The 114,400-nt window shown below is 62.7% G+C and carries 124 protein-coding genes and 1 pseudogene (2 of these 125 only partly in view); 103 read left to right on the plus strand and 22 right to left on the minus strand.

What is annotated here, in order from left to right; all coding sequences use genetic code 11:
* Both AB1402_01735 and AB1402_01740 read right to left on the minus strand, forming a co-directional pair.
* On the minus strand, positions 1–286 hold the start of the coding sequence (locus AB1402_01735) for a DVU0298 family protein (GenBank protein MEW6540320.1). It extends 947 nt beyond the left edge of the window; 286 of the gene's 1,233 nt are visible here — the first part of the coding sequence; it begins with the start codon at positions 284–286; its stop codon lies beyond the left edge, outside the window.
* Positions 252–494, minus strand: a complete 243-nt coding sequence (locus tag AB1402_01740; protein MEW6540321.1) for a zinc ribbon domain-containing protein — start codon at positions 492–494, stop codon at positions 252–254. The genes AB1402_01735 and AB1402_01740 overlap by 35 nt, the downstream gene beginning before the upstream one ends.
* A 176-nt stretch (positions 495–670) precedes the next feature.
* Between AB1402_01740 and AB1402_01745 the strand changes: the two genes are divergently transcribed.
* The 64 genes from AB1402_01745 to AB1402_02060 all read left to right on the plus strand — a co-directional run bounded on the left by AB1402_01745 (position 671) and on the right by AB1402_02060 (position 56,563).
* Entirely contained in the window at positions 671–907 is a 237-nt protein-coding gene (locus tag AB1402_01745; protein MEW6540322.1) for a hypothetical protein, read from the plus strand.
* Positions 888–1,070 (plus strand): 4Fe-4S binding protein, encoded by a 183-nt coding sequence (locus AB1402_01750; GenBank protein ID MEW6540323.1) that lies wholly within the window; start codon positions 888–890, stop codon positions 1,068–1,070. Before AB1402_01745 ends, AB1402_01750 begins: the two co-directional genes overlap by 20 nt.
* Before the next feature lie 128 nt (positions 1,071–1,198).
* A complete protein-coding gene (locus tag AB1402_01755) occupies positions 1,199–1,966 on the plus strand; it encodes a respiratory nitrate reductase subunit gamma (GenBank protein MEW6540324.1) in 768 nt (255 codons plus the stop codon).
* Between the two features lie 27 nt (positions 1,967–1,993).
* Positions 1,994–3,379 carry a (Fe-S)-binding protein gene (locus AB1402_01760; protein MEW6540325.1) on the plus strand — a complete coding sequence of 462 codons (1,386 nt, stop codon included), beginning with the start codon at positions 1,994–1,996 and terminating at the stop codon, positions 3,377–3,379.
* A gap of 99 nt (positions 3,380–3,478) precedes the next feature.
* Complete coding sequence (locus AB1402_01765) at positions 3,479–3,796, plus strand: TusE/DsrC/DsvC family sulfur relay protein (GenBank protein MEW6540326.1); 318 nt, start codon at positions 3,479–3,481, stop codon at positions 3,794–3,796.
* A gap of 151 nt (positions 3,797–3,947) precedes the next feature.
* A complete protein-coding gene (locus AB1402_01770; protein ID MEW6540327.1) occupies positions 3,948–5,342 on the plus strand; it encodes a cobyrinate a,c-diamide synthase in 1,395 nt (464 codons plus the stop codon).
* Positions 5,343–5,346: 4 nt separating this feature from the next.
* Positions 5,347–5,667 carry a divalent-cation tolerance protein CutA gene (gene cutA, locus AB1402_01775; protein MEW6540328.1) on the plus strand — a complete coding sequence of 107 codons (321 nt, stop codon included), beginning with the start codon at positions 5,347–5,349 and terminating at the stop codon, positions 5,665–5,667.
* Entirely contained in the window at positions 5,664–6,356 is a 693-nt protein-coding gene (nfi, locus tag AB1402_01780) for a deoxyribonuclease V (protein MEW6540329.1), read from the plus strand. The genes cutA and nfi overlap by 4 nt, the downstream gene beginning before the upstream one ends.
* A gap of 296 nt (positions 6,357–6,652) precedes the next feature.
* Positions 6,653–7,225: a cell wall hydrolase gene (locus tag AB1402_01785; protein ID MEW6540330.1), complete on the plus strand. Its 573-nt coding sequence runs from the start codon at positions 6,653–6,655 to the stop codon at positions 7,223–7,225.
* Between the two features lie 40 nt (positions 7,226–7,265).
* Complete coding sequence (gene ypeB / locus AB1402_01790; GenBank protein ID MEW6540331.1) at positions 7,266–8,633, plus strand: germination protein YpeB; 1,368 nt, start codon at positions 7,266–7,268, stop codon at positions 8,631–8,633.
* A 147-nt stretch (positions 8,634–8,780) separates the two neighbouring features.
* A complete protein-coding gene (locus AB1402_01795) occupies positions 8,781–9,221 on the plus strand; it encodes a MerR family transcriptional regulator (GenBank protein ID MEW6540332.1) in 441 nt (146 codons plus the stop codon).
* A gap of 44 nt (positions 9,222–9,265) precedes the next feature.
* Entirely contained in the window at positions 9,266–10,354 is a 1,089-nt protein-coding gene (locus tag AB1402_01800; GenBank protein MEW6540333.1) for a DNA methyltransferase, read from the plus strand.
* A 344-nt stretch (positions 10,355–10,698) separates the two neighbouring features.
* Positions 10,699–11,499 carry a hypothetical protein gene (locus tag AB1402_01805; GenBank protein ID MEW6540334.1) on the plus strand — a complete coding sequence of 267 codons (801 nt, stop codon included), beginning with the start codon at positions 10,699–10,701 and terminating at the stop codon, positions 11,497–11,499.
* Between the two features lie 370 nt (positions 11,500–11,869).
* The gene (locus tag AB1402_01810; GenBank protein ID MEW6540335.1) at positions 11,870–12,358 is read left to right on the plus strand and encodes an Lrp/AsnC family transcriptional regulator; all 489 of its coding nucleotides are present in this window, start codon (positions 11,870–11,872) and stop codon (positions 12,356–12,358) included.
* Positions 12,355–13,560: an aminotransferase class I/II-fold pyridoxal phosphate-dependent enzyme gene (locus AB1402_01815; protein MEW6540336.1), complete on the plus strand. Its 1,206-nt coding sequence runs from the start codon at positions 12,355–12,357 to the stop codon at positions 13,558–13,560. Before AB1402_01810 ends, AB1402_01815 begins: the two co-directional genes overlap by 4 nt.
* Before the next feature lie 229 nt (positions 13,561–13,789).
* Positions 13,790–15,481 carry an arginine--tRNA ligase gene (gene argS, locus AB1402_01820; GenBank protein ID MEW6540337.1) on the plus strand — a complete coding sequence of 564 codons (1,692 nt, stop codon included), beginning with the start codon at positions 13,790–13,792 and terminating at the stop codon, positions 15,479–15,481.
* 46 nt (positions 15,482–15,527) lie between these two features.
* Entirely contained in the window at positions 15,528–17,135 is a 1,608-nt protein-coding gene (locus tag AB1402_01825) for a CTP synthase (protein MEW6540338.1), read from the plus strand.
* Between the two features lie 147 nt (positions 17,136–17,282).
* Positions 17,283–18,185, plus strand: coding sequence for a signal peptide peptidase SppA (sppA, locus tag AB1402_01830; protein ID MEW6540339.1), 903 nt, complete (start codon positions 17,283–17,285; stop codon positions 18,183–18,185).
* Positions 18,186–18,394: 209 nt separating this feature from the next.
* A complete protein-coding gene (locus AB1402_01835) occupies positions 18,395–19,042 on the plus strand; it encodes a Yip1 family protein (GenBank protein ID MEW6540340.1) in 648 nt (215 codons plus the stop codon).
* Positions 19,043–19,185: 143 nt separating this feature from the next.
* Positions 19,186–19,548, plus strand: a complete 363-nt coding sequence (locus AB1402_01840; protein MEW6540341.1) for a response regulator — start codon at positions 19,186–19,188, stop codon at positions 19,546–19,548.
* Positions 19,549–19,631: 83 nt separating this feature from the next.
* Positions 19,632–20,294, plus strand: coding sequence for a hypothetical protein (locus AB1402_01845; protein MEW6540342.1), 663 nt, complete (start codon positions 19,632–19,634; stop codon positions 20,292–20,294).
* A gap of 22 nt (positions 20,295–20,316) precedes the next feature.
* Positions 20,317–21,183 (plus strand): class II fructose-1,6-bisphosphate aldolase, encoded by an 867-nt coding sequence (locus AB1402_01850; GenBank protein ID MEW6540343.1) that lies wholly within the window; start codon positions 20,317–20,319, stop codon positions 21,181–21,183.
* A 56-nt stretch (positions 21,184–21,239) separates the two neighbouring features.
* On the plus strand, positions 21,240–21,887 hold the full coding sequence (fsa, locus tag AB1402_01855; GenBank protein MEW6540344.1) for a fructose-6-phosphate aldolase: 648 nt from the start codon (positions 21,240–21,242) through the stop codon (positions 21,885–21,887).
* Between the two features lie 238 nt (positions 21,888–22,125).
* Complete coding sequence (gene rho, locus AB1402_01860) at positions 22,126–23,625, plus strand: transcription termination factor Rho (protein ID MEW6540345.1); 1,500 nt, start codon at positions 22,126–22,128, stop codon at positions 23,623–23,625.
* Positions 23,626–23,715: 90 nt separating this feature from the next.
* Entirely contained in the window at positions 23,716–24,570 is an 855-nt protein-coding gene (locus AB1402_01865) for a M23 family metallopeptidase (protein ID MEW6540346.1), read from the plus strand.
* Between the two features lie 247 nt (positions 24,571–24,817).
* On the plus strand, positions 24,818–26,113 hold the full coding sequence (locus tag AB1402_01870; protein MEW6540347.1) for a radical SAM protein: 1,296 nt from the start codon (positions 24,818–24,820) through the stop codon (positions 26,111–26,113).
* A 245-nt stretch (positions 26,114–26,358) separates the two neighbouring features.
* Entirely contained in the window at positions 26,359–26,970 is a 612-nt protein-coding gene (locus AB1402_01875; protein ID MEW6540348.1) for a Na+/H+ antiporter subunit E, read from the plus strand.
* Between the two features lie 81 nt (positions 26,971–27,051).
* On the plus strand, positions 27,052–27,333 hold the full coding sequence (locus AB1402_01880) for a monovalent cation/H+ antiporter complex subunit F (GenBank protein ID MEW6540349.1): 282 nt from the start codon (positions 27,052–27,054) through the stop codon (positions 27,331–27,333).
* Positions 27,330–27,638: a monovalent cation/H(+) antiporter subunit G gene (gene mnhG, locus AB1402_01885; GenBank protein MEW6540350.1), complete on the plus strand. Its 309-nt coding sequence runs from the start codon at positions 27,330–27,332 to the stop codon at positions 27,636–27,638. The genes AB1402_01880 and mnhG overlap by 4 nt, the downstream gene beginning before the upstream one ends.
* Positions 27,638–27,877 (plus strand): hydrogenase subunit MbhD domain-containing protein, encoded by a 240-nt coding sequence (locus tag AB1402_01890; GenBank protein ID MEW6540351.1) that lies wholly within the window; start codon positions 27,638–27,640, stop codon positions 27,875–27,877. Before mnhG ends, AB1402_01890 begins: the two co-directional genes overlap by 1 nt.
* The gene (gene mbhE, locus AB1402_01895) at positions 27,874–28,167 is read left to right on the plus strand and encodes a hydrogen gas-evolving membrane-bound hydrogenase subunit E (GenBank protein ID MEW6540352.1); all 294 of its coding nucleotides are present in this window, start codon (positions 27,874–27,876) and stop codon (positions 28,165–28,167) included. The genes AB1402_01890 and mbhE overlap by 4 nt, the downstream gene beginning before the upstream one ends.
* A 162-nt stretch (positions 28,168–28,329) precedes the next feature.
* Positions 28,330–28,761, plus strand: a complete 432-nt coding sequence (locus AB1402_01900) for an MnhB domain-containing protein (GenBank protein ID MEW6540353.1) — start codon at positions 28,330–28,332, stop codon at positions 28,759–28,761.
* Between the two features lie 2 nt (positions 28,762–28,763).
* A complete protein-coding gene (locus AB1402_01905) occupies positions 28,764–29,156 on the plus strand; it encodes a cation:proton antiporter subunit C (protein ID MEW6540354.1) in 393 nt (130 codons plus the stop codon).
* Positions 29,153–30,661 carry a monovalent cation/H+ antiporter subunit D family protein gene (locus AB1402_01910; GenBank protein MEW6540355.1) on the plus strand — a complete coding sequence of 503 codons (1,509 nt, stop codon included), beginning with the start codon at positions 29,153–29,155 and terminating at the stop codon, positions 30,659–30,661. The genes AB1402_01905 and AB1402_01910 overlap by 4 nt, the downstream gene beginning before the upstream one ends.
* Before the next feature lie 72 nt (positions 30,662–30,733).
* The gene (locus AB1402_01915) at positions 30,734–32,257 is read left to right on the plus strand and encodes a proton-conducting transporter membrane subunit (GenBank protein MEW6540356.1); all 1,524 of its coding nucleotides are present in this window, start codon (positions 30,734–30,736) and stop codon (positions 32,255–32,257) included.
* Positions 32,258–32,331: 74 nt separating this feature from the next.
* Positions 32,332–32,553, plus strand: a complete 222-nt coding sequence (locus AB1402_01920) for a hypothetical protein (protein ID MEW6540357.1) — start codon at positions 32,332–32,334, stop codon at positions 32,551–32,553.
* 11 nt (positions 32,554–32,564) lie between these two features.
* Positions 32,565–34,334 (plus strand): Na(+)/H(+) antiporter subunit D, encoded by a 1,770-nt coding sequence (locus AB1402_01925; protein ID MEW6540358.1) that lies wholly within the window; start codon positions 32,565–32,567, stop codon positions 34,332–34,334.
* A 308-nt stretch (positions 34,335–34,642) separates the two neighbouring features.
* Complete coding sequence (locus tag AB1402_01930; GenBank protein ID MEW6540359.1) at positions 34,643–34,876, plus strand: type II toxin-antitoxin system prevent-host-death family antitoxin; 234 nt, start codon at positions 34,643–34,645, stop codon at positions 34,874–34,876.
* Entirely contained in the window at positions 34,860–35,303 is a 444-nt protein-coding gene (locus AB1402_01935; protein ID MEW6540360.1) for a PIN domain-containing protein, read from the plus strand. Before AB1402_01930 ends, AB1402_01935 begins: the two co-directional genes overlap by 17 nt.
* A 138-nt stretch (positions 35,304–35,441) precedes the next feature.
* Positions 35,442–35,645 (plus strand): 50S ribosomal protein L31, encoded by a 204-nt coding sequence (rpmE, locus tag AB1402_01940; GenBank protein MEW6540361.1) that lies wholly within the window; start codon positions 35,442–35,444, stop codon positions 35,643–35,645.
* Positions 35,646–35,717: 72 nt separating this feature from the next.
* On the plus strand, positions 35,718–36,644 hold the full coding sequence (locus tag AB1402_01945; GenBank protein ID MEW6540362.1) for a DUF1385 domain-containing protein: 927 nt from the start codon (positions 35,718–35,720) through the stop codon (positions 36,642–36,644).
* A 39-nt stretch (positions 36,645–36,683) separates the two neighbouring features.
* A complete protein-coding gene (gene prfA / locus AB1402_01950; protein MEW6540363.1) occupies positions 36,684–37,751 on the plus strand; it encodes a peptide chain release factor 1 in 1,068 nt (355 codons plus the stop codon).
* Between the two features lie 174 nt (positions 37,752–37,925).
* Complete coding sequence (locus AB1402_01955) at positions 37,926–38,267, plus strand: AbrB/MazE/SpoVT family DNA-binding domain-containing protein (protein MEW6540364.1); 342 nt, start codon at positions 37,926–37,928, stop codon at positions 38,265–38,267.
* A gap of 42 nt (positions 38,268–38,309) precedes the next feature.
* The gene (prmC, locus tag AB1402_01960) at positions 38,310–39,170 is read left to right on the plus strand and encodes a peptide chain release factor N(5)-glutamine methyltransferase (protein MEW6540365.1); all 861 of its coding nucleotides are present in this window, start codon (positions 38,310–38,312) and stop codon (positions 39,168–39,170) included.
* Positions 39,171–39,320: 150 nt separating this feature from the next.
* A complete protein-coding gene (locus AB1402_01965) occupies positions 39,321–40,409 on the plus strand; it encodes an L-threonylcarbamoyladenylate synthase (GenBank protein MEW6540366.1) in 1,089 nt (362 codons plus the stop codon).
* Positions 40,406–40,945 carry a manganese efflux pump MntP family protein gene (locus tag AB1402_01970; GenBank protein ID MEW6540367.1) on the plus strand — a complete coding sequence of 180 codons (540 nt, stop codon included), beginning with the start codon at positions 40,406–40,408 and terminating at the stop codon, positions 40,943–40,945. Before AB1402_01965 ends, AB1402_01970 begins: the two co-directional genes overlap by 4 nt.
* 89 nt (positions 40,946–41,034) lie before the next feature.
* Positions 41,035–41,511 carry a low molecular weight protein arginine phosphatase gene (locus AB1402_01975; protein MEW6540368.1) on the plus strand — a complete coding sequence of 159 codons (477 nt, stop codon included), beginning with the start codon at positions 41,035–41,037 and terminating at the stop codon, positions 41,509–41,511.
* Between the two features lie 324 nt (positions 41,512–41,835).
* Entirely contained in the window at positions 41,836–42,336 is a 501-nt protein-coding gene (gene rpiB, locus AB1402_01980; protein MEW6540369.1) for a ribose 5-phosphate isomerase B, read from the plus strand.
* 136 nt (positions 42,337–42,472) lie between these two features.
* A complete protein-coding gene (gene glyA / locus AB1402_01985) occupies positions 42,473–43,720 on the plus strand; it encodes a serine hydroxymethyltransferase (protein ID MEW6540370.1) in 1,248 nt (415 codons plus the stop codon).
* Positions 43,721–43,781: 61 nt separating this feature from the next.
* Positions 43,782–45,029: a UDP-N-acetylglucosamine 2-epimerase (non-hydrolyzing) gene (gene wecB, locus AB1402_01990; GenBank protein MEW6540371.1), complete on the plus strand. Its 1,248-nt coding sequence runs from the start codon at positions 43,782–43,784 to the stop codon at positions 45,027–45,029.
* A gap of 202 nt (positions 45,030–45,231) precedes the next feature.
* Positions 45,232–45,495 (plus strand): AtpZ/AtpI family protein, encoded by a 264-nt coding sequence (locus AB1402_01995; protein MEW6540372.1) that lies wholly within the window; start codon positions 45,232–45,234, stop codon positions 45,493–45,495.
* 12 nt (positions 45,496–45,507) lie between these two features.
* The gene (locus tag AB1402_02000) at positions 45,508–45,909 is read left to right on the plus strand and encodes an ATP synthase subunit I (GenBank protein ID MEW6540373.1); all 402 of its coding nucleotides are present in this window, start codon (positions 45,508–45,510) and stop codon (positions 45,907–45,909) included.
* Between the two features lie 43 nt (positions 45,910–45,952).
* Positions 45,953–46,717 carry a F0F1 ATP synthase subunit A gene (gene atpB / locus AB1402_02005; GenBank protein ID MEW6540374.1) on the plus strand — a complete coding sequence of 255 codons (765 nt, stop codon included), beginning with the start codon at positions 45,953–45,955 and terminating at the stop codon, positions 46,715–46,717.
* Between the two features lie 134 nt (positions 46,718–46,851).
* Entirely contained in the window at positions 46,852–47,082 is a 231-nt protein-coding gene (gene atpE / locus AB1402_02010; GenBank protein ID MEW6540375.1) for a F0F1 ATP synthase subunit C, read from the plus strand.
* A gap of 123 nt (positions 47,083–47,205) precedes the next feature.
* Complete coding sequence (atpF, locus tag AB1402_02015; GenBank protein ID MEW6540376.1) at positions 47,206–47,697, plus strand: F0F1 ATP synthase subunit B; 492 nt, start codon at positions 47,206–47,208, stop codon at positions 47,695–47,697.
* Positions 47,694–48,242 carry a F0F1 ATP synthase subunit delta gene (locus AB1402_02020; GenBank protein MEW6540377.1) on the plus strand — a complete coding sequence of 183 codons (549 nt, stop codon included), beginning with the start codon at positions 47,694–47,696 and terminating at the stop codon, positions 48,240–48,242. Before atpF ends, AB1402_02020 begins: the two co-directional genes overlap by 4 nt.
* 15 nt (positions 48,243–48,257) lie before the next feature.
* On the plus strand, positions 48,258–49,781 hold the full coding sequence (gene atpA, locus AB1402_02025) for a F0F1 ATP synthase subunit alpha (protein ID MEW6540378.1): 1,524 nt from the start codon (positions 48,258–48,260) through the stop codon (positions 49,779–49,781).
* A gap of 22 nt (positions 49,782–49,803) precedes the next feature.
* Entirely contained in the window at positions 49,804–50,697 is an 894-nt protein-coding gene (gene atpG / locus AB1402_02030) for an ATP synthase F1 subunit gamma (protein MEW6540379.1), read from the plus strand.
* A 27-nt stretch (positions 50,698–50,724) separates the two neighbouring features.
* Entirely contained in the window at positions 50,725–52,140 is a 1,416-nt protein-coding gene (gene atpD / locus AB1402_02035; protein ID MEW6540380.1) for a F0F1 ATP synthase subunit beta, read from the plus strand.
* A 56-nt stretch (positions 52,141–52,196) separates the two neighbouring features.
* A complete protein-coding gene (locus tag AB1402_02040) occupies positions 52,197–52,610 on the plus strand; it encodes a F0F1 ATP synthase subunit epsilon (protein MEW6540381.1) in 414 nt (137 codons plus the stop codon).
* Positions 52,611–52,988: 378 nt separating this feature from the next.
* Entirely contained in the window at positions 52,989–54,017 is a 1,029-nt protein-coding gene (spoIID, locus tag AB1402_02045) for a stage II sporulation protein D (GenBank protein MEW6540382.1), read from the plus strand.
* Between the two features lie 387 nt (positions 54,018–54,404).
* A complete protein-coding gene (spoIIID, locus tag AB1402_02050) occupies positions 54,405–54,656 on the plus strand; it encodes a sporulation transcriptional regulator SpoIIID (GenBank protein MEW6540383.1) in 252 nt (83 codons plus the stop codon).
* A 268-nt stretch (positions 54,657–54,924) separates the two neighbouring features.
* Positions 54,925–55,956 carry a rod shape-determining protein gene (locus tag AB1402_02055; GenBank protein MEW6540384.1) on the plus strand — a complete coding sequence of 344 codons (1,032 nt, stop codon included), beginning with the start codon at positions 54,925–54,927 and terminating at the stop codon, positions 55,954–55,956.
* A gap of 46 nt (positions 55,957–56,002) precedes the next feature.
* Positions 56,003–56,563: a pyruvate kinase alpha/beta domain-containing protein gene (locus tag AB1402_02060; protein MEW6540385.1), complete on the plus strand. Its 561-nt coding sequence runs from the start codon at positions 56,003–56,005 to the stop codon at positions 56,561–56,563.
* A gap of 206 nt (positions 56,564–56,769) precedes the next feature.
* Here the strand turns inward: AB1402_02060 and AB1402_02065 are convergent, their stop codons facing one another.
* Positions 56,770–57,198, minus strand: a complete 429-nt coding sequence (locus AB1402_02065; GenBank protein MEW6540386.1) for a PIN domain-containing protein — start codon at positions 57,196–57,198, stop codon at positions 56,770–56,772.
* Entirely contained in the window at positions 57,195–57,419 is a 225-nt protein-coding gene (locus tag AB1402_02070; GenBank protein MEW6540387.1) for a hypothetical protein, read from the minus strand. Before AB1402_02070 ends, AB1402_02065 begins: the two co-directional genes overlap by 4 nt.
* A 405-nt stretch (positions 57,420–57,824) precedes the next feature.
* Here AB1402_02070 and AB1402_02075 point away from each other — a divergent pair, with 405 nt between their 5' ends.
* Complete coding sequence (locus tag AB1402_02075; protein ID MEW6540388.1) at positions 57,825–58,064, plus strand: hypothetical protein; 240 nt, start codon at positions 57,825–57,827, stop codon at positions 58,062–58,064.
* On the plus strand, positions 58,039–58,485 hold the full coding sequence (locus AB1402_02080; protein MEW6540389.1) for a hypothetical protein: 447 nt from the start codon (positions 58,039–58,041) through the stop codon (positions 58,483–58,485). The genes AB1402_02075 and AB1402_02080 overlap by 26 nt, the downstream gene beginning before the upstream one ends.
* Before the next feature lie 249 nt (positions 58,486–58,734).
* Here the strand turns inward: AB1402_02080 and AB1402_02085 are convergent, their stop codons facing one another.
* Positions 58,735–58,971 carry a hypothetical protein gene (locus tag AB1402_02085; protein MEW6540390.1) on the minus strand — a complete coding sequence of 79 codons (237 nt, stop codon included), beginning with the start codon at positions 58,969–58,971 and terminating at the stop codon, positions 58,735–58,737.
* Here AB1402_02085 and AB1402_02090 point away from each other — a divergent pair.
* Both AB1402_02090 and AB1402_02095 read left to right on the plus strand, forming a co-directional pair.
* The gene (locus tag AB1402_02090) at positions 58,952–61,300 is read left to right on the plus strand and encodes a S8 family serine peptidase (GenBank protein ID MEW6540391.1); all 2,349 of its coding nucleotides are present in this window, start codon (positions 58,952–58,954) and stop codon (positions 61,298–61,300) included. The two genes, AB1402_02085 and AB1402_02090, sit on opposite strands and share 20 nt — an antisense overlap.
* Positions 61,301–61,351: 51 nt before the next feature.
* Positions 61,352–61,513, plus strand: a pseudogene (locus AB1402_02095) (S-layer homology domain-containing protein).
* A 51-nt stretch (positions 61,514–61,564) separates the two neighbouring features.
* On the opposite strand, the gene AB1402_02100 reads toward AB1402_02095, so the two are convergent.
* From AB1402_02100 to AB1402_02110, 3 genes are all read right to left on the minus strand, one after another.
* Positions 61,565–61,813, minus strand: coding sequence for an AbrB/MazE/SpoVT family DNA-binding domain-containing protein (locus AB1402_02100; protein MEW6540392.1), 249 nt, complete (start codon positions 61,811–61,813; stop codon positions 61,565–61,567).
* 132 nt (positions 61,814–61,945) lie between these two features.
* Complete coding sequence (locus AB1402_02105) at positions 61,946–62,155, minus strand: hypothetical protein (GenBank protein ID MEW6540393.1); 210 nt, start codon at positions 62,153–62,155, stop codon at positions 61,946–61,948.
* Positions 62,156–62,275: 120 nt separating this feature from the next.
* The gene (locus AB1402_02110) at positions 62,276–62,578 is read right to left on the minus strand and encodes a CopG family antitoxin (GenBank protein ID MEW6540394.1); all 303 of its coding nucleotides are present in this window, start codon (positions 62,576–62,578) and stop codon (positions 62,276–62,278) included.
* A gap of 99 nt (positions 62,579–62,677) precedes the next feature.
* Between AB1402_02110 and vapB the strand changes: the two genes are divergently transcribed.
* On the plus strand, positions 62,678–62,905 hold the full coding sequence (vapB, locus tag AB1402_02115; GenBank protein ID MEW6540395.1) for a type II toxin-antitoxin system VapB family antitoxin: 228 nt from the start codon (positions 62,678–62,680) through the stop codon (positions 62,903–62,905).
* Between the two features lie 2 nt (positions 62,906–62,907).
* The gene (locus AB1402_02120; protein ID MEW6540396.1) at positions 62,908–63,315 is read left to right on the plus strand and encodes a type II toxin-antitoxin system VapC family toxin; all 408 of its coding nucleotides are present in this window, start codon (positions 62,908–62,910) and stop codon (positions 63,313–63,315) included.
* Between the two features lie 27 nt (positions 63,316–63,342).
* Here the strand turns inward: AB1402_02120 and AB1402_02125 are convergent, their stop codons facing one another.
* The 4 genes from AB1402_02125 to AB1402_02140 form a co-directional block, all read right to left on the minus strand.
* A complete protein-coding gene (locus AB1402_02125) occupies positions 63,343–63,549 on the minus strand; it encodes an AbrB/MazE/SpoVT family DNA-binding domain-containing protein (protein MEW6540397.1) in 207 nt (68 codons plus the stop codon).
* A gap of 1 nt (position 63,550) precedes the next feature.
* A complete protein-coding gene (locus AB1402_02130) occupies positions 63,551–64,948 on the minus strand; it encodes a stalk domain-containing protein (protein MEW6540398.1) in 1,398 nt (465 codons plus the stop codon).
* 246 nt (positions 64,949–65,194) lie between these two features.
* Positions 65,195–66,292, minus strand: coding sequence for a zf-HC2 domain-containing protein (locus AB1402_02135; protein ID MEW6540399.1), 1,098 nt, complete (start codon positions 66,290–66,292; stop codon positions 65,195–65,197).
* A complete protein-coding gene (locus tag AB1402_02140; GenBank protein ID MEW6540400.1) occupies positions 66,289–66,906 on the minus strand; it encodes a sigma-70 family RNA polymerase sigma factor in 618 nt (205 codons plus the stop codon). The genes AB1402_02135 and AB1402_02140 overlap by 4 nt, the downstream gene beginning before the upstream one ends.
* A 377-nt stretch (positions 66,907–67,283) precedes the next feature.
* Here AB1402_02140 and AB1402_02145 point away from each other — a divergent pair, with 377 nt between their 5' ends.
* The 4 genes from AB1402_02145 (at position 67,284) to AB1402_02160 (ending at position 75,923) form a co-directional block, all read left to right on the plus strand.
* Positions 67,284–71,396 (plus strand): S-layer homology domain-containing protein, encoded by a 4,113-nt coding sequence (locus tag AB1402_02145; protein MEW6540401.1) that lies wholly within the window; start codon positions 67,284–67,286, stop codon positions 71,394–71,396.
* A 390-nt stretch (positions 71,397–71,786) separates the two neighbouring features.
* Positions 71,787–73,874 carry a copper amine oxidase N-terminal domain-containing protein gene (locus tag AB1402_02150; protein MEW6540402.1) on the plus strand — a complete coding sequence of 696 codons (2,088 nt, stop codon included), beginning with the start codon at positions 71,787–71,789 and terminating at the stop codon, positions 73,872–73,874.
* Between the two features lie 172 nt (positions 73,875–74,046).
* Entirely contained in the window at positions 74,047–74,655 is a 609-nt protein-coding gene (locus AB1402_02155; GenBank protein MEW6540403.1) for a copper amine oxidase N-terminal domain-containing protein, read from the plus strand.
* Between the two features lie 224 nt (positions 74,656–74,879).
* Positions 74,880–75,923, plus strand: coding sequence for a TolC family protein (locus AB1402_02160; protein MEW6540404.1), 1,044 nt, complete (start codon positions 74,880–74,882; stop codon positions 75,921–75,923).
* Between the two features lie 334 nt (positions 75,924–76,257).
* Here the strand turns inward: AB1402_02160 and AB1402_02165 are convergent, their stop codons facing one another.
* On the minus strand, positions 76,258–77,508 hold the full coding sequence (locus AB1402_02165) for a DUF1670 domain-containing protein (protein ID MEW6540405.1): 1,251 nt from the start codon (positions 77,506–77,508) through the stop codon (positions 76,258–76,260).
* Here AB1402_02165 and AB1402_02170 point away from each other — a divergent pair.
* On the plus strand, positions 77,485–77,721 hold the full coding sequence (locus tag AB1402_02170) for a hypothetical protein (GenBank protein ID MEW6540406.1): 237 nt from the start codon (positions 77,485–77,487) through the stop codon (positions 77,719–77,721). The genes AB1402_02165 and AB1402_02170 overlap by 24 nt on opposite strands.
* A gap of 293 nt (positions 77,722–78,014) precedes the next feature.
* The gene (locus AB1402_02175; GenBank protein MEW6540407.1) at positions 78,015–78,362 is read left to right on the plus strand and encodes a stalk domain-containing protein; all 348 of its coding nucleotides are present in this window, start codon (positions 78,015–78,017) and stop codon (positions 78,360–78,362) included.
* On the opposite strand, the gene AB1402_02180 is transcribed toward AB1402_02175, so the two are convergent.
* Both AB1402_02180 and AB1402_02185 read right to left on the minus strand, forming a co-directional pair.
* The gene (locus AB1402_02180; protein MEW6540408.1) at positions 78,249–78,698 is read right to left on the minus strand and encodes a PIN domain-containing protein; all 450 of its coding nucleotides are present in this window, start codon (positions 78,696–78,698) and stop codon (positions 78,249–78,251) included. The two genes, AB1402_02175 and AB1402_02180, sit on opposite strands and share 114 nt — an antisense overlap.
* Entirely contained in the window at positions 78,688–78,930 is a 243-nt protein-coding gene (locus AB1402_02185; protein MEW6540409.1) for a CopG family transcriptional regulator, read from the minus strand. Before AB1402_02185 ends, AB1402_02180 begins: the two co-directional genes overlap by 11 nt.
* A gap of 211 nt (positions 78,931–79,141) precedes the next feature.
* Here AB1402_02185 and AB1402_02190 point away from each other — a divergent pair, with 211 nt between their 5' ends.
* From AB1402_02190 to AB1402_02200, 3 genes are all read left to right on the plus strand, one after another.
* Positions 79,142–79,384: an AbrB/MazE/SpoVT family DNA-binding domain-containing protein gene (locus tag AB1402_02190; protein MEW6540410.1), complete on the plus strand. Its 243-nt coding sequence runs from the start codon at positions 79,142–79,144 to the stop codon at positions 79,382–79,384.
* A gap of 503 nt (positions 79,385–79,887) precedes the next feature.
* Positions 79,888–80,130 (plus strand): AbrB/MazE/SpoVT family DNA-binding domain-containing protein, encoded by a 243-nt coding sequence (locus AB1402_02195; GenBank protein MEW6540411.1) that lies wholly within the window; start codon positions 79,888–79,890, stop codon positions 80,128–80,130.
* Positions 80,121–80,579: a PIN domain-containing protein gene (locus AB1402_02200; GenBank protein MEW6540412.1), complete on the plus strand. Its 459-nt coding sequence runs from the start codon at positions 80,121–80,123 to the stop codon at positions 80,577–80,579. Before AB1402_02195 ends, AB1402_02200 begins: the two co-directional genes overlap by 10 nt.
* A gap of 9 nt (positions 80,580–80,588) precedes the next feature.
* Here the strand turns inward: AB1402_02200 and AB1402_02205 are convergent, their stop codons facing one another.
* On the minus strand, positions 80,589–80,735 hold the full coding sequence (locus AB1402_02205) for a hypothetical protein (protein ID MEW6540413.1): 147 nt from the start codon (positions 80,733–80,735) through the stop codon (positions 80,589–80,591).
* A gap of 1 nt (position 80,736) precedes the next feature.
* Between AB1402_02205 and AB1402_02210 the strand changes: the two genes are divergently transcribed.
* Positions 80,737–81,003: a hypothetical protein gene (locus tag AB1402_02210; GenBank protein ID MEW6540414.1), complete on the plus strand. Its 267-nt coding sequence runs from the start codon at positions 80,737–80,739 to the stop codon at positions 81,001–81,003.
* 43 nt (positions 81,004–81,046) lie between these two features.
* Here the strand turns inward: AB1402_02210 and AB1402_02215 are convergent, their stop codons facing one another.
* On the minus strand, positions 81,047–81,331 hold the full coding sequence (locus AB1402_02215; GenBank protein ID MEW6540415.1) for a helix-turn-helix transcriptional regulator: 285 nt from the start codon (positions 81,329–81,331) through the stop codon (positions 81,047–81,049).
* A gap of 161 nt (positions 81,332–81,492) precedes the next feature.
* Here AB1402_02215 and AB1402_02220 point away from each other — a divergent pair, with 161 nt between their 5' ends.
* Positions 81,493–81,744 carry a hypothetical protein gene (locus tag AB1402_02220; protein MEW6540416.1) on the plus strand — a complete coding sequence of 84 codons (252 nt, stop codon included), beginning with the start codon at positions 81,493–81,495 and terminating at the stop codon, positions 81,742–81,744.
* Between the two features lie 3 nt (positions 81,745–81,747).
* Here the strand turns inward: AB1402_02220 and AB1402_02225 are convergent, their stop codons facing one another.
* Positions 81,748–83,484: an FAD-dependent oxidoreductase gene (locus tag AB1402_02225; GenBank protein ID MEW6540417.1), complete on the minus strand. Its 1,737-nt coding sequence runs from the start codon at positions 83,482–83,484 to the stop codon at positions 81,748–81,750.
* 73 nt (positions 83,485–83,557) lie between these two features.
* Positions 83,558–83,911, minus strand: a complete 354-nt coding sequence (locus AB1402_02230; GenBank protein MEW6540418.1) for a nucleotidyltransferase domain-containing protein — start codon at positions 83,909–83,911, stop codon at positions 83,558–83,560.
* Between the two features lie 208 nt (positions 83,912–84,119).
* On the opposite strand from AB1402_02230, the gene AB1402_02235 reads away from it, so the two are divergent.
* Positions 84,120–85,076 (plus strand): heme o synthase, encoded by a 957-nt coding sequence (locus AB1402_02235; protein MEW6540419.1) that lies wholly within the window; start codon positions 84,120–84,122, stop codon positions 85,074–85,076.
* Between the two features lie 174 nt (positions 85,077–85,250).
* Here the strand turns inward: AB1402_02235 and AB1402_02240 are convergent, their stop codons facing one another.
* Positions 85,251–85,418: a hypothetical protein gene (locus AB1402_02240; protein ID MEW6540420.1), complete on the minus strand. Its 168-nt coding sequence runs from the start codon at positions 85,416–85,418 to the stop codon at positions 85,251–85,253.
* Positions 85,419–85,548: 130 nt separating this feature from the next.
* Between AB1402_02240 and AB1402_02245 the strand changes: the two genes are divergently transcribed.
* From AB1402_02245 to AB1402_02260, 4 genes are read left to right on the plus strand one after another with little or no spacing between them, the layout of a single operon-like run.
* Positions 85,549–86,148 carry a MarR family transcriptional regulator gene (locus tag AB1402_02245; protein ID MEW6540421.1) on the plus strand — a complete coding sequence of 200 codons (600 nt, stop codon included), beginning with the start codon at positions 85,549–85,551 and terminating at the stop codon, positions 86,146–86,148.
* A gap of 5 nt (positions 86,149–86,153) precedes the next feature.
* Entirely contained in the window at positions 86,154–87,296 is a 1,143-nt protein-coding gene (locus AB1402_02250; GenBank protein ID MEW6540422.1) for an efflux RND transporter periplasmic adaptor subunit, read from the plus strand.
* Positions 87,293–90,391 carry an efflux RND transporter permease subunit gene (locus AB1402_02255; protein ID MEW6540423.1) on the plus strand — a complete coding sequence of 1,033 codons (3,099 nt, stop codon included), beginning with the start codon at positions 87,293–87,295 and terminating at the stop codon, positions 90,389–90,391. The genes AB1402_02250 and AB1402_02255 overlap by 4 nt, the downstream gene beginning before the upstream one ends.
* Positions 90,392–90,412: 21 nt before the next feature.
* Positions 90,413–91,192, plus strand: coding sequence for a WecB/TagA/CpsF family glycosyltransferase (locus AB1402_02260; GenBank protein ID MEW6540424.1), 780 nt, complete (start codon positions 90,413–90,415; stop codon positions 91,190–91,192).
* Here the strand turns inward: AB1402_02260 and AB1402_02265 are convergent.
* Positions 91,140–93,020, minus strand: a complete 1,881-nt coding sequence (locus AB1402_02265; protein ID MEW6540425.1) for an FAD-dependent oxidoreductase — start codon at positions 93,018–93,020, stop codon at positions 91,140–91,142. The two genes, AB1402_02260 and AB1402_02265, sit on opposite strands and share 53 nt — an antisense overlap.
* Positions 93,021–93,277: 257 nt before the next feature.
* Here AB1402_02265 and csaB point away from each other — a divergent pair, with 257 nt between their 5' ends.
* From csaB to galU, 6 genes are all read left to right on the plus strand, one after another.
* Positions 93,278–94,441 carry a polysaccharide pyruvyl transferase CsaB gene (csaB, locus tag AB1402_02270; GenBank protein MEW6540426.1) on the plus strand — a complete coding sequence of 388 codons (1,164 nt, stop codon included), beginning with the start codon at positions 93,278–93,280 and terminating at the stop codon, positions 94,439–94,441.
* Positions 94,442–94,567: 126 nt separating this feature from the next.
* Positions 94,568–95,827: an LCP family protein gene (locus AB1402_02275; GenBank protein ID MEW6540427.1), complete on the plus strand. Its 1,260-nt coding sequence runs from the start codon at positions 94,568–94,570 to the stop codon at positions 95,825–95,827.
* Positions 95,828–96,140: 313 nt separating this feature from the next.
* On the plus strand, positions 96,141–98,123 hold the full coding sequence (locus AB1402_02280) for a DUF5693 family protein (GenBank protein ID MEW6540428.1): 1,983 nt from the start codon (positions 96,141–96,143) through the stop codon (positions 98,121–98,123).
* 85 nt (positions 98,124–98,208) lie between these two features.
* A complete protein-coding gene (gene fabZ / locus AB1402_02285; GenBank protein MEW6540429.1) occupies positions 98,209–98,643 on the plus strand; it encodes a 3-hydroxyacyl-ACP dehydratase FabZ in 435 nt (144 codons plus the stop codon).
* 246 nt (positions 98,644–98,889) lie between these two features.
* Positions 98,890–99,951 carry an MraY family glycosyltransferase gene (locus AB1402_02290; protein MEW6540430.1) on the plus strand — a complete coding sequence of 354 codons (1,062 nt, stop codon included), beginning with the start codon at positions 98,890–98,892 and terminating at the stop codon, positions 99,949–99,951.
* 153 nt (positions 99,952–100,104) lie between these two features.
* Positions 100,105–100,965: a UTP--glucose-1-phosphate uridylyltransferase GalU gene (gene galU / locus AB1402_02295; GenBank protein MEW6540431.1), complete on the plus strand. Its 861-nt coding sequence runs from the start codon at positions 100,105–100,107 to the stop codon at positions 100,963–100,965.
* 74 nt (positions 100,966–101,039) lie between these two features.
* Here the strand turns inward: galU and AB1402_02300 are convergent, their stop codons facing one another.
* The gene (locus tag AB1402_02300; GenBank protein ID MEW6540432.1) at positions 101,040–101,177 is read right to left on the minus strand and encodes a hypothetical protein; all 138 of its coding nucleotides are present in this window, start codon (positions 101,175–101,177) and stop codon (positions 101,040–101,042) included.
* Between the two features lie 136 nt (positions 101,178–101,313).
* Between AB1402_02300 and AB1402_02305 the strand changes: the two genes are divergently transcribed.
* The 11 genes from AB1402_02305 to secA form a co-directional block, all read left to right on the plus strand.
* Positions 101,314–102,051, plus strand: a complete 738-nt coding sequence (locus tag AB1402_02305; protein ID MEW6540433.1) for a DUF421 domain-containing protein — start codon at positions 101,314–101,316, stop codon at positions 102,049–102,051.
* A 92-nt stretch (positions 102,052–102,143) separates the two neighbouring features.
* Positions 102,144–103,547, plus strand: coding sequence for a phosphoglucomutase/phosphomannomutase family protein (locus tag AB1402_02310; protein ID MEW6540434.1), 1,404 nt, complete (start codon positions 102,144–102,146; stop codon positions 103,545–103,547).
* Positions 103,548–103,827: 280 nt separating this feature from the next.
* A complete protein-coding gene (murJ, locus tag AB1402_02315; GenBank protein ID MEW6540435.1) occupies positions 103,828–105,408 on the plus strand; it encodes a murein biosynthesis integral membrane protein MurJ in 1,581 nt (526 codons plus the stop codon).
* A gap of 46 nt (positions 105,409–105,454) precedes the next feature.
* Complete coding sequence (locus AB1402_02320; GenBank protein MEW6540436.1) at positions 105,455–105,700, plus strand: YlmC/YmxH family sporulation protein; 246 nt, start codon at positions 105,455–105,457, stop codon at positions 105,698–105,700.
* 128 nt (positions 105,701–105,828) lie between these two features.
* Positions 105,829–106,422: a biotin transporter BioY gene (locus AB1402_02325; protein ID MEW6540437.1), complete on the plus strand. Its 594-nt coding sequence runs from the start codon at positions 105,829–105,831 to the stop codon at positions 106,420–106,422.
* A 79-nt stretch (positions 106,423–106,501) separates the two neighbouring features.
* Positions 106,502–106,930: a DUF1284 domain-containing protein gene (locus AB1402_02330; protein MEW6540438.1), complete on the plus strand. Its 429-nt coding sequence runs from the start codon at positions 106,502–106,504 to the stop codon at positions 106,928–106,930.
* Positions 106,931–107,158: 228 nt separating this feature from the next.
* On the plus strand, positions 107,159–108,346 hold the full coding sequence (gene metK / locus AB1402_02335; GenBank protein ID MEW6540439.1) for a methionine adenosyltransferase: 1,188 nt from the start codon (positions 107,159–107,161) through the stop codon (positions 108,344–108,346).
* 412 nt (positions 108,347–108,758) lie between these two features.
* Complete coding sequence (locus AB1402_02340) at positions 108,759–110,465, plus strand: sensor domain-containing diguanylate cyclase (protein ID MEW6540440.1); 1,707 nt, start codon at positions 108,759–108,761, stop codon at positions 110,463–110,465.
* Entirely contained in the window at positions 110,458–111,270 is an 813-nt protein-coding gene (locus tag AB1402_02345; protein ID MEW6540441.1) for a ComF family protein, read from the plus strand. Before AB1402_02340 ends, AB1402_02345 begins: the two co-directional genes overlap by 8 nt.
* A gap of 220 nt (positions 111,271–111,490) precedes the next feature.
* Positions 111,491–112,015: a ribosome-associated translation inhibitor RaiA gene (raiA, locus tag AB1402_02350; GenBank protein MEW6540442.1), complete on the plus strand. Its 525-nt coding sequence runs from the start codon at positions 111,491–111,493 to the stop codon at positions 112,013–112,015.
* A 187-nt stretch (positions 112,016–112,202) separates the two neighbouring features.
* Positions 112,203–114,400, plus strand: the 5' portion of a protein-coding gene (secA, locus tag AB1402_02355) for a preprotein translocase subunit SecA (protein ID MEW6540443.1). The gene runs 514 nt beyond the window's last position; only the first 2,198 of its 2,712 coding nucleotides appear in the window; its start codon is at positions 112,203–112,205; the stop codon falls past the right edge of the window.

A 114,400-nucleotide genomic window follows, 5' to 3' on the forward strand; every position in this document is an offset into this window, starting at 1 on the left:
CTCCGGACGCCAGGTCCGAGGCCAGCTCCCAATCCATGTCACAGGCCAGGACCAGCGCTTCCAGAAAGGCCGTCCCCAGGTTGTGTCCCGTAATGTCAAATATGTACACCGCGCCGCAGGCGCAAGCGCCCGCGGGCATCTCTCCGGGCCGGCGGGTCTTCAACTCGCGCGGCCGGTCAACGGCCAGCCCGCAAAAGGGGCAGGACACTTTTTTGACCGGTTCTTTGCCCAAGCTCACGTTGACCACGGCCTTACCTGGTCGGTCCCGGTAATTCCAGGGTGGCACAAGTGTTCCCCGAACTGCACGACTTGGTCGTGATCTTTGGTTTTTGCGGCTTACCGGAACCCATTACGTAATTGGTGCTGCTGATCACGCGCTCGAACGATTCCGAACGGCATTGGGGACAGGCGATTTCCACCTTTTCGTCCGAATTGCGGAAGAGCTGCTCAAAAAGGTGGCCGCACTCCAGGCAGCGAAACTCGAATACAGGCACCAATATCCCCTCCCTTAAAAAAGGACCGGCTAAAACGCGTTAATGCGCCACCGCACTCAGAATATCAGCAGTCCGGGGCGCTTGTCAATTGACGACGATCCGCAACCGGCCACGGCGCCTTGTTGCGAACGACGTCGGACTATGCGCTTGGAGGCCATCGGGAGGTCTGGGGACGGGTGGAGCCGGAATCCCCTCAAGCGCCGGTGGAAAAGGGGGAGGCATTGTTGTTTGAAAAGTCAGACTGTGCAAAAAAGTTGTTCTTCATGAGCAGGAATATGGTTGGCGGTCACGAATACATGCGTGTGGAAATGGCTGTCCCTGGCCGGATGTCCGGCGAAAAACCGGCCGGTCGGCTAAATGAAAAAATTAATATCAAAGGGGGGGTAAGGGAGCATGTTCGTGGTGACCGTTGACCGGGATGTCTGCGACGGTTGCGGAGAATGCACGGAGTCCTGTCCGTCGGAAACCCTCAAACTTATCGATGGAAAGGCGCAGGTGGTAAACGACGAGTGTATGGGCTGCGAGACCTGTGTCACCATCTGCCCGACCGGCGCGGTGACGCTGCAAGAGGTGTAGCGGCGGTCCAGACAGGTACCGGGGGGTGAATTTAAGGAAGGAGTTCGTAACCGTACATGGTCTGAGGGGGGTAAAAGACCCCTTTGTTTCACCATTTGACCATTTCCCAAAGAAGGAGGTGTTGCTAGGTGAACGTTTTTATCGGTCAGATTCTGCCTTACGTGGCGGTCACCGTGTTTCTGGGCGGCGTGGCCTGGCGGATCTGGCGCTGGATGATCCCGCGGATCGTGCATAACATCACCTTGTCCCCGTGGCCGAAGAGCTGGTCGGCGGCCATCGTTTGGATGCTTTGGCAACTGGCCACTTTCTGGAACCTCTTAAAGTTTGACCGGCCGCTGTGGTTCGGTGCCTGGTTTATGCACATCGCCCTGTTTCTCATGCTGGCGGGGCATGTTCAGGCTTTTTACACCCTGGGGTTGCAGTTCCACATCCTGGTGCCCGGCTTGATCACTCCGGAGCTGAGCCTGTGGATGTCGTTCTGGTTCGGTACCGTCCTGGGTTTGGTCTTCCTGCTGGCGCTGCTGTACCTGCTGGGGCGGCGCCTGGTCAACGAGCCGGTCCGGGTCATCTCCTCGGCGAGTGATTATGTGCACCTGCTGCTGCTGATCGGCATCGCCACGCTCGGCAATATCATGCGCATCTTCCCCGAGTACCACGTGGGTTACGTCCCGGTTCGGGAGTACCTCGCGGGACTTTTCCTTTTCCAGCCGCACCCGATGCCCGACAGCCTTTTGTTTCTAGCCAAGTTCACGCTGGTAATGATCCTGATGATTATCTTCCCGTTCAGCAAACTGATGCACTCTTTCGGCTTCTTCTGGGAGCGGTGGATCGTCAACCGGCCGTTCCATGAACCGGCCCGCGGTCTGCCGGGCGCCGGGGTGCAGCTTCCCAAATAGGCGTTTGAGAAAGGAGGTGTTCCTTAAATGAGTGAAGCGAATGGGTTGAGGCAGCCCAAGCGGGCTACCGAAGACCTGTTTTTGAAACTGGGGGTCGTGCCCGTACCAGACGGCGAGAAAGCGGCGGCGGCAATCGGGCATCTTGACGAGTTCCGGACCAAGGTACGTTCCTTTGTGATGGCCATGGAGTCGTGCGTCAAGTGCGGCGCCTGTGCCGAGAACTGCCACACCTACCTGGGGACGCGGGATCCGAACAACATCCCGGCCGGCCGGGCGGACCTGATCCGTAAAGTCTACAAGCGCCACTTCACCGTGCAGGGGAAACTCTTCCCCGGTCTGGTGGGCGCCCAGGACCTGGACCTGGAAACTATTGAGAAGTGGTACAGCTACTACTACCAGTGTTCCGAGTGCCGGCGCTGCGCGCACGTCTGCCCGTTCGGCATCGACACCGCCGAGGTGACGATGATCGGGCGGCAGATCCTGTTTTGGCTGGGCATCGGGCCGCAACTCCACACCGCCACCTCGGGCGCGATTTTAAAGACCGGCAACCATATGGGCCTGACCCAGGCCGGGATGATCGACACGCTCGACTTTCTGTCCGAGGAGATCGAAGAGGAGTACGAAGGACTCAAGGTCACGTTCCCGGTCGACAAGCCCAATTCGGACGTCCTGTACGTCCCGTCCTCGGCGGACTTCATGTTGAACGCCAACACGCTGAAGGGCGCGGCCATGTTCCTCCAGTACGTCGGCGCCAACTGGACCATCTCCAGCCGGATCACCGAGGCCGGTAACTTCGGCTACCTGATGGACCAGAACCGCATCATGCGGGAGATGGTGACCAGGCTGATGGAGGAAACCACCCGCCTGGGCTGCAAGAAGATCGTCTGGGGCGAGTGCGGCCACGGCTGGCGGGCGACCAAGATGTACGTGCCGACAATGTCCGACATGCCGGCTTCCAGAAGGGTCCCGATGACCCATATCCATGACGAGATTGAGGCTTACGTCAAAGCCGGGCTGCTGGAGCTGGATCCAAAGCGCAACGCGCGGAAGATTACGCTGCACGATCCGTGCAACTACGCACGGGCCTGCGGGCACAGCGACAACATGCGCGTGATCATGAACGCGGTGGTGCCGAAGGGCGCCTTCACGGAAATGAGGCCCAACCGGGAGGCCAACTTCTGTTGCGGCGGCGGTTCCGGAATCCTGTTTGACGATAAGAAGATGTACGAATACCGGATCTTGGCCTCCAACAAGAAGGCCGAACAGGTGCGGGCGACCGATGCGGAGGCCCTGTGCGCGCCGTGTTCCATCTGTAAAGCCCAGCTCTACCCCATGGTTAAGGAACACAAGCTACCCGTGGAAGTGGTGGGGCTGGTGGACCTGGTGGGCAACGCGCTGGTATTTCGCGACTAGCGGCGGCCGTGTTATAATTCGACTGACAAGCCGTTTGGTCCCGGGTACCGGCACTTTAAAAAGGAGTTCAATTTATTTTTTAAGGAGGTGTTTGGACAAATGCCGTTTATCGAGGTTGACGGAAAACAGGTGGAAGTCGACGAGGACGGTTTCATGGTCGACCCCGCGGCCTGGTGGCCGGGGTGGGCGCACTATGTGGCCAAATCGGAGGGGATCGGTGAGCTGACCGAGCGGCACTGGCACGTGATCGAGTTCCTGAAAGATTACTACGCCAAGACCGGTATCGCCCCGATGATCCGCAAGCTCTGCAAGGAAAGCGGCATCCCCCTGAAGGAGATGTACGAGCTGTTCCCCACGGGCCCCGCGAAAGGCGCCTGCAAATGTGCGGGTCTGCCCAAGCCCACCGGCTGCGTGTAATCAGCGGCTATTTTGCCAAAGCTTAACCCGGGGACCCCACCCCGGGTTAAGCGTGTCTATGAGGGCGGAGTCGAGCGTATCAAATCACCGGGGCAGTCGCCGGGCCTCCCGTCCCGATTTAGCTGTCTTTGAGGCGGGTGTTGACGTGCAGGTGGAAGGAAGGCCGCGGGTGGTCATTGCCGCGCCGCAGGGCCGGTCGGGAAAAACAACGGTTACCGCTGCGTTGATCGCCGCCCTGCGTGGGCGGGGGTTGGCGGTTCAGCCGTTCAAAAAGGGTCCCGACTTCATCGACCCGAGCTGGCTGACGCGGGTGGCCGGCCGAAGTTGCCGCAACCTGGACCGTTTTCTGATGGACGAACCGACCCTGGTTGGTTCGTTCATGCGGGCGACGGCGGAGGCGGATATCGCCGTGATTGAAGGGGCGATGGGCCTGTTTGACGGAGTGGACGTGGAGGGAAGCGGCAGCACCGCGGAGATCGCGCACCTTCTGGAAGCGCCGGTCATCCTGGTGGTGAACGCGGTGCGGATGACCAGAAGCGCCGCCGCAGTCGTGCTCGGCTGCCAAATGCTCGACCCGCGGGTACACTTGGCCGGCGTGGTGTTCAACAACGTGGCCCGGCAGCGGCACCGGGACCTGCTGACGGCGTCCGTCGAGCGCTATTGCCGCGTGCCGGTGCTGGGGGCCGTGCCCAAGAACCGGTCCTATGAAGTGCCTGACCGGCACCTGGGTCTCATTCCCGCCGGCGAGGACGAAAAGCTCTTAAGTGCGGTCCACGCCTGGTCCGCCGACGCCCAGACTTTTCTGGACGTCGACCGTATCCTGGAAATCGCCCGCGCGGCACCGCCGCTCCCCGTGCCGCCACCGCTCCCGGCCGCCGCGGCGCCAAACGGGGATGAGCCGCTGATCGCCGTAGTCCGGGACCGGGCTTTCAGCTTTTACTACCCCGAAAACCTGGAGGCCCTGGAACGGGCCGGGGCCCGTCTGGTTTACATTGATGCCCTGCACGGCACCCTCCCGGAGGTGGATGGGCTTTATGTAGGCGGCGGCTTCCCGGAAGTGTTTGCCGCCGAACTGGAGTCCAATGAGCGCATGCGGGAAGCCGTCCGCAGGCGGGTCGAGGCCGGGTTGCCCGTTTACGCCGAATGCGGCGGGTTGATGTACTTGGGTAAGAGGCTGGCCTGGAAAGGGAAAAGCTACGCCATGACCGGGGCGCTGCCCTTTGAGGTCGACCTGGATGAGCGGCCCCGGGGGCACGGGTACATGATTGTGGATGTCGTGCGGGACAATCCCTACTTCCCGGTCGGAACCACCATCAGGGGCCATGAGTTCCACCACTCGCGGGTGCACGCCTTGGACACCGGGACCGTCGCCATGGCGTTCAAGGTGCGCAAAGGATACGGCATTGACGGCGAGCGGGACGGAATCGTTTACCGGAACGTACTGGCGGCCTACAACCACATCCACGCCTTGTCCGTACCCGGATGGGCGCCGGGGTTCGTGTTGCGGGCCGCTGCTTACAGGGTGCAGAAGAACAAGGAGGTTTGAAGCCGTGAGCGCGACTCTGGTTTACATTACGGCTCCCAATTTCGAGGAGGCGGAGCGGCTCGCCAGGGGACTGGTGGAAAACAGGCTGGCCGCGTGCGCCAACATCATCCCCCGGATTATGTCCACCTACTGGTGGGACGACCGGGTGCACGAAACGGAAGAAACCCTGATCATCGCCAAGACCGTCGGCGATCTGGTGGACCGGGTGATTCTCTGGACCAAGGAAAACCATACCTACGAGGTGCCAGCCATCCTGGCCATCAACACCGTTGACGGGGACGCCGATTTCGTGAACTGGCTGCACGCCGAAGTGCGCAAGAAATGAAGATTCATCCCCTGCACCCCTGGACGTTAGAGCCGGCCGGGGCGCGGGAACTCCAGCGGGAACTGGCCGGGTTGCTCCGGTTCCAGCTTCCGTTGGGGCTTTTGGTCAGGCACGTCTGTGGCGTTGATGTGTCTTCCGCCCGTAGGGATGACCGGGTTTACGCGGCCGCCGTGGTGCTCTCCTTTCCGGAACTCGACCTGGTGGAGGCGGCGACCGCCGCTTCCACCACTGCTTTTCCGTATGTGCCGGGCTTGCTGTCTTTCCGGGAAGGCCCAGTCCTGCTGGAGGCCCTGCAACACTTGCGCCGTGTTCCTGACGTGGTGCTGTGCGACGGGCAGGGTGCCGCTCATCCCCGGGGCCTGGGGATTGCGAGTCACCTTGGGCTTTTCCTGGACCGGCCCACCATAGGTGTGGCCAAGACGGTTCTGGTGGGGGAGTACCACCCCCCGGGGCCCGAACCCGGGGCCAACTCGCCCCTGGTCTACCGGGGACGCGTCGTCGGCGCCGTCCTCAGGACCAGGCGCGCGATGAAGCCGGTGTTCATCTCCCCCGGGCATCTTATCGATCTAAATACCGCCTGTGAGCTGGCGTTCGCTTGCTGCCGCGGTTACCGCCTGCCGGAACCGGTCCGCCGGGCGCATCTTTTGTCCAACCGGCTGCGCACGGGGCATTTGAGAGGTGAGAAGTGAGAGGTTAGAAGTGAGATGCGGACTGCCTGCCGGTCAATCGGCTCCCGCCACTTATCTCCCGGGTACACCCGCCAAACCCTACCCTGACCCTCTCCCTCTGGGAGAGGGTCAGGGTGAGGGGTTATTTTCATCCTTCCGGTGGTGCCGCTAGAGCGGCATGGTTGTCTGTTGGGTCTTTCAGCGCGTGCTCCAGTCACGCCTACCCGTCGGCCGTTACCGAAGCCCGTACCCTTCTGTAATTTTTTTGACCGTAACCGTGCACAATAACCGAAATAAACCAACGGAGGATTAGTCACGTGAGTCGCCTACGCATACGCCGTGAGAGCGCGTTCTTCGTAGCGGTCGTCTTGACGGTCGCGCTGGTGGGACTGCTGGTGGCCTGGCTCACCGGAAGGTGGTACCAGTACCCGCCCGCGATTGAATGGCTCGATCTGCCGGGCGCGCCTGCCCTCCAGGAGTATACGCCGGCGCCTTTCGAAGTCGACGAGGCTATTCCAGTGGCTGGGAGGGTGGGCGGACAAGATGCCGTCCAGTTGCTGGCGCGCATAATTCAGGCCGAAGCCGCCAACGAGCCCTACGTCGGCAAGGTGGCCGTAGGAGCGGTGGTTCTCAACCGGGTGCGGCATGCCTCCTTCCCCAAGACCATTCCCGGGGTGATCTTCCAACCGCGGGCCTTTCAGCCGGTGGCCAACGGGCGGATCTGGCTGCCGGTCGAACAGGAATCCTACCGGGCGGCCCGGCACGCCCTGGCTGGGTGGGATCCCAGCCACGGAGCCCTTTATTTCTGGAATCCGGCCAAGTCGACCAGTCCCTGGATCTGGACCCGCACGATCATCACCAGAATCGGCCGGCATGTTTTCGGCCGTTAAGACACCTCCGGCCGGGTGAAATAAACCTGGAGGCGAGTATATGAAACGCCCCATACTGGTTGCGCTCGTGTCCCTGGCGGTCTTGGCGGTGATTTCCGCCTGGGCCTTTGAACAGTGGAGCGCGCGGCGCCACTTCGAAAATCTGCTGAATGCCGAGTACCAGCGATCCTTTTTTGACACGGTGCTGAACGTGCGTAGTCTGGAGGTGCTCCTCGGCAAGGCCCTGGTCGGTGACGGCGGTCCCCAGGATGCCGGCCTGCTGGGGGAGACCTGGCAGGAGGCCGTGCTGGCCCAGCGGGATCTAAGCCGGCTCCCGGTACAGCCGGCGGTCATCGGCCGGACCAGCCAGTTTCTGAACCAGGTGGGCGAGTTCACGAACCTGCTGATGCGGCAAACGGCTGCCGGCCGACCTCCGTCTCCGGACCAATGGAACACGCTTGAGGAGTTGCACCGGCAGGCTGGTATCCTGAACACCCAGCTTCAGGCGGTGCAGCGCCGCGTGGAGGCGGACGGCGCCCGCTACTGGGAAATAGCTCCGGAGTTGCGTGCGCACCGAGGTGCCCTTCGACCGGCCCCGCCGGACCCGGCGAACAACGAATTGGAAACGGTAAACCGGGAGATGGAACAATTTCCGACGCTGGTCTATGACGGGGCCTTTTCCGAGCATATGGACCGCCGGGTGCCGCGGGCCGCCACCGGTGCGCCCACTAGTGAGACGGAGGCCCGGGAACGGGCGCTGGCCGTGGTTGACCGGCCGCGCACGCAACTCGCGGCGCGGGTGACTGGGACGACCAAAGGCCGGATCCCGTCTTACCGGGTGGAAGTCACGGAACGTAACGGCCGTAACGGCGACCGGTTTCTGGTCGACGTGGCCCGGCGGGGCGGGGAAGTAGTCTGGATGCTGGACACCAGAACCCCCGGCACGCCTACGGTGTCTGTGGCCGAGGCCCGGCGCAGGGCGCAAGCGTACTTGAATCGGCTGGGGCGGCCGGATATGGAGGCGGTGTCCTCGGAGCAGCAGGGCCGGGGCACGGTGCTGTTTACCTTTGCGCCGCGGCAGGAGGGCGTCCTCCTGTACACGGACATGATTAAAGTGACGGTGGCCCTGGACGAGGGGCGTGTCAGCGGCTTAAACGCCATAGACTACGTGATGTACCACCAACCCCGGGAATTGCCGGCCCCCGCCATAAGCGCCGCCGCCGCTCGCCGGGGTCTCAACCCGGATTTCGCGGTCCGGTCGGCCCGCCTGGTGCTCATTCCCACCACCGGCGGAGGAGAGGCCCTGGCCTGGGAACTTAGGGGTGAGCGGGTCGGAAACCAATACTTGGTGTACGTCAACGCCGAGGATGGACGACGGGAGAAGATTCTCCAGGTGGTGGAAACCGAGGACGGAACCCTGACCATATGAAACCTTTCACGTTCCCTTTGATATTTCTAAACAGAGTTTTGACATAATTCTTCTCTAAATCAGGGGAAACATGGCAGGAGAAGTGAATCTAAGGGGAGAAAATTTTAAATACAGGGGTGTAGTTATTTACATAATATGGGTGACTATATGTCAAGAGTCAAAAGCATCTTCGGTACGGCGGAAGCCGCTCGACTGGCAGGATTGACCAAGAGGCAGTTGGATCATTGGGATCGAACGGGGTTGTTTAAACCTTGTATTCCCGCGTTCGGACGGGGTACAGTGCGTCAGTACTCCTTCACTGACATAGTTCAGCTAAGAGTTGCCCGTAGATTGCTGGACTTAGGACTGTCACCTCGAAGGCTACGGTTAAGCCTGGAATGCCTGAGGGAGAACTTTCCCGCAAGAAACCTGACGGAGTTCTCCCTAGTGACTGATGGAAAGGACGTTTATCTGTCAAGTGATTCGTCATTCGTCGTTAGTTTGTTAACGAACGGGCAACTCGTGTGGGCTGTGCGACTAGAAGACCCGACGCTGGAGGATCCCGAACCTTTAAGGGACAGCGAAGATAACAGGGCATCAGGACATTAATAATTTTTGTGGTGGAGAGGAGGATGGTTATGGGGCGGTCAAGTTTGTTCAGATACAACGGCACGACTATTGGTACTGCAAAGCACTATGTTTCAATTGATCGTGATACGGCACTACGCTATGTGGAAGTAGTACTTCAAGAAGCTAGTCTGGACAGCCTTAAGGACAGAGTGAAGGCACTAAGGGCTTCAATAGAGGCTGGCGAGCTTCAGAGCGACAATGGTAACGGAATGGTCGTTAGGCGAGAAGCCCTTCTAGACGAGCTAGATCAGATTATTGAAGCACGTTCTTTTGATCGAGCGAGCTACTATACAAAACGACTTAGGCGGGGGTTGTCAGTGGTTAAGACTAACGGTGTCAATGACATCAATCTTAACCGGTGGAAAGAATATGATGAGGTTTTTACTGATAGTCTTTGGAACATAGATAGGAGAGATGGCTCAGGCACACACTTAGCCTGGTATTGGGGCAATTTTATTCCACAAATACCCCACCAATTAATGCTTCGTTACACAAAGAGAGGCGACCTAGTGCTTGACCCGTTTGTTGGCAGCGGGACGACACTTATTGAGTGTCGGAGACTAGGACGACACGGAATAGGTCTAGATATTAACAGCGAAACGCTGACAAAGGCACGTGAAAGGATAGAAGCCCAAGCAAATCCATACTTAGTTAACACAACAATACGGGCTGGTGATAGCAGAGACCACGACCTGTTAACTCTCGTCCAGGAAATGGGGTTTAACATTGTTGATCTTCTCATCCTGCACCCCCCATATCATGACATTATCAAGTTCACCTCTGACAGGCGTGATCTTTCTAACGCCCAGACTACTGACGAGTTTCTGGAGATGTTTGGTCAGGTTCTAGACAATACTTTACCCCTTGTCAAGAAAGGGGGATATGTCGGGATAGTCATCGGTGACAAATATCACCAAGGCAAGTGTATACCTCTGGGCTTCCACTGCATGCAAGAGGCCATTGCCCGTGGGTTGCTACTGAAGGGGATCGTAGTAAAGAACTTTGAAGAAACTAAGGGCAAGCGTAACCAGAAGGAACTATGGCGCTATCGGGCACTGACGGGAGGGTTTTATGTATTCAAGCATGAATACGTTCAGGTGTTCCAAAAATAAGCAAAGAGGAGGGGGGTGGCGTTCTGGTTACCAGAATGCACCTATTTATCGTGTCACAGAATACTTTGCCGGTGCATTTGGAACACGGATTTCTCGGGCTCAGAAAGGACAATAGTCGAGCTTGGAATAATGCTGGAGAGTTACACCCAACTGCTGAAAGATCTCAAGCATCAATGTATGCAGACATTTGCCGTGTACACAGAGGAGACGAAGTGCTCTTCTATCTAGAGAAACCCTCCCAAGATGTTGGAAGAGAAGGGGGCAGGTTCTTCGGGACCTTTCGAGTCATTAGTCCTCATCCTTTTTTTGAGTCCGGGGGTACCCATCTATTAGGTGAGCTAGGTATGCCATTGCCGTACAGGCTTCTCATAGAACCTAACATGGTCTACACAGAAGGCCTGACTGAATGGCAACTGATGGATGAAATGACGGACTTCAAGTCCACCCACGATATTCCGTGGACGGTTATCTATCGCAAAATGGAGGGTGGACGAGGTTGTACCCCGTTGCTGCCTCACGAGGCGGACAAGATCAAGGCAATGCTGGACTTGCGTAACTCGGGGCAGACTTTACACTTTGAAAGGATAGGGTTTTGTGCTGATACGATTAGTCTGTGTCCCTCTGATGCCCGGACGGCGTATGGCGGAGTAACCGACGTTTTTGACCGAATAGACCTAAGGCTCAGGCAACTCATGCAAATTGGTCGGGCCTGTGAACTCCATATGCAGGCGTATTTAATGCAGGAGATCGGAAGAAATCGGGAACTTACGAGGCTACTTTTCCCCAATGTACAAATCACTTGGATTGGAAACGAAGTCTATTGTGGGGCAGGGAAACAGTGTATCGATATTCTTGTGTTCTCACAAAACGAATACAATAACTTTGTACACCTTCTGGAAATCAAGTCGGGCATTGCTGGTCAGGAAACAGCTACCCAACTTAATAGATATATCAAATGGCTGAAGGCTCATATTCCAGAAATTTCTGTTCACCAGATTATCCCTACAGTCGTAGCTCGTGGTACAGCAGACCAATTACATGGAGAACTGCAGAATTTTCTGAGAGGCCACGGTATTACGCAATATCGTGAGGTTACCTTCGATAGCGAGCTCCGCTTTGCAGTAGTAGTACACCGGGTACGCTAGTGAGCCGGGCAATGCCTCCGGCCGCGGCGCGGCCCTTGACAAAACCGGGCACAGGTGCTAGGTTTTTAAGCATATATATGGATCAAAGGCCACGAAGGGAATAAGGGCGTTTTTTCTCCCCCACAGCGAGCCGGGGCCGGTGTGAGCCCGGTGGGGAGGGCGCCTGTGCCGTCCCGGAGCTGGATGTGAGGCGGGCCGATAAGCCCGCGGAAGCACTCCCGGGTCCCGCCGTTAACGGGAAGAGTGGGCCGGTTGCGCACCGGCCAATTAGGGTGGTACCGCGAGATCGGCGCTCTCGTCCTTAAATAGGGGGGAGAGCGCCTTTACCTTTATCGTCCAAGATTCTATTTTTTTGAGGAGGAGAGAGCGGGTGGACAAAACCATTGAAATCCTGGAGCTTCTAGCGAACAACTGCCGCCTGGGAGCTGACCAGATCGCCGCGATGGTTGACCTTCCGGCGGCCGAGGTGCAGCGGATCATTGCTGACCTCGAAGCGAACCACACCATCCTGAGCTACCGGACCATGGTTAACTGGGACCGGGTCGGCAAGGAACGGGTGTTGGCGCTGATCGAGGTCCGGGTCACGCCCCAGCGGGACGTTGGCTTTGAAGCCATCGCCAAACGGGTGGGCCGTCACCAGGAAGTGAAGAACCTCTACCTGATGTCCGGCGCCTATGATCTGGCCGTCTTCGTGGAAGGGCGGACGATGAAAGACGTGGCCAACTTCGTGGCCACCAAGTTGGCTCCCCTCGACGGCGTGACCGGCACCACCACCCACTTTGTGCTCCAAACCTTCAAGGAAGAAGGGGTTTTGCTGGGTGACGGGGAAGACGACCGGAGGTTGGTGGTGTCGCCGTGACTGATGGTGTGTGGGCCGGCAAACTAAACCCGACCGTCCGGAGGATCAAGCCTTCCGGCATCCGCCGGTTCTTCGACCTGGCGGCCGAGACGAAGGGGATCATTTCGCTCGGCGTCGGCGAACCGGATTTCGTCACGCCCTGGCACGTGCGGGAGGCATGCATGTTCGCCCTGGAGCAGGGTTACACCACTTACACCGCCAACAGCGGAATGCCGGCGTTGCGGCGGGAAATCGCCCGCTACACCGCCGGCTACCTGGGCCTGAACTACCGTCCGGAAGACGAGGTGCTGGTCACCGTCGGGGTGAGTGAGGCGCTGGACCTGGCGCTGCGCGCGGTGGTCGCCCCCGGGGACGAGGTTTTGGTGCCCGAACCGTGTTACGTTTCCTATCAGCCCTGCACCGAGTTGGCCGCCGGCGTGCCGGTACCCGTGCCCTCGACCGCGGACCGGGGTTTCCGGGTCCGGGCGCTGGACCTGGAACGGGCGGTCACGCCCCGGACCAAGGCGCTGTTGCTCTGCTTCCCCAACAACCCCACGGGCGCGGTTATGCCGCGACCGGAACTCGAGGCCGTGGCCGAGCTTTGCGCGGCCCGCGACCTGGTGGTGATTGCCGACGAGATCTACGCGCAGCTGACCTATGACGGCGAACACGTCTGCTTTGCCGGCCTGCCGGGAATGCGCGACCGCACGATCTTGCTTCAGGGTTTTTCCAAGGCTTTTGCCATGACCGGGTGGCGCGTCGGCTACGCCTTGGGGAATTCCGACTTCATCGGGGCCATGACCAAAATACACCAGTACACCATGCTCTGCGCGCCGGTGATGAGCCAGATGGCGGCGCTCGAGGCCCTGCGGCACGGGCAGGACGAAATGCGGCGGATGGTCCGCGAATTCTCTTACCGGCGCCGACTGGTGGTCAAAGCCTTCAACGACATGGGCCTGCCTTGCTTCAACCCCGGGGGCGCCTTCTACGCCTTTCCGGATATCCGCTGCACCGGGCTTTCGTCCGAGGAGTTCACCGAGCGCCTGATCCGGGAGGAGCAAGTGGCCGTGGTGCCCGGCAACGCGTTCGGCGACTGCGGCGAGGGGTTTATCCGCTGTTCGTACGCCGCCTCGGTGGAGAACCTCACGGAGGCCTTCAAACGGATGCACCGGTTCGTGAGCCGGTACCGCGATGAGAGGTGTGAGGTGAGAGGTTGGAGGTGAGAAAATCCAACCAAGTGGCCATGATGAGAGGTGTGAGGTGAGAGGTTGGAGGTGCGCCTCCCACATCCCACATCCCACCTCCCACCTCTCAAGCGGACGCAGGAGGATTTCCGCTAAAAGACGTCCTGGAAGCATCAGGCTTACTTGACATGCGTCTCTGGAGATATTAATCTAATCTAGGTTCCTGGTGTCAGTCTCCAGTCCCAGCGCTCACGGCCGGGAGGTTTTTATGAGCTATTTGTTGGCCGGACTGCGGGCGGGTATCGAGCGGGCGTTGCGCGGCGCCTTTGAGGCTGCCCGGCCCGGCCTCGGCCTTGACTCCGGTACGGTGATTCCGCCATTCACGGTGGAGGTGCCCCGGGATAAAGACCACGGGGATTTTGCCACCAATCTGGCTCTGCTGCTCACCAAGGCGGCCCGCCGCTCCCCGCGTCAGATCGCGGAGGTCCTGGTCTCCCACCTCTCGCTGCCGGAGCTCTCGGTGAAAGAAGTGACCATCGCCGGGCCGGGTTTCATCAACTTCAGACTTGACCCGGACTGGCTGCACGGCGTCCTGCCCGAGATTGCCGCGTGGGGAGACCGTTACGGCCGAAGAAACCTCGGGGGAGGGCGCAAAGTCCAGGTGGAATTCGTGAGCGCCAATCCCACCGGACTTTTGCACATGGGCAACGCCAGGGGGGCGGCGCTGGGGGACGGCATCGCCGCCCTTTTATCGTTTATGGGCTTCGACGTCTCACGTGAGTTCTATGTCAACGATACCGGGCACCAGGTCGAGAACCTGGCCCTGTCGATGGAGGCCCGCTACTTCCAGGCCCTGGGCCGGGATTGGCCCGTGCCCGAGGATGGTTATCACGGGGAGGACCTGGTCGAAACCGCCGGCCGGTTTGTGGCCGAACACGGCGACCGCTTCGCTGCTCACGCTCCGGACGAGCGGCGGGAGGCCCTCTTGCGGTTCGCCCTGGAGGAGAAGCTGGCCGCAATGCGGGCCACCCTGGATGACTTCGGCGTGCGCTACGACGTCTGGTTCTCGGAGCGGTCTCTTTACGTCCGGGGGGCGGTGAGAGAGACTCTGGAGCTTTTAAAGGCCCGGGGTCACCTGTACGAAAGGGACGGGGCCCTGTGGTTCAAGGCCGGTGCTTTCGGGGGGGACAAGGACGAGGTGCTGGTGCGCCAGAGCGGTGTGCCCACTTATTTTGCCGCCGACATCGCCTACCATAAGGACAAGTACGACCGGGGATTTGACTGGGTGATCAACGTGTGGGGGGCCGACCACCACGGGCACGTGCCCCGAATGAAGGGCGCGCTGGCCGCCTTGGGCTACGACCCCGACGCCCTGGACGTGGTGATCATGCAGTTGGTGCGCCTCTACCGCGGCGGCGAAATGGTCCGCATGTCCAAGCGCACCGGCCAATATGTCACCCTGGATGAACTCCTCGAGGAGGTCGGCCGGGACGCGGCCCGGTATTTCTTTGTAACCCGGGGGGCCGACAGCCACCTCGACTTTGACCTTGACCTCGCCAAGAGCCGGACCAACGAGAACCCGGTTTACTATATTCAGTACGCGCACGCCCGTATTTCGAGCATCTTCCGGCAGTTGGAGGAGCGGGGAGGGACGGTGCCGGGCTACCAGGGTATTCCCGACGTCACCCTCCTTGAAGAGGAGGCGGAACGGGCTCTCATCAGGCGGCTGGCCGACTTCCCGGATGAAGCGGCCCTGGCGGCCCACGACCTGGCCCCGCACCGCATCGCCCACTACGTGCACGACGTCGCCGGGCTGTTCCATCATTTTTACAATGCCCACCGGGTCCTGGGCGCCGGGGAGAAACTTGAAGAAGCCCGCTTGATGCTGGTGCACTGCACCCGCGTGGTACTAAAGAGCGCATTGGCGCTGCTGGGCGTATCCGCGCCCGAAAGGATGTAGCTGGAGGGGCAAGAATATAGAATTCTGAAACAGGCGGGAGGAGCACATGGCCGGCAAGTATATCTTCGTAACCGGAGGCGTGGTTTCTTCGCTGGGCAAGGGCATCACGGCCGCCTCTCTCGGGCGGTTGCTGAAAAGCCGCGGCCTGGAGGTGACCGTGCAGAAACTCGACCCGTACCTAAACGTGGACCCTGGTACGATGAGCCCTTTTCAGCACGGCGAGGTGTTCGTCACCGACGACGGGGCGGAAACCGACCTCGACCTCGGCCATTACGAACGTTTCATCGACCACAGCCTTTCCAAGTTGAGCAACGTGACCACCGGGGGCATCTACTCGTCGGTCATCCGCAAGGAACGTAGGGGAGACTACCTGGGCGGGACCGTTCAGGTGATCCCCCACATCACCAACGAGATTAAGGAGCGCGTGTTGCAGGTGGGTCAAGCCACGGGGGCCGACGTCGTAATCGTCGAAATCGGGGGCACCGTCGGCGACATCGAATCCCAGCCCTTTCTCGAGGCTATCCGTCAGCTGAAAAGCGACCTTGGACGCCAAAACACCCTGTACGTACACGTCACCCTGGTGCCTTACCTGCGGGCGGCCGACGAGCTGAAGACGAAGCCTACCCAGCACAGCGTCAAGGAGTTGCGCGGCATCGGCATCCAGCCTGACGTGCTGGTCTGCCGGACTGAAAAGCCGTTCCCGCCCGGCTTGAAGCAGAAATTGGCGCTTTTTTGCGACACCGAGGAGCGGGCGGTGGTTCAGGCCCTGGACGTGCCGTTCATCTACGAGGTCCCGGTGATGCTCGAAAAGGAAGGCCTGGGAGACTTCGTGGTGGAGAGGCTGGAGTTGGAATGCGGACCGCCCGATCTGACCGGTTGGGAGGCGATGATTGAACGTTGGCGCAACCCTGAAGCCCGGGTGGCGATCGCCCTGGTCGGCAAGTACGTTTCCCTTCCGGACGCATACAAGAGCGTGATTGAGGCCCTGCGGCACGGCGGCATCGCCAACGCCACGGACGTGAACATCCACATGATTGACGCGGAAAGCCTGGAACACGGTCCCGTGGAGGAGATACTGGACGGGGCCGACGGTATCCTGGTCCCGGGTGGTTTCGGGGACCGGGGCATCGAGGGCAAAATCCGGGCCATCCGCCACGCGCGGGAACGCCGTCTGCCTTTTTTGGGTATCTGCCTGGGAATGCAATTGGCCGTCGTTGAATTCGCCCGCGGGATGCTGGGCTGGCCGGACGCCAACAGTTCCGAGTTCGACCCGGGCACTGCCCACCCGGTGATCGACTTGCTTCCGGAGCAGTTGCAGGTGCGGGACCTGGGCGGCACGATGCGGCTGGGCGCCTACGCCTGCCGGTTGAAACCGGATTCGGTGGCGCACCGGGCCTACGGCCGCGAAGAGGTCCAGGAGCGGCATCGTCACCGGTACGAGTTCAACAACGCCTATCTGGAAGACTTAGACCGGGCCGGAATGGTCTTTTCCGGGATCAATCCGGACAAGCAGTTGGTGGAGATCATTGAGCTTGCCGGACATCCCTGGTTTGTAGCGACACAGTTCCACCCCGAGTTCCTGTCGCGTCCGAACCGGCCGCACCCGCTGTTCCGCGATTTTGTCGCGGCCGCCCGCCGCCGGAGAGACAATTGATTATCGGGCAAACTAGACCCGATGACGCATATTGCGTGCAACTGAGCTTTTAGGTTTCTATTTTGCCTGATCCATTCCGAATTCTGGATTTGCGACTCCTGAATTCTGAAAGCTGAGGTTTCTATTCCGGCTAAGGAGGTTTGACCTTTGCAGAAAAAACTGCTTGCGGGGCTGATCCTGGGGGCGATTGTTCTGTCGCTGATTCTGGTGGCCGTGCTTGGCGGCCGCACCGGACCGGAAGGCCGGCGCGCGACCGGAGAACAGATCGGCCTGATCCGGATTGAGGGTGTGATCGCCGGAGGTGATCAAGGGGGTTTCTTCGGGTTGGGAGGCGCCGAGGAAACCACGGCCAGGCTGCGGGAGGCGGCGGACAACCCGAACATCCGGGCGGTGGTGCTGCGTTTGAACAGCCCCGGCGGCACGGCGGCCGCTTCCCAGGAAGTGAGCGAAGCGGTGGTCCGGCTGCGGCAGGCCGGGAAACCGGTGGTGGCCTCCATGGGTGATATGTCGGCCTCGGGCGCGTACTGGATCGCGTCTCATGCCGACACCATCGTGGCCAACCCGGCCACCATCACCGGCAGCATCGGGGTGATCATCCAGACCACGCACCTCACCGGCCTGTACGATATGCTCGGGGTCGAGACAAAGACCTTCAAGAGCGGGCCCCACAAGGATATGGGCAGCCCCGACCGGATGCCTACCCCCGAAGAACAGGCCATCTTTCAGGGAATGGTGGACGATATCTACGCCCAGTTCGTCACGGTGGTTGCTCGGGGCCGGGACCTGCCCGAAGACCAGGTGCGGGAATTGGCCGACGGGCGCATTTTCACCGGGCGCCAGGCTTACGAACTGGGGCTGGTGGACGAGCTCGGAGACCTCCACGACGCCGTGCGGACGGCCGCCGAACTGGGCGGCCTGGACCCGGACGCCCCGGTGGTGGTGGAACTGGGTCCGAGGCCCTTCTTCCAGGATTTCTGGGGAGGACTTTCGTCCCTGTTAAGACCGCAAGCGTCCTGGCTGTTGACCGCCCCTGCCGTGGAACAGCGCTAAAGAGTGATGCAAAACCAGAAATCGTTCTAAACGCTTGGAGGCCGCGAAAAACAAGCATGGCGCGAAAGGCGAAGCTGGACGGCGCGGAGCGTACTGGGTGGTACGTGAGCACCGGACGGCGAGCCTGACAAAGCCAGGCGCAGTTTTGCAGCGGTCTCTTAGAAGAGCACCACGGATGGTTATCCGTGCCCCGGAAAGGAGCAAGCATCTTGGGCAGCCTCGGTTTTTTGGAAATCATCTACGGTGTGCTTTTTGACCCGGTCAACACTTTCCGGCGGTTGGCCGAGGACCCGCCGTTTCCGTTGGTCCTCATCATCGTGACTCTGGTCAATGCCGCCGGGACACTGATGGGCATGCTGACCGTGAACACCATCGCGCTTTCCGGGCTGGGAACGGAATACGACCCGATCATCGCCGGTTTGGGTCCTTTCCTGGCGCTCACCGGCTTTTTTCTGTGGTACGCCAAGTGGCTGGGTTACGGCGCCGTACTGCACCTGGTGGCGCAGTTGCTGGGGGGGCAAAACGGGCCCAAGGCCACCCTGACCGTGTATGGCTTGGCCGGTTTGCCCGCCGTTCTGATGCTGCCGGTGCAGGGTTTCGTTGTGGTGGCCGGTGTCGCCGAGACCCCGGCCTCGGCTGTCTTGGGCCTGATCGGGCTGGGGGTGTTTGTCTGGAGCCTGGTCCTCCTGATTATCGGCCTGCGGGAGGCACATGGATTTGTCACCGGCCGGGCGGTGACCGTGGTTTTCGTGCCGGTGGCCGCTGTGGCCGCGTTGCTCCTGATACTGCTGATCATTATGGTCGCCGGTCTGGCCCCGGTGGTGCCCCGCCCACCCGGGGTCCCCTTGGGGTTCTAAGGCGCTCCCTTGGGGTTCTAATATTTTCCGTTCGGTTTTAGCCCGGCAGGAATTTGATTCGGCCGTCCAGAATACAGGGTATCACCGGATCAAGGGCCCCGGCATTGACTGCACACCGGGAATAATCGGAGGTGAGGCGGGGGATGCTGTTGGTCGTGGATGACCAGCCGGCGATCAGGCAACTGCTTGCCGAAGCCTTGGAAAGCGAAGGTTTCGCCGTGATTGCGGCGTCCAACGGTTATGAGGCCGTCAACATCACGCGCCGGCAAAAACCCGAGCTGATCCTTCTCGACCTCAAGATGCCCGGGCTGGGTGGACTGGAGACGCTCCGGGAGATTCATCGGTTTTCCCCCGATATACCGGTAATCCTGGTTACGGCTTACGGAGAGTTGTCCGACCCCGGGGAGGCTGAAAAATTGGGCGTCCGGCGTCTGATTATCAAGCCTTTCGACCTGAATGAAGTGCGGTCCGTGGTGCGGAGCGTCCTCGGCGCAGTTGCGGTCTGATTGTGGCCCGCAGAAAAGGATACGGTATTTTTTTGGCGAAGAAGGTCTTTTATAGAGGTCTTTCTTCAAGGAGGTTTGTCGGGGTGCTCGTCAAGACCGAGACAACGCTGGCTCTGCGGTGTTCGGACTGCGGCCGTTCGGTTGTACAGACCGTATCCCGTTTCGCTCTGGGTCCGGAAAGGCCGATTGAAGTCCTGTGCAAGTGCCAAAGCCGGCTTCTGGTTGTGAGCACCAAAAGCCGGAAATCATACTGGTTGGACGTGAATTGCGTCATCTGTGAGTCCACACACATGTACCGCCTGACGGCCTCCGAATTCTGGTCCCGGGAGGTTTTCTACCTTTCCTGCCAGGAAACCGGTCTCGAATTGGGCTGCGCAGGCCCGTACGAGAGGGTGCGGAATTACCTCCAGAGCAAGGAGCAGGCCCTGGAAATCCTGGTGGAGGAAATGGGCGGGCAAAACTACTTCCGCGATGCCGAGGTCATGCTCAGCGCCCTGACCATTGTCCACACCCTGGCGGAGGAAGGCAGCCTCTATTGCCCCTGTAAGGAGAACCGCATCGAATTGGAGATTTTCCCGGATCATATTGAGCTTCACTGCCGTCATTGTCTTCGCATGTGCCTGCTCGCGGCTGAAACCGAGGATGATATGGCGAAACTGGAGCAATGCGAGTCTTTAGAACTGAAGCGGCAGGTGTTTGGCGAGAAAAAGCCCAAGACCCACCGGCGCAACCACGATAACAAGTAACCGACGGAGGCGCTCCTCACAAATGACCCTGGTCAACCTGGCCACTTTATTGAGACCGGCTGAGGCCGGCGGTTGGGCCGTCGGCGCTTTCAACTGCAACAACCTGGAACTGGTTCAAGCCATCATTCAGGCCGCCGAGGCCGAGGCGGCGCCCGTGGTCCTTCAGGCCAGCCAGGGGGCGATCAAGTACGCCGGGCTGGGCTACATATCGCTGTTGGCCCTGGAAGCGGCCCGGACCGCTCGTGTGCCCGTCGCCGTGCACCTGGATCACGGAACCAGCTTCGAGCAGGTCATCCGTTGCCTGTGTTCGGGGTTCAGTTCCGTAATGGTCGACGCCTCCCACCTGCCGTTCGCGGAGAACATCGCCTTCACGCGCCGGGTGGTGGAAACCGCCCGGCCGGTGGACGTATCGGTGGAGGCGGAGCTGGGGCGGATCGGCGGTACTGAGGACGATATCAGCGTGGATGAACGGGAGGCCTTGTTCACCGACCCGGACGAGGCGGGGCATTTCGTGCGGGCCACCGGGGTGGACGCCCTGGCGGTGGCCGTCGGTACCGCCCACGGGTTGTACCGGGGTACGCCCCGGCTTGATTTTGACCGCCTGGCCCGCATCCGGGACCGAGTTAAGGGAACGCCGCTGGTTCTGCACGGCTCCTCCGGGGTACCCGCGGACGCCGTCCGGGAAGCCATTGCTCTGGGTATCCGTAAGGTGAATATCGACACGGACATCCGGCAGGCGTTCACCGGAAAGATCCGGGAAGTGCTGGCCCTAACCCCCGAGGAAATCGACCCGCGCAAAGTGCTGGGTCCGGCCCGGGAGACGGCGGTCGAAATAATCCGCGGGAAAATCCGTCTTTTCGGCAGTTCCGGCCGGGCGCGCGCCATCTAGGACACCGCCGGCTTCACTGCACTGTCGACCATCAAAGGCAGGAGGTCTAGTCTCATATGGAATTGTTCCTCGATACGGCCAACGTGGACGAAATCAGGGAGGCGGCCGCCTTGGGTGTAATCTCCGGCGTGACCACCAACCCAAGCCTCATCGCCAAGGAGGGGCGCGATTTCACGCAGGTGGTCCGTGAAATCACCGCTTTGGTGGACGGACCGGTAAGCGCGGAAGTCATTAGTACGGCTGCGGAGGCCATGGTGGCTGAAGCCGAAGAACTGTCCCGGATCCATCCCAATGTGGTCATCAAGATCCCCATGATCCCCGAGGGCCTGAAGGCGGTGAGCAATCTGGAACCCCGGGGCATCCGGACCAACGTGACCCTCGTTTTTTCCGCCAACCAGGCGCTTCTGGCCGCGCTGGCCGGAGCCAGTTACGTCAGCCCGTTTGTCGGGCGCCTGGACGATGCGGGGCACGACGGCATGGAAGTGGTCCGGGACACCGTGGAGATCTTTGACCTGTACGAGTTTGAGACCCGGGTGATCGCCGCTTCGATCCGGCACCCCCTGCACGTGTTGACGGCGGCCAAGGCGGGTGCGCACATCGCCACCGTGCCCTATCAGGTGTTGATGCAGATGGCCGGACACCCGCTCACTGACGTGGGCCTGCAAAAGTTCCTGGACGACTGGGCCAAGCTCAAGGGACGCTAAGGTTGGCTGGCATCCGGCTTCCAGGCCCCGTATTTGTCCCCGCGGGTTCCACCAGGCAGCTTCTCGCAGGACTGGCCCATCATAGGAAAATCCCCTCTCCCTCTGGGAGAGGGTCAGGGTGAGGGGTATTTTCATTCTTTGGGCGGGTTTCACACAAGGGCTTTTAGCTCGTTATTGAATAAAAACCTTCGCGGGTGGTAATAAGAATAACGACCCTAGTCGGGAAGGAGGGTTGCTTTTGTCCGCAACCGCACTGGAGGATAAGACGCTCGCCGAACTGCAAAACCTGGCCAAAGAACTCAAAATCCCAGCCTACTACCGTTTCCGAAAAAAGGAGCTGATTGCTGAAATAGAGCGAACCCAACAGGATCTTGGGCAGGTTGTACAACCGCCCCCACCGGAAGCAGGGGAACCCACCGAAGACGGGTCGGTTCAGCACACACCCCCCACGGCGCTGGTGGAGAGAGAACACCAGGAACCCCGAGAGACAGCGCGGCAATATCACCAACACACTCCACACCACCCGTACCCGCATACCGACGCCGGCCGGACGCTGCTGGACCGGAGCCGGTTATTCCAGGCGCAAGGCTATCTGGAAATCCTGCCGGAGGGCTACGGGTTCTTAAGGCCGTCTCAGTTCCTGCCGTCAAACGACGACATCTACGTGTCGGCCTCGCAAATCCGCAAGTTCGACCTGCGTACCGGAGACCTGGTTTCCGGCCAGGTACGGCCGCCCAAAGACACCGAGAAGTACATGGCGCTGTTGCGGGTGGAGAGCGTGAACGGGGAAGAGGCGAACCTGGCCGGCCGCCGCCGGCACTTTGACGAACTCACACCGCTGTATCCCCAGGAGCGGCTTACTCTGGAGACCACCCCCGACCGTACGGCGGCCCGGATCATCGACCTGATCTCGCCGCTCGGGAAAGGGCAGCGGGGGCTGATCGTCGCGCCGCCCAAAGCCGGGAAGACCACGCTTCTTAAAGAAATTGCCAACAGCATCACGACCAACCACCCGGAAGTGGTCCTGATGATCCTCCTGATCGACGAGCGCCCCGAGGAAGTCACCGATATCCAGCGTTCGGTCAAGGCCGAAGTGATCGCCTCCACCTTCGACGAGCCGGCGGACAACCACGTCCGGGTGACGGAGATGGTGCTGGAGCGGGCCAAGCGGCTCGTGGAGCACAAGAAGGACGTGGCCGTCCTGCTGGACAGCATTACGCGCTTGGGGCGGGCGTACAACCTGGTGGTGCCCACTTCCGGTCGGACCCTGTCGGGCGGGGTGGACCCCGCGGCCCTGCACAAGCCCAAGCGTTTCTTCGGCGCGGCCCGCAAAATCGAGGAAGGCGGGAGCCTGACCATCCTCGCCACGGCCCTGATTGAGACCGGCAGCCGGATGGACGAGGTCATTTTCGAGGAGTTCAAGGGCACCGGGAACATGGAGCTGATTCTGGACCGGAAGATCTCGGAACGGCGCATCTTCCCGGCGATTGACGTGCAGCGTTCCGGCACGCGCAAGGAGGAACTGTTGCTCACCAACGACGAGCTGGAACTGATGTGGTACTTCCGCAAGACCACGAACCAGATGTCCTCTTCGGACGCGATGGAACACCTGATTGAAGAGATGCGGCGCACCCGGTCCAACCGCGACTTGCTGCGCAACTTCCAGGCCTTCAAGCAGGCGGCCGGCGGGCCGCCGGAAGGGTGGATGATGCCGGGTCCCCCAATTCACCGCAAATAGGGCCAGGGCCCAAAATCTCCGTTTAAACCGGGCCGGTTACGGAAAAACTAGCTAGCGAATGCTTGAATTCAGGAGTGTGGTGACCAATCAATGTTGAAGCGTTTGCTAGTGACCGGCTTGGCCGGTACGTTGCTGGCGGGTGCCTTCCTGTATCCGGCCGGCGCCCGGTTGGACGAATGGATTTTGGCCGACCGGCCTTACGAGCACCCGGCGGCTCAAGACCTTCCGCAGAGCCGCTACGTGGTGAAAGAGGGCGACAGCCTGTGGAAGATCGCCGCGGATCACCGCGTGGACATGGATACCCTGCTGGAGCTGAATACCATCGCCAACCCGGACTTCCTCCGTCCCGGCCAGTTGTTGACCGTTCCGGGCACCCGCCTGCCGCACCTGGTGCAGGAGGGTGAAAACCTGACCGCCATCGCGGCGATGTATCAGGTGACGGTGGCCGACCTGGTGCGGGAGAACGGGCTTGACGACCCGGACCGGCTGTTTCCCGGCCAGCGGCTCTCTGTGCCTGTGCGCGGGCACGGCGGCCCGGCGGCCCCGGCGGTCGGTTGGAGAAGCCTTTTGATGCCGGCGGCCGGACCCGTATCCGATGTTTTTGGCACGCGTGCGGACGGGCAACCCCATTACGGTATCGACTTCGCGGCCGATCACGGCGCGCCGATCCGGGCGGCCGAGGCCGGTCAGGTCGTATTCGCCGGCCCGGCGGGCACCTTCGGGCTGTTGGTGATCCTGGACCACGGCGACGGGCTCACCACCTACTACGCCCACTGCTCGGAGATCGCGGTCGCTTGCGGGGACCGGGTCAACGCCGGGGAGATCATCGCCCGGGTAGGCGACACCGGCCGCTCCTTCGGCCCGCACTTGCACTTTGAGGTGCGCTGGAACGGCGAGCCTTACGACCCGATGCTTTACCTGACCGGGGTAGGCCACGAGACCTAAAAAAGGGGGACAGTCCCCCTTTTTCCAACCCTTTTTTCAGTGCCGCTACCCTGAAAATCCCCTCTCCCTCTGGGAGAGGGTCAGGGTGAGGGGTATTTTCATCCTTCCGATGGTGCCCGCAAGAGCGGCATGGTTGTCTTTTTCAGGTTTGACCGGGCCGGGGTTCCTCGGTTATTCTGTACGCGTCCTGATATTCTGGGAAAAAGGGGGACAGTCCCCCTTTTTCCCTGCGGACGGGGGTGGGGCCGTGAAACTTCTCTATGCCGACGGCGAGGGTGTGCTTTACGAGGACCCCGAGCTAGGGGCGGCGGCCTGGACCGGGGCCGAGATCATCCCTTTTCCGGAGCGGGAGGCCATCCCCTTGCCGCCCGGCTCGGACCTGGTGCTGCTTGACCAAAGGGCGCCGGTCGGCTGGGCGGGGAGGCCCGTCAAAGACGTCCGGCGACTCGAGGGCGGCGGAAAGCTTTTCGCGGTGGCCGCGCTCCTGCCGGCCGGTTTTACCCGGACCCTGCTGCCGGCTTACCGGGTTTACGGGCCGACGCCCGACCTGGGCCTTTTCGGTTACACCGCGGTGGGTGCGCGGGACGGGGAACTTTTCGCGGCGGCCCTGCATACCGACGAGGAATACCGTTGGAACCCGCTGCTGTACAATGACCCGACCCTGCCCCGCCGGATCAAGACCAAGCGCCGTCAATTCCCGACAAACCGCCTGGTGGAACACCTGGCCCACTGCGCTTGCGCCTACCACTGCCTGACGGCCCAGAACATCTTCTACGCCCGCTGGGAGGCCGGCATCCCGGTATCTCCGGCTTGCAACGCCGATTGCCTGGGCTGCATCTCGAGACCAGCCTCCGGGCGGCGCCCTCCGGCCGGGCGGTGCCCTCCGGCCGAGTGCCCTCCCTCCGGGCGCCCTCCCGCCCCGCAGGAGCGGATCGGCTTCGTTCCCACGGTGTCCGAGGTGGTTGAACTGGGTGTCTCCCACCTGCAGGACGGGGTGGAGCCGATCATCAGTTTCGGCCAGGGTTGTGAGGGGGAGCCCTTGCTGCAGTCAAAACTGCTTGCCCAGGCCGTCCGGGGGATTAGAAAGGCCACCGGCAGGGGGAGCATCAACCTCAACACCAACGGGGGTGACCCCGCGGCGTTGGCCGCGTTGGGCGAAGCCGCACTCGACAGCGTTCGGATCAGCCTGATCAGCGCGCACGAGGAGACTTACACCGCTTATCACCGGCCCCGCGGCTTCGGTCTTGCCGACGTCCGCCGGAGCATAGCCGCCGCCCGTACCCGGGGTGTGTTCGTGAGCCTAAACCTCCTGATCCTTCCCGGACTTACCGACCGGGAAGAGGAAGTCAAGGCGCTTCTCGAGCTCGTGCGTTCCGAAGGAGTCCATATGGTCCAACTCCGCAACCTGAACGCGGATCCGTACCGGCTCCTCAAAACCCTGCCCCCCGCGCGGGGCCGGATTCTCGGCATACCGGCCCTCGTCTCGCGCCTGCGCCAGATCCCGGGCTTGCGCGTGGGCAACTTCACCATCAACATCCCGTAGGAATCCCGCCAATCGACGCCCATTCCGGCGAGATCGCCGCTCCTGACAATTAATAATCAACCGGGCGGGAGCAACGGAGAGAATGAATGATTCCGAGAGCGAATGGTAGTCGGTTGACTGGTTTTAAGCAGATACTATAAAATGTTTTTTAGGACCTTACCAATTGAGCCTTCCGGCACAAGCCGGCTTAGGGCTTTTGCATCAGCGCGGGGTCAGAGCCGCCTTTTATTTTGGAGGCAGACAAAATGGCGGAACCCAAAAAGGCCATCAGCTTCCGCCTTCCCCTGGGGGCGGATCTTAAGTACAGCCTTCTTCTGACGCTCTTTCTTTTTGCTTTCTGGGTGGTGCTGTCCGGAAGGCTTGAAGCGCGATACTTGATTATCGGTTTTCTGACGGCGCTGGGCGTGACGGTGATCACCAGGCCTTTCTCCGTTTTGCCCCGGGATGGCACCGCCGGCGGCACGCCGGTTTCGGTCTGGGGTTTGCCCTGGCTGCGCCTGTTGGCCTTTTTGCCTTGGCTCTTCTGGGAGCTGGTGAAGTCCAGCGTGTCGATGGCCTGGCTGATCCTGCACCCGAAAATGCCCGTCGACCCGCAGGTCATCCGGTTTGAAAAGCACTTTCCGCACCCGGTCGGTTACCTCGTGCTGGCCAACTCCATCACCCTGACTCCGGGGACCCTCACCGTGGACGTGCAAGACGGCCGGTTCACCGTCCACTGCGTGCAGAAGGCGATGGCCGAGTCGCTGGCGCCCGCGGAACGCGAGGGCGAAATGCCGCGGCGGGTCGGTCTTGTCTTCGGTGCCGCACGTGCAGTCGACCTGGCCCTGGAAGACGACGACAACGGCGAGGAGCAATAGGAGGAGCAATAGGCTGGGATTTTCTAGCAAACACTCCGGGGAGTGTCTGGCGGCGAGGAGCAATAGGAGGAGCAATAGGCCGTGCATTACTTTCTGCTGGCGCTTATCGTGGCCATCGGGGCCCTGAATATCCTGGTGCTCTTCGGCCGGATCATTCCGGGGCCGACCGTTTTCGACCGCCTGGTCGGGATGAGCATCATCGGCAGCAACACCATCATCCTGTTCCTGTTGCTGGGGGCCGTGTGGGAGCGGCTGGACATGGTGGTCGACGTGGCCCTGGCCTACACGGTGGTAGGGTTCATCACCCTGTTGGTGCTGGCCAAGTATTTCGAGGGCAAGAGCGAGGAGGATGCCGAATCATGACTTATGTGGCCGCTGCCCTGATGCTGGCCGGGTTTTTTCTGCTGCTGGTGGGGACCATCGGTGTGCTGCGCCTCCCCGACTTCTTCACCCGCCTGCACGCCGTGGGCAAGTGCGACACCCTGGGGATGCTCTTGTTTATCGCCGGGCTGATGGTTTACGAAGGATTGAGCCTTATTGCCCTGAAGCTTGCGTTCATCTGGGTTTTCTTGGCCATCGCCAATCCCACGGCGACCCACATCTTCAGCCGCGCGGCCTACCGCGCCGGCCTGAAGCCGTGGACCCGCGGCAAGGAGGAAGCCGGCTGATGGAAATTGTACAGGTGGTATTGCTGCTGGTCCTGATCGGCTGCGCCCTGGTGGCCCTGGGGGTGACCGACCTGCTGGTCGCCGTGATCCTTTTCGGGTCCTTCAGCTTCGCGTCGGCCATACTATTCGCCCTGATGAACGCGGTCGATGTCGGCTTTGTCGAGGCCATCATCGGGACGGTCATGAGTGTGATTTACATTTCCGTCCTGTTCGGCTTGGAGAGGAGGTCGTCCCGTTGAAAAGGGTCACCCTGTTTTTCCTGGCGCTCATCGGCGGCCTCTTCATCTACGTCTCTTTCGACCTGCCCCGCGTGGGCGACCACCAGTCGCCGCCCGCGGTGCACGTTTCGCCGCGGTATATCGAATCGGCCTACGAGGAGACGGGCACGCGGAACATGGTCAGCGCGGTGCTGGCGGACTACCGCAGCTTCGATACGTTGGGCGAAGTGCTGGTCATCGTCATCGCCGGCCTGGCCATCGTCTCCATTCTCAGTGCCAGGGGACCGCACTGCCCGCTGGACGACCACTGACTAAAAGCGTCCGGATGAAGCAGGGCTGTTGCCTGAACATGAATGGCAACGGGTCGGATACTCTGTCCGGCAGCGTCCGGATAAAGCACAGACTTGTTGCCTGAACATAGTGGCTTGTTGCCTGAATCCGGCTCGGTGGACTTTAGGAGGCGCGTGACCAAAATGCGCAGGGGATTCGGCGGTATCGTCCTGAACATGGCTTTTCGTTTGCTGCTGCCCTTCATCATTGTGTTCGCCGTCGCCGTCCTGGTGCACGGCCACTACAGCCCCGGCGGGGGCTTCCAGGCCGGGGCGCTCCTGGGCGTGGCGGTGATTCTCGTCCAGCTCGTCCAGGGCCAGGACGCCAAGTGGGTGGGCCGCCGGGACGCGGTGACCCTCTCCTGCATCGGCGCCTTGATTTACCTGGGTATCGGCACGCTCTCCTTCTTTTGGGGCGGCAATTTTCTGGACTACGGGGTGATCCCCGTGGAGGCGACGGCGGCCAAGGCCCGCGCGCTGGGCATCCTGGGCATTGAAGTCGGGGTCACCCTGGCGGTGATGGGGGTCACGATCATCATGTTCGACTCGCTGACCCGGGAGAGGGGAGAAGAGTAGCGATGCTCGGCCAGTATTACCACTTGCTCGACCACCTCGCCGGCTACGTGAGCTGGTGGCTGATCGGGGTTCTTTTTTTGATCGGCCTCTACGGCATCATAGTAAAGGAAAACCTGCTGAAAAAGATCATGGCCTTGAACGTGATGCAGGTGGCCGTGATCCTGTTCTTTCTGAACACGGCGCAGAAATCCGGGGCCACGCTGGCGGTGCTGCTCCCCGGAGAGACGGCCGGCGCCGTGGACGTCTACGTTAATCCGCTGCCGCACGCCCTGATGCTCACCGCGATCGTGGTCAGCCTGGCGGTGGTGGGCGTGGCCATGGCCCTTTTGATCCAGGTGTACCGCTGCTACGGCAGCCTGGAGGAGCCCGAGGTGCTCAGGAGGATGCGCAAATGAACCAACACCTCCCGATCCTCATCGTCATCATCCCCCTGTTCGTGGCCATGGCGGCGCGCCTGTCGGTCCGGCTGTCCGTTCCGTTCACCCGGGGCCTGGTCCTGGCGGCGGCACTGGCCGTGTTGGCCTGCGGGGCCGGGGCGCTGGCCGAAACTCTGGCCCGGGGGGAACCGTGGCCCTACCACGTGGCCGGTTGGCCGCCGCCCTGGGGCATCGAACTCGTCATCGATCCCCTGTCGGGCGGCATGGTCGTCCTGGTCGCTTTCTTCGGCCTGGCCGCCCTGGTGTATGCCGGGCCGTACCTGCAGGGCCGGACGCCGCGGGAGCAAGGGTCTTTCTACGCCCTTTTCCTGCTCGCCTTGGCCGGCCTCTTGGGTATCTGCGTCACCGGCGACCTCTTCAACCTGTTCGTGTTCCTGGAGATCTCTTCCCTGGCGGCGTACGCCCTGATCGCTTTCGGGGGGCGCCGGGCGATCGTGGCCGCCCTGCGCTACCTGATCATCGGCACGGCCGCCGCCTGTTTCTATCTCTTGGGGGTCGGCTACCTCTACGCGGTGACCGGCTCCCTGAACATGGCCGACCTGGCGGTACTGTTGCCGCCGCTTATGGATTCACCGGCGGTCATCCTGGCCGTGGTCTTCATCGTGGCCGGCCTGGGCGTCAAGACGGCGCTCTTCCCGCTCCACGGCTGGCTGCCGGACGCGTACAGCTACACGCCGGCCCCGGTGCTGGCCTTTATGGCCGCCGTGATGACCAAGGTGAGCGCGTACGCCCTGTACCGGATCCTGTACTTCGTGACCGAGGCCGCCGGACCGGTGTCCGTGACCCTGGAGGCGCTCGGGTGGATGGCGGCCGCGGGCATACTGTTCGGTTCGGTCATGGCCATCGCCCAGCGCGATTTCTGGCGGATGCTGGCCTATTCCAGCGTGGCCCAGGTGGGGTACATCGTTCTCGGGCTGGCGCTGGGCAACGTCTTGGCGCTGTACGGCGCGCTTCTGCACGTCGTCAGTCACTCGCTCGTGAAGGGCGGGCTCTTTTTCATCGCCGGGGGCGTCAGTTGGGAAACCGGTGTGCGGCGGGTGCCGGACTTCGTGGGCATGGCCAAAAAGATGCCGCTCACCATGGCCGCCTTTGTGGTCGCCGCGTTCTCCATGATCGGGTTGCCGCCCACGCTGGGGTTCTTCAGCAAGTGGTACCTGGTGCTGGGATGCCTGGAGGCGCGTGCCTGGGGGTTCGCCGCCGTGCTCGTCGTGAGCAGCCTTTTGACAGCGGTCTATTTCTTCCGGGTGATTGAGAACGCCTACCTGAAGGGCAGGCCGGAGGCGGGGGCGGCGGGGGCCGAACAGCCGGTCCGGCCGCGCGGGCGGCGGTTCAGGCTGGAGCTGCCGGCCGGCATGCTGCTGCCGATCCTGGTGTTGAGCCTGGGCGTGGCGGTCCTGGGCCTTTTCAACGAGCAGATCATCAGCAACGTGATCCACTACGCGCTGCCGTGGAGGTTGCCTTAAATGCCGGCTGAAGTTGTGTTCTACAGACCGCGCGGAAAAGGTGTCCGGGCTAACCAGTGGAGGTTGCCATAAATGCAGGCTGAAGTTGTGTTCTCCGTAGCGCCCCTGGTGGCCGTGCTCATCTCCCTGGCCGCCGCCGGGCTGATCCTGTTCTGCGACCGGCGTCCGGACCTGCGGGAGGGCGTGACCATGGTCGCGGCGGCGGCCAAGTTCGCCGTCGTCCTGTCCATGCTGCCGGCGGTCCTCGGCGGGGCGGTGGTGGAGACGGCGCCGCTCGACATCGCCAAGGGCATCGCCCTGCACTTCCGGGTGGACGCCTTCGGCCTGCTGTTTGCCCTGCTGGCCTCATGCTTGTGGATTATCACTTCGGTGTACTCCATCGGGTACATGCGTTCCCTGAAATACGGACACCAGACCGGCTATTTCGCCAGTTTCGCCGTGTGCCTCTCGGCGGCGGCGGGTATCGCCATGTCCGGCAACCTGCTGACGTTCTTCATCTTCTACGAAATCCTGACCATCGCCACCTACCCGCTGGTCATTCACCGGCGGAACGCGGCGGCGGTGTCCGGGGGCCGGGAGTATCTGGTGTACCTGCTTCTGGCCGGTCAGGTGCTCTTCATCGCCGTGGCTTGGGCCCACTGCCTGGCGCCCGGCGCCGCGTTCACCCCGGGCGGGTTCCTGGCGGACACCGGGGCGTCGGTGCTGGCGCTGCAGGTGTTGTTCGTGCTGTTCATGGTCGGGGTGGGCGTGAAGGCGGCCGTCATCCCTTTGCACGGCTGGCTGCCGACGGCGATGGTGGCGCCCACACCGGTGAGCGCCCTGCTGCACGCGGTGGCGGTCGTGAAAGCGGGGGCGTTCGCGGTGGTGCGGGTGACCGGCTTCGTGTTCGGGCCGGAACTGATGGGTGAGTTGGGCGTGGGCGTGATCCTGGCCTGGCTCGCGGCGGCGACGATCATCTTCGCCTCGCTGCGGGCGCTGTCCGAGGACCACTTAAAGCGGCGGCTCGCCTACTCGACCGTCAGTCAACTGTCGTACGTGGTGCTGGGCGCCGCCCTGGCCACGCCAGCGGCGATGCTGGGGGCGATGTTCCACATCGTGGCCCACGCCTTTATGAAGATCACCCTGTTCTTCTGCGCCGGGGCGATCTACGCCACCACCCACAAGGAATATATCCGGGAGCTGGACGGGCTGGGCCGGCGGATGCCGTACACCATGGGCGCCTTCGCGGCCGCCGCGCTGGCCATCACCGGCATGCCGCTTCTGGTTGGGTTCATCAGCAAATGGAACCTGGGCGTCGGCGCGGTCCAGGCCGGGCAACCGGTGTTCATCGCCGTGCTGATCGGCAGCGCGCTCCTTAATGCCGCCTACTTCTTCCCGATCGTGTACCGCGCCTATTTCGGGCGGGCCGGGGAAGAGGCGGCGGTGGCGGGCGGGGAGGCGAAGCCGAGCATGCTGGTGCCGCTTTTGATCACCGCGGCGGCGGCGCTGGTGCTGGGCGTGCTTCCGAACCTCGGCCTGCAGTTCTACACGCTGGCCCAGATGGCGGCCGCGGCCGTGGCGGGCGGCGCCCCGGGTCCGGCCGGAGGGGGAATGTGAATTGAAACGCCCAACGCCAAACCCGTCTCGCGGGCGATTTCGGGGCCCGGGACCGGCCGGAGGGGGAATGTGACGTGAAGAAGTGGCCTTTAATCGCGCTCGTGGGGGCGCTGGCGTTGAGTTTCGTGGCCGACCTCCTGCTCCGGGAGAGCTACGGTCACGGTAAATTCTGGTGGAGTGAGCTTTACGGCTTCGACCTCCTGTTCGGCTTTTTGGGCTGTCTGGCCATTGTGTGGGTGTCCAAGGCGCTGGGCAAGCACTTCGTGCAGCGCGGCGAAGACTACTACGACAGGTGAGCGCGGGTTTTATGCCGATGATGCATCCTTCAGTATTCCTGGCGGCCGGGGCGCTATTGGTCCTGGTCCTGCCGGCCAAATGGCGCCACCTGGGCCTCCTGGGTGGGCCGGTATTGGCCGTGCCGGCGGTTTTGGGCCTCCAGCCGGGCACGGTCGTGCCTTTCCCGTTCCTGGACTTCGAGCTCCAGGTACTGCGCGTGGACGCCTTGGCCCGCGTGTTCGGGATTGTTTTCGCCGTGACGGCCCTCCTCGGGGCCGTATACGCGCTGCACGTGAAAACGCGGGGCGAGCACGCGGCGGCGCTTCTCTACGCCGCCGGTTCCCTGGGCGTGGTTTTCGCCGGCGATTGGCTGACGCTTTTCCTCTGCTGGGAAGTGATGGCCGCCTCGTCGGTGTTTTTGATCTGGTTCCGGGGGCGGCCCGCATCGCTGGCCGCGGGTTTTCGCTACCTTCTGGTGCACTTTTTGGGCGGGAACCTCTTGCTGGCCGGCATTCTGCTGCTGATGAGCCAGGGCAGCCTGACCGTGACCTCCCTGACGGGGACCGGCGGCCCGGCCTACTGGCTGATCCTGGCCGGGGTGGCCATCAACGCGGCGATCGTGCCCCTGCACGCCTGGCTGACCGACGCCTACCCCGAGGGCACCGTGACCGGCAGCGTTTTCTTAAGCGCCTTCACCACCAAGGTCGCCGTGTGCGTTTTGATCCGGGTGTTCCCCGGCACTGAACTTTTGATCTGGGCCGGCGTGGTTATGGCGCTCTACGGGGCGGTGTACGCCCTCCTGGAGAACGACGCCCGGCGCCTGCTGGCCTATTCCATCATCAGCCAGGTGGGGTACATGGTGGCCGCGGTCGGCATCGGCACGGAGTTGGCCATAAATGGCGCCACGGCCCACGCCTACAGCCACATCCTGTACAAGGCGCTCCTCTTTATGGGCGCCGGCGCGGTGCTCTACGCCACCGGCCGGAGCCGGCTCACCGAACTGGGGGGCATCGCCCGGGCGATGCCCGCGGTCGTGGTGCTGTTTATGATCGGCAGCCTCTCCATCTCCGGGGTGCCGCTTTTGAACGGGTTTATCAGCAAGTCGCTCGTGGTGTACGCGTCGGAGGCGAGCGGGCTGGCCCTGGTGACCCTGCTCCTGCAATTGGCCGGCGTGGGGACCTTCCTGCACACCGGGTTGAAGCTGCCGTACCTGATGTTCTTCGGCGAAAACCGCCATGGCTTGCGGCCGGCGAAACTGCCGCTGAACATGTACGCGGCCATGGCCGGCGGCGCTTTCTTGTGTACCCTTTACGGCGTTTACCCGGCGCTATTGTACGCCGAGCTGCCCTATCCGCTGGCCTACGAGCCGTTCGCGGCGTCCAAAGTGCTGGCCGGCGTGCAGCTTCTGCTGGCGGCCGCCGCGGGTTTCTGGCTTTGCCGGCCCGGATTCGGCGCCGAACCGGCTATTTCGCTTGATTTCGACTGGTTCTACCGCAAGCCGGCCGCCGCCCTGCTCGGGCGCACGCTCCACGGTATGCGCGGGGTCAAGGGCACGGTGGAGGGCTGGGGCGCGGCGTTTTTCCGGATTGCGGCCCCTTACGTGCGCAACCCGCTCCTGGTGGGGGTGGACCTGTTGCGGAACACCAGCTACCGGGCGGCCCGCCGACTTGACCAGGACGGCTGGAGCGGCCGGGTTCCCTACGATGAGAACCGGCACCGCTTCCCGACCGGGTTCAGCGTGCTCTGGAGCCTCATGTTCCTGGGCCTGATGGCGGTGCTCCTGTACACCGGGGTGCTGTAGCTGAGAACCGGCACCGCTTCCCGACCGGGTTCAGCGTGCTCTGGAGCCTCGTGTTCCTAGGCCCGATGGCGGTTTTTCTTTACGCCGGGGTGCTGTAGCTTCGTTCGTTACCGGGTACGTCCGTCGCTCCGGTTTTTCCAACCGTGAACCCACGCCCGTTGCACGGAGGAAAAGTCGTGAAGATGAAGATTTGAGCCGCCCCTGCCAACCAAGCCTTTTTCTAAAAATCGCACTGAATAAAGTTGACTAAATCGCACATGATGCGTATGATATAAGTGAACACAACACAAGCGAAAGGAGTGAATGACATGCGTGTGTCAGCCACCGAATTCAAGATGAACATGGGCAAGTATATCGAGCGCGCCGCCGTTGAGGACATCATCATCACCCGCAACGGAAAGGATGTTGCGCTCCTCACAAACGTCGAGGGCAAAAAGAAAGACGCGCTCAAATCCCTGCGCGGCATTATAAAGGGTGCCGAACTCACCTGCGGCCAAATCCGCGAGGAAAGGTTGGGCAGGTACCGTGAAAATTCTAATTGACACCAACGTCATCATTGATTACCTTGCCGACCGGGCACCCTTCGCGGATCATTCCGAACAGGTGCTGGCTCTCTGCGAGAGCGGAGAGGTCGACGGTTTGGTTACGGCCAACGCAGTTACCGACATCTACTACGTGATGCGCAAGGTGGCCGGGAGAGAAAAAACGCTGGAAGCCATCCAGACGCTCTGTTCCATCTTGGATATTGCGGACGTAGGGAAAGCCGATATCCTGAACGCGATGGAACTTGATATGCCCGACTATGAGGATGCTCTGGCCGCACAGTGTGCAAAGCGTAACAAGGCCGACTGCATCGTCACGCGTGATGTCACCGGCTACGCCAACTCGCCGGTTCCGGCAAAAGAACCGGCTGCCTTCCTGAAACAATTTGGGGCGTCCACCGGGGGTCATAGCGAGGAGGTCAGCTGATCCCCGGCTAAGATGGGTTCAATCTTGGGGCATGCGTCAGCCCTGCTTTTTGCGCTCTTTTCTTGCGCCGGGTAGCGCCGGTGTGTTAACATTAAAACTGCGGTTTTGAAAGTTCCGGATAGAGAGAGGTGACGAACGATGAAGGAAAAGCTTCACCCGGGCTACCAGAAGGCCAAGATAGTGTGTGTGTGCGGGGCGCAGTTCGAGGTTGGGTCCACCAGGAAGGAAATGCGCGTGGATATCTGCTCGAAGTGTCACCCCTTTTATACCGGCCAGCAGCGCACGGTGGAGACCCACGGCCGGGCCGACAAGTTCCGCCGCAAGTACGGGCTCACTAAGTAGCAGGCATCAAAAGGATTCGGGCCGAAATAGCAGAGCGAAGCTCTGCTATCTGCTTGACGGGAAGAGAGTGTAATGAAAAAACCCTTCAGCTATGGGGGTCAGGCGGTCATCGAGGGCGTAATGATGCGGGGGCCCCGCACCTGGGCGGTCGCCGTCCGGTGCCCGGACAATACGGTGGAGGTGGAGACCCAGGCGGTGGAAACGGTCACCACCCGGTACCCCTTTTTGAAGTGGCCGCTCATCCGGGGTACGGTGGTACTGGTGGAATCTTTGGTGATCGGCGTCCGCGCCTTGAGCTTTTCGGCCACTAAGGCGGCCGGCGAGGAGGAGAAACCCATCTCCCCGCTGGAGATGGCGTTCACCATCGGGCTGGCGTTCGGGCTGGCCATTCTGCTGTTCATCGTCCTGCCCGTGTTTTTGGCCCACCTCTTGACGCCGCTGGTGGAGGGGCGGGTCGGCCAGAACGTGATCGAGGGCCTGCTCCGGGTCGGCGCTTTTTTGGCCTACGTGGCGGGGGTCGGCCTGATGCCCGACATCAAGCGGGTGTTCCAGTACCACGGGGCCGAACACAAGGTCATCAACGCCTACGAGGCGGGGTCCGAACTGAGCCCCGAGGCGGTGCAGCGGTTCTCGCCCCTGCACCCGCGCTGCGGCACCAGCTTTTTGCTGGTGGTAATCGTGCTCAAGATCTTTGTTTTCAGCTTTTTGGCCACCGACCCCCTCTGGTGGCGCGTGTCCTCGCGGATACTGCTGCTGCCGGTGGTGGCCGGCCTGGCTTACGAGCTGATCAAGCTCACGGCCCTGTACGCCCGGTTTCCGTTGGCCAGGCTGTTGCTGGCGCCGGGGCTGGCGGTGCAGCGGCTGACCACGCGGGAGCCCGACGACGACCAGGTGGAAGTGGCCCTGACGGCCTTCGAGGCCGTGCGGGCAAGAGAAGAGGGAGAAGAGGGAGAAGAGGGAGTCGCTCACGATGATTCCTCGTCGCTCATGCGGGGATGAAAATATTGCCTGGCGATTCTATTTTTGGAGGAGACTTGGATGTTCGCCAAGTTGGACCATCTGGAAGCGAAATACGAGGAACTCAATAGGCTGATTTCCGACCCGGCGGTGCTCCAGGACCAGGAGCGCTGGCGGGGCTACGTGAAGGGCCACGCCGAGATCATTGATGTGGTCGCCGTCTACCGGGAATACAAGCGGGTGGCCGCCGAGATGGAAGGCGCGCGGCAGATGCTCCGGGACGAGCAGGACGCCGAGATGCGCGCATTGGCCGAGAGCGAGGTCGAGGTGCTGCGGGAGCGGTCGGACGAGCTGATGCGGCGCCTGCGCGTTCTTTTGCTGCCGAAGGACCCGAACGACGAGAAGAACGTCATCATCGAGATCCGGGCGGGCACGGGAGGGGAGGAGGCGGCCCTTTTCGCGGGGGACTTGTTGCGGATGTACCTGCGCTACGCCGAGCGCCGGGGCTGGCGGGCCGAAATGTTGAACGTCAACGAGACCGACCTTGGGGGGATCAAGGAGGCGATCGTCCTGCTGGAGGGCCGGGGGGCCTACAGCGAGTTGAAGTTCGAAAGCGGCGTCCACCGGGTGCAGCGGGTGCCGGCCACCGAATCGGGCGGGCGGATTCACACCTCGGCGGCCACCGTCGCCGTGCTGCCGGAGGCCGAGGAAGTGGACGTGGAAATCCGGCCGGAGGAACTGCGGGTCGACGTGTTCTGTTCCACCGGCCCCGGGGGCCAGTCGGTGAACACCACCCAGTCGGCGGTGCGGGTCACCCATCTGCCCACCGGCATCGTGGTCAGTTGCCAGGACGAGAAGTCGCAGCACAAGAACCGGGACAAGGCGATGAAGGTGCTGCGGGCGCGGCTCCTGGACAAGGCGCAGCAGGAGCAGCAGGAGCAGATCGCTTCGAGCCGGAAGACCCAGGTCGGCACGGGCGACCGGAGCGAGCGGATCCGAACGTACAACTTCCCGCAGAACCGGGTGAGCGACCACCGCCTGAACCTGACCCTCTACCGCTTGGAAGAAGTGCTGCAGGGCGACCTGCACGAGTTCGTCAGCGCCCTCATCACCAGCGACCAGGCCGAAAAACTCAAATCCCTCGACTAAAAGTGGTCCGGACGGATCGAGTCAGAGAAAACCGGGCGTCGCCCGTTTTCAGTTGAGAGACCAACAATTCAATGATATGATAAAAACAAGGAAATGTGTATATTTTTGAAAGCATGAGCATATACTAAAGAGGGAGTATTAATGCTGCAGTCTGCCATCAGAGGTGATACGAAAATGGAGCGTAAGATCATCAGCGTTTCGGTGAGACGCCAGATTACAATACCGCAGAAATACTTTGAGGCTTTAGGCTTTAACAATGAGGCCGAATGTATTTTGCAGGATGGCGGCATATTCATCAGGCCAATCCGTGAGGCGGGAGGCGGCGAGTTTTCAGAGCAGATTCTCGCTGATCTGATCGCACAGGGTTTTTCGGGCTCGGAGCTTTTGGAGAAATTCAAGCAGCAGAGCAAAAAGGTACGACCCGCCGTGCAGAAGCTGATAGAGGAAGCCGATGCTTTCGCGCAGAGCGGCGCCGGAAAAATATCTGTGAACGAGCTGCTCGGAGCAGAGGAATAGGCCATGTATGAAGTGTGTCCACTATAGAGAGCGAGTAGATCAATGCCTGACCCCCTGCTTACGGTTGGAGAGGCGCTGGCTTGGGCGCGGACGGTGCTCCGGACCGGTGAAGGCCGGACCCCGGCCCTTGATGCGGCCGTACTCCTATGCTCGACTATCGGGTGTGACCGGGCGGACCTGTACCGGGAGCCGGAACGGGTTCTGACTGATATTGAACGGGGTCGGTTTGAGCAAATGGTGAGTGACCGGCTTGAGGGACGACCGGTGGCTCACCTCACCGGGCATCGGGAGTTCATGGGCTTGGATTTTTTGGTAACGCCCGAGGTGCTGGTGCCGCGGCCCGAGACCGAGTTGATTGTCGAAGAGGCGCTCCGGCTAATGAGCGGTGGACCGGAGGGCTCGATAATAGTGGACATTGGAACAGGCAGCGGGGCCATCGCCGTCAGCCTGGCTCGGTATGCCCCGGCGGCGCGCGTACTGGCCACCGATCTGTCGGAAGCAGTCCTTACCGTAGCCCGGCTGAACGCCGTTCGCCACCGGGTCAAGGTCGAGTTCCTGCTCGGCGACCTCCTGGAATCCATCCCGGATACACTGGCCGGCCAAATAGACGTAATTACGGCCAACCTGCCGTACATCCCAACCACCGAAGTGGATACCCTGCCCCGGGCGGTAAGAGCCGAGCCGCGTGCCGCCCTTGACGGCGGGCCGGACGGGTTGGACCTCTATCGAAGGTTGGTTCCGCAGGCGTATCGGTTTTTACGCCCCGGCGGGTATCTTTTGTTTGAAATCGGCCTTGGGCAGGGCCGGGCCGCACTGGCTTTGGTGCCGCGGGCGAGGTGGGAAAGCAAAATCCTTCCGGACTTGGCGGGGTGGGAGCGCGTGGTTGTAGCCCGCAGAATCTAGATACGGCGGCACGTACTTAGCGCGGAACGAATGAAGACAACAATCGTCTCAGGGAAAGTCAAAGAAAGTAAAAAGTATTAGGGGCCAGGCTCTGTGCCCCTTTTTCGGGGTATGATGAGGATGAAGTCGCTTAGATGGTGACACGGATAGATGATGAGGATGAAATCGCTGGAAGAGGGTCGGGAGACGACCATTCACTGGCGGGTTGACCCGTACTTCCCCGACCCCCGGGCTGTGGCGGCGGCCGCCGCCCTGATCCGCGGGGGCGGGCTGGTCGCCTTCCCCACCGAGACCGTCTACGGCCTCGGGGCCAACGCCCTGGACCGGAACGCGGTTAGGCGCATCTTTGCGGTGAAGGGGCGGCCCGACGACAACCCCCTGATCGTGCACATCGCCGAGCGCGCCGAAATCACCAGCTTGGTGCGGGACCTGCCGCCGCAGGCCGAAAAGCTCATCGGCCTTTTCTGGCCCGGCCCGCTTACCCTGGTGCTGCCGCGCTCCGACCGGGTGCCCCCGGCGGTCACCGCCGGCCTGGACAAAGTGGCGGTCCGCATGCCCGCCCACCCGGTGGCCCTGGCCCTGATCCGGGAGGCCGGCGTTCCGGTGGCGGCGCCCAGTGCCAATACCTCCGGCCGTCCCAGCCCCACCACGGCCGCGCACGTGCTGGAGGACCTGGACGGGCGGATCGAGGCCGTTCTGGACGGCGGCCCGGTCCCGGTCGGCGTGGAGTCCACCGTGCTCGACCTGACCGTGTCGCCGCCGGTGATCCTGCGTCCCGGCGGTGTAACCGGGAAACAGTTGGCTGCGGTACTTGGAACGGTCGTCCACCATCCGGAAAAAGCGCCCGGGCGGCCCCAGGCTCCCGGGATGAAATACCGGCACTACGCGCCCCGGACTCCGCTCATCCTGGTGGAAGGCCCGCCGGGCGCGGTGACCGCCCGCATCCGCGAGCTGGCCGCCGAGGCGCGCGCGGCGGGGGAGCACGTGGCCGTTTTGGCCCGGACGGATACAGCCGCCTCCTATGCGGACGTCCCGGTCGTCCCCTGCGGCAAAAGCGGTGACGCCGGCAGCACCGCCGCCGCGTTGTACGGTGCCCTGCGGGAGTGCGACGCTTTGGGGGCCGATCTGATTCTGGCCGAAGGTCTGGCGGCTGAAGGCCTGGAAGGCCTGGGACGGGCGGTGATGAACCGGTTGCGCAAGGCGGCCGCCAAAATCATCGTCGTGGAGGCCGGGTCTTGACCACCGGCACGGTCCTCCTGTTGGCGGGCGCGCTGGGCACGGACGCCTTCTCCCTGTGCCTGGGGCTCGGGTTGAATGGATTCCGGCAGCGGCTGGTCTGGATGCTGGTCGGCCTGATCGTCGCGCTGCACATAATACTGCCGATCGCCGGCTGGTACGCCGGAGAGTTTACCGGCCGGTTGGTGGGCCGCTGGGCCGCCTATCTCGGCGCCGCCGTACTGTTTTACCTGGGTGTGAAAATGGTCCGGGAGTCACTGGCGCCAGCGCAGATGTCCCGCAAGTCAATGAGACCCGGCTTTTTGGGACTCACCGTCTTGGCGGGCAGCGTGAGTATGGACGCCTTAAGCGTGGGCTTCACGCTGGGTACGGCCGGCGCCGCGCTGCTGTTCACCGCGGTCGTGATCGGCCTGGTGGCCGGTTTGATGTCGGCGGGCGCTTTCATCCTGGCGCACCGGGTGGAAAACTGGGTCGGGCGCCGGGCGCAACTGCTGGGGGGTCTGGTGCTCATCGGGGTGGGCCTGCGCCTGCTGTTCTGATTTAGGACAAACGTTTCGGCCGGCCGGGAGGGGTGCGCCACCGCCGGCCCGCGGCTTGGCGGGGGGTTGAGTGGGGGGGTGGTGTTTACTTGAAGAAGAAACGGATTCTTTTCGTCTGCAGCGGCAACACCTGCCGTTCGCCGATGGCCGAGGCCCTGGCTCGGGAGATCAGCCGCCGGGAATACGGCGAGGCGGTCCGCGTCTCCTCGGCCGGGGTGTTCGCTCTGCCTGGCGCGCCCGCCACGCCCGAGGCGGTCGAGGCGCTTCTCGCGGCGGGCATCGATCTCCAAGGGCACCGGGCGGCCCTGCTCAGCACCGCGCTCGTTGAAGAGGCGGACCTGGTGCTGACCATGACCGCCGTGCACCGCCGCCAAGTCCTGCAACTGATGCCGAACGCCGCGCACAAGGTGCACGTTTTGGCTGACTACGCCGGGTGGGGCGGCGACTTGGAAGACCCGATCGGCCGGCCCCCGGCCGTTTACCGGGAGTGCGCCTCCCGCCTGCGGACCCTGGTGACGGCGGCGCTGGCCCGGTTCGCCCGGACGGGACCCACCGGGGAAAGCTGACCGCGGCCCGGTAGGGGGAGCTTGATCGCGAAAGCTTGACCGCGGGCCGGTGGGAGAACCAGCCGTCGATCAGGAAAAACATCCCCGCTTTGGTGATGCGCCGGGGAAAGCATCTCGCGGCCCGGCGGAAGGAAGGAGATCTTGGCGGCGATGTAGAAAGCTTCCGAAGACCGTCTTTTTTTGCCGAGGGATTGGGAACCGTATCAATCAGCGGTCGGAGTCGGAGAATCAGCTCGGAGGGTCCTCTTTCCCCGGCACAAAAAGCAGAAGGCGCAGTCTCGTGCCAATCGCCGACCGGAGAATCAGCGAAGGGAGTCCTGGTGTTTGCGCATCGCGATCGCTTGTGACCACGGCGGGTTCAGACTCAAGCAGGAAGTGCTGAACTACTTGAAAAACAGCGGTTTTCAGGTTGAGGACTGCGGGACGTTCTCCGAGGCCTCGGTGGACTACCCGGACGTGGTGCTGCCGGTGGCCGAGGCCGTGGCCCGGGGCGAGTGGGACCGGGCCATCCTGTTGTGCGGCACCGGCGTCGGAGTGGCGATGGCGGCCAACAAGGTGCCGGGGGTCAGGGCGGCGGTCGCCCACGACCCTTATTCGGCCCGTCATTCGCGGGCCCATAACGACGCCAACGTCCTCGCCCTCGGCGAACGGGTCGTAGGCGCGGGCCTGGCCCGCGACATCGTGGCCGTCTGGCTGAAAACCGAATTCGAGGGCGGCCGGCACGCCCGGCGGGTCGGCAAGATCACCGCCATCGAAGAAAAGTACGCCCCCAGGAGTTGTGCAGCAGGAGTTAGTCTCCTTAAAGGACGGCACGATAAGCAGTGAGTGCCAAAAGCGGTTGAAGAAGAAGAATGCGCCCCATCGGAATCAAAGTTTTGGCAAGCCAGGAAATCCCGGAGTGAGTGCCAAAAGCGGTTGAAGAAAAATACGCCCAGTGGGGAGTTAAGAAGGAGTTAGTGATATGGACTGGAACCGGCCCTTGGCCGAAACCGACCCCGAGATCGCCCGGGCGATCGCGCTGGAAATCGCCCGTCAAGGCACCAAGCTTGAACTGATCGCTTCCGAGAACTTCGTCAGCCGCGCCGTCCTGGAAGCCCAGGGTTCGGTGCTGACGAACAAATACGCCGAGGGCTATCCCGGCGCGCGCTACTACGGCGGCTGCGAGTACGTGGACATCGCCGAGAGCGTGGCCATCGAGCGGGCGAAGGAGATCTTCGGTGCCAGGCACGCCAACGTGCAGCCCCATTCCGGAGCTCAGGCCAACATGGCCGCCTACTTCGCCCTCCTTGAACCGGGCGACGTGATTATGGGGATGCGCCTGGCTCACGGGGGGCACCTGACCCACGGCGCCAAGATCAATTTCTCGGGCCGGTATTTCCGGTACGTGCCCTACGGGGTGGAGGAGGAAACCGGCCGGATTGACTACGACCGGATGCATGCCATCGCCCGCGGGCACCGCCCGAAACTCATCGTCGGCGGGGCCAGCGCCTACCCGCGCGCACTGGACTTCGCCCGCATGCGCGCCATCGCGGACGACGTCGGGGCGCTCTTGATGATCGATATGGCCCACATCGCCGGCCTGATTGCCGCCGGGCTGCACATGTCCCCGGTGCCGTACGCCGACGTGGTGACCACCACCACCCACAAGACCCTGCGCGGCCCGCGGGGCGGGATGATCCTGTGCCCGGAGGAACACGCCGCCGCCGTCGACAAGGCGGTGTTCCCGGGCATCCAGGGCGGCCCCCTGATGCACGTGATCGCGGCCAAGGCCGTGGCCCTGGGCGAGGCCCAGCGCCCCGGGTTCAAGGCCTACCAGGAGCAAATCGTGAAGAACGCCCGCGCCCTGGCGGCAGCCCTGAAAGAACGGGACTTTGAGCTGGTGGCGGGCGGTACCGACACGCACCTGATCCTGGTCGACCTTCGGAACAAGGACCTGACCGGCGCCATGGCCGAGGACCTGCTCGACCGGGTGGACGTCACCGTGAACAAGAACATGATCCCGTTCGATCCCCAGCCGCCCCGGGTCACCAGCGGCATCCGGATCGGCACCCCGGCGGTCACCACCCGCGGGATGAACGAGGAGAGCATGGTGCAGATCGCCGAAGTGATCAGCCTGACCTTGGACCACCCGGAAGACCAAAGCATGCACGTCCGGGCCAAGGCCATCGTCGCTGAGCTATGCGCCACCCACCCGTTCCTGAGACTGTAGCGCCCCTTGCGCCCGGGGGAAAAATAGGGGATTGTCCCCCTTTTTGGGGAGGTGGGGGGCTGTGAAGCGGCGGAAGAAGGTGCTGGTGGTCTTCGGCACCCGGCCGGAGGCCATCAAGATGGCGCCGGTGGTGAAAGAACTGGAGCGTTCCCCCTGGTTCGACCCGCGGGTGGTGGTCACGGCCCAGCACCGGGAGATGCTCGACCAGGTGCTCGACCTGTTCGGCATCGTCCCGGCGCACGACCTGGACATCATGCGCCCCGGCCAGTCCCTTTTCGACGTGACCGCCCGGGCCTTGCGCGGGCTGGAAGAGGTGTTCAGCCGGGAGTCCCCGGACTTCGTCCTGGTGCACGGCGACACCACCACCACCTTCGTGGGCGCGCTCGCCGCCTACTACCTCCGGATTCCGGCCGGCCACGTGGAGGCCGGCCTGCGCACCCGCGACAAGTTCTCCCCGTTTCCCGAGGAGCTGAACCGGCACCTGACCGGGGTGCTGGCCGACCTGCACTTTGCGCCCACGGCGCGCGCCCGGGCGAACCTTTTGGCCGAGAACGTGCCCCCGGAGCGGATCGCCGTCACCGGCAACACCGTGATCGATGCCCTCCTGGAGACGGCGCGCCGCGAATTCGATTTCACCAGCCTCGTGGAGACCGCCGGCCCGGCCGCACCGGCCGCCGCCCCGGCCCCGGACACAGCCACGGATCCCGACCGGGAGGGACTCGCCCGCCTGGCCGCGCTCGCCGCCCGCGCGCCCCGCCCCTTTGCCCCGTACCGGGTGCTTCTCGTGACCACGCACCGCCGCGAGAACCTGGGCGCCCCCCTGCGCGGGGTGTACCGGGCACTGCGGCGCATCCTGCTGGAATTTCCCGATACCCTGGCCGTTTTCCCGGTGCACCCCAACCCGATCGTGCAAGCCGCGGCCGCCGCCGAATTGGGCGGCACCGAGCGCGTGCTCCGCACCCCGCCGCTCCCCTACCTGCCCTTCGTGAAGCTGATGGCGACCGCCCACTTGGTGCTCACCGATTCCGGCGGCCTCCAGGAAGAAGCGCCCGCCCTGGGCAAGCCGGTGCTGGTGCTGCGGGATACCACCGAGCGTCCCGAGGCGGTCGAAGCCGGCACCGTCAGACTGGTGGGCCTCGCCGAAGAAGACGTGCGGCGGGAGACAGCGCGGCTTTTGTCCGACGCGCACGCCTACCGCCGGATGGCTGAAGCGGTGAACCCCTACGGAGACGGCGAAGCCGCCCGGCGCACCGTCGGGTTTCTCGCCGCTCACTTCGGTCTGGCGGCGCCACCCGACGAATTTGGCTAAAAATTTTTGCACCAGGCGTCACAAAAAGTTGCTTCCCCGGCAGGAATAAGTCTATCTCCGTAGAAAAGTAACTAGCGTTAAGTAATTAGCGTATGAAAACAGAGCATTAAGTGAAGTGAAAACGGCCAGGTACTGAAGCAGACCGCCTGGTCTTCGCTTCGGTTTTTGGCAGGGACCGGGTTCTCAGGGGGAGGCATACCAAGTGCAAGATAAAGGCGGCTTCGCCAAAGGTATGCGGGCCTTCGCGCTCGGTTCCACGATCGCTGTCCAGTTCGCCGTCAGCCTGGTTCTGGGTATCCTCGGCGGGCGCTATCTCGATGAGTTATGGGGGACCGGCCCGTGGTTGTTGTTGCTGGGGTTGCTTTTAGGACTTGCAGCCGGCACGATGGGCATCTACCGCACGGTATCCCGGTTCATGCCGAACAAGGAGTCCGGCGGCGGCAAGGACAAGGACGACCGGTCCTGAGGAGTGTGGCCCTTGCGCGAGAAGGAATACCACAGTCACGTGGAAAGAACCCTCAAGAAAACCCTGGTGCTTTTGATCGTGGCCTTGGTCGCGGTTTTTTTCGACCGGCAGAGCACCTTCCTCTGGGGCTTGGCGGCCGGCCTCGTGGTCGGCGCCGTCAATACTTTCTTCCTTGGTCTGCGCATCGACAAGATGATCAAAATTGTGCTGAACCACGGCGAAGCCGCCGGCGGCGCTTTCGTGATGATGGGTTTTTTCAGCCGCTGGGGGCTGATCATGCTGGCCTGCCTGTTTGCCGTCAAGACGGGTTGGTTCAGTCTTATCGGTATGCTGGCCGGGTTCTTGGCGCCTTCCGTCCTTAGTGTGGGCGAGGGCATCCGGGACCTGCGGGCGGTGTCCGGTAAGAAGGCTTAAATAAATAGCTGAAAAGAGCTTGGGAAGGAGGTGAGTACACGCGGTGGCGGCGGACTATGCAGGACAAGGCGAAAAAACGGTGCTGGAAAAGATGCATCACGACCTGAACATTTACGGAATTCCAAAACACTGGGATTTGGGGGAGTTTCTGGGTTTTCCGATCCAGTTGAACGCGGAAACTATCTTCCACACCTGGGTGGCGATGGCGGTAACCCTGCTGATCGCCTGGGTGGCCGTGCGGCGGATCGACATGCGCCGGCCGGGGAAGATGCAGGTTTGCTTCGAGATGCTGTTCGATTTTCTACGCGGCCTGATCAATCAGAGTATGAGCCCGAAGAAGGGTGCCGGGCTGTTCTCGATCGTCGTGACCTTTTTCTTGTTCATCGCCGTGATGAACGTGATGGGTGTGGTGCCCACCTACGTCAAACCCACGGCCGACATCCAGACCACATTTGCCTTTGCGTTGATCACGGTATCCCTGATCTACATCTGGGGCATCAAGTACAAGGGTGCCAAATACTTCAAGCACTACGTCTCCCCAAGCCCGATCTTCCTGCCGATCACCCTCATCGAAGACATCGCCAAACCGGTAACCCTGGCCTTCCGGCTTTTCGGCAACATGAAGGGCAAGGAAATCATGATTTTATCGCTTTTGGCCCTCATCAGCGGCACGAGTTGGCTGGCCGGCGGGTTCCTGGCGGGGACGCTCTGGTTGCTGTTCTGCATCTTCATCTCGTTGATCCAGGCTTTCGTGTTTACAATGCTGACCATTGCTTTTGTAAGCAGTGCGGTAAGTGAAGATCACTAGTGAAGACGTGAAGACGTGAAGACGTGAAAACTTTGAGACTTGAAGACGTAACGGGGCGGGGTCGTCGGCAAATGCGGGATCTACCCGCAAGAACTCATAAAAACAAACAGAAATAACGGGAAGGAGGGAAACTAATGGAGGTACAAGCTGCTGCTGCGCTCGGTATGGCTTTCGTGGCCGGCATTTCGGCGATCGGTGCGGCGATCGGTGACGGCATGGCTTGCGGCAAGGCGATCGAGGCGGTTGCCCGTCAGCCGGAGGCCCGTGGCAACATCATGACCCTGATGTTCATCTCCGTCGGTTTGATCGAGTCGCTGCCCATTATCGGTATCGTTATCGCGTTCATCCTGATGGGCCAGCTGTAGGTTCGTATGTGTTCCATTCAATTTAGGGTCTGATGAGCAGGTTTTAGTCTCCTCCAGGCGCTAAAACCTGCTTCACCCTATCTTTATGTTCTCATGTCACCAAGGAAGGAGGAGAACGGGTAGGTGGTAGATCTCAGTTTTAACGCCACAGTGTTCATGCAGATGTTCCACTTCCTCCTCATGCTTGTAGTCTTGCGCTTGTTTGCCTACCGGCCGCTGATGAACGTGATCGAGCAGCGGCAGGTCTACATCGCCGACGAGATTGAAGCGGCCGAGAAGCAAAAAGTTGCGGCGGCCGAACTCCGCAGCCGGCTGGAGGCCGACCTGGCCAAAGCCCGTGACGAAGCCAAGGCGATCGTGACCCGGGCCACCAAGGCCAGTGAGGAGCAGGCACAGGCGATTATGGAACAGGCCCGTACCGAGGCCCAGCGCCTGAAGGAAGAGGCCCTGGCCGAGATCGGACGCGAGAGGGAGAAGGCGATCGCCCAGTTGAGGGATGAAGTGGCGTCGCTGGCGGTACTGGTGGCGGCCAAGGTGGTCAAGGACGCCCTGACCATCGACGCGCAGCACAACCTGGTACAGAATGCCATTAAAGAGGTGGGGCAACTGCAATGATTAAGGGAGCGGTTGCCGCGCGTTACGCCCAGGCGCTTTTCGACGTGGCACGAGACAACAACCGGGTAGCCGAGACCGAGAATGAACTTCGCGGGTTCATGCGGTTGGTTGACGAGTCTCGTGACCTGCAGCAGGTGCTGTATAACCCCCAGGTCCCGGTCGAACTCAAGAAGGAGATCGTCAGGGAGGCCTTTGGGAAGGCGCTTTCCGGGACCACCCTCAATTTCCTCTGCTTAGTCCTGGACCGCCGCCGGGAGCCGTATTTGAAGGGCATTGCGGAGCGTTTCTTTGGCCTGGCCAACGAAACCCGCAATATCGTCGAGGCGGAGGTGACCACGGCCCTCGAGCTTTCGGTGGTGCACAAGGTCAACCTCATGCAGGTTCTTTCCCGGATGACCGGCAAGGAACTCCGGATTCGCTACCAGGTTGATCCCGACATCCTCGGCGGCCTGGTGGTTCGTTTGGGGGATCGCATTATCGACGGCAGCGTCAAGAGGCAACTTGAGCGGTTGAAGGACAGCATCCGCGAAACTAAAGTTGGATAGGGGTGACAGAGGGGTATGAATCTGAGGCCAGAAGAAATCAGTTCCATCATCCGGCAACAGATTGAAAAATACGAAGTACAAGTAGAGGTAGCAGACGTCGGCACGGTCATCCAGATCGGTGACGGCGTATCGCGGGTGTATGGACTGAAAGATTGCATGTATTCCGAGTTGCTGGAGTTTCCGGGGGGCACCCTGGGAATGGCCCTCAACCTGGAAGAGGACAACATCGGTTGCGTTATCCTGGGCCGCTACCTGCACATCAAGGAAGGCGACGTGGTCCGGCGGACCGGCCGCATTGCGTCGGTGCCGGTGGGCGACGCGCTGATCGGGCGCGTGGTCAACCCGGTCGGCGAGCCGCTGGACGGCAAGGGGCCCATCAAGTCCGACAAGTTCCGCCCCATTGAAAAGATCGCCCACGGCGTGGTGTTCCGGTCTCCGGTGGACACCCCGGTGCAGACCGGCATTAAGGCCATCGACGCTATGATCCCGGTCGGCCGCGGCCAGCGCGAGCTGATCATGGGCGACCGCCAGACCGGCAAGACGGCGATCGCCGTGGACACCATCATCAACCAGAAGGGTCAGGACTGCCTCTGCATTTACGTGGCCATCGGCCAGAAATCCTCCACCGTGGCGAACGTGGTGCAAAAACTGCACGAAGAGGGCGCCATGGACCACACCATCGTGGTCGTGGCCGGCGCCTCGGACCCGTCCCCGCTCCTGTACATCGCCCCCTTCGCCGGCGCGGCGATGGGCGAGGAGTTCATGGAAGCCGGCAAGGACGTCCTGATCGTTTACGACGACCTTTCCAAGCAGGCGGCCGCCTACCGCGAGCTGTCGCTCCTCTTGCGGCGCCCGCCCGGCCGCGAAGCCTACCCGGGCGACGTGTTCAACCTGCACTCCCGGCTCCTGGAGCGGGCCGCCAAGTTGCACCCGAATATCGGCGGCGGTTCCCTGACCGCGCTGCCGGTCATCGAGACCCAGCAGGGCGACGTGTCCGCCTACATTCCGACGAACGTGATCTCCATCACGGACGGACAGATCATCCTGGAGCCCGACCTGTTCTACGCCGGCGTGCGCCCGGCCGTCAACGTCGGCCTTTCGGTGTCGCGCGTGGGCGGCAAAGCCCAGCGGACCGCGATGCGCCAGGTGGCCGGCCAGCTCCGCCTCGACCTGGCCCAGTACCGGGAACTGGCGGCTTTCGCCCAGTTCGGATCCGACCTCGACCGGGCCACCCGGGCGCGGTTGACCCGCGGCGAGCGCATGGTCGAACTCTTAAAGCAGGGCCAGTACAACCCGATGCCGCTCGAGGACCAGGTCATGTCCATCTACACCGGGGTGCGCGGTTTCCTGGACAGCCTCCCGGCGGACAAGGTGGCCGTTTTCGAGACTGAGTTCCTGAAGTACATGCGTACCGAGAAGCCCGAGATCGGCGGGGACATCAGGGCCAACCTGAAGATTACCCCGGAAAACGAGCCCAAGCTGAAGGCCGCTGTGGAAGAATTCAAGCAGATGTTTATTACACAGCACGGGCTAAGCTAGAAGCGGAAGGTGAGGTGTTAGGATGCCTGCGCTTCGCGACTTTCGGCGGCGCATCAAGAGCGTAAAGAGTACCCAGAAGATCTGCAAGGCCATGAAGGCCGTGGCCACGGCCAAGATGGCCCGGGCCCAGGCGACCGTGGTCGCCGCGCGGCCTTACGCCCGGCAGCTGCACGAGGTGCTGGGCCGGGTGGCTTCCGCGGCCACTGACGTGCAGAATCCCCTGTTGACGGTACGTGAACCGAAAAAGGTGTGCTACATCGTAATTACCGCCGACCGCGGTTTGTGCGGCGGTTTCAACTCCAACCTCCTGCGCACCGCCGTCCGGGAACTGAACAAGTGGGACGACTTCAGCCTGGTGGCTGTGGGCCGCAAGTGCCGGAACTTCTTCCGCTTCCGGGAGTGGGAGCGGGATGCGGAGTTCATCGGCCTGGGCGAGGACATCCGGTTTGAGCAGGGCCAGGAGATCGCCCGGTTTGCGATCAACAAGTACATCGCCGGCGAGTACGACGCGGTGTACATGGTGTACAGCAAATTCGTGAACATGCTGGTCCAGCAGCCGACCGTGGTGAAGCTCCTCCCGGTGGAGCCGCCGGCCGAGGAGGCCGTCGCGGCAAAGGCCGGGGAAGGGGAAGAGGCGGCCGCCCCGAAAAAGACGAGGGTCGACTACATCTTCGAGCCCTCCGCCGCGGACGTCCTGGATTACCTGTTGCCCAGGTACGTGGAGAACAGCGTGTACCATGGTTTGATCGAGTCCAAGGCCAGCGAGCAGAGTGCCCGCATGATGGCGATGGATGCGGCCACCAAGAACGCGGGTGAAATGATCGATCGCCTGACGCTCCAGATGAACCGGCTGCGCCAGGAAGGCATCACCAAGGAGTTGCTGGACATCGTCGGCGGCGCGGCGGCACTCGAATAATGTTCGTGAGGAGGTTCGGGGAACACAATGAATGTAGGTGAGGTAGTCCAAATCATCGGCGTTGTGGTGGACGTCCGGTTCCCGCCGGGCCAGGTTCCCGAGATTTACAACGCCTTGACCATCGAGACCGACAAGGTGGACGCGTTCGGGCGCAAGTTCGACCTGACGCTGGAAGTGGCGCAGCACCTGGGGAACAACGTGGTGCGCACCGTGGCCATGTCCACCACCGACGGCCTGGTCCGCGGCGCCAAGGTCACCGACACCGGTGCGCCGATCAAGGTGCCGGTGGGCCGTCCCGTCCTGGGCCGGCTGATCGACGTGCTGGGCCTGCCGATCGACGGGCTGGGCGACATCAAGGCCGAGACCTATTACCCGATTCACCGTCCGGCCCCGCCGCTGGTCGACCAGTCGACCAAGGTGGAGCAGCTGGAGACCGGCCTGAAGGTGATCGACCTCCTGGTGCCCTTTATGAAGGGCGGCAAGATCGGGATGTTCGGCGGCGCCGGCGTGGGCAAGACCGTTATCGTTATGGAGCTCATCAACAACATCGCCAAGCAGCACGGCGGCATCTCGGTGTTTGCGGGCGTGGGCGAGCGGACCCGCGAGGGTAACGACCTCTTGCTGGAAATGACCGAGTCCGGCGTGTTGGACAAGACCATGATGTGTTTCGGCCAGATGAACGAGCCCCCGGGCTGCCGCCTGCGGGTGGGCCTGACCGGGCTGTGCCTGGCCGAGTACTTCCGCGACGAGGAAGGCGCGGACGTGCTGATCTTCATCGACAACATCTTCCGCTTCGCCCAGGCCGGTACCGAGGTCTCCGCGCTGCTGGGCCGCATGCCGTCCGCCGTGGGTTACCAGCCCACCCTGGCGACGGAAATGGGCCAGCTTCAGGAGCGGATCACCTCGACCACCAAGGGTTCGATCACGTCGGTGCAGGCCGTGTACGTGCCCGCCGACGACCTGACCGACCCGGCCCCGGCGAACACCTTCGCCCACCTGGACGGCACCGTGGTGCTGTCCCGGCAGATCGCCGAGCTGGGTATTTACCCGGCGGTGGACCCGCTCGACTCGGTGTCGCGGATTCTCGACCCGAACGTCGTGGGGGCCGAGCACTACCAGGTGGCGCGCGGCGTGCAGAAGGTGCTGCAGCGGTACAAGGAGCTGCAGGACATTATCGCCATCCTCGGGATGGAGGAACTTTCCGAAGAGGACAAACTGATCGTGGTCCGGGCCCGCAAACTGCAGCGGTACCTGTCGCAGCCCTTCCACGTGGCCGAAGCTTTCACCGGCTCGCCGGGGCGGTACGTGTCGCTCAAGGACAACATCCGCGGGTTCCAGGAAATCCTGGACGGCAAGCACGACGGCCTGCCGGAGGACGCCTTCTACATGGTCGGCACCATCGACGAGGCGGTGGAGAAGGGCAAGAAGATCCTCGAGGCCTAGAGCGGCGGCGGGGATCGCGGGAACCGGTCAACGAGCAAGTAAGGATGTGGATATGAATGGCGGATTCCACCCAAAAGGTTTCCATCGTTACCCCTGAGCGGGTGATCTACGGAGACGAGGCCCGTTTCGTCCACGTCCGGGGTACCGACGGCGATCTGGGTTTCCTGCCGGGGCACACCGCGCTTATTTCCAGCTTGAGGCCCGGCCTGCTCCGCATCCAGAAAGAGGGCCAGTGGAACACGTTCGTAGTTGCGGGCGGCTTCGTGGAGGTCCGTGACAGCCGGGTGGTCGTGCTGGCCAACGCTGCGGAGCGCCCCGAGGAGATCGACCTCGCCCGGGCGGAAAAGGCCAGGGAGCGCGCCGAGAAGCGCCTGGCCGCCAAGGACCCCGAGATCGACGTGGTCCGGGCCAAGGCGGCGCTGGCGCGCGCCACGGCCAGGATCGAAGCGGCCGGACAGATCAGGCGCTAAAAGCTAAAGAGTCCGAAAGGGCAGCGAGCGGGAAAAAGACCGAGGTAGGGCATCACCTCGGTCTTTTCACGCGCGAAAAAAGGGGCCTGGCCCCTTTTGGGGCTCCCGTAAGCGTCAAATACTCCCCACCCAGTAAAACAAGCGATAACTAGACTGGTGATTATTCACCCGATCACGCGCGAAAAAAGGGGCCTGGCCCCTTTTTTGGAATCCCTCCTCCGCCGGGTGAAAGGGAACAGTCCCCTTTGGGCCTTAGGGGGACTGTCCCCCCTAGGGTACCCTGTCCCCCTAGGGTGTCCTCGTCGTATAATTTACGCCCAAAAGACATAAACTCCTGGGTAAAGAGCCAGATATTGGCATACGGAGGGATAAACCCTGGTGCGGAGATTGTTCTGGGGCCTGGTACTGCTGGCCGTCGCGGCGGCGATCGCCTTTCCCGACGCCGCGCAGGAATACGCCCGGCGGTTGGCGGACACCGGGAAACCGGAGGTCCGGACCGACGTGCGGTTGTACCGCCACCAGACCGGCCAACTGACAGACCTGTCCCTGGAGGACTATGTGGTTGGAGTGGTGGCCGCCGAAATGCCGGCCGGCTTTCACCCGGAGGCCCTGAAAGCCCAGGCGGTGTGCGCGCGCACCTATATGTTGAAACGCCTGATGGCCGGCGGCGTGGCCAACAGCCCGCACCCCGGGGCGGACGTGAGCGATGACCCGCGCCTGGGCCAGGGGTGGGTATCCCGCGAGGAGCTGCGGGAACGCTGGACCACCTGGGATTATTACCGGAACTACTACAAGATCAAGCGGGCGGTGGACGCCACCGAGGGATTGGTGCTCACCTTTGAGGAGCAGCTTATCGATCCGTTGTACCACTCCTCCTGCGGCGGGGTGACCGAGAATTCCGAAGACGTGTGGAAATTCAGGGTGCCTTACCTGCGGAGCGTGATCTGCCCTTATTGCACCGACCCGTACCCCGGCGAGCGGCGCGTCTTCGCGCTGGAGGACGCGGACGAAGCGCTCGGCACCAATCTGGCGGCCGTGGCGGTGGCCAAAGTACCTGCGGCTGCGGAAGTTCCCACGGGCGTCGGAGGCGGTACGCCCCCCACCAAAGCGTCCGACGCTGCTGTTGGGCTCATTGAAGTCCTGGCGTACACATCCACCGGGCGTCCCAAGCTGCTGTCGTTCAACGGGCGGGAGGTCACCGCCACCACGGTGCGGGACCGCCTGGGCTTGCGTTCGACAAATTTCACGCAGACCATCGAAGGCGGGCGACTCATCATTGAGACCAGCGGGCACGGCCACGGCGTGGGCCTTTGCCAGTACGGCGCCCGGGGTCTGGCCGAGGCCGGGCATGACTTCCGGAGTATCCTGGAACACTACTACACCGGCGTCCGCGTCGAACCCTTCTAAAAAGACAACCAGGCCCCCGCCTTCGGCGGCGGCACCATCGGAAGGATGAAAATACCCCTCACCCTGACCCTCTCCCAGAGGGAGAGAGGATTTTCAGGGTAGCAGAAAAAGATGTCAGACATCTTTTCACCTTCGAGCAGACTGCCAATTCTACATCTCAAAGAAAAGGGAAAAAGGTGTGTCGCCCCTTTTATTCAAGACACCTCTCTTGTGCACCTTTCTCCTGAATCTGCTTGACTCCGGTGCTCCGGCGCCTGACGGCCCCAAGACCTGCCGGCACACCGGCGGTTTCCTGCCGCCAGGAACCCATTTTGTTTTTGTGGCCAAGCATTACGGCGTTTTTGCCGCATATAAATCACCTAACCAGCCTGACCGGGAGGTAAGGTGATGCAGGAATATATTCAGAAGCGGGTGCTGGACATCTGCGCCTACATTCTGGACTCCAAGGCGACGGTCCGCCAGGCGGCCACCGTTTTCAAAGTCAGCAAGAGCACGGTTCACAAAGACATGACCGAAAGACTGCCCTCATTGAACAAGAAATTGGCCAACCGCGTGCGCATAGTCCTGGAACACAACAAATCGGTACGGCACCTGCGGGGGGGCGAGGCCACCCGCAAGAAGTATAAAGAAACAGGGTAAGTTTTTGGGGAAACGGGAGGAATATATCCATATTATGTAGAATCAACAAAGATTAAGGATCACCACCGTGGTTTTGACCTCCGGTAGCTTGCGGCACGTCGCCTTGGCGTGCCCCTGAGTGTGGTTTCACCCCCACATTTCTTTTTTCGGCGCCGGTTTGGACAGGCCTGTAAATCGAAATCGGGTTTCCCATTATTCAGGATGTCTGTATAGACACATAGACATCCAAGGGTTTCGGGAACTAGTAACAGAAACGGAGGCAGACAGCGTGTTGAACTTCGTGCCCGATATCGGCGTCGACTTGGGAACGGCCTCGGTCCTGGTGTTTGTGAGGGGCCGGGGCATAGTGCTGCGCGAACCATCCGTCGTGGCGATCAACAGGGACAGCGGACAAGTCATTGCCGTGGGCACCGAGGCCCGGCGCATGCTGGGACGGACTCCCGGGAACATCGTGGCCGTGCGCCCTATGCGGGACGGGGTGATCGCTGACTTCGACGTCACCGAGAAGATGCTCCGTTACTTCATCAGTAAGGCGGGTGCCCGCCGCTTTCTGTTCCGGCCCCGGGTGATGGTCTGCATTCCGGCCCAGGTGACCGGCGTGGAGGAGCGGGCGGTGCGCCAGGCGGTGGTGCAGGCCGGGGCGCGCCAGGCCCACGTGATCGAGGAGCCGATGGCCGCCGCGCTGGGAGCGGGCATGGACGTGTCCCAGGCCTCCGGGTCCATGGTCGTGGACATCGGCGGCGGGACGACCGACGTGGCCGTGCTGGCCCTGGGCGGCATTGTCTGTTCGCTTTCGCTCAAGCTGGGCGGGGACAAGTTCGACGACGCCATCGTCCGGTACGTGCGCCGGGAGTTTAACCTCCTGATCGGGGAGCGCACGGCCGAGGAATTGAAGATCGAGGTCGGCAGCGCCTATCCCCGGCGCGCGGAGTTGAAGTCGATGACCATCCGCGGGCGGGACGTGATGAGCGGCCTCCCCAAGGCGGTGGAGGTGTCCACCACTCAGGTCTGGGAGGCGATCGTCGAGCCGCTGCAACTGGTGGTCGCGGCGGTGAAGGAAGTCCTCGAGCGCACCCCGCCCGAACTTTCGGCCGACCTGGTCGACAAGGGGATCATCCTTACGGGCGGCGGATCGCTACTAAACGACATGGACAGACTTCTCTCCGAGGAGACCAAACTGCCGGTCGTCTTAGCGGACGATCCCGTTTCGTGCGTGGCGATGGGCACCGGAAGGGCCCTATCCATGTTGAACTACCTGCCCCGCCCCAAGAAGGACAAACTCTTCCGCCGCGTCGTCTAACTGAAACAAAAGCAATGACTACCTGAAGAGAGGAGCTCCAAACAACATGCACTTTCCCACCAAAGGCCCCGCCAACACCGACGCCGCCGTCCGGGCTGCCGTCGCCCGCGCCCGCGAGCTGGGCATAGCCCGGATAATTGTCGCTTCCAACAGCGGGCAGACCGCTGAAAAACTCCTGGCCGCAAAACTCCCGGACTTCGGCCTGGAGATCGTCTGCGTCACCCACCAGGTCGGCTTCGCCCGTCCCGGAGAGGACGAGATGGCGCCGGAGACGCGCGCTAAACTCGCCGCTTCCGGAGTGAAGCTCTTGACCACCACCCATCTCCTGGCCGGGATCGACCGCGCCGTGCGGTTCAAATTCCAGGGCCTTTACCCGGCCGAAATCGTGGCCGCCGCCTTGCGCATGCTCGGCCAGGGCGTGAAGGTCTGTGCCGAGATCGCCGGCATGGCCTGCGACGCCGGGCTCACCCCGCCCGGAGAAGACGTGGTCTGCATCGCCGGCAGCGGCACCGGCGCCGACACCGCCTGCGTCGTCAGCCCGGCCCACTCGCAGCACTTCTTCGATCTCAAGATCCGCGAGATCATCTGCAAACCCCGGGATTTCTAACCCCGGGCCATACCCGCATGCAACCCCCACTGCGGTGTAGGTTTCCGACCCGGAACATATCATTTGCAGCCCTTGAAATAACTTAAACAGCAATGCCGGTTACCAGCACTGCTGTTCTTGCACACATTTTCGGCACCTCGAAGGCCTGCCTTGGTCGAGTACCAAGGGAACTATCGATGACTTATTGAAAAACCTGGATGCGGCTTCTAAGCCCGGGGCCCGGCTTCCATCCGCACCTGCCGGAGACCAAATCTTTCGAAGTCATAGTCGAGGGCCAGGGCTTCTTCAATCTTCAGTGCTTCCATAATCGCGAAGCTTGTGCAGTCGGTATAGGAAAAATACTGATCGCCATAGGAGACAAAAATCTCCAGCGCCCGGTCATGATGGGCCGGAGAAACAAAGACCATCTTGGCTGCCTTTTCGGAAAACAATTCCTGCGCCAGATCGGCCGCCACCTTATGATTCTTCAGCCGCACCCTGGTCAGAGTGATAGCTTCATCGGCGATGTAATCCGAAGTGAAAAAAAGCGCTTGGCCCTGCTGTTCCCTGAAGAAGTCCAATACCGCCCGGTGGTGTGGATCTTGGGAATTCTTCAAGGAATACCAGGCACTGGTATCCACGAAAATCCGTCTCATTTGTACAGGACCTCGTCGTGGGGAATACTTTCGTCCGGACCGGGAACGGCTCCACCGGCGATTTCCACCGCGCCATTGGCCTGTGCCTTGGCCAACTCCTTTTCCTTATCGTTTACAAGCTGCCTGATAACCTCGGACATGCTGATTCCTTTCCTTCGTGATTCCTCGAGTAAAAAGCGGTGCTGTTTTTCTTCCAGCATGATTTGAGTTCTCACCAGCATGACGCCACCCCCTCAATCTTAATGTAATTACATTATAACACAAAACCCATACCAATCATCCATACCAATCATCCGCTGCACCTGGACATGCAATGGAGGTGGCGGCATCGGCGGCATGCTTATCAAAAGCACCGGTGTTATGCAAATGCAGAGAGTTCATGGAGCACGGGGTGAGGCACAATGGAACACGGGGTGAGACACATATGGAAGGCGGGGGAAATCGGCTGGAGCGGGGTGGGCTGTTGTCAGCATTGGGACTCAGGGTATAATATGGATTATAGTAAAGGGGGAGATAGTCGTGGGCCTGCTTGAACGGATTGTGGCTGATCCCGCTGTTTGCCACGGGGAGGCCCGCTTGACAGGACTGCATCATGGGGATAATGTATATATAGGGGTGATGACATCATGATCCGGGAACGCCTTGTTCGTAAACAAACGTACATCAGTAAGCAGCAGGATACGGCAATCAAAAAGATCGCCCTGCAACAAAGGATCACCGAGGCGGATGTTATCAGGAAGGCCATAGATGCCTATATTAAACCGCTGAAAGACGAAGAAAACCCGCTTTTAGAGTTAGAAGGCATAGGAAAGAGCGGAAGCAGGGACGGAGCAGAACGTCATGACCAATATCTCTATAACCGGTAAACAAGTATTTGTCGATACCGGGGCCTATTACGCGTTTATGGACCAGGACGACCGTTATCACCACTTGGCTTCCAAAGTGTTTAAAACGCTTAGGTATACGCTTCAGGTAACAACGGATTTGGTGATTGCCGAGTGCTTTTCTTTGACGCGGTACCGTTTGGGATTATCTCAGGCACTGTCCTTCCTGGACAGAACATATGCAGCAAGAGACAAAGGGTTTATACGTGTTTTTTATCATGGGCCGGAATACGAATCTGCGATACGTGAATTGCTTCTTAGATTTTCGGATCAGCAATTATCTTATGTGGATGCTTTCAGCCTGGTTTTATTAAACAAAAAAGAGGCGCCCGGGGATGTCTTTACCTTTGACCGCCACTTTTATCTTGCCAAATGCACCATTATCCCAGGTGACCTGCGTTAGATGTACACCGCCAAATACTCCCCCCGGAGCGGTTTTTAGGCCATTTATTCTATATATTACCAAGGGACAAACAGTCCCGGTTTTTGTAATTCTGTGGTAGAATATGAGCGATCCTGCCAGTTGACGAATAGGCACGATGGATAACACGGGCAACCCTGTAAACCGGCTGACCGGATAAACCCTGGTGTCCGCCCTGATGCCGGACTTCGTTACGAGACCGGAGGCCGCATGCATAAGCAAAGGCGTCTTTCAGCGCTCGGCGCGCCGGCCGCGCTCGGCGTGTTGCTTTTCACTGTTTTCCTGCTCGCCGCGGGGGGCCGCTGGCTCTTCGGCTTGGTAGCCGACCCGGAGACCGGACCCGGCGGACCCGACCGCACCGGCCCCGCCGCCGTCCTTGAACCGGCCCCGCCGCCGTCTTCCGGCGCGGCGCCGTTCGTCGCCCGCCCCGGACCGGGTGGCGGCCGTAGTGCGCGCGCACGGCGGCACCGTCCTGCGCGGCCTGGACGAGGATGACGGTCGCGTCCTGCGGGTGAGCCTGCCCCAGCCCGACCCACTGGCGTGGATGCCCCGGGCGGCCGCCCCGCTGCCCGAGGCGCTCGCCGACAGCCCGGACGTCTTCGCGCTCGAACTTTATGAAGCGCCCGTTTTCCTGAACGACCGGGTGCGCGCGGTCATCGGGGCGGATTTCTTGACCGTGCCCGGCTTTGCCACGCCCGCCGGCCTGACCGGGGCCGGCCAGACCGTGGCCATAGCCGATAGCGGCCTGGACCGCGGCCGACCCACCGACCCGCTGACGCGGGTACCCCGGGGTGCCCCGGACGAGATCCACCCCGACCTGGCCAGCACCCCCGGAGAGATGCCCAAGGTACCTTTGCTCCGCTCCTGGTCCGGCGGCGGCACGGCCGACCCCGTCGGCCACGGCACCCACGTCGCGGCCACGGTGGCCGGGACCGGCGCCGCCTCCGGCGGGAAGCACCGCGGCGTGGCTCCGGGAGCGAGCATCTACTTCCAGGCCCTCCTGAACCCGGCCGGTGAACTCGAACCGCCCGCCGACCTGGTGTCGCTTTTCCGCCCGGCCTACGAGGCCGGCGCGCACGTGCACGTGAACGGCTGGGGCGGCCGCACCAACGCCTACCAGAGCGTCAGCGCCCAGATCGACCGCTTCGTGCTCTACTACCGCGATTTTCTGCCGGTGTTCGGCGCCGGGAACAACGGCCCGGCCGCGCGCACCCTCACCCCGGAGGCGAACAGCAAGAACGCCCTGGTGGTCGGGGCGTCCCAAAGCCCCCGCCCGGCCTACGGCCCGGACAGCCTGGACGCCGACCAAACGGCTTCCTTCTCCAGCCGCGGCCCGACGGCCGACGGACGGATCAAACCGGACCTCCTGGCGCCCGGGACCGCCGTCGTCTCGGCCCGCTCGGCGCTCGTGGCGGGCAACTACCCGCCCCTCCCGGCCTACCAGCGGATGGACGGGACCAGCATGGCCGCGGCCGCCGCCGGCGGGGCCGCCGTCCTGCTGCGCGAGTACTTCCGGACCGAGGAACGCCTGGCCCGGCCCTCGGCCGCGCTCCTGCGCGCGGCCCTGGTGAACGGCGCCCGACCCACTTACGTGGGTACCCCGACCGGCGCAGGTACCCCGACCGGCGCGGATACCCCGCCGCCGGACCCGCGGCCGGACCCGGCGCCGAACGGAACTTTCGGCATCCTGGACCTCGGCGCCACCATCCTCGCCCTGCGCGAGAAAACCTTTCGCCACGTCGACGCGCGCGAGGGCCTGACCGAGGGCGGGACGGCCTCCTACACCTTCGCGGTGGAACACCCCGGCGCGCCCGTCTCAGCCACCCTGGCCTGGACCGACCCGCCGGCCGCCCCGGGGGCGGCCCGCACCCTGGTGAACGACCTGAACCTCACCGTCACCGCGCCGGACGGCCGGGTCCTCCGCGGCAACGACTTTTTGAGGGCCGGCCGACTCGCTGACGTGGGTGCCCCAACCGACGTGGGTGCCCCGGACGAGGTGAACAACATCGAGCGGGTATTCATCGTGCGGCCGCAGCCCGGCACCTATACCGTGACCGTCCGGGCGGCGCGCGTCGCGGAAAACACTGTTTTCACCCCCGGACCGGCGTCCGCCCAGGACTTCGCCCTGGTGTTCGGCTGCCTGCCGGTGCGGGAAGTAGCCTTGGGCGTCAGCGGCAACATCCTGGAGACCGCTGGCGGCGAGCTGGTCGAACTCCCGCGCGCCGGGGCAAAGAACCTGGTGGACGGGGTACGCGCCGGCAGCGCCGCGCGGGATATTCTGCCCGGTGCCGACCTCTACCTGTTCGGACCGTCCGCCGAAAAGCCCCGGGGCACCCGTGCCGAACGGTATGGGTCGGCCTACGCGGTGTCCGGCATGTGGCGCGCACCGGCGGTCAAGACGCTGGACTTCGGGGGCCGGACCGTGTTTGCGGCCATCAATCCGCTGGAACGGGAGGGCGGGCGAAATCTCGCCCCGCAGGGCCGAGGCGCCGTTTGGATCAACGGGGCGCCGGGAACCCCCGGGGAACTCCCCCCGGGGTCGAAATCGCCGCTACGGTCAACCCCTCCACCCAGACCCTGTGGCGGGTGGAGGCCTTCTACCGGGAGCGGGACGGCCTCCTGGCCGCCATCGACCCCGCCGCCGGGGAAATGCGGCTGGTGGGGGACACGGAGCCCCTGCGGATTGCGTCAGCGGCCGCCGTCTCCATCGACGACATCGTGGCGGACGGCTGCTGGCTCGACCGGCCCTTCGGCGCGGCCGGCGCGGCCGAGTTGGGGGAACTGCGGGCCGGCATGACCGTGCACCTGGTGCTGTCCGCCCTACCCGTCCTACCCGCCCTACACCGACTGGCACCGCGTGCCTTCCTGGGCGCAAGCGCCCGTCTCGCGCGCCTACGAGGCCGGCATCTTCCGGGGCCGCGCCGCCGGCGCCTTCGCGCCGGACGCCCCCGTCACCCGTGCCGAGCTGGCCGCCGCCTTAAACCGCTTCCTCGCCGCCGGCCGCCGGTGAGCAATAACGATTTCGGGGTTAGCTTGTTTATGCTTAAAGTGGTAAGCGCTGCTATAATCCCAAGTAACGGTCGTGCTCCTCGGCCAGGTCTGCCGGACCTTCGCCCCGCCCGATTAACCGAAAGATGTTGTCCTCGCGGGAGGCCTTTCTGAAAGGGGAAACCCGCCGCAGGATGATGTCCTCGCCCTCGACGTACACCGCCAAATACTCCCCTTCCTTAATGGACAATACTTTGCGAACTTTCACCGGCAGGGTCATCTGTCCCTTGGAAGTGACCTTGACGACTTCAAACTCCGCCATATCACCATCATCCTTACATGTAAGAAATATTACATTACATTACATTACATTACATTACATTACAACTAGTAGTTTAAACCAATAAACCCGGTAAAACAACATTAGATCAGGAAAGAGTCCGATCAGACTTTCTTATTTTCTTACATTATTACCCGGATTGCATTCTAACTTTTGGGTGCCGTGGTTGCGCACCGTGACAAAAAGCTCAATCGTCCGGGTTTCGCCGTCAACCGCGTAGCTGGTGCTGCCGATTGCGAAAACGGCCTGACGGGCTTCGGCATACGAAGCCGAAACGAGAAACAATACCAATGCCAGAAGAATTGCCAAGCCGCCTGGCCGCACTAAAAACCGCCTCCAGCGTCCAGCGGAAGAAGCGCTATTTGGTTTCGCCGCGCTTCGATCAACGAATTCCCCGCCTCCGGCCAAAGAGTCGGAGCAGCCGGGAATCCGCCCCCCGCCTTCCTACTTTTCCTTGAACTCCCTTTCCAAGCCTTCCGCAATCCAGAGCTGGATCAGCGTTTGGTAGGGAATGCCCTTGCGCCGGGCTATGCGGCGCACACTTTCCAGATGCGGTGCCGAGACCCGCAAAGTCACCATCTGCTTGCGTTCTCTCTGCGTCCGGAGCCGTTCTTTTAGGTCGGGATCGACCGTCAACTGCTCCGGCAGGGTATCTTCGAGAAAATCCACGGTACTGTGGCGATCAAAAAACTCCCGGGCTTCCACCTCGGTCCGCAATTCAGGAATGGTTTTCTTCTTGCCCCCCATTCTGAGCGCCTCCTTAAACTTTATCTTTGGCAAGAATAGCTTGACAGTCTTTTGCTGGTGGTATATACTATGGTATATACCTAATTGGGGGGGGTTGCCATGGATATCGCCAAAGTATTTTTGAACGGGAGAAGTCAAGCCGTACGCTTGCCGAAAGACTATCGCTTAGAAGGCTCCGAGGTGTACGTTAAGAAAATCGATGATGTTGTACTTTTGATTCCAAAAGATAGTGCCTGGAAAACACTCAAAACCAGTCTAAAGTATTTTTCAGATGATTTTTTGTCCGATAGAAATCAGCCGGACGTGGATCAACGAGATGGTCTTTAACGATGAAGTATATGCTTGATACCAATATCTGTATTTACATCATCAAGAAGAAGCCGCCTGAAGTCTTTCGGAGATTTGAGTCTCTGGAAGTCGGCGACCTATGTATTTCTTCAATTACCTTTGCCAAGCTTCAATACGGTGTTTATAAAAGTCAATACCCCGAAAGAAACAAGATTGCTTTAGCCGGTTTTCTTGCCCCTATTGAAATTCTTCCTTTTTCGGATAGAGCTGCTTCTTTCTATGGCCGTATACGGGCAGACCTAGATAAAAAGGGTCGGCTCATTGGGGCTTACGACTTATTGATTGCGGCGCATGCTCTTGCGGAAGATTTGATTTTGGTTACGAACAATACAAAAGAGTTCAGCAGAATTCCGGATTTGCATCTCCAATGCTGGGCTGAATCATCGTAAAGCAGGTGCCCTGTTTAGGGAACCAGCTTACCGTTCCTCACGCATCCGGCGCACCCTCTCCGGCATCGCGACGGGTACCCGGGACATTAGGCGACGGGCTTTATCCAGGTCGGCTTCTTGGGTGTTTTCCCGGCAGTATTCCAGAAGCGTTTCCTTGTCGTTTTCTTGGGTTACGGGTCTTAGCACCAACTCGGTGCCGCGGATGTGGGCTTCAAGGAAAGTCCCTGTCCGCAACTCAGGTCCTGAGCCAGTTTGATGTGCTTTCGTCCATCAGGAGGCCGTTGCTGACAATCTTTACGATCAAGCGCGTGTTCACATTCGCCGGCGGCCTCAAGCGCAGGGTGTAAACGCCCTGCGCGCGCGGTTCCAGATCCAGCGGGTCGGACCATTGCGGATCGTACACCATGCCGCCTCCGGCGTCCCAAGCGGCGTAAACCTTCGTTTCCCGCGCTGCGGCGGTGCCGTGGTTGCGCACCGTGACCTTGAGCTCAAGTTGGCCGCCCGGGACGCCACGGAAGGCCCACTCGTGGGCGATCACCGCCCTGGGCGTCAGCGACAGTATGCGGGCCTCCCTGTTCCGGTACTCGTCGGGAATCTCACCAATCGACCAGCGGGGATTCGTTGTTTCTACGTAGTAATAGCGTGCGCCGCCATATTCGTAGTACACGCCGGGCAGGTTTTCGCCTTTGACCCCCACGGCCATGTGCCCGGCGGGATCGCCGGACAAATGGATCAACACCGCACCGATACTCATTCCTTGGAGAAGGGACGCCAGCAGGATACTCGTATCCTCACAGTCTCCCTCCCATTCCACCAACGTTTCCAGCGGGTAGCGGGGGTACTCGCCGACTCCTTTGGAAACGTTGTCGTCCACATACTTCACGCTTTGCACGAAAGCCGTCACGAACTCGGCAGTCTGTTTCGGCGAGTACGCCTCCCGGCGCGCCGCTTCCAGGAACCGGCCGGCCAGCGCCGCAATGAACCGGTCGTCCGCCGGGTCGGTTACATACACCGAATAGTCGTCCGTGGGCGGGCGTTCCAGGCCGGTGTAGTATGCATACGCCTCCCGCGGCACCTGCAGATCCCAGGTCCAAGGCTTTCCGCCGTAGTTCCAGGAGTATTTCTTTTTAATGGGGTCCGGCGCATCCGGCGTTACATTCGGCGCCACATCCAACGCGATGGAAGCCGCGGTCATTGTTATTGTTCGCGCGGCACCGTTCCACTCCACCTGGGCACCAAGGGCGAAGGCCACCCAGCGGAAGGGCAGCATGACCCGGCCGTTGACAATCTCCGGGGCCGCATCGATAGCGACGAAAGTGCCGCCGCTAAGCATGGTCGTTTGACCGACGGTGAATGCCGCCACCCGGTCGCCCTTGACCAAGGTGACGGTGCCGGCGGCGTTGTCCCAGCCGATGTGCTCTTGGGCGACACCCAGCGCCTGGCTTGCGAAGCGGACCGGCAGGTAAGCGCGGCCGTTCTTGAGGTACGGGGCCACGTCCATCGTCCGGGTTTCGCCGTCAACCGCGTAGCTGGTGCTGCCGATTGCGAAAACGGCCTGACGGGCTTCGGCATACGAAGCCGAAACGAGAAACAATACCAATGCCAGAAGAATTGCCAAGCCGCCTGGCCGCACTAAAAACCGCCTCCAACGGAAGAAGCGCTGTTTGGTTCTGCTGTTGTTAATAATATAGTAGAACAAAGGGTTTGCACGTGTTGTTTATCACGGGCCGGCAGTAGGGATCGGGAGCAAGAAGCTCAGAAATGGCTCAACAAAGCGAGAAGCGATCTGCGTGTTGCCGGGCTCCGAAAGAAAAAACGGCTGTTACTTGCCGGAAGGTGCATAAATAACAAGGGAGCTTGATCTCAAGCTCCCGGCTTTCTAGTTCTGCTGCAGCATCAACACCAGGATGTGCCGTTCGGCGTCCTGATCCCACTCGCTCAACTGCTGTTCTAAAGACCTGATGCGCACGTCCAGCGCCGCCCGCTCTTCAGGGCCGGCCGCCTGCTGCCGCTGGGCCAACAAGGCCTGGTACTGCTCCAATGTCCTGGCGAACTGCTCCGTAATGTCCCACTGGTTGCGCTGCTGGTCGAGCACCCGGCCCAAGCCTCCCAGCCCGGCCGCAAACCCGTCCACCTGGCCCGACTCGAGGTCAAAACGCAACACTTCGACCGGCGTGCTGTGATTCTGCACGGTCTGCGCCTGGTAGCCCACGCCCAGGTTCCCGGCCATGCCGACCGCCTTCTCCCGTGCCTGCCGGGGATCGTCGACCTTGACCTTCAGCAGCGTGCTGCTGATACTGCGGGGCTTGTTGAGGAACACTTTCGGTTCGAGGTCTGGAACCGTGGTGATCTGGGTCTTGCCGGGTTCCGGCGCCGGCCGCGTTCCTTCCGGCTTAGCCGCCCCGCCCGTTCCCGTTACAGGATTGCTCCCGCCGTCGCCGCCCGCGGCCCCGCCCGGTTCGCCGGCGCCCGGAACCGGCACGTCCGGGTCAACGGCCTGAGGGACCGGAGCCCCGGGAGTTGTTCCTTCCGAACCCGGGCCGGGTACTACCTCAGTGATTTCACCCGTTGGTTCCTGCGCCACCAAAAACGCCCGGTTCAGCCACTGCTGCGCGCCGTACCCAAGTGCCGTGACAGTGATCAGCAAGGAAGCCGCCACCGCGGCCATCGCCGGACGCCACCCGGCGACCCATCCGGCCAACCGGCCCGGCCGACGCCCCTCGTGCTCGAGCGCGTCCATTACGCCCCGCGCAAAACCCTCCGGCGCCTGGAGCACCCGGGGGTACCCGCTTTGACGGGTCAGCGGGTCGGCTATCACGGATTCCCGCAGCACGGCACACACCTCGCGCTCCAGCTCGAGGTCGGCCGCACACGCCGGGCATCCCGCCAGGTGCACCCGCAAAACATCAGCCTCGGCCGGGGACATTTCCCCGTCCAAGTACGCTGAGAATAGTTGTCTGGCCTCCAGGCACTTCACTGACTGTCACCACCCCGGCGCTCCCGATTAACCGGGAGCGTCACGCCCGCCTGTTCGGCCAGCGCGCAGGCCTTTTCCTTCAGGGCCGTCCGCGCCCGGCTGATACGGGACTTCACCGTGCCCAGAGAACAATCCAGGACACGGGCGATTTCCTCATAACTGTAGTCGTGCATCTCTCGCAGCACCAGCACCACCCGGTGTTCCCGGGAAATCTCCCCCAGCGCCCGCTGCACGAACCGCTGAAACTCCTTGCGCTCCAGCACCTCCGGCGGCTCCTCGGCCGTGGCCGCCAACTCCCGCTGCACTTCACCGTCCCCGGTCTGTACCGGCTCGTCAAGGGAGACCGTCTGGCGTTCACGGCGCCGCACGTTGATCCACAGGTTCACCGTAATCCGGTGCAGCCAGGTGCCGAAATCGGCTTCGTTACGGAAACCCTTCAGCCCGTAAAACGCTTTCACGAAAGCTTCCTGCGCCAGGTCCTCAGCGTCCGCCTGGTTCCCGGACAGGTGATAGCTTAGTGCATATATTCTATCCTGATACTGCCGGACCAGTTCCTCGAAGGCGGCGGTATCACCGCGCTGCGCGCGCTGGACCAGCTTCCTGACGTTGTCCAAAGGAGAACACTCCCCTGGGCAACGGAACTTTCCAACCTTTACCCTTTTGACAGAACGCGCGGGAAAAAAGTTCCGGCCCAGTTCACAATTTTGTAATATTCCCAATTAGTTTACCTGGTTAATAATTTAGTACATTTCCTTCCAATAGGAAAGGGTTTAATTATTTCCAGATCGGACCGGTTCCCTGGAAAACAAAGGACGGCTGCGAGCGGCCGATTAGGGGGCGACACCGGGGTCGAACCGTGGTAAAATGCTGGAGAAGCTGTCAACTAGTTGGGATATAGCAATAGAGCGGCAAACCAGGAAGCGCCGCCATACGTCTGTCTTAATGTAGGCCATCTGTCAAGATGTCGCGAAATCGTGGACAAGGAGCCATCATGTCCAGAAGATACCTACCGGGGCTGGCCTTTCTCGGCCTCGTGCTGTTTGCCTTGGCCGGGGTTCTTCTTGCCGGCGGCCGGTCCTTTCCTACGGCTGTTTCTCCGCCAGACCAGATACCGGCCCCGGACGGGCCGGCCTTTGCCGTTGACGCGGACGAACTCGCCGCGGGCGGGCTGTTTCTGCTGCGTCCGGGAGAAGGCACCCCGCCGGATTGGGCGGCGCGCCTTAAGGCCCAGGGCATCCAGGTCGGCAGCGCCACCGGGGACGGTGCCCACCTGGTCCGGGTTCCGGGAGGAACGGCGCTCGACACCCTGCTGCCCGCCGGGGCCGTTCTGGAACCGCCCAGGGCCGCCAGCCGCTTGTCTCCTCACCTTTTAGCCGTTGACGGCCCTTCGGAGCTTACGGTGAACGTGTCCCTTTTTGAGCCGGCGGACAAGCCGTCCGTCGCCGAAAGGACGCACGCCTTAGGGGGTACGGTCGTGCGGGGCCTGGACGAGGAAGAGGGTGCCGCCCTGCGGGTGCGCCTGCCCGCCGGCCGTCTGCCGGAGCTGGCGGCCGCTCCCGGGATTGTCTACGTCGAAGCTCATACCGCCACCGAACGTTTGAACGACCGGGCCCGTGACGTCATCGCCGCCACTCCGGTTACCGTACCCGGTTTTATCACCCCGGCGGGCCTTTCCGGCGCCGGGCAGATCGTCGCCCTGGCCGACAGCGGCCTGGACAAGGGCTCGCTCACCGACGTCCATCCCGACCTGGCCAGCACCCCCGGGCAGATGCCCAAGATCGTGTTCTTAAGCCCCTTATCAGGGCATGACCCGTCAGACCCCGTCGGGCACGGCACCCACATGGCCGCGACCATCGCCGGCACGGGCCGGGCCTCGGGGGGGCAGCACCGGGGCGTGGCTCCGGAGGCCAGCCTCTTCGTCCAGTCTATTCTCAACCGGAAGGGGAAGCTCGACCCGCCGGCGGACCTGGTGACCCTGTTCCGCCCCGCATACGAGGCCGGCGCGCGTGTCCACGTCAACGGCTGGGGCGGTCACACCAACGCCTACCTTGGCGCCGCTTCCCAGGTCGACCGCTTCGTGCGCTATTACCCCGACTTTCTAGTTGTATTCGGAGCCGGCAACAGCGGCCCCGGCGCTGCCACCCTGACCCCGGAAGCCAACAGCAAGAACTCCCTGGTGGTGGGCGCGAGCCAGAACCCGCGGCCCGCCTTCGGGCCGGACAGCCAGGACGCGGCGAGCCTGGCCTCGTTCTCCAGCCGCGGGCCCACCGGCGACGGCCGCCTCAAACCCGACCTGGTGGTGCCGGGGAGCGCGGTTGTCTCCGCCTGTTCCAGCCTGGTCCAGGGGAACTTCGAGGCCCACCCGGACTACACCCGGCTGCAGGGAACCAGCATGTCCGCCGCCCTGGCGGGCGGCGCCGCTGCGCTGGTCCGGGAATACCTACAAAAACACGAGGGTGCGCGCAGCCCGTCCGCGGCCCTGGTAAAGGCGCTCCTGATCAACGGTGCGCGGCCCCTGGAGGGCGGCCCCGCCCCGGAGAGCGGATTCGGACTTTTGGATCTCGCGGGCACCCTGCTCGCCCTGAACGAGGGAACCTTCTTTTATAAGGAAGGGGATACGGTGGGCACCGGCGAGCGGCTTACCTATACTTTTTATGTAGCCAACGCCGGCGCGCCCTTCAAGGCCACCTTGGCCTGGACCGACCCCCCGGCCGCCCCAGGAGCGGCGAAGGCCCTGGTGAACGACCTTGACCTCACGGTTACCAGCCCGGACGGCAAAACCTACCAAGGCAACGACTTCGGGGGGCGGGGGGCCAAGGACGCCGTCAACAACGTGGAACAGGTCATCATCGTCGATCCCGTCCCCGGGGAGTACCGGGTGACCATATCGGGCGCCGCTGTCAGCCATAGCGTCCGCCCCGGGACTACCCGCCCCGTGCAGGATTTCGCCCTGGTTTGCGGCCGGCCGCCGGTCAAGGAGCGAGTGGTAGCCGGGGACCACCGCCGCCTGCTGCTGGCGGACGGCAGCGAAGTCTCCTTGGCCGGTGCCCGGGTCACTGCTGCGGTGAACGAGGAACTCCGGTTCCCGCGGGTGCCCGCCGGCGCCGACGCCTACTTTCCGGTCTCCGGGACCGAGTCCCGGAAGGTCTTCCTGGCCGCCCGGGAGTGGCACGCCCCGGCCGTGAAGTGTCTGCCCGGCCGAAATGGGGATCACCTAGTGCTGGAGATGAACCGGCTGATGCGGGAGGGAGGGTATTTCCTGGCCCCAGGCCGGCCGGTGCTGCTCAACGGCACACCGCTCACCAACCCTGCAAACCTTCCGGCCGGGGCCGAGGTTCATGGCTATGTGAACCCCTCGACGCAGCGCGTGTGGCGCTTGGAGGCCGGCTACCGCGAGGAGCGGGGCGTGCTGGCCGCCGTCGAACACGCCACCGGGCGGCTCCGCCTGCTGAACGACAACGCTGTCTACCAATTGACGCCGGACACAGCCCTGGCCCTGACCCAGACCGTCGTCGGCGGGGACCGGGCCAACCTGCCCTTCGGTGCTTCGGCGGAGGCCGACCCCCGGCACCTTTACCCCGGGGTTGCCGTCCGTCTGATAATGTCGCCGCACACCAACCGGGTGAACCACTTGGTCGCCACCCACCACGTGGTGGTCGGCACCCTCCGTGACTCCCCCGGCCCGGCCGGGACAATCGCGTTCACTAACGGGCAGCGCTACACGGCCCTGCCCGGTATTACCGTTGAACGTGACGGGGTGGCCGACGGCCTGGCCGCCCTGCGGGCCGGGGACCTGGTGTTCGCTGCCGTGGTGCCCGGTGAAAGGAATATCATTGGGATCACCGCCCACTCAGCTTCCGTCTACGGCCAGCTCATCTACGCCGGCTCGGAGACTGTCTACCTCTCAGACTACCGGGGCCGCTTGCACACCCTGCGCCTGACCGGCGAGACCCGGGTTTACCGGTGGGACCTGGCTGGCGACGCCGCCCTGCTCACCCCGGGCCTCGTGGTCCGCGTCGCCTTGGTGCCGGGAACGCGGGAAATCGTCCGGATCGACGTCGCCGATTCCGAGCGCCGCGAGGCCGCCGTCCAGGCCTACGACCGGGAGCGGGCCGTTCTGCACACCGCCGGGGGGGAATCCTACCCGGTAACCGCCAACGCCTCCTTCACTAAGAACGGGTTCCCGGTACAGGCCCATGACCTGGTACCCGGCGAAGCGGTCAACCTAACCATCCTCTCCGGGACCACGGGTGGCGAGGTGCTGATACGGGGTGCAGCCTCCACGCTGCCGCAGGTGGCGGAGCCTGACCTACGGGTAGAGTCGATTATTCCGCTCTCCGACCGCTACGTGGTCACCGGCCGTACTACGGCCGACCGGCTCTACGCCTGGGGGGAGTCCGCCTTCCAGCAACTTGAGCTCACCCCCGACGGTTCCTTCTACCTGGTGGTCCCTTACAGCATCGGGGTGCGCGGCGGGGAACTGGTAGCCGTGGACAGCCGCACCGGCGGCGTCGCCGGACGCCAGGTGACCCTGCCGGCCCGGTCCGGGCAGTCTTTCAACGACATCTCGGGCTCCTGGGCGCGAACGGACATCGAACAGCTCCTGGCCCGCGGTTTGGTGTCCGGCTACCCGGACGGCACCTTCCGGCCGGACCGGAGTGTCTCTCGCGCCGAGTTCACTGTACTCCTGGCCCGGCTGCTGGGGCTGCCCGCCGCCGGAGAACCGGGGCTGCCATTCACCGATGCCGCCGCCATTCCCGGCTGGGCGCGGGAGAGCATCGCCCTCGCCCACGCCCGCGGCATTATCGATGGCTACGAGGACAATACCTTCCGTCCCCACGCTCCGATCAGCCGGACGGAGGCCGCCGCCATCCTTATCCACAGTTGTGTCTCAGTCGGGATGGCTCTGCCCCAGCCTACCGCACCCGCTCCCTACTCCGACTGGTACCTCATCCCAGAGTGGGGCCGCTCCGCAGTTGCCCAGGCCCATACCGCCGGACTCATGTTCGGTCTCCCGGACGACCGTTTCGCGCCCGCCGCCGCCCTCTCACGCGCCGAAACCGCCGCCATCCTCAATCGTTTGCTGCAGAATCTGGAGCAATAACTTAATCCCTCCAGCAAATTTCTCGTAATTACCGGAACTTTTTAGCAGCACCCCGTGTCTAACTAGTCAGGTAATCGAGATAGTTCCTGCCATGTCAGCAGGGAATCTGGCAGGGAGTGTAGAATGTACATCTTCTGCCGGTGCTATCCGATTAAGGCAGCGGCAGGGCAAGTTGCCGCCCGCTGCCTGGACACCTGGGTAGGACGGTGCCACAGCACCTTGATGCGGTGCTACCGCCGCAAATCTTTGGTACCAAGAAGGGGGGATGTTGGGAACTACGGACGTTGTGGACAGTTGCAGACCAACTGACTAAGAACCCTGGAAGCACCTTGTTGGGGACTCCGGTCCCCCCAATGCTGAAAAGCATCAAACCATAAGGAGGGAAAACGCTTGATTAGAACCAGGAAAAAATCCATCGCCCTGTTCGTGACGCTGATCTTCGTCCTGGGTCTCATGCTGCCGGTATCGGCGTTTGCGAGCACGACTTACGCTGACTTCACTTCGTCGTATTCGTTCACTACTACCGGTGATAACAAGGAGATTACCGGTACGGCGAAGGTCACGGAAAAAGCAGCCGCCACCTGGGACGACACGATTTATGTCAAGTTGACGCTGCCCACCGGTGCCACGTTCGTGAAAGACCCGAAGGATGGCACGGCTACCAACTACTTCACTCTCACTAATGCAACCGCGACTATTGAGGACTCCTCAAAGAGCATGATTCTGCTCAAGCTTGCCGGTTTGGCAGCTGGGACCGTGTCGGCAGTCGAGTTTAAGTTCAACGTGACTGGCGAATCCAGGTTGGACATCGCTTCCGGCGTGTCTGGCGACATCAAGGCCACAGTTGAGGTTTTCCGTACCACCGCGACTGCGATTGCCTGGAGCGAAAGCGACACCCGGACCATCGCCAAGGTCGCCGAGACCGGCGCGACCGTGAAGGCTGCCGCCGCCAAGACCGTCAAGGCGGGTAACCTGAACGTGGCCGGCGCCGACGTCACCGTCGAGGAAGCGCTGGCGAAGGCTATCGGCGCTGCCGAAAAAATCACAATGCGTGTTCTGACCTCCGGTGTTTCTATTAACGCCGCTTCGACCGCGCCAGTGAGCAACGTCAGCGGTGCTGTTCCTACTGTAACCGTAGCGACATCCAGCATCGAGGTCGACATGAATGGTGCCCAGTCCACGGTCCTTCCGGGCAAGATCGTGTTCAAGCCCAGACTGGACGTGGCCCCGAATGTCACCGGCGATATCGAAGTGGAAGTATACAGCAACACCGCCGGTTCCAAGGTCAAGACCACCAGGCTGGTCATTGCCAAGGTCGGGGAAGTGTCCGGTGACGTCGACAAGCTGAAGGACAACGATGGAATATGCTACATCGGCAAGACCAAGACCTTTGGCGCGTCCTTTGACCTGAAAGCGGTCAGCGGTACGCAGTTCGAAGCTAACAAGGTCATCACCCTCACCCTCAGCGACGGCAAGTGGGGAGCGGGTACTGCCGCCGCTGACATTACCGCCGTGGGTGCCACCTGGAGAGGCATCTACAACGACGACAAGACCATCTGGCTGACAATCACCGCGGCTACAGACAAGCTCAGCTTCAGCAGCTTTGCGGTCAAGGCCGGCGGCGGTGTCAAGCCTGGCGCTGCGGCGCTGACCATCGGCGGTACTGCCGGTGTGTCCGGCGAGGTCGTGATCGGCCAGTACGCTTCCCAGTTCTCCATCAGTGCCGAAAAGCCGGCCGTGAAGCTGGAAGCCTTGGCCCAGAGCGCTGGTAACATCACCATCCAGGAATATACCGGTGGCGTGTTTACTGGCGGTAGGAAGATCTTCCTGAAGCTTCCGGCGGGCGTGACCTTCAACGGTGTCCCCACCGTGAAGAGGACCGGTGCCGGCGCGCTTGGTACCATTGCAGTGGTGGAAAACAATTCCGTATTGGAAATCCCGATCACGACCGCGAGCGGTGGCACCGGGATGACCATCACGATCTCCGACATCAAGTACGACATGAGCAGACTGGCCCTGACGGGCGATGTCGAACTCACCGTATTGGGTGAAGGCGCGGCACCGCTTAACAACTCCATTAACGCTGTTGATAACAAGCCCCTCGGCAAGGTAGCGAACGCCACGGCTTCCGACGCCAAGGCCGTTACCGCCACGTTCGCCGTGGGTGACGCCGGTGTAGCCGTCAAGAGCGGCCGCACCCTGGTGCAGGTCAACCTGTTGTGCGACGTCCTGGGCCTGCAGAAGAGCTGGGATGCCGCGACCAAGACTGCCTACTTCGTGAAGGACGGCAAGGTTGTGGCCTTCCCGATGGGCGAGAACGCCATCTACATCAACGGCGTCAAGGTGCCGGTTGATCAGGGCGGTGTGATTGTCAGCGACTTCACCTACGCTACCCTGTGCGGCATCCAGATGGCTTTCGGTGGCGAGCTCGACTGGAACAACGACACCAAGACCGCTACCTTCAAATTCACCAAGTAGTCCTGGAAGACTACACTAGGAACCCGGGTCTTTTACAAAGATCCGGGTTCCTTATTTCCAAAAAGCCTTAATCGCCATCCAAACGAAGGGCTTAGCGCTTTTATCCCATCTAGTGTGCCGGTACCAGGGTATTTCTTGTGCAGGCATCCGAGACTAAAGGGGGCAGCGTTGGATGAAAAAACTTGTTTTCGTTGTTGTCGTAGCCATAGTTGTTACCATTGTGGCCGGCCTTGCTTATGCCAATCAAGGGATTAGGCTGGTGGTTGACGGACAGGAAATCGCCTGCGAGGTTTCTCCTCGATTGGTTGAAGGCAGGACTCTAGTGCCACTCAGGACCATAGCGGACATCTTTGGAGCCAAGACAGAGTGGGATGCCGGCAGTAGGACAGTCTACATAACCAGGGCTATTGAACCGCTACCGCAAACTGTGACAGACCCTCTAAAGAAGAAGGTGGGTGATAAAATAGCAGTCAAAGGAGGAACGCTCGTTGTAAACACCCTAGGATACACTGCTGATGCTCAGGGGAAGTTTGCAGTAGCCAATATTACCATAGTGGCTGGAGAAGACTACATTCGCCATCAATCACCGTTAAGCCTTATCAAGGGTTGGGTTGTTGACCGATCTTATACCTTGGAGGGTGCTAGATCATCCAATGCTCCGATGCTATTTGGGGCAGGGATGACGGCCACACTCGATATCAGAACCGACATGCGTTCTTTTGATGTTGTGAATGCCCTCTTGGTCTATGGTGTGGACGGGGTAGTAACTGTGACGAACTAGTACTAGATCAAGAAGCCCTTTGACGTTGGTTGGATACACTCTCGGTTTGTCACTTACCGGTATTGACCGGCTGTTGATGTCACGATATACTTGACTTGTTAAACAATCAACTTGCTCAAGGAGTTGTGCCTATAATGCACCGGGTGCTGATTGTTGCTGCGTTTACCGTTTGGTTCGCACTCAGTGGTCTCGTGACTGCATTCGCGGCTAACGAAGCTGCTGGTGTGCAGCCAAAAAGCCTTGCCCTGGATCAGGTTGTCGAACTCGCCTTGCGGAACAGTATGGGCATCAAACAGGCGGAACTCGACGTAGATCGTGCCAGAGAAGTAGCGGACGCCGCTTGGGAATATCACGGCTACATGCTAGTCAAGACCTGGACAGGGACGGACAATCTCTACAAGAGCTACCCAGGCTCTGACGAGCACAGCTGGTATAAGGCCTTGAGTGCTGATCGGGGGTGGCATATTCAGCAGAAGACCTTTGAAATGACGAAGGACGCTATTTCTCTGAACGCTAGGCGGCTGTACAATGACATCCTGAAGAAGCAGCACGGGTTGGGAGCGGCCGGAGCCGCCCTCGAAAAGGCGGAGCGCGACTACCGCACGGTGCTGGCCCTGGCGGCGGTGGGGATGAGTACCAATATGCAGGTGTACGCGGCATCAGCCGGGCTTCAGCGCGCCGGTAGCGCCGCGGAACAGGCGCGTGCGGACTTGGAGGGCGCTTACCGCGCGCTCAACAAGCTGATCGGGTTGGAACCGGAGGAGCGCCCGGTACTGACCACCGAACCGGAGTTCAAGGCCGTGGCCGTCGAGTCCTTGGACTTGGCAATCAACAGGGCACTGTCTCTCGACAATAACCCCTACCTCTGGAGCAAGCGGGAAGGGTACGAACTGCAGCGATACGTCTGGTCCTACACCCAGCCGTCGGAGGCCGGCCTGATCGACCGTGACAAGGCCTGGCTCAGTTACGAGGATGCCCGGGCTGAAACGCGGAACAAGATATATGAACTTTTCGACACGATGAAGACACTGGAAGCAGCCCATGCCTCCGCGCAGGAGGGCCTGGCCCTGGCCCGGGAAGCGTTGCGCGCCGCCGAACTGCGCCACTGGGTGGGCTTGGCCACTTATACCGCGGTGCTGGAGCAGAAGGCCGCCTTGGCCCAGGCCGAAGCCGCCGTCCTGGAACTGAGGAGCACCCATGCTTCAGTCAAGGAGACTTTTGAAAAACCCTGGCTGGCCTTTCTTGTGCCAAGCACGGCATTCAGATAGAGCCAGGGGTTTCCGAAGGCACCAAGGCCCCCAAGCCGTGTTTGATATGGCCCCTCGCAAGGGGGTGTTGCTGCCGGAGCTATTTGTCACTGATTGACGCGTGCCAATGGCACTCGTCATTGCCGGGAGTGGATGGCACCGGGAGCCGTGACGGTTGACGTTCCCGCCCTCGGACCTCTTGGATCGAGTTTACCATGGCGAGCCAACCGGGGCCAGCCCCGGTGTTTCCTGAAGTTCCACAACGGCTCTTTGCACCGTGGCTTCGTCCACCAACGGCTTTTCCCGGGAACAGGCGTCCAGCAGGCAAGCCGTAGCCAGATAACCCCGTAATTCCCTAACTGCTCTTCTCCAACGTAACATCGCGCTGTCCAAGATAAGTAACCAGAGCTTCCTCATTCGGGAAGTGCTTCTCAACCAGGGCCAGGTGTTCCTCGAGCAGGGCCTTGCCGTGCCCGGTCACCCTGATCATCACCGATACGGGTAACTTGTAGTAACGCAGGAGCAGAACCCGTTCGAACAGCCGGAGGTAGTTGTCTACCGCCTCCGGAGTATGGTAGATGCGCCGGGCGATCTCTTGGGTGGTCAACCCGGAGAGCGCCAACTCCACCACGATGGTCTTGTGTGTTAGGGTACGCCCCATATCCAGAACCGTACCGGCGGTTGGGAGCAGGACACCGAACCTTTCCTGGTAGGCCTCCAGGAGTTCCCGGATCAGTGTGGGCGAGATGCCCAGGATCCACTCCAGGTCCAGGCTGGTGGGCACTCCGTCCTGTCGCCAAGCTTCGGTGGTCAGCCGCTCGATCTGGCGGGTCTTCAGCTGTTTCAGCTCAACCCGGTTGGCAGGGGCAGACTCCAGCTCTTCCGGGGCGAGCAGGGTCAGGATCACCGGAGCGAAGAGCCGCGGGTCGGTACGCCTGGTTTTCCTGGTGCCGTGGGCCAACCAGACCATTTGGCCGGGTTCAAGCTCGTCAAGCCGGGGGCAGCAACGGGCGTAGGTCTTGGCAGCAAGGGCCACCATTCCTTCCGCCTGGGCGGGCCTTAAGCCCCATTCGTCAACCAGGGTCCGGGTGACCGGCTCCAGGACGCTGGACGGGATTTCTCCCGCCAGTGTTTGGGCCCGGTGGTTCAGACGTCCAGGGCTCAAGGGGCTCTCCGGCAGGAAGTCCGCGTGGGCGCCTCTTTTCAGGGGCAGCTCGGTCTGGCTCAGAATCCGCCAGAGATCATCAATGCCCGCCTCTGGTTGAACCTGTTGCATGCTCCGGTACTGGAGCATTTCCAGTTCTCGCCGTACGGCCTTTGGAGCAGTCCCCCGCCGGAGACGTTCCACGGCCTCCGGTGCCAATAGCGGCAGCACCAGCGGCTGCCCGTCCTGTTCGAGGAGAAGCTCTCCGGGCTTGAGACGCTTTTGACCCTGGTCTTCTTCCCAGGCCCGCAGGGCCTGGTTGGTGAGGCCGGCTGTTTTCTCGGCCACCAGGGAGGCCGGGGCCAGCTCGAATTTGGTTTTCAGGTGCGCGGTCTGTACGTTTGTTACGTCCCAGACAAGAAGGGCGGCATACCGGTTTTGGACACCCTTCTTAGTTTGCAAGAGCATCATTCCTTCCTCGCGTTTTTTTTAACCGAATGCGCCAAGGCCAGGCGGCGGATCTTGGCCATGCGGACCGCCGCGGAGGCGCGGCGCGTAACCCGGCTGCGACAGGATGTCGGGATGGCCACGGCAGCCGACGTCGCCGAGCGCGAGGCGGCTTTGGCCGAAGCCGAGCAGGCCTTTTCGACCTGGCGTGCCGGCACGCCTACTTGAAACTGGCCTTCCAGCCAGAAACCTTGGGCCGTGAGTGCGGGCGGAACGGGGACGGGGGCGGGGGGCAGGTAGCCTGAACAACCACAGCAACCTCAGTAGCCTGCGTAGCTCGAAAAGGACATACCCGGCACCAATCAGACCACCATACCGGGTGCGACCGCCGCGTGGAATGAACAGCGCCGGACAGCGAAACTCAGTATCTGGGGGAGCAGCGGGCCGGCAGCTCATTGTAGTTTTTGGGAAAAAGGGAGATTCGTTGTGAAACCGGCCGCAGGCTCGTCCTACGGCCGGCGGTGTTCTCCATCGGCAAAGACCATTACACGAGCAACGGGAGGAGAGCCCAAATGGACTCCGTTCCCTACCTGAAGGACGGGCGCACCTACCTGCCGCTGCGCTATGTGGGCTTGAGCCTGGGAGTGAACCCCGGCGACATCAAGTGGGGGGCTGCTTTGTTCAGGGATTATAATATTCGTAAGGCTGTCAGTTGGCTTATTCCTTGTGCCGGTCATGCGGTTTTGTCGGCTCAATCAGAGACAGCGGGAAAGGTCGAAGTCCGGGGCGAAGGGGTTGATGAAGGTTACGCCCTCAAGCGTACTGCCGGCGGCAAAGTCCTCGCTGAGCACAAAAGGCGCCTGGTTTAAGCGCGCGGTGGCCCAGATTTGGGAGTCCCAATAGGAGAACCGGTAGGTGCCAAAGCCCCGTACCGCCTCCAGGACGATCAACCCGGTGATGTCAAACACCGTCCAGGCCCGCCGCAGGTTTTCCACTCTTTCGCGGGCCTCTTGGCGATTCAGGGGGGCCGGAATCTTGCGGGTTACGGCCACCACGAACTCGGCCAGGATCTGGGCGCTGAGCGCGCCAAGGCCGGTCGGCGCCAGTTCGTCGAGGACTTGCCAGGCCCGTTCCTGCTTGTCCGGCTCGGTGCCGTCGTAAGCGTACACGAGAACATTCGTGTCCACGAGGACCCTAGCGGTCATAGAGGTCTTCCCGCCGCCAGTTTCGCCGGCCGCCCCGGCCTGCTTCGCGCCGGCCGGTGAGGAAAGCTTTTTCTCTCTCCCAGGCAGCGGGATCGGGTCGGGTGGCGACCTGGCTGAGATGCGCGTCCAGAGCGCGGCGGACCAGTTCCGCCTCGCTGACCCCCTCCGCCCGGGCCCGCTTCTTGAGCAGGGCCACCTGGCGGGGCTCGATGTAGAGTTGCTTGCGGATCATGGGAAATCACCTTCCGTATACATTACTATATACATTATCCGCGCGGTGTCAACAGGAAATAGAGGTCAGACTGAGGCGCGCATCCCAAGACCAAAACGGCGATCCGAAGATGCGACGGACCGGCCCCGGAAAAAGTTGTTGATCCGATGTTTTCCCGGTTATAATAGTAGTGACAATTATAACTTGTTAGTCTATTATGGATGGTGGTTCTATGGAGATCAGAAAAATATACAAGGCCGGGAACAGCCTGGTTTTTTCCATCCCTAAAGAGTATCTGGAGGCCCTGGGGTTGCGGGAGGGCGGAAACCTGGCCGTGTATTGCGACCAGGCAACGCGGTCCATTGTGGCGCGACCGGTTGATGTGGAACAAGTAACAATCGACCCCGCGTTTGCGGCGCGGGTGGAAGGGTTTATTGATCGTTACGAACGTGCCCTGAAGGCACTGGCCCGTTGATCTCGACTCGTGTTGCTGAAGGTCAACTCGAAGTCGAGACGATCCGCGGAATGGTTTCGCCGGAATACTATTATTAGGTAAGCCAATCGAGATTACTGAGGAAAACAGGTATTGGCGCTTAAAGGCGCAGGCGAGCAATCGGAAACGATGACGCAGGTGTCCAGGACCACTTTTGGCGGTGCGCATGTTTCCCGGAGTTGCTCAGTGCAGGGTTTTCTGCGTTTGAGAGCAGGCAGGCCCCCTCCCGGCGAGGGGGGCCTGCTTTGTTCAGGGATTATAATATTCGTAAGGCTGTTAGTTGGCTTATTCATCGTGCCGGTCATGCGGTTTTGCCGGCTCAATCAGAGACAGCGGGAAAGGTCGAAGTCCGGGGCGAAGGGGTTGATGAAGGATACGCCCTCAAGCGTACGGGGGAAGGACTGCAGGCGCTTGGTATTGCCAGAAGTTGCTTGGTTATGATATAATTCGGCAAGACATTATGCTCTCAATGGAGGTGCAAGATAGTGCAGTCTATTATCAGAGTTTCCAGTAAGCGACAGATTACCATACCGGTGGAAATCTTCCGCGCCCTGCATCTGCAACCCGGAGCCAAGCTGATGGTGAAGCTGGAAGACGGCAAAATGGTGATTTCAAAACCCGCCCAAAGCTATGCCGATCTGCTGGTGGATGCGCTGCAGGGTGTGTACGGCGCGTCGAAAGAAGAGGTCGACGAGTACATCCGGAAAGAGCGTGAAGCATGGGAGTAGAAGATGCTTTCCTGGAAGCCGTCCGGAAGCACGGGCGCCTGCTTGCGGATACCAGCGCGGTTATTTATTTTCTGAACCGGGTTCCCCGGTATGAAAAGACCCTGAGGCCCCTTTTCCACTTGGCGGAGCAACGGGAGATCGAATTGGTTCTGTCCGTGGTTACGGAAGTGGAACTTCTGGTGGGTCCGATGAGAAGCGGGAACGAGGGAGCCGTCAATCTGATACGGCTGTTTCTCAGCCGGTTTTCCAACGTGGAGGTGGTTCCGGTTTCGCGGGAGATCGCCCATAAGGCCGCGCAGCTGCGGGCGGAGAGCGGCCTGAAGCTCCCCGATGCGTTGATCGCGGCTACGGGCGTTGTTTCCGGGTGCCGGGCGGCGCTCGGAAACGACCGGTCCTGGGCCGGGATGGCGGACTTGCCCTTCATTTGCCTGGATGACTTCGCCGTCTAGCAGCGGCAGTCAAAAGCGTTCAAAATTACAAAACTCGGCCTTCCTTCCTTCCTTCCTTCCTTCCTTCCTTCCTTCCTTCCTTCCTTCCTTCCTTCCTTCCTTCCTTCCTTCCTTCCTTCCTTCCTTCCTTCCTTCCTTCCTTCCGTCAGGCGGCAAATTGATTACCACCTGGGCCACGGAAAACGCCATTACAGGCGCCTATGTCCTGGGTGCTGTCGTGCTTGGTTTTGTGGCGGCCGGGCGCACCAGGCGCGGGCGGTATGTGCTTGACAGCCTCAAAACGAGAGTGCCGTTGTTTGGTCGGTTAATCATCAAAAAATTAAACGCCGCCCTGGAGCCGGTCCTGCTCATTTTTTTGGGCCTCATGGTCGGCTTTGTGGCGGCAGCCATGATCGGCGGCATCCTGGCCAGCTATGAAATGTAAGTGATAACAAGCGAAAGGGAATCGTTCTCGGATGCGGGGGCGATTACTCCTTGGAACGGTACTTGTGCCTGAGAAAACTCCGGAACTCCTCGAGGTAACGCCGGGCTTCCGGGGGCAGTTTTTCATCGGGATCGGGTTTTTCCCCGACCAGGTAATCGACCGAGGTTTCCAGCACGAAGGCCAGGCGCTTTAACGTCTCGATATCGGGATAGCGAACACCTTTCTCGTAGCGGCTGATGGTCGCGTCCGAAACATTCAGTTTGGCCGCCAGCTGTGACTGGGTCCACCCCCGGGCCTGGCGGGCTTTACGCAATCGCTCTTCCAGCATGCTGACCCCCGGTTTTCTGCGCGTCTGGTAAGTATTCTACCATCCCCGGAAAGACGACCCAACGCAATCTGCCAAAACGGTAAATACAGACTTGACAAAGCTGCCGTATCGGTATTACGCTCAAGAAAAGTAGCAATTTTTGACAGGGTGGTGCTGAAGTCTTGTATCGCCATTTTTGCCCCAAATGCCGCACCGTCTATTATTCCGCGGCCATGAATGAGGCCGCCAGGCCCTGGATCTGCGGTGTCTGCCGCCACGTGGTGGTGCACTCGACTTTCGTGGAAGGAGAGGCCGCGGGAGACGAAGAGCAAGTTGCGGGCGATGATGCGCGGGTTGCGGGCGATGATGCGCGGGTTGCGGTTGCGGGACACCGGAGAGGGTCCCCGCCGCCGAAAGAGAAGAAAGAGCCTTAACCCCTACTTGTCGAGGCGGGCGCCGGCGGCGGTGAGCAGGTTTTGGATCTCCCGGAGGTCCTCGGGGCCGAGGGCGGCGGGGGATTTGCCGTTGGCGGCCGAGTAGGCCGCGGCCACGCCGGCGGCGTCGCCGCAGACGGTGAGGTTCGGGATGACGCGCATCGAGGCCCAGGCTTCCGAGGAGGTGCTCTGGGCGTAGCCCGGGAGCAGGAGGTTTTCCACGGCGGGTGTGGTCAGCGCCGCGTACGGGATGTAGTGGGGGTTGGCCGGTGTCTCCAGGGTCTGGACCGGCTCCCCTTTGCGGTAGGCGTTGATGTCCACGTAGTAGAAGCCGAGGCCGACCCGGGTGTCGTAAAGGTCGTGGTCGGCGCCGGTCCCGGGGCCGTCCCCGGCCCCCCGGACGGCGTCCGCCGAAAGGGCGAAGGTACCGTCATCCCGCACGGCGTGCGCGGTTTCACGGATATATAGAACCTCACCCACCACGGGCCGCCCGTCCGAATCCCGCACCAGCTCCACGCGCTCGAAGCCCGGAAAGCGGCGCAGGGCCTCCAGGAAGCGGGGTCGCTCCAGTTCGGCCAGTGCTTCGGCGTAGGCCCGGTCGGTGGACCACTGGCCCTCTTCGACCAACCCGGCAAGGGCCGCCGCCGTTCCAGCCACCCCCTCGGCCGCCACCCCAGCCGCCGGCCGGTGCTCGGTGCCCCGGTCCAGTTCCTGCAGCATCCCGTTCACCTCGTGGATGAGCAGGATATTGAGCCACCACCGCCCGGGGGTGTCCTCGGCGATGTTGTAGCCTTTCAGGGTGAAGTGGTGGCCGCCCGCGTTGTAGGCGGCCACCACCGGGTCGTAGCCGGTGAAGTCTTTGCCGCCCCAGCCGAGGCGGCTGCCGTCGGCTTCCTGGAAGTAGAAGAACTCCGGTTTGCCGTTTTGAGGGTTCCGGTACGCTATGGCGCCTTGAGGTTGAACCTCGGTGACCTGGAACATCAGGGTGACGGCCTGTTGTTGCGCGTCGCCGGCCCAGTCGGCCCGCCCAGGGGAGAGGGGCACCCCGGCCAGCCGCGCCATCCGCCCGGTGTCCGAAGCGTCGATGAACACCTTGCCGTGAACGGCGCGGGCTTTGCCGGCCCACTCCACCGCCAGCGTCTCGGGGTTGCGCGCTACGGGGCGCACGGTGACGGCCCCGAGCTTCACCAGCCCGCCGGGGCTGCCGCCGGGGATGGGGCTGCCAGCGGGTTCGGGGCCGCCGCCGCCCAGCGCGCTCCAGCCGCCCCTCGCCGGGTGCACCGCCGCAATCTCGTGATTAAAGAGCACTTCCACCTTCCCCGGAAAACCCTCGACCACTTCGGCATATAATAGCTCAGACATCGCCGTTGTCGGGTAGCCCTGCCCGAACGCGGCGAACCAGCGGGCGAAGCTGCCCCGGGTGGGCGGTTCGCCGCGCCAGTTGCGGATGTCGAAAAAGTTTTGGCCGCCGACGGTGCCGACGCCGCCCAAGGCGCTTTCCGGAACGACCATCAAGACGGTGTGGCTGGGGGGCAGGTGGGTTGCGGCTTGGTAGGCGGCGGCGCACGCCGCGAAACCGCCGCCGTAGATGACAACGGCGTGGCTCGTGGCGGGCGGCGCAAACGGCGAAAAGCAAGCCTGCGGTGATCCCGCCCCCAGGACGTTCCAGATGACGGCGGCGGTGACGGCCAACAGGCACGAGATGACAAAGATGGTTCTGCGGTTTGGTTTGCGGCGCAAGACTGCTCGCCTCCGGTACTGGGCTATTTCGGGGGCCAGAGACGGGAAATCGGTGCCATCGTCGACCCCTTGCTCATATGATTCTCAATCCTTCCCTTTCAACCTCGGCGGCGAAACGGCAGTACTCCAGTTCTATAAGGTCCAGTTCACGTTCAACCAAGGCTTCCAGTTCCGACGAAACGCGCAGGTAATCTTCTTTCAGGCCCAACACGGCGATGTCGATGTCCGACGTTTCATCGAAGGCTCCAGGGCGGACAATAGACCCGATCACGTAGACACGAGCCACTTTTTTCCGGGCAAAATAATCTGCCAGTTGCCGACGAAGTTGGGCCAGTTTTCTTCTGCGGTAGGCTTCGCGTTTCAGATTTTTTTTAGCGATGGCTGCCCGCCATAGGGAAGTGTCAAACTGGGTCACGGCAAATCCCATTCCTCTCCAAGTCAGTTCTAAAGTAACTTTCATCCGGGTGTTTGTCAAGAAAAGGCGGTGTCGAGGCTTGCAGCGAATTTCGGGGACGGCCCCAATTTCGCACTTTAATTCGGTATGTTATTATTGTACTTGACAGTGCCTCTTGTACTTGCCGTTTTCCGGGTTTCACCGGGGGCGAGCCGGGTTTGATATCGAGAGGGGTTTTTCGGTGGGGGACAAGCTGACCGGGTTGCGCGCGCCGACCACCGGAGCGGCGGCGCCCCTGGCCGAGCACAACGTGGTGGCGGTCAGGCCGGGTTTTTGGGATGCGGCCAAGGCTTACGTCGAGGTGACCAAGCCGATCTCGGTGGCGCTCCTGGCGTTTACGGCCGTGGCCATGATGGTGGTGGCGCACGCCGACCATCCGGTTTCCGGGTGGCTGTTCGTCCAGGCGTTGGCGGCCGTGGTCCTGGCTTGTGCCGGGGCGAACGCGGTGAGCTGCTACGTGGACCGGGACATGGACGCCCAGATGGGCCGCACCCGGCGCCGCCCCGTGCCCTCGGGCCGGATCAGCCCCCCGGTGCGGGCGCTGCACTGGGGCCTGCTTTTGTTCGTGGCGTCGCTCGGCCTGGCCTGGAACCTTAACCCGCTCGCCTGGGTCACCCTGTGGGGCGGAATGCTCGGCTACGTGGTGGTGTACAGCCTTTGGCTCAAACGCCGCAGCGTCTGGAACATCGTCATCGGGGGCGTGAGCGGCGGCATGCCGGCCCTGTTCGGATGGGCGGCCGTGACCGGGGAACTCTCGCTCCTGCCGGTCCTGATCGCCGCCCTGGTGGTGTTGTGGATCCCGAACCATATTTGGAGCCTGGCCATCTTTTACCGGGAGGAGTACGCCCGGGTGAAGGTGCCGATGCTCCCGGTGGTCTATGAGCCGCGGCGGGCCTTGAACTGGCTCCTGCTGACCGTCGTCCTGATGGTCGTCTTTTCGGTAATGATCTACTTCGCGGGCGACTGGGGCCTCGTGTACCTGACCACCGCCCTGGTGATGGGGACGGCCGCGCTGGCGCTTTCCGTGCACATTTACCGCAATCCGGAGCGCCGCAAGGCCTGGATGCTGTTCAAGTTCTCCAGCCCCTACCTGGCGGTGCTCTTCCTGAGCATGATGGCCGACGTCTGGCTCCGCTGAAAATAGGGGACAGTCCCTCTTTTTTATCTGAAAATTCCCTCTCCCTCTGGGAGAGGGTCAGGGTGAGGGTATTTTCATCCTTCCGATGGTGCCGCTAGAGCGGCATGGTTGTCTGTTTTTACTAACCCGTAAGTTTAGAAGGTTTTCGTCTTGGGTGTGGGCGGTACCGGCGGCTTAGCTGCCGGTGACGGCCTTTCTTTCCGCGTGGCCCAACAGGTATAGAAAGGCGAAGGCCGGGATTTTTACCATTGGGAAGCGGGTGTCGTACTCCAATACTCCGAAATCGGAACTCCGCTTGGTGACGATGATGGCCCTCGTCTCCTTGTCCCGCGCCAGGTCCACGATTGCCTCGTCCGGCCTGATGGCGGCGTCTCGGTGCCAAAAAATCCTTGACGCTTGGTATGAACAGGCCATAAGATTGAGGAAGTAAATAGTTTAATTGGTTAATTAACTAGGAGGGGGTGGAGGTGCAGTGGGACCGCCTTCTGAAAAGGAGGATTCGCGCAGGCTCAAGGAGTTACTCTACAAAATCGACGAGTTGATCATCCAGCTTACACGCCGCTTATATATTCAGGTGGCGCGGCAGGCGCCCAACGAACTCACCCAGAGCCAGTTCGTGCTCTGCAGGCTGCTCAAGAAACACGGGCGGATGACGGTTTCCGAACTCGCCGAAAGCCTGGGGGTGTCGCTATCCGCCGTCACGGTGACGGCCGACAAGCTCTGCCGCTCGGGCATAATGCGGCGTGAGCGGAGTGAGCAGGACCGGCGGGTGGTGTGGTTGGCTCTGACTGAGGATGGGTATCGAGTGGTGTCCGATGCCTTAGAAAGCTGGAACCTTGCTCTTAAAGGGTATTTCGCCCGCCTGCCCGAAGAGGATTTGGAAAGGCTTAATTCCATTTGCGGGAAGCTGCTCGCCAAGGAGCAGGCGGACCGGGCCAAAACCGCCTTGAAGGAGAGCGTGCCGGCCGACGCGGAAAAGCCCGAAGCAAAGAAGGAAAAGCCCGAAGCGGCCGACGCGGAAAAGCCCGAAGCAACAGACGCGGAAAAACCCGAAGCAAAGAAGGAGGGGTAGTCTTGTTGGGGCGCAGGTTATTGGCACTGGTCGTGGTCGTGGTCCTGGGTTTGCTGTTCGCGGTGAGCGGCTGCGGGCGGGCCGGGCCTGAAGGCCAGGAGGAGGAAGAGGCCAAGGTCCCGGTGTTTGTCGCTGCGGCCGAAATGGGGCGCTTGAGCCGTGGTGACGTCTTAACCGGGCAGGTCGTACCCCGGACCGAGATCAACCTGGTGCCCAAGATGGCGGGCCAGGTGGCGGCGGTGGCCGTGGACGTGGGCGACCGCGTCGGCGCCGGACAGACCGTATTGCAGCTTGACGCCGTGGAACTGCGGGCGCAGCTCACCCAAGCGGAAGCCGGGGTGGCGGCGGCCGAATCGGGGCTTTTTCAGGCGGAACTGGCGCTCGAACAGGCCCAAGCGGACTACGACCGGGTGAAGTTCCTCCACGAACAGGGTGCGATCGCCGATGCGGACTTCGAGAAAGCGGAACTCAACTTCAAGCTGGCCCGCAACCAGGCTGAAAACCTCGGCCCCGCCCAGCTCCAGCAGGCCCGCGGCCAACTGGAATTCGCAAGGGCGAACTACAACAACGCCGTCCTGACCTCACCCGTGACCGGCCTCGTGGCCGCCCGGCACATCGACCCTGGTGAGCTGGCCTCGCCCGGCGTGCCGGTACTCACCCTCATCGATATCGACCGTGTCCGGGTGGAGGTGAACGCCTCCGAAAAACTGGTGCACCGGATCAAGAGCGGCCAAGAGGTCCGGGTACTGGTGACGGCGGCCGCCGCCGAGCCGCTGGCCGGCAAGGTGGTCAGCATCGCCCCGGCGGCCGACCCGCGTGCCCGCACCTACCCGGTCAAAGTCGAGCTGCCGAACCCCGATCACCGGTTGAAGCCGGGGATGTTCGCCGAGGTGGACTTCGGGACCGAGGCGGCCGAGAACGTGTTGGTACCCCGGGACGCCGTGTTCCAGCGGTCCGGCGCGCACTGCGTGTTTGTGCACGCCGGGGGGCGGATCGAACTGCGCGCCGTTCGGCCCGGCCCGTCCGACGGGCGCACGATAGCCGTGCTCGAAGGGTTGGAGGCCGGGGAACAAGTGGTGGTTTCCGGGCAGGAGGCCCTGGAGGACGGGATGGAAGTGCAGGCTGCGGGAACGGAGGCAGACCAATGAAGTTAGCCGACATCGCGGTCCGCCGCCCGGTCGGGGTGATCATGCTGGCCCTGGCGGTGCTGCTGCTGGGAATGGTCTCCTTGAGCCGGCTGGCCATCGACCTGCTTCCCAACTGGGAGTTTCCGGTGACGGCCATCGTCACCACCTACCAGGGCGCGGGGCCGCAGGAAGTCGAACAACTGGTCACCCGGCCGATCGAGGAGTCGGTGGCCACCGTCGAGAACCTGAGGAACATCTCTTCCACCTCCCAATCCGGCAGTTCCGTGGTGATCGCCCAGTTCGACTGGGGCACCGACATGGAAGCCGTAATCAACGATATCCGGGAAAAGGTGGACCGGGTGCAGCAGATACTGCCGGCGGACGCCGACCGGTCCATGGTGATGAAATTCGATCCCTCGCAAATGCCGGTGCTGACCGTCGGCTTCACCGGTGAGCAGAGCCTGGCCGATTTGACCCGGATCGCCGAAAACACGGTGAAGCCGCGCCTGGAACGGTTGCCCGGCGTGGCTTCGGTCAGCGTGCAGGGCGGGCAGGAGCGCGAGATTCAGGTATATCTGGACCCGGTAGCCATGCGGGGTTACGGGGTTTCCCTGGAGAGTGTGACGCAGTCCCTGCGGGCCGGCAACCTGAATATGCCCGGCGGCACGGTGCAGGAGGGCTCCCGGGAGTACCTGGTGCGCTTACCCGGAGAGTTCGCCGACCTGCGGGACATCGAGGGCGTCACGGTTTTGAACGCGGAAGGCGAGCCGGTGCGGCTGGCGGACATCGCCGAGCTCCGGGACGGGTACCGGGATACGGACGTCATCAACCGCTTAAACGGTGAACCCAGCCTAGCAATCGTGGTGATGAAGCAGCCCCAGGCGAACACGGTCCAGGTGGTGCAGGGCGTCCGGCAAGCGCTGGCCGGGATTGAACGCGAATTGCCCGGCACGGTCAGTTTCGAGCCAGCCTTCGACCAGGCCGAATTCATCGAGGTGTCGATCGGCAACCTGCGCAACGACCTTTTGACGGGGAGTCTCCTGGCCGCCCTGGTGATCTTCTTCTTCCTGCGGAACATCCGGACCACCTTGATCATCTGCACCGCCATCCCGCTGGCGACCATCGGCGCCTGCAACATGATCTACTTCAGCGGGGAGACGCTGAATATGTTGACCTTGGGTGCCCTGGCCCTGGGGATCGGAATTATCGTGGACGACGCCATCGTCGTCCTGGAAAACATCTACCGGCACCGCCAGGAAGGGTTGGGCCCCCTGGAGGCCGCCCGGACCGGGGCTTCCGAGGTGACCGGCGCGGTCCTCGGCGCCTCGCTGACGTCGATGTCCGTGTTCCTGCCCATCGCTTTTGTCGGCGGCATGGCCTCGGTGCTGTTTACGCCTTTTTCCCTGACCGTGGTCTTTGCGCTGCTCTCCTCGCTGATCCTGGCGCTGACCGTGGTGCCGATGCTGGGGTCGCGCCTCTTGGTGCGCCTTCCGGACGAACCGGGGCCGGACGGTCGTGGGCTTCGACGCCTGCTGCACCGGTTCGGGCTATGGATGGAGAAATTGAAGGATTTCTACGGGCGCCAGTTGGCCTGGAGCCTGGACAACCGGCGCAAGGTGGTCGGCCTGACGGCGGCGGTCTTCATCGGCAGCCTGGCGCTCATTCCCCTGGTGGGCGCGGAGTTCTTCCCGGCGATGGACGAAGGTGCGGTGAGCGTCCAGATCGAGATGCCGCGCGGCACGGCCATTGGGGCCACTGACCGGTTGGCGGCGCGGGTGGAGCAGATTGTGGCCGGATTCCCCGAAGTGGAAACGGTGTTTGTCAGCGCCGGGTCGGGCGGCCAGGGGGGGATGTCCGGAATGGGCGCGACCAGCGCGGACCGGGCTCAGATAGACATCACCCTGGTGCCCCTCGGGGAGCGTGGCCGCAGCTCCGAGGAGGTGGCCGAAGCACTCCGGAAAGAACTGCGGAGCATTCCGGGCGCCGTTTTCCGGGTGGACGCAGCCTCGGGCTTTGGCCCGCCGGGGGGAGGGGCTCCGGTGGAGATCAGGCTTAAAGGTGACGACCTGGACACCCTGGCCCGTCTGGGGCAACAAGCGGCGGCCGTGGTCGCCGGCGTGCCCGGCACCCGGGACGTGAAGTCCAGCCTGGAGGAAGGACGGCCCGAGGTGCGGGTGTTGGTGGACCGGGACCGGGCGGCCGCCTACGGCCTGAGCGTGGCCCAGGTGGCGTCCTCCGTCCGGTCGGCGCTGCACGGGGACGTGGCCACCCGCTACCGCGTCGGGGGCGACGAAATTGACGTGCGGGTGCGGCTGACTGAGGAAGCGCGCCGGTACCTGGCCGATTTGGACAACCTCTTGCTGACCGCGCCCAACGGCCGGCAGGTGCCGTTGCGGGACGTGGCCCACCTGGTGCCCGGGGAAAGCCCGGTGGCCGTCGACCGTGACGACCAGGCCCGCACGGTCACCGTCAGCGCGCAGATTGAGGGCCGGGACCTGGCGAGCGTGGACCGTGACGTGCAGGCCGCGCTTGCCGGCATGGTCCTGCCGTCCGGGTACTACTTCGAAACCGGCGGCGAGGCCGAGGAGATGGCCCAGACTTTCGCCGAACTCACTTTCGCGCTGCTGATGGCGGTAATACTGATTTACATCGTGCTGGCGGTGCTCTTCGAGTCCTTGTTCTTCCCGTTCGTGATCATGTTCGCCGTGCCGCTGTCGCTGGCCGGCATGACCCTGGGGCTCCTGCTCACGGGCCGCACGTTCAGCATGCCGGCCTTCGTCGGGGTGATCGTGGCCGTGGGCATCGTGAGCAAAAACGGCATCGTGCTGATCGATTACGTGAACCAGCTCCGCCGGCGGGGGGTGGAGCGGGACGAGGCCATCCGGACAGCCGGCCCGGTCCGGCTGCGCCCGATCCTGATGACCACGCTGACCACCGTGGGCGCCATGTTCCCGATTTCCCTGGGTCTGGGGGAGGGCGCCGAGTTTCAGGCGCCGCTGGCCACCGTGATCATCGGCGGGTTGGCCTTCTCGACCGTGATCAGCCTGCTGGTGGTGCCGGTGGTCTACAGCATTTTCGACGACTGGGGCCGCATGGTGACGCGCCGAACACCCTGAATTGATTGGGAGCAAGTAGCCATGCAAACGGTGGATATCCTGGGCGCGCCGGTGGCGCGCCTGACGCTGGACGAGGCGGCGGCGGCGGTGGCCGGTTTCGTGCGGGAGGGCCGTCCCCGCCAGGTGATCACCTTGAACCCGGAGTTTCTCTACCGGGCGCAGTCCGAGCCCGAATTGATGGCGGCCGTGCGCCGGGCCGACCTGGTGACCGCCGACGGCGTGGGTATCGTCTGGGCGGCCCGGCGGGCCGGCAATCCGGTGCCGGAGCGGGTGACCGGCATCGACCTCCTGCTCCGCCTGGCCGAGGAAGCTGCCCGGCACCGCTGGCGCGTATTTCTGCTGGGGTCGGCGCCGGGTGTCGCCGAGGCCGCCGCGCGGGAACTGGCGACGCGGTACCCGGGACTGGTGCCGGCGGGCACGGACCACGGGTACTTCAAACCGGAAGAGGAGCCGGAAGTGGTGGCCAAGGTGCGGCAAAGCCGGGCGGATGTCCTGTTTGTGGCCCTGGGCGCGCCCCGGCAGGAACTCTGGGCGGCGCGGCACCTGGAAGCGCTGGGGGTGCCGGCGGTGATCGGGGTCGGCGGGAGTCTGGACGTGCTGGCCGGCCGGGTGCGCCGGGCGCCCGCCTGGATGCGGCGCCTGCACCTGGAATGGATGGGCCGGCTGTTGATGGACCCGCGGCGCTGGCGGCGCCAGGCCGTGCTCCCGAAATTCGCCCTCCTGGTCCTCCGCCGCTACCCCCCTTTTTCTACAGGGTTTGGAGGGCGTGGGCGGTCCAGCGGTACAGGTCGCCGCGGGTAAGCGGTGCGTCCGGCGCGTGGCCGGCAAGCTCCGGGGGAACCAGGCCCTTATCCAGCGCCAGCGGCCAGGCGGTGTCCGCCGCCGAGGCGGTGCCGGTGACCCAGAGCACCATGCGGGCGGCCTCCGGAGCGGTCAGGGGTGCGGCGGGCACGTGCCGGGGGTAGCGGACTTCTTCCAGGCCGGGCAGGCGGCCGAGCGCTCCTGCGCGGGTCAGGGCCCCGGTGAACACGTTGGCGAACTCCAGGTGGGTGGTGGTGCGGTCAAAGCCGAAGTCGTTTTTGTAGCCGGCGTTGATCAGGCCGAGGCGCAGCACCTCCCGGGCGGCCGGGTAGTCCGGGTGCCGGGTGAACTTGGGCGTGAGTTTGAAAGGCGTCAGGTAGGCGCCCTGGCTGGTCAGGATTTTCTGGATGGCCTTGATGTGCGGACCCTCGGGCTCGGCCGCTATTTCCCGGAATCCCACGCCGTGGCGCAGGCTGTACGCGGCCGCGGCCCCGGCCGCCTGCCCGCAGGCCATGCCGACCGGAATCACCCGCGCGCTGCCCGCGGCCAGTGAGCTGAAGGAGGCGGCGCGCCCCACCACCAGCAGGTTTTCCACCTCCCGCGGCACCAGGCTCCGGAACGGCACGCCGTACTGCACCGGGTCGCCGATCACGAAGCCGAACTCCCCCGGCCGGGCGGCCTGCACGTCGACCGGGTAGGCGCCGATGGCCACCCGGTCCGGGAAGTCCCGGTGCTCCAGCACGTCGGCGATGTCCAGCACGTACTCGCCCTGGATGTGCCGGCTTTCGCGGACGTACAGCATCTCGGGCCAGCCGGCGACCGACGCCTGCTCGAAACCGGGGAACTCACGGCGCAGGAATTCCAGGACGTGCCCGGTTTCGGCCTTTCCCCGCCGGTAGGCGTCCGCGACGCTCTCCGGGTCCCGGGGGTCGACGCCGAAGATCAGGAGGGCGTTGATGACCACCGTGCCGTCGCTCTGGCGCGTAATGTTGAAGCCCCGCAGGCGCATCCCCGGGTCCGCCGGTTCGTAGGCGGTGAAGAGTTCGCCGAAGCCCCGCCCGTGGTTCCCGCGCACACGCGCCGCGCCGAAGGTCTTATCCCGTGCCGCCCGGCGCACCCCGTCCCAATCCACCCCGCCGAAGTGCAGCATCAGGGTGGCGGCCATGGCGCCCTCCCGGCCGAAATCCGCCTGGCCGTACGTGTATGGGGCGCCGGCTGCGGCGGCGATGTCCCCGTCCGGCGTGGCGTCGATCACCCGTCCGGCGTGAAGAGAAAGCCCCGCGCCCCGGTACGAAAAGCCTACGCCCGTCACCCGGCCCTCCTCCACCAGCGGCCCGATGGCGTGGGCCGGCCGCGCCACCATAAGCAGTTCCTCGGCCGCGACCATGTGCTCAAAGACCTGTACGGCGCGTTCGACGTCGAAGGGCGAGCCTCCCACCAGCCGGTGAAATTCCAGAAAGAGGCCGCGGGTGGTCAGGCGCCACAGGTGTCCCCGGTTCATGTCGGTGAGGTTCAGCATCCCGGCCGTCATCAGCCCCCCTAAAGTCTCGCGCTCGGAGACGAGCAGGGTGCGCGCGCCGTTACGGGCGGCCGAGACGGCGGCGGCGATGCCCTCGGGCTCGCTGCCGACCACGATTACGTCGAACTTCGCGGCGGCCAACTCTCCGGGCGTGGGCGCCCGCGCAGCCGTCAACGGGGGCAGGGGCGCGAGGCCGGTCCGGAAGGGTGTGTAACCGGTCCAGAAGGGTACGAACAGGAACATCAGGGCGGCGGCCAAGGCCAGCCCCGGCAGGCCGGACCAAACCAGCAACTTCTTGCGCTTGAACATAAATATCTGGTTCGGGACCGCGCACCCGATTCCCTGCCCCGCTCGGTGCCGTAAATGTGATACAATCTCCATCGTAGGCGGGAACCTGGCAGGTGAAAAACCGGGGGGAGTATTTCGTCGTCTTAAGGGGTAGAAGCTTGAAGCAGGAGACGGAAACCTCCGCCCGGGGGGAGCGTAATCTAAAATGCTGGCTTGCGAATGCCGGCTTGCGGCGCGGAGCTTGACCGGAAACCTCCGCCCGGGGGGAGCGTAGTGCGTTGAAACACGGGCTTGCCGGGGACCGGCCCCGCCCGCGGGTCCTGGTTTCCGGATACTACGGGTTTCAAAACGCCGGCGACGAGGCGATCCTGTACGCGCTGATCCGCGGCCTTGAGTCGTGCCGGCCTGGGATCGGCATCACCGTGCTGTCGGCCGACCCGAAGCACACGGCCGGGGCCTACGGGGTGCGGGCCGTGCCCCGCACCGACCCGCGCGCCGTCTTGGGCGCCTTGCGCGCCTGCGACCTTTTCGTCAGCGGCGGGGGCGGGCTGCTGCAAGACGTGACCAGCCTGGCGAGCCTGCAATACTATCTGGGCCTGATCGCACTGGCCCGGATGCTGGGGCGGCCGGTTTTCATCTACGCGCAGGGGATCGGCCCCCTTGAAACGCGTGCGGGGCGGCTCTTGACCAGGACCGTCTTAAACCGCGTTCAGGCGGTGACCGTCCGCGACACCCGCTCCCGGGACCTGCTCCGGGCGCTGGGGGTCCGGCGGCCCCCCGTGGAAGTCACCGCCGACCCGGTCCTCGGCCTGGAGCCGGAGGCCGAATGGCGCGCGCGGGGCCGGGAGCTGCTCGCGAAGGCCGGGGTGCTGGACGGCCGGGTGGCGGGTTTTTCGGTCCGGCCCTGGTCCGGGGACGCGGATTACACGGCGGCGCTGGCCCGGGTGGCCGACGAGCTGGACGCCGCCGGTTACCGGCCGGTGTTTTTGCCGTTTCACCACCCCGGGGACCTGGCCGCCTGCCGGGCGGTGGCGGCCCGGATGGCCGCCCCGGCGCTGATCGTGGAAGAACGCCTTGATTTTGCGGCCTTGATGGGGGTTTGCGCCCACCTGGACCTGGCGGTGGGGATGCGGCTTCACTTCCTGGTGTTCGCCGCCCTGGCCGGGGTGGTGCCGGTGGGATTGCCGTACGATCCCAAGGTGCGGCTTTTCTTGGACCGGCTGGAACTGCCGGCGGCGGTGCGGGTGGACCGGGTGACGCCGGATGGTTTGAGCCGTGCCGTGGCGGCCGCCCTCGCGCGGCGCGGGACGCTGGAGCAGACGCTGAAAACGAGGGTGGAGATCCTGCGGCTGGAGGCCCGGCGTACGCCGGCCCTGGCCTGCGATTTGCTGCCGGGGGCAGGAAACCGGTCCGGAATGTCGAAGAAACCGGAGAGGCCGTGACGAATAGTACAATCTTTTGTGTGGAGACGAAGGGGAGGACGGTCTACGGCAAAGCCTTCAAGAGGCCGTGACGAATAGTACAATCTTTTGTGTGGAGAGGCGGTTTTCTTGGCGAGAAGGTCCAGATTGGGCAGGTATTTAAGGATTCCGGTTGCCGTGGTCCTGGTCCTGGCCCTCACTATCGGTGCCGGTTACGGCGGAGTCCGGTATCTGGTGATGCCCTACCTTTTCCCCGGCGTAGATGGCAATTCCGAAGAGGGGGAAGGCCTTGTGCCCGGGCGGATGAATGTTTTAGTTCTCGGAAGCGATGCCCAGGGGGGAGAAACCGTCGCCCGGGCCGATTCGATCTTGTTTGTGAGCGCCGATCCCAAACAGCAACAGGTGGCCATCCTGTCCATTCCGCGCGACACCCGGGTACAGGTCCCGGGGCACGGCTGGGACAAGATCAACTCGGCGACCGTCCACGGCGGTCCGGAACTGGCCTTGGCGGTGGTGTCCGATTTGCTGGGCGTGCCGTTGGACTACTATGTGATGACCAACTTCGAAGGGTTCCGGGACATCGTGGATATTCTAGGCGGCGTGACCATCGACGTGGAGCGGCGGATGTACTACCGCGACCCGATGGCCGACCCGCCCCTGCTGATCGACCTCCAGCCCGGCGAACAGCGGTTGGACGGGGATAAAGCGCTGCAATACGTCCGCTACCGTTCGGACGGCCTGGGCGACATCACCCGCACCCAGCGGCAGCAGAAGTTCCTGATTGCGCTGGCCGAGGAAATGATGAAACCCCGGAACATCGTGAAGTTGCCCAAACTGGTGCCCAAGATCGACGACTGCGTCGACACGAACATGAGCGTCCGGGAGATGATCCGGTGGGCCGCCCTGGCCCGGAATCTGAACGGAGTAAAAATGGTGTCCGCCACTTTGCCGGGAGGGTTCCTGGACTACCGCGGGATCAGCTACTGGTCGGTCGACCCGGTCCGGGCCAGGGAGGTGGCGGCCCGGCTGCTCAACGGGGAGGAGATCGACGGTTGGCTGGACGAATCTCAAGTTCCGGCCGTAGCCCAAAGACCGTCCGGAGCGGCATCGGCAACGGTAAACGCCGCCCCGCCTCCGCCTCCGGCCCCGGCGCTGGCTCCGCCGGCTCAAGCCGAACCGCAACCGGCTCCGCCGGATGGTGGTTCCCCGCCGGCGGCGACCCCGGGCGGGCAGGACGGCGGTGGTGTCTCCGGCGAACCCTCGCCCCCGCCACCGGAGAACCCGCCCCCGCCGCCGGAAGACCCGTTGGCGCCGCCTGCAGGGCCCGTGACCCCGCCGCCGGACGGCGGATACGGCATCCCTTTTTCCGAGCTGGGCTGGCTGGTGCCGTCCCCGCCGCCGGGCTAGGAGCGTGTTGCCGAGTCCCCCCACAGCCCAAAGGGGACAGTCCCCCTGGGGCACTAAGGGGACAGTCCCCCCTCCTGGAAGCCCGTGGGAGATTCCTTATGGTAACAGCGATTGTGTACCGCAAGTAGTGAATGCTGGTTACGAAATGCCGCTCTTAAGTGGTGCAACCCTTGTGCAAACCACTTATTTAAAAGGGCCTAAAGGGCCTAAGTTCGGGATGTTTTTGAGAAACTTGCTTTCTCACACAGGCTGCCGGCCCAAAGCAGTCCGTGCGGCGCGCGGGCATTTTCGCTGAAAAAGGTTGGATGCGGCGTTGTCTGCGAAAACGTACCAACGGCTCCTGATCCTGATGGTTGCCGCCGCCCTGGTGCCGGCCTTCTGGCTGGCCGGGCAGCGGGTTGGGGCGGAACGTGATTTCCGGCAGGTGGAAATGGCGGTCGTCTACGAAGAGGCGGTGCTCCTGGCGGGGCTCTTGGGCCGTGAACCGGCGGCGGTTCTGGAGGACTTGCGGGAGCAGGGAGTAACGGCGGTCCTGTTCCGCGAGCCTACTTTGAATCAGGCGGCTCTGGCGGGCGAGTTCACGGTGCTGAGCGCCGCCGAACTCCGGGATAAGCCCTGGTTTGCGGGTGCGGGCTTTGAACTCTTTTCGGATCACCAGTACTTGGTGACCCGCGATGAGCGGGTGTTTGAACGTTTGGGCCGCCAGATGGAAATGAAGGTCCCGTCCAGCTGGAGCTACGTAACGGCGGACGGGTCGTTCGTGGTTGCCGCCCCCATCCCGGGGCTGTACCTGGATGTGCTGGGGGCCGGATTTCCGGCTCACGGGCTGGAACAAGCGGCGGCCGCAGGCCTGGACGTGATTCCCCAGGTGCGCACCTGGCCGGGGGTTACCCCCACGGGCCTGACTCTGCTGGCCGAAACCTTGACCGAAATGCCCGGACTTTCGGCGGTGGCCTTCAACGACCCGACCCTGCCCGGTTATCCGGGCCTGGTGCACGTCCTGGCCCGGGAACTGGGGCCGCTGGGTGTGCCGGTCACCGACGTCGAGTTTTTTCCACAGGCCGGAGTGAAACAGCTCGGCCGGACAATGCCGGCGCGCCAGGTGATGCTGCACGCCATTCCCGCCCACGAGATGGCGCGGTATACGCCGGCGCAGGCGGCCGACCGCTTCGTCCTGGCCGCCGTCGAGCGCAACGCGCGGGTGCTCTTGGTGCGGTTCTTCTTCGACGCTAGTCACGCCGGTGATGTCTGGGCGGCGAACAGCGCCTACCTGAAAGACATCACTTCCCGGTTGGAGGCGGCCGGGCTGACGCTCGGCACGCCGAAGACCCCCGTTCCCTGGCAGCCGCCGCGGGTCCCGGTGGTCCTGATCGGCTTGGGGGTGGTCGCCGGCGGGTTGCTCCTGTGGGAAATGCTGCGAAACAGCAGGCTGCCCGGCCCCGCCTTGGCGCTGCCGGCGGCGGCGGCGGCGGCTTGGCTGGCAGTGGCTTTCATCACCGAGGTCAACTGGGCGGCCAAGCTGGCGGCCCTGGCCGGGGTGATCATCTTTCCCTCTCTGGCCCTGGTGAGTGTCGTCCGGGAAGAGGGGGCTTCGGTGGGGGCGAGCCTGGTCCGCTTCCTCCAGGCCGCCGCTATTTCACTGGTGGGCGCTGTCTACATGGTCGGCCTTCTTTCCGACACCGGATTTCTGATCAAACTGGACCAGTTTGCCGGGGTGAAGCTGGCCCACGCCGCCCCGCTCCTACTGGTGATACCTTACCTGGCTTTCCGGCCCCGGGATGGCGCGGGTTGGCTGGAACGCTTCCGCGATTTCCTGGACCGGCCGGTGCTGGTCAAGTACGCCGCCGTCGCCGCAGTGGTGGCCGCGGTCGGCGCCGTGTACCTCCTGCGCACCGGGAACGAGCCCGCGCTGCTGGTGTCGTCCATAGAATTGAAACTGCGCTCCGCGCTTGACCAGTTGCTCGCGGTGCGGCCCCGGACCAAAGAATTCCTTCTTGGCCACCCCTGGCTCTTGCTGCTGCTTTTCACCGGCTGCCGGGACGCCCGCTTCCTGCCGCTCGCCGCCCTGGGCCTGGTCGGCCAGATCTCGCTGGTCAACACTTTCGCCCACCTGCACACGCCGCTTTTTGTGTCCGCGTTCCGGGCTTTCAACGGGCTGTGGCTGGGCGTGGCCCTCGGGTTGGCTCTGATCGCGGCCTGGTACCTGGGGGGAAGGATGTTGGAGGCCGGAAGTCGGAGGTCGGAGGCCGGAGGGGAAGAAGGGGCAGGTGGCGGACAATCCGGTGTCGAAAGGTAATGGTATCCATTCCCGCCTCCGGGGAATAATCTCCAGCAGTCCATCCGGTGCGGCGGCCCGGGAAGTGGAAAGTGAGGAGAAAAAGGTGCTGGACATCAAGCAAATAATGGCGCTCCTGCCCCACCGCCACCCGTTCTTGCTGGTGGACCGGGTGGTGGAGCTTTCGCCCGGCAAGAGAGCGGTCGGCTTAAAAAACGTTACCATGAACGAACCTTTCTTTACGGGTCATTTCCCGGGCTACCCGGTGATGCCCGGTGTACTCGTGATCGAGGCGCTGGCACAGGTGGCGGCCGTGACCGTCCTCAGCCTGGAGGAGTACCGGGATAAGCTGCCCCTCTTTGCCGGAATCGACAAGGCCCGTTTCCGGCGCCAGGTGGTGCCGGGCGACGTGTTGCGCCTGGAAGTGGAAATCCTGCAACTGCGGGGCAAGGTGGGCAAGTGCCGCGGTACGGCGTTTGTCGGTCCCGACCGGGTGGCCGAAACGGAACTTTTGTTTGCGGCGGCGGCCCGGCCGGGCTGATCTGCCTTTTCGGGTCGCATTTTCCCTTGTGCTCTAAAACCCGGTGGTTTTCGGCTAAATACTCAGTCAATCAGTCATTGTCAATTTATCAAGAATCGGGTAGAGTTGCTGTAACTATGCGCTTGTCCCATATCAGTCGTCGGTCGTCAGCCGTTGGTCGTCGGTCGTCAGTGTGGTAACCACCGACCACTGACCACTGACCACCGACGACTGACCACCGACGACCACTCGGGGAGGTTTTGACCGGTGCAACTGACTTTACCCCTGCTCTTGGCCGCCGTCTTAAGCCTATTCGTCACCCCGCTGGTGATCAGGATGGCCCGGCGGTTGGGCGCGGTCGATGAACCAAACCACCGCAAGATTCACCAGCGCCCGATGCCCCGGCTGGGAGGCCTGGCGGTCTACCTGGTGTTCACGGCCGTGGTACTCCTGACTCAGCCCTTGACCACGCCGCTTCTGGGCCTGCTGACCGGGGCCACCATTATCGTGCTCCTCGGCGTGTGGGACGACATTCGGGGCGCTTCCCCCCGGCTGAAGCTGGCTGTGCAGTTCCTGGCGGCGCTGGCGCTGATCCCCTTCGGGTTTCACGTGGAATTCTTGACCAACCCGCTGGGCGGGATCATTTACCTGGGCTGGTGGGGAATTCCGCTGACCGTTTTCTGGGTGGTGGCCGTGACCAACGCGCTGAACCTGATTGACGGGTTGGACGGCCTGGCGGCCGGAACCGCGCTGATCGCCTCTTTTACGCTGGCGGTGGTGGCGGCCGTCGCGGGCAATATGGCGGTGGTGGCCGTCACGCTGATCCTGGCGGGGGCGCTCCTGGGGTTCTTGCGCTATAATTTCCACCCGGCCCGGGTGTTTCTGGGCGATACCGGTTCGATGTTCCTGGGGTTCACCCTGGCCACCCTGGCCATCATGGGCCTGACCAAGGGCGCGACCGCCCTTTCGGTGATCATCCCGGTCGTGATCCTGGGCATTCCGCTCACCGACACCGCCTTCGCCGTCCTGCGGCGCTACCGGAACGGCAGCCCGATCTTCTATCCGGACAAGGGCCACCTGCACCACCGGCTGTTGGGCGCGGGGCTTACCCACCGGGGCGCGGTGCTGTCCATGTACGGGGTGAACGTCGTGCTCGGCGGCAGTGCCGTGTTGCTCACCATCCTCAGCACGGAACAGGCGGTGCTGATGCTCTTTATTCTAGCAGTGCTGCTGCTCACCGCCGCGAACCGCGTCGGGATGTTCGGGAGCGCGGCCGGGGAGCCAAGCCCGGAAGTAGCAGCCCAGACCGGCAAGCGCTCCGACCTCTAGGAGCGCTTGCTACAACTCCGCGGCGCCGCATAGTCATGTCTTTTTTAGGAAAGCATAACCGCCACGACATTCGATCCGGTTTGTCGGACCACCGGATATGTTCCGTGGCGGCCTTCCCACGTCCCACATCCCACATATCGGGGGAGTGACAAAATGGGTGTAAAGAAGGCGGTGATTCCGGCGGCCGGACTGGGGGTCCGGTTTCTGCCCGCCACCAAGTCCCAACCCAAAGAGATGATTCCGATCATCGACAAACCGACCATCCAGTACATCATCGAAGAAGCTTTGGCCTCGGGCATCGAGGATATCCTCATCATTTCCGGGCGCGGCAAGCGGGCCATCGAGGACCATTTCGACCACGCGCCGGAGCTGGAGACCTACCTGGCGGCGAAGGGGAAGGATGCGGAGCTGGCCGAGGTCCAGCGGATCAGCGGCATGGGCAACATTCACTACGTCCGGCAGCGGTACCCCCTGGGATTGGGGCACGCCGTGGGGTGCGCCCGGGCCTTTGTGGGCGACGCGCCCTTTGCCGTGCTGCTCGGAGACGACATCGTGCGCGGCGCGGCGCCCTGCCTGAAGCAACTGCTGGAACAGCACGCCAAGCTCGGGGCCAGTGTGGTGGCCCTGGAGGAAGTGCCGCTCGAAGAGGTGAGCAAGTACGGGGTGATCCGGGGCCGCGCCGCCGGGCCGCGGCTTTTCGCGGTGGAGGACCTGGTGGAGAAACCACCGGTGGATCAGGCGCCGTCCCGGATGGCGGTGATGGGGCGCTATATCCTGGACCCGCGTATTTTCCCCCTGATCGAGCAAACCCAGCCCGGTGCCGGGGGCGAAATCCAGCTTACCGACGCCTTGCGCCTGCTGGTCCGGGAACAACCCCTTTACGGCTACCGGTTTGAGGGGCGGCGTTACGACGTCGGTCACTGCCTGGGCTACCTGAAGGCCACCGTCGACTTTGCCCTGGAGCGTGACGAGGTGCGCGCACCGTTTTTGGAGTACCTGCGCGGCAAGGTTTGAGTGCGGACGTGGTTACAATAAATGATGGTGCTGTAGCCCGAATTGCACCATGCACCACCGACCACCAATAATGCTCAGCCCTTGCCGCCACCGCTACCGGCCCGGCCGTCCCGCGCGGGTTTGGGTTTCCCCGCGACTTTCAACCCCTTAAGGTACTTCTCGAACATCTCTTTCCGCTGCCCAAGACGCTGCAGCAGTTGGGTTTTGGTCATTAAGCACGCCTCCTTGCTCACAATTATTGCCAAACAGGCCCTGGTTAAACCCGGGAAAGCTTTCGCGGTCCCGCATTTTTGCGGGCGGGGCGGGGAAATCTAAGCCGGTACGAACGGCCTGACGGGGGGAGTTTCGATGAATCCCTTTCTAGAGATCGTGATCCGCGCTGTGGGTGCCTTCATCGCCGTGATCCTGATCACCCGCATCGTGGGCAAATCCCAGATCGGACAGCTGACCGTGACCGACTTCGTGAACGGCATTGTCATCGGTTCGATCGCCGCCGCCCTGGCCATCGACCTCCGTACGCCGGCGTCCTTTTACTTTCTGGCGCTGGCCGTGTTCAGCGGCCTGACCCTCTTCCTGGAATGGGCAACCATGAAGAGCCGTCCGGTGCGGAAAATCCTCGAGGACGAACCCACCATCGTGGTGCACAACGGGAAGATCCTGGAGACCAAGATGCGCAATATGCGCTACCACCTGGACGACCTGATGATGCAGCTGCGCGGCAAGGGGGCGTTCAACATCGCCGACGTGGAGTTCGCGGTGCTGGAGCCGAACGGGGAAATGAGCGTGTTGCTGAAGTCGCAGAAACGCCCGGTCACCCCGGCCGACCTGCACCTGCCCACCCGCTACGAGGGAGTGCCGTCGGAACTGATCATGGACGGGACGGTGATCGAGCAGAACCTGGTCCAGAACAATCTCGACGAGGAGTGGCTGTACCGGGAGCTGGAGAGACAGGGTGTGCGCTCTTCCGAAGAAGTGATGTACGCCAGCCTGGACAGCGAAGGGAATCTCTACGTCGACCTGAAGGAAGACGCTATTGACCACTACACCGACGTTGCCGACAAGGTGACGGGGAAGTTCCCGCAGTAGCAGGATTCGGCGGTAACGGCACGGAACAATTGCGCACAGGCTTGTAGAACGCAAGAACGCTCGGGAGCGGCATTTTAGGAGGCTAGTTGACGATGATCAAGTTTGGCACCGACGGCTGGCGCGGGGTGATGGCCGCCGACTTCACTTTTGCGAACGTGGCTCTGGTGGCCGGGGCGGTCGCCGACTTCGTGTCGGCCCACAACCTCGGGGGGCGCGGGGTGGTGGTGGGGTACGACAACCGGTTTCTCTCGGACCGTTTCGCCGATACCGTGGCCGGAGTGCTGACCGGACGGGGGGTCCGCGTTTTCCTGGGCCAAAAGGCACTGCCTACTCCGGTCGTCGCCTTCGCGGTCCGGCACCTCCGGGCGGGCGGCGCCGTAATGCTGACGGCCAGTCACAACCCGCCGGAATACAACGGGATCAAGTTCATCCCGGAATACGCCGGGCCCGCGCTGCCCGAAATCACCGACGAAATCGAAGAATACATCCTGCGGCGGCAGCGCAGCGGCACCATCCCGGCCGGCGGGGGGAGGTGGCCGGCCCGGGAGCTGACCGATCCCTCACGGGCTTACGCCGAACACGTCTTGGGGCTGATCGACACCGAAACCATCAGCCGGGCCGGAATGCGGGTGGTGGTGGACCCGCTCTACGGCGCCGGGATCGGCTATTTGGAGGAGATGCTGTCCGGCCTCGGCGTACGGGTCGCGAGCCTGCACAACCACCGGGACCCGCTCTTCGGCGGTTCGCTGCCCGACCCCGGCGCCGCCAACCTGGAGCCCCTGCGCGACACCGTGCTGCGGGAGGGGGCCCATCTCGGGCTTGGTCTGGACGGCGACGCCGACCGGTTGGGCGTCATCGACGCCGACGGCACCTACATTTCCCCGAACCAGCTCCTGACGCTGGTGTACGCCCACTTGCTGACCGCCAAGGGGTGGAGCGGGCCGGTGGCGCGCACGGTGGCCACCACGCACTTGGTGGACCGGATCGCTGCCGGCTGCGGGCAGGAGGTGGTCGAGACCCCGGTGGGGTTCAAGTACATCGGCCGGGCCCTGATGGAGCGCGGCTGCATCGTGGGCGGCGAGGAGAGCGGGGGCCTGTCCATCCGGGGACACGTCCCGGAAAAGGACGGCATCCTGGCCGGGATGCTGGCGGTGGAGATGGTGGCGGCGCACGGGAAGTCTTTGAAAACCCTCCTGGAGGAAGTGGGGGACAAATACGGGCGTCTGTACAGCGAACGGGTCGACGTCCGCACCGGTGCGGACCGCAAGCCGCGGATAATAGAGAACCTGCGCGGGCTGGAGCCCGACCGCCTGGCCGGTCAGCCGGTGGCCGGCCGGTTCACCTTAGACGGCACCAAACTGGTGCTCGAAGACGGGGCCTGGGTCCTGGTCCGGGCTTCGGGCACCGAACCGGTTTTCCGGATCTACACCGAGGCCGGCTCACTCGCGCAAAGCGAACGGATCCGGAACGCCATCCGTCTCCTCGCCGATCTGTAGGGGGTTAGACCTTTAGTCTCCCGGTTAGCTTGGGAATACCCACGAATCGTGCCCGGCCATCAAAAGCAGTCCGTAAATCCGGCAAACTGAGCGCCTAAAGGTTTGACCCCTGGTGGCGGGCGGCAAGAATGGATAGTAGCCGTTTAAGCCGGGCGCGCAGGGAAAACAAGGCCCCGGGGCGAAACAACGGGAAATGCGCGGCGGGTGAGCGGCGACGCACAGACCGGATGACGGATGGAAAGCCGCACAACCGGCCAATCGACTGGCGAGGTGACTGTTCTTGGCTTGGCGCCTGTTCTTTCAGGCCACCCTGTTGATCGCGGCCTTGAACCTCCTGTCCCGGGTGCTGGGCCTCGGCCGGGAGATGGCGATTGCCCACCAGTTCGGCGCCACTTTGGCCACCGACGCCTACCTGGTGGCCCTGACCATCCCGAGCCTTTTGTTCATGGTGTTCGCCCAGGCGTTGGCCACCGTGGTGGTGCCGGTATTCACCGAATACAAGTCCCGCGGTGAAACCCGCGAAGCCTGGCTGGTCGCTTCGAACGTGGCGAATCTCCTACTGGTGGTGCTGGTGGCCGTCGCCGCCCTCGGCATACTGGCGGCGCCCGTGCTGGTCCGGTTGATCGCCCCCGGCTTTGAGCCGGCCGCCGCGGAGTTGGCGGTCGTCCTCACCCGGATCATGTTCCCGCTCCTGGTGTTCTCCGGACTGGCCACGGTGTTCAACGGTTTTCTGAACGCCAACAACGTTTTCGGCATTCCGGCGTTCAGCGGCACGGTCAACAACCTGGTGATCATCGTGGGCGCGCTCACCCTGGGCAGCCTCTACGGCATCCACGGCCTGGCCTACGGCACGGTCCTGGGCATGGCCGCGGCCGGTTTGATCCAAGTTCCCAGCCTGTACCGGGCCGGTTTTCGTTTCCGGCCAAGCTTTGACTGGCGCCACCCGGGAGTACGCAAGGTCTTCGCCCTGATGCTGCCAGTCACGGCCGGCATCGCCATCAGCCAGTTGTATGTGCTGATCGACCGGGTGCTGGCTTCCTTCCTGGCCGAGGGGAGCATCGCCGCCCTGAACTTCGCCAACCGTTTGATCCAGCTGCCGGTCAGTCTCTTTGTGCTGGCCCTGAGCACGGCCGTATTCCCGACGCTGACCACCTGGGCGGCCGAGGGCAAAAGGTCGGAGGTGCTGGAGACTCTGGAGCGCGCCCTGCGGATGGTGGTCCTGACCACGGTGCCGGCCGCCGCCGGGCTGATCGTGCTCCGCCAACCGGTGGTGCAGCTCCTGTTCGAGCGGGGGGCCTTCGACGAGCGGGCCACCGCCATGACCGCCGCCGCCCTGCTTTTCTACGCCGTCGGCCTGGCCGGGCTGGCGGCGAATATCCTTCTGACCCGGGGTTTTTACGCCTTTCAGGACACCCGGACCCCGGTGAAGCTCCTGGTCGTGAACGTGGCCTTAAACCTGGCCTTGAGCCTGGCTCTGATGGGGCCGCTCCAGCACGGGGGCCTGGCGCTGGGCAGTTCCCTGGCCGCCCTCGTGAACACCGTGCTCCTGGTCCGCTACCTGGAGCGGTTGCTGCCCGGATTTTGGCAACCGGCGGCCTGGCTCCGTTTCGGGGGCGGGGTGCTTGTGGCGTCCGGCCTGATGGCCCTGGCCGTGCAGGCCGCCGATACCGCCCTGGCCGGACTGGTCCCGCCGGGCTCCGCGGGCCTCGCCCTGCGGGTGGCGGGCGCGGTGACGGTGGGCGTGGCGGTTTACGTGGTTGCCGCGCTGCTCCTGCGACTGAAGGAGATCGAGACCCTGCTCCGGGCCTTCGGCCGGCTGGGAGAAGGCTTCTTGAGCAACATTACCAGGCGCGGCCGGTAACCGCCGCCTGCCGCCGGGCATAGCATGGGGCGTGGAGGTGGCGACAATGTTCAAAGTGACCGAATTGGGCTCCAAGGACATTATCAACGTCGCGGACGGGCGGCGCCTGGGGCCGCTGAAGGACCTGGAAATCGACGCGGACACGGGAAAGGTGCGGGCGCTGGTGCTCCGGAGCCCGGAGAAACACCTGTGGGTCTTCCGCCGGGGCAAAGACGTGGTTGTCCCCTGGAGCGGCATTAAGACCATCGGGGTGGACGTAGTCCTGGTTCAACTGCCGTATTCGGCGCCATAACGCCTGTGGACGGCTTCGTGCGTCCAAGCCGGCCTGTTTGTTAACCAAATGGTCAAGCAATGGTTGACAATGTAATCCGGCAAGGCTTACAATATTACAAAAATCTGCAGAGGGAGGGGAATGTTCAATTGCGTTTCACGGCTACGGTTAACGCTTACGGCAGCCGGGCTTTCCGGTGGTGTGAGGAACAGAGCCTGCCTACGAAACTGGCGCTTGCGCTCGGATTTGCCGCCCTGATTGCCCTGGCGGCCCAGATCCGCGTGCCGGTGCCCTGGTCCCCGGTGCCGGTGACCGGCCAGACTTTCGCGGTGCTGCTGGCGGGGGTGCTCTTGGGCCGGAACTGGGGGGGCTTCAGCGTCGGCCTGTATGCCGGAGCAGGGGCCGCAGGCGCGCCCGTATTCGCGGGGCTGGCCGGGGGGCTGGCGGTACTGGCCGGTCCGACCGGGGGGTACATTGCCGGCTTTGTGGTGGCGGCGGCGTTCGTGGGCTACGCCGTTCGGGCCTTCCCGCGCCTGCGGAGCCTCGTCGGCCTAACGGCTCTGATGCTGGCTGCAAACTTCCTGATTATTCACGGCTTGGGGCTTCTCTGGCTGGGCTACCTCACCGGCGCCGCGCTGCCCGAACTGCTCTGGATGGGCACCATACCCTTCATCGTCGGGGACGTGACCAAGGCGCTGGCCGCGGCTGCCGTGGCGAACGCTCTTTTACCCCGGGATTCCTGAACCGCCGACGGCTGTCGGCAAACGATGGCGCAGCCGTCCGTTCGGAGGACGGCTGCAAGCTTGGAAAGGGATGGCGATAGTGATTAACACCACCCACGAGCTACCCGGTGCCAAAGTGTGTTCCAGCCGGATTTCTTCCTCAATGGTAAAGCTTAGAGGACATCATTTAATATGCCTTCATTTTTTCAAGGGGGAAGGATACAGCCGGAATTTCATTGACAACCTTGCCAATGTGATTGAAAAGGCCGGACGGAACGGGATCGAGATTGTGGATGGAACCGACGACGTCTGCGGAGCGTGCCCCTACAATCGAGATGGATTTTGCACCTATTCTGAAAATGCCGACCAAGGAATCAGGCGACTCGATGAATTAGCCGTAGGGCTTTTGCACGTAGGGAATGCAATCGGATGGGAAGATCTTAAGCGCCGAATTCCGGGAATAATCGAGGTGTGGAAAGAGGAAGCGTGTATGGAGTGCGATTGGAAACCTACGTGCTTTATCGCATGAAGATGACCGATGCTTGTCCGGCGCCATTGATTTCCTGAACGGTCACACCGGAGATTCCTGAGGCTTGCGGGACGGCGGGGGTGCGCCGGGCAGCGGGTGCGCGACGATTGGTGAGGCCGCCCTTTTCGGGGGCGGCCGGTGAAATTATCGGATTTTTTGACATATGTTAGGCCGATTGCTAAAATACTTTTGGTAAGCCTAGTTCCCCAGAGATTGGAGAGAGCGCTGTTGGCGAAGCATCTTTTTACTTCCGAATCGGTGACCGAAGGGCACCCCGACAAGGTGGCCGACCAGATTTCCGACTCCGTCCTGGACAACATCCTCTCCAAAGACCCATTGGCCCGGGTGGCCTGCGAGACCCTGGTGACCACCGGACTCGTGCTCATCTCCGGCGAGATTACCTGCAAATGCTATGTGGACATACCGAACATCGTGCGGGAAACCGTGCGCGACATCGGCTATACGCGGGCCAAGTACGGCTTCGACTGCGATACCTGCGCCGTGCTGACCAGCATCGACGAGCAGTCGCCCGACATCGCCATGGGGGTCGATGAGGCGTTGGAGGCTAGAGAGGGCCTGGATGACCTTTTTAGCCGGGTAGGCGCGGGCGACCAGGGGATTATGGTCGGCTACGCCACCGACGAAACTCCCGCGCTGATGCCAATGCCCGTTTACCTGGCGCACCGCCTGGCGCGCCGGGTGGCCTCGGTCCGCAAGAACGGCACCCTGCCCTACCTGCGGCCCGACGGCAAGACCCAGGTTACGGTGCAGTACGCTGACGGACGACCGGTGAAGGTGGACACGGTCGTGATCTCGGCCCAGCACCATCCGGCCGTGGACCTCGCCACGATCCGGGCCGACTTGATCGAAAAGGTGGTTGAGCCGATCGTCCCGGTGGGGCTCATTACCAACTCCACCCGCTACCTGATCAACCCGACCGGCCGGTTCGTGGTCGGCGGGCCGCAGGCCGACACGGGGCTGACCGGCCGCAAGATCGTGGTCGATACTTACGGCGGCATGGCCCGCCACGGCGGGGGCGCCTTTTCCGGCAAGGACCCGACCAAGGTCGACCGTTCCGCGTCCTACGCGGCCCGGTACGTGGCCAAAAACATAGTGGCCGCCGGGCTCGCCTCCCGGTGCGAGGTGCACGTGGCCTACGCCATCGGGGTGGCGAAGCCGGTCGCGTTAAGGGTGGATACCTTCGGTACCGGCCGGATCGACGAGGAGCGGCTCGAGAAGCTGGTTTCAGAGCATTTCGATCTCCGGCCCGCGGCGATCATCCACCACTTGGACCTGCGCCGTCCGATCTACCGGCAGGTCGCCACCTACGGCCATTTTGGGCGTGAGGACCTGGACCTGCCCTGGGAGCGCACCGACAAGGCCGAAGAAATCCGCGCCACCGCCGACGCCGGCTAGAAGACCGCTGCAAAAGACTCGGGCTTGGCGTGGGTACCCCGCCTGGGTGCCCCACGCGGGTACCCCGGCTTCGCCGCATCAAGCCATTCTTGTTTTTCGCGGTCTCCAGGCTTTTGGAATAGTTATTCATCACGGATAACGACATTGGGAATTCGGACCGTCCCGCAACCGGGGCGGCTTTCCGTTTTAGGGACCAGTCCGGGCGTTCGGAGAAAGATATGCCCATAGAGTAACAGGTAGATGTTCCCCCGGTTAGGCACACCTCTGGTCCTGACTTCCATTCTGAATTCTGGATTCTGGATTCTGGCTTCTGAATTCTTAGCCCTGCCCTCCTTCCCCTGACAGTTCTTCCCGGTTGCTGGAGGAAACAGGCCGTTCTTGTCGAATCTACCAGTTCAAGGTGGGGTGTCGGATGCGCGCCGGAAACATCTTCAGCGTGTTTTACCTCTGGTCGGTGACCATCGGGGGCGTTGTGCTGCTGTCCTGGCTTTTCCCCGTCGTCGATCTGGACTTCAGCGCCGAACTGGCCGTACTGATCTTGTTGGTCATGGCGGGCGAGTGGCTGGTGATTTCTTTCCCGCACGGACAGCTCTCCGCCGGCTGGGTGGTCACCTTCGCCGCCTTTCTCGTCTACGGGCCCGCGGCGGCGGCTTGGGTGACGGCGCTTGGCATCCTGTTCGGTCAGGGAATCGCCAACCGGGGCAATCCGGCCCGGACCACCCTGTTTAACGCCGCGCAGAGTGTACCGGCAGTCTACGGTGCGTATCTCGCCTATCTCTTCTGCGGCGGGACACCCCACCCGGGGGAGATGCTCACCCTGACCAACGTCTTGCCGCTTTTGGCTTTCTCCGCCGCTTACTTTGTGCTCAACAACTTGCTGGTCACCCTGTACCTGTTACCGAGGCGCGGGCTCTCACTCAGCGGTTGGTGCACCGCCGTGCGCTGGGACGCCTCGACCTACCTCTTGTTGATTCCACTCGGTTCCCTCGTGGCCGCCCTCTACCGGTCCGCCGGGTTTACCGGTGCCTTTTCGGCACTCCTGCTCGGCTTAATCGTCCAGTTTTTCGTGCGCCGTTTTGTGATGGTGGAAGAGAACAACCGGGAACTGCGCCTGCTGTACACGACTGCGCAGGGACTCGGCGCCTGCCCCGGCCTGGATGAGTTGCTGAAGCTGATTCTGCGCGAAGTTAAGCGCCTGGTACCTTACGACACGGCCGCGGTTTATCTCTGGTCCGAAGAGCGGCACCTGTTTGTGCCGGTGGCGCTGGAGGGCGCCGGCGCCGATGCCGGCGGGTTACACGACATCGTCTGGGAACGGGACGAGGGGATTGCCGGCTGGGCGGCACAAAACCGCAAACCCCGCCTGGTCACCGACCTCCGCCGAGAACCGGAGTGGCAGCGGATGACCGGACTGTCGCCGGTGACGCGCTCGCTTATTCTGCTGCCCCTGGTATTCGGCAACGAGATGCTGGGAGTCTTCGTGATCGGGGACAAGCGCCCGGGTGTGTACGACGAGAAGAGCCTCGGTCTTCTGAGCGTTGTCGGGGGCCAGGTGGCGGCCGCCGCCGACAACTGGCGCCTGCACCGGCGTCTGCAAAAGGTGGCCGGCCGCGACTACCTCACCGGCCTGCCCAACCGGGAACAGTTCGTCGGCCGGTTGGAGGCCGAGTTATTCCGTTATGAGCGCCGGGACCGGCCGCTGGCCGTCATCCTGCTTGAAATCGACGGGCTGTACGACCTGAACCGGCGCTTTGGGTATGCCGCCGGGGACACCGTCCTGGTTCAGGTCGCCCGGGCCGTGGAGGAGTGGTTGCCGGCGGACGGCACGGCGGCCCGCTACGGGGGGGACGAATTTGCCTTGCTGCTGCCCGATACCGGGGAAATTCGCGCCGCCCAGAAAGCCGAGCGTTTGCAGCGCATGCTGGAGCAGATCTCCTTCGGTGTGCAGGACCGAAAGGAACGGGTCCGGCTCCCGGTACGCACCGGTTTTTCCACCGCGCCGCTGGACGGGGTCACTTCGGACGCGCTGTTGGCCGGGGCCGAGGAACGCTTGCGCCTCCCCGCCGGGCGGGAGGTTTCCGAATTTTGCTCCGCGGGCGGGCACGCGACCAATGTTTAGCCTGCGCGCGATTTTGGACGGGCTGGTCGGGCTGGTGTTTCCGGGTCCGGGGGGCTGCCCGGTCTGCGGGGCGGGTGTGGCCGAGGCGTTGTGCCCGGCCTGCCGGGTCGAAATCGAGGGCCTTTCAGGAGAGCCGCACTGTGACCGGTGCGGCCGGTTCTTTTCGCCCGTTTCGGCACCGGAACCGGAACCGGCAGTCAATCCCCCGGGACCCCCGGATATTCGGCGCAGCCCGTTCTTTGCGGCCGTTCCGGCACTAAAACCTCGGCTCTGCCGGGATTGCCGGCTGGGTGCGCCGCCTTTCGAGTGCTGCCGCGCCTACGCACCTTACGACGGGGTGGCCCGCGACGTCGTGCACCGGCTCAAATACGACCGGAGGCGGGACCTGGCCGTTTTCCTGGCCGGACTCATAATCCGGACCGTCCGTCCTGACCCGGCGTATGCGGGTGCCGATCTCGTGGTGCCCGTGCCCCTCTCCCGGGAAGCGTTCAAACGCCGCGGATTCAACCAGGCGGAACTTCTGGCCCGGGAGCTCGGCGGTCAACTGAATATCCCCGTGCGTCCCGCGCTCGACAAAGTACGGGACACGCCGGCGCAGGCCGGACTGCCGCGGGCGGCCCGGTTGACCAATCTCGCCGGGTGCTTCCGGTGCGCGGACAAGGATGATTTATTGCGGGGCCGCACAGTGATTGTGGTGGACGACGTGCTCACCACCGGCAGCACGCTGTCCGAGGCGGCTAAAGTGTTGTTGGAGGCCGGGGCTTCAAGGGTCCTGGGCGCGGTTCTTGTCGCCGCCCGGATTTAAATCTGACACGCTCCTACAAGGCCGCAGCGCCTATCCACAACCAGAGGTCACCAGAAATGGCTTATGCACAGGTTTATACACAGTATCCACAAGAAATTGTACCCAGTTAGGGTTTTACAAATCCGGATTTCGACAATCCTCTTTTGGCCCGAAGTGCAGGATTTCCCTGCCTTCGGGGGAATAATATGCTTTAACTCCAGGCGAAAGGGGTTGAAAAGAGATGCGCATTTACGTCCGCGGGAAGAACATTGAGGTTACACCCGCACTCCGGGGGTACGTGGAAAAGAGACTGGCAAAACTTGGAAAGTTCGACCAGCATTTCGGTTCAGTCCAGGTGACCCTGTCGGTGGAGAAAGATGCCCACCGGATCGAGGTGACCGTGCCCATCGACGGACTAATCCTGAGGGGTGAGGAAGCGACCGGGGATATGTACGCCTCCATCGACCTGGTGGTCGAGAAACTCGAAAAGCAGTTGGAGAAATACAAGGGCAAATTGTTGAACCGGCGGCCTGGTGTGGGTGAGACGGCCAGGGAACGGGAAGCGCCGGAGGATGAGGACGAATACCGCATTGTCAGGACTAAGCGGTTTGCCCTGAAGCCGATGCCGGTGGATGAAGCGGTGATGCAGATGAACCTTCTCGGGCACAGCTTCTTCGTGTTCGCCAATGCCGAGAACCAGCAGGTGAACGTGGTTTACCGGCGAAAGGACGGGCACTACGGGCTGATTGAGCCCGACTTCGGTTAGGAGACCGCTGCAAAACTGCGCCACCTGCGGCGCGGGGGCCGGACACCACCGGCCCCCGCGCATTTTCCAGCACCTGTAAGGCAACCTTGAAAGTCATTAGCTAAAATGATAAAATCAATGGGTGTGCAGGGAGAAACCAGCGGGTTCCTCCAATTTTGACGCCAAGGAATGTAAGGGGGGGTCACCCTTGCTCGGATTCTTGAAGAATTTCCTGGACGACAACGCCCGCGAGGTAAAAAAGCTGCAGCGGGTGGTGGCGGCCGTGAACGAACTGGAGCCCGGCATCGAAAAACTTACGGATGCCGAACTTCAAGCGCGGACACCGGTCTTGCGGGAGCGCCTGAACGCGGGCGCGCCGCTGGAGGATCTTTTGCCGGAGGCCTTCGCTGCAGTCCGCGAGGTTTCGCGCCGGGTCCTGGACATGCGGCACTTCGACGTGCAGATCATGGGGGGCGCGGTGTTGCACCAGGGCCGGATCGCCGAGATGAAGACCGGCGAAGGGAAGACCTTGGTGGCCACCTTGCCGGCCTACCTGAACGCCCTGACCGGGCGGGGCGTGCACATCGTGACCGTCAACGACTACCTGGCCAAGCGCGACAGCGAGTGGATGGGCCACATCTACCGCTTCCTGGGCCTTTCCACCGGGCTGATCGTGCACGGGCTCGACGCCCGGCAACGTCAGGCGTCTTACGCGGCGGACGTGATTTACGGCACCAATAACGAGTTCGGTTTCGACTACCTGCGCGACAACATGGCCGTGTACCCCCGGGACATGGTGCAGCGCGACCTCTACTACGCCATCGTGGACGAGGTGGACAGCATTCTGGTCGACGAGGCGCGCACGCCGCTCATCATCTCGGGGCAGTCGGGCAAACCGACGGACACCTACTACACCATGGCCCGGCTGGTGCCGCGGCTGAAGCCCGAGACCCACTTCGCGGTAGACGAGAAAGCGCGCACGGTCAGCTTGACCGAAGAAGGCTTCGCCCGGTGCGAGGAATTGCTCGGTATCGACAACCTGTCCGACCCGGAACACGAGGAGGTCCTGCACCACCTGAACCAGGCGCTGAAAGCCCGCGCGCTGATGAAGCTGGACCGGGATTACGTGGTGAAGGACGGCCAGGTGATCATCGTGGACGAGTTCACCGGCCGGCTGATGTTCGGCCGCCGTTATTCCGACGGTCTGCACCAGGCGATCGAGGCCAAGGAGGGCGTGAAGATCGAACGGGAGTCGCAGACCCTGGCGACCATCACGTTTCAGAATTATTTCCGGATGTACGAGAAGCTGGCCGGCATGACCGGCACCGCGGACACCGAGGCCGAGGAGTTCAAGAAGATCTACGGGCTGGACGTGGTGGTCGTGCCCACGCACAAGCCCATGGTTAGGGAAGACATTCCGGACGCCGTCTTCAAAACCGAAGAGGGCAAATTCCGTTCGGCGGTCGAAGAGATCGCCGCCCGGCACGCCACGGGGCAGCCGGTCCTGGTGGGCACCATCTCGATCGAAAAATCGGAAGTTTTGAGCCGGATGCTGACCAGGCGGGGGGTGCCGCACCAGGTCTTAAACGCCAAGTATCACGAGAAAGAGGCCGAGATCGTGGCTCAGGCCGGCCGGATCGGGGCGGTGACCATCGCCACCAACATGGCCGGCCGCGGCACGGACATCATGCTGGGGGGCAACCCGTCGTTCCTGGCCCTGCAGGAGATGCGCCGCCGGGGCTACCCGCCGGAGGTGATCGCCGAGGCGGCCGAGTACGGCCCGTGCACGGAGGAAGTGGCCGAGGCCCGGCGCCTCTACCGGGAATTGCACGCCGAGTTCAAGAAAGAGACCGATGCCGAGCACGACCGGGTGGTCGCGCTGGGCGGCCTTTTCATCATCGGTACCGAACGCCACGAAGCCCGCCGGATCGACAACCAGCTCCGGGGCCGTTGCGGCCGCCAGGGCGACCCGGGGGCGACCCAGTTTTACGTCGCGTTGAACGACGATTTGTTGCGCCTGTTCGGAGGCGACAATATCGCCGGGATCATGGACCGGCTGAAGATGGAAGAGGACGCGCCCTTGGAGCACCCGCTGATTTCAAAGTCCCTGGAAACCGCCCAGCGGCGGGTGGAGAACCGCAACTTCAGCATCCGCAAGCACGTGTTGAACTACGACGACGTGATCAACCAGCAGCGGGAACTGATCTACCGGCAGCGCCGCCAGGTGCTCTGCGGGGATAACTTACGGCCGGTGGTGGAGCAGATGATGGAGGAAGTGGCCGGTCAGGCCGTGGCCGCCTTCGCGCCGGATGGGGTCTACCCGGAGGAATGGAACTACGACGGCCTGTCCGAGTACGCGGCCCAGATCCTGCCCGGAGAGAGGTGGACCGTGGAGGGACTCGAAAG

The organism is Bacillota bacterium (assembly GCA_040757205.1).
Lineage (GTDB): Bacteria > Bacillota > Desulfotomaculia > Desulfotomaculales > Desulforudaceae > Desulforudis.

What these genes read in the sequence shown, in the direction of transcription:
- AB1402_01850 (MEW6540343.1), top strand. Translation starts at nt 20,317, where the DNA reads ATGACCCTGGTCAACCTGGCCACTTTATTGAGACCGGCTGAGGCCGGC.
- AB1402_01900 (MEW6540353.1), top strand. Translation starts at nt 28,330, where the DNA reads ATGCGCAGGGGATTCGGCGGTATCGTCCTGAACATGGCTTTTCGTTTG.
- AB1402_01890 (MEW6540351.1), top strand. Translation starts at nt 27,638, where the DNA reads ATGGAAATTGTACAGGTGGTATTGCTGCTGGTCCTGATCGGCTGCGCC.
- argS (MEW6540337.1), top strand. Translation starts at nt 13,790, where the DNA reads ATGAGCTATTTGTTGGCCGGACTGCGGGCGGGTATCGAGCGGGCGTTG.
- AB1402_01795 (MEW6540332.1), top strand. Translation starts at nt 8,781, where the DNA reads ATGTCAAGAGTCAAAAGCATCTTCGGTACGGCGGAAGCCGCTCGACTG.
- prfA (MEW6540363.1), top strand. Translation starts at nt 36,684, where the DNA reads ATGTTCGCCAAGTTGGACCATCTGGAAGCGAAATACGAGGAACTCAAT.
- AB1402_01765 (MEW6540326.1), top strand. Translation starts at nt 3,479, where the DNA reads ATGCCGTTTATCGAGGTTGACGGAAAACAGGTGGAAGTCGACGAGGAC.
- AB1402_01955 (MEW6540364.1), top strand. Translation starts at nt 37,926, where the DNA reads ATGGAGCGTAAGATCATCAGCGTTTCGGTGAGACGCCAGATTACAATA.
- AB1402_02060 (MEW6540385.1), top strand. Translation starts at nt 56,003, where the DNA reads ATGCACTTTCCCACCAAAGGCCCCGCCAACACCGACGCCGCCGTCCGG.
- AB1402_02200 (MEW6540412.1), top strand. Translation starts at nt 80,121, where the DNA reads ATGGGAGTAGAAGATGCTTTCCTGGAAGCCGTCCGGAAGCACGGGCGC.
- AB1402_02040 (MEW6540381.1), top strand. Translation starts at nt 52,197, where the DNA reads ATGGCGGATTCCACCCAAAAGGTTTCCATCGTTACCCCTGAGCGGGTG.
- AB1402_02180 (MEW6540408.1), bottom strand. Translation starts at nt 78,698, where the DNA reads ATGACCGCTAGGGTCCTCGTGGACACGAATGTTCTCGTGTACGCTTAC.
- AB1402_01760 (MEW6540325.1), top strand. Translation starts at nt 1,994, where the DNA reads ATGAGTGAAGCGAATGGGTTGAGGCAGCCCAAGCGGGCTACCGAAGAC.
- AB1402_02020 (MEW6540377.1), top strand. Translation starts at nt 47,694, where the DNA reads ATGATTAAGGGAGCGGTTGCCGCGCGTTACGCCCAGGCGCTTTTCGAC.
- AB1402_01910 (MEW6540355.1), top strand. Translation starts at nt 29,153, where the DNA reads ATGAACCAACACCTCCCGATCCTCATCGTCATCATCCCCCTGTTCGTG.
- vapB (MEW6540395.1), top strand. Translation starts at nt 62,678, where the DNA reads ATGGATATCGCCAAAGTATTTTTGAACGGGAGAAGTCAAGCCGTACGC.
- AB1402_02070 (MEW6540387.1), bottom strand. Translation starts at nt 57,419, where the DNA reads ATGCTGGTGAGAACTCAAATCATGCTGGAAGAAAAACAGCACCGCTTT.
- AB1402_02075 (MEW6540388.1), top strand. Translation starts at nt 57,825, where the DNA reads ATGATCCGGGAACGCCTTGTTCGTAAACAAACGTACATCAGTAAGCAG.
- atpE (MEW6540375.1), top strand. Translation starts at nt 46,852, where the DNA reads ATGGAGGTACAAGCTGCTGCTGCGCTCGGTATGGCTTTCGTGGCCGGC.
- AB1402_01805 (MEW6540334.1), top strand. Translation starts at nt 10,699, where the DNA reads ATGCCATTGCCGTACAGGCTTCTCATAGAACCTAACATGGTCTACACA.
- AB1402_02310 (MEW6540434.1), top strand. Translation starts at nt 102,144, where the DNA reads ATGATCAAGTTTGGCACCGACGGCTGGCGCGGGGTGATGGCCGCCGAC.
- fsa (MEW6540344.1), top strand. Translation starts at nt 21,240, where the DNA reads ATGGAATTGTTCCTCGATACGGCCAACGTGGACGAAATCAGGGAGGCG.
- AB1402_02080 (MEW6540389.1), top strand. Translation starts at nt 58,039, where the DNA reads ATGACCAATATCTCTATAACCGGTAAACAAGTATTTGTCGATACCGGG.
- AB1402_01930 (MEW6540359.1), top strand. Translation starts at nt 34,643, where the DNA reads ATGCGTGTGTCAGCCACCGAATTCAAGATGAACATGGGCAAGTATATC.
- AB1402_02255 (MEW6540423.1), top strand. Translation starts at nt 87,293, where the DNA reads ATGAAGTTAGCCGACATCGCGGTCCGCCGCCCGGTCGGGGTGATCATG.
- AB1402_02065 (MEW6540386.1), bottom strand. Translation starts at nt 57,198, where the DNA reads ATGAGACGGATTTTCGTGGATACCAGTGCCTGGTATTCCTTGAAGAAT.
- AB1402_02120 (MEW6540396.1), top strand. Translation starts at nt 62,908, where the DNA reads ATGAAGTATATGCTTGATACCAATATCTGTATTTACATCATCAAGAAG.
- AB1402_01865 (MEW6540346.1), top strand. Translation starts at nt 23,716, where the DNA reads ATGTTGAAGCGTTTGCTAGTGACCGGCTTGGCCGGTACGTTGCTGGCG.
- AB1402_01750 (MEW6540323.1), top strand. Translation starts at nt 888, where the DNA reads ATGTTCGTGGTGACCGTTGACCGGGATGTCTGCGACGGTTGCGGAGAA.
- AB1402_01965 (MEW6540366.1), top strand. Translation starts at nt 39,321, where the DNA reads ATGATGAGGATGAAATCGCTGGAAGAGGGTCGGGAGACGACCATTCAC.
- AB1402_02110 (MEW6540394.1), bottom strand. Translation starts at nt 62,578, where the DNA reads ATGGGGGGCAAGAAGAAAACCATTCCTGAATTGCGGACCGAGGTGGAA.
- mnhG (MEW6540350.1), top strand. Translation starts at nt 27,330, where the DNA reads ATGACTTATGTGGCCGCTGCCCTGATGCTGGCCGGGTTTTTTCTGCTG.
- AB1402_01840 (MEW6540341.1), top strand. Translation starts at nt 19,186, where the DNA reads ATGCTGTTGGTCGTGGATGACCAGCCGGCGATCAGGCAACTGCTTGCC.
- AB1402_02230 (MEW6540418.1), bottom strand. Translation starts at nt 83,911, where the DNA reads ATGGGATTTGCCGTGACCCAGTTTGACACTTCCCTATGGCGGGCAGCC.
- AB1402_02345 (MEW6540441.1), top strand. Translation starts at nt 110,458, where the DNA reads ATGTTTAGCCTGCGCGCGATTTTGGACGGGCTGGTCGGGCTGGTGTTT.
- AB1402_01905 (MEW6540354.1), top strand. Translation starts at nt 28,764, where the DNA reads ATGCTCGGCCAGTATTACCACTTGCTCGACCACCTCGCCGGCTACGTG.
- AB1402_02265 (MEW6540425.1), bottom strand. Translation starts at nt 93,020, where the DNA reads ATGTTCAAGCGCAAGAAGTTGCTGGTTTGGTCCGGCCTGCCGGGGCTG.
- AB1402_01945 (MEW6540362.1), top strand. Translation starts at nt 35,718, where the DNA reads ATGAAAAAACCCTTCAGCTATGGGGGTCAGGCGGTCATCGAGGGCGTA.
- AB1402_02145 (MEW6540401.1), top strand. Translation starts at nt 67,284, where the DNA reads ATGTCCAGAAGATACCTACCGGGGCTGGCCTTTCTCGGCCTCGTGCTG.
- AB1402_01825 (MEW6540338.1), top strand. Translation starts at nt 15,528, where the DNA reads ATGGCCGGCAAGTATATCTTCGTAACCGGAGGCGTGGTTTCTTCGCTG.
- AB1402_02340 (MEW6540440.1), top strand. Translation starts at nt 108,759, where the DNA reads ATGCGCGCCGGAAACATCTTCAGCGTGTTTTACCTCTGGTCGGTGACC.
- raiA (MEW6540442.1), top strand. Translation starts at nt 111,491, where the DNA reads ATGCGCATTTACGTCCGCGGGAAGAACATTGAGGTTACACCCGCACTC.
- AB1402_02155 (MEW6540403.1), top strand. Translation starts at nt 74,047, where the DNA reads ATGAAAAAACTTGTTTTCGTTGTTGTCGTAGCCATAGTTGTTACCATT.
- AB1402_02215 (MEW6540415.1), bottom strand. Translation starts at nt 81,331, where the DNA reads ATGCTGGAAGAGCGATTGCGTAAAGCCCGCCAGGCCCGGGGGTGGACC.
- prmC (MEW6540365.1), top strand. Translation starts at nt 38,310, where the DNA reads ATGCCTGACCCCCTGCTTACGGTTGGAGAGGCGCTGGCTTGGGCGCGG.
- AB1402_02300 (MEW6540432.1), bottom strand. Translation starts at nt 101,177, where the DNA reads ATGACCAAAACCCAACTGCTGCAGCGTCTTGGGCAGCGGAAAGAGATG.
- AB1402_02190 (MEW6540410.1), top strand. Translation starts at nt 79,142, where the DNA reads ATGGAGATCAGAAAAATATACAAGGCCGGGAACAGCCTGGTTTTTTCC.
- nfi (MEW6540329.1), top strand. Translation starts at nt 5,664, where the DNA reads ATGAAGATTCATCCCCTGCACCCCTGGACGTTAGAGCCGGCCGGGGCG.
- AB1402_02305 (MEW6540433.1), top strand. Translation starts at nt 101,314, where the DNA reads ATGAATCCCTTTCTAGAGATCGTGATCCGCGCTGTGGGTGCCTTCATC.
- atpA (MEW6540378.1), top strand. Translation starts at nt 48,258, where the DNA reads ATGAATCTGAGGCCAGAAGAAATCAGTTCCATCATCCGGCAACAGATT.
- AB1402_02185 (MEW6540409.1), bottom strand. Translation starts at nt 78,930, where the DNA reads ATGATCCGCAAGCAACTCTACATCGAGCCCCGCCAGGTGGCCCTGCTC.
- AB1402_01915 (MEW6540356.1), top strand. Translation starts at nt 30,734, where the DNA reads ATGCAGGCTGAAGTTGTGTTCTCCGTAGCGCCCCTGGTGGCCGTGCTC.
- atpG (MEW6540379.1), top strand. Translation starts at nt 49,804, where the DNA reads ATGCCTGCGCTTCGCGACTTTCGGCGGCGCATCAAGAGCGTAAAGAGT.
- spoIIID (MEW6540383.1), top strand. Translation starts at nt 54,405, where the DNA reads ATGCAGGAATATATTCAGAAGCGGGTGCTGGACATCTGCGCCTACATT.
- galU (MEW6540431.1), top strand. Translation starts at nt 100,105, where the DNA reads ATGGGTGTAAAGAAGGCGGTGATTCCGGCGGCCGGACTGGGGGTCCGG.
- AB1402_02320 (MEW6540436.1), top strand. Translation starts at nt 105,455, where the DNA reads ATGTTCAAAGTGACCGAATTGGGCTCCAAGGACATTATCAACGTCGCG.
- atpD (MEW6540380.1), top strand. Translation starts at nt 50,725, where the DNA reads ATGAATGTAGGTGAGGTAGTCCAAATCATCGGCGTTGTGGTGGACGTC.
- rpmE (MEW6540361.1), top strand. Translation starts at nt 35,442, where the DNA reads ATGAAGGAAAAGCTTCACCCGGGCTACCAGAAGGCCAAGATAGTGTGT.
- ypeB (MEW6540331.1), top strand. Translation starts at nt 7,266, where the DNA reads ATGAAACGCCCCATACTGGTTGCGCTCGTGTCCCTGGCGGTCTTGGCG.
- AB1402_01875 (MEW6540348.1), top strand. Translation starts at nt 26,359, where the DNA reads ATGGCGGAACCCAAAAAGGCCATCAGCTTCCGCCTTCCCCTGGGGGCG.
- AB1402_02100 (MEW6540392.1), bottom strand. Translation starts at nt 61,813, where the DNA reads ATGGCGGAGTTTGAAGTCGTCAAGGTCACTTCCAAGGGACAGATGACC.
- AB1402_02260 (MEW6540424.1), top strand. Translation starts at nt 90,413, where the DNA reads ATGCAAACGGTGGATATCCTGGGCGCGCCGGTGGCGCGCCTGACGCTG.
- glyA (MEW6540370.1), top strand. Translation starts at nt 42,473, where the DNA reads ATGGACTGGAACCGGCCCTTGGCCGAAACCGACCCCGAGATCGCCCGG.
- AB1402_01925 (MEW6540358.1), top strand. Translation starts at nt 32,565, where the DNA reads ATGCCGATGATGCATCCTTCAGTATTCCTGGCGGCCGGGGCGCTATTG.